We start from the raw sequence: 111,668 nt of genomic DNA on the forward strand, positions 1-111,668 counted from the left end.
GCATCAGCGTCTTGTTCGCCATGCTCCGCGACGGAACCTTCTACGAACCCAGAACCCCACGCCTCGCTTGACGAAGGACATAGAGGCACCCCCCGGCCCCTTCCGGGACAGCCTGCCGGCCCTCCACTACAGCCCACCGGTCGGCCTCCCCGGCAGCCCACCGCCCCCCTCCGCGCGGCCACGGACCCCCCTTCACTCGTACGGCCGCCGCGCCCGCCCCCGCCCACCTGGGAACTTGTGGCCGCCGCCTCGCGTTGGGCAGTACGGGAGGGTCCACTGGACCGAAGGGTCCCTGAACCACTTGGAGGGCGTACCGTGCACCGCCGGCACAACGGGCTCAGGACCGCAGTACTCCTCGGGGGACTGTCGGCGCTCATCATCATCATCGGCGGCTTCTTCGGCCGCACCGGCTTGATCGTCGCGCTCCTGATCGCCCTCGGCACGAACGCGTACGCGTACTGGAACAGCGACAAGCTGGCGCTGCGCGCGATGCGGGCCCGCCCGGTGAGCGAGTTCGAGGCCCCGGCGCTGTACCGGATGGTCCGCGAGCTGTCCACACAGGCCCGCCAGCCCATGCCCCGGCTCTACATCTCCCCGACCGAGGCCCCGAACGCCTTCGCCACCGGCCGCAATCCGCGCAACGCGGCGGTGTGCTGTACCGAGGGCATCCTGCGCCTGCTGGACGAGCGCGAGCTGCGCGGCGTCATCGGGCATGAGCTGAGCCATGTCTACAACCGGGACATCCTCATCTCCTCGGTGGCCGGCGCGCTCGCCTCGGTGATCATGTTCCTGGTGAACTTCGCCTGGCTGATCCCGGTCGGCCGTTCGGACGACGACGAGGGCCCCGGCCTGCTCGGCATGCTGCTGATCATGATCCTGGGCCCGCTCGCCGCCACGCTGATCCAGCTGGCCATCAGCCGCTCCCGCGAGTACGAGGCGGACGCCTCCGGCGCACAGCTCACCGGCGACCCGCTCGCCCTCGCCGGCGCCCTGCGCAAGCTGGAGATCGGCACCCAGCAGCTGCCGCTGCCGCCCGAGCCGCGGATCGAGACGGCGAGCCACATGATGATCGCGAACCCGTTCCGTCCGGGTCAGGGGCTGTCGAAGATGTTCTCCACGCACCCGCCGATGGCGGAGCGGATCGAGCGCCTGGAGGGCATGGCCGGCCGCAGGCTCTGAGTCCGGGACCGCCTCCACCGGCGCTCCGGGAACCCCGCACGCCGGAACCGCCGGGCGCCCGTCACAAGGACAGCGCGAGCGCCGCTCCCAGGCCCCCGAGCGCCAGGGCGAGGGCCCCCTGGGGCCAGCCGCCGTTCCCCCACCGGAAGAAGCGGTCCAGGGCGAGCCGGCCGGGCCCGATGGCCGCGACGGCGAGGGCGACGACGGCGATGCCGATGTTGTACTCCACCCCGCCGTGATCCACCCACACCCCGTGGGCGGCGCTCACGGTGACCATGGCGTTGATCATCACGCCCACGATCGCGGCGGCCGCGAGCGGGACGAACAGCCCGGCGGCGAGGCCGAGACCGCCGAGGAGTTCGGAGAGGCCGCCGATGGCCGCGAAGAGTCTGCCGGGGCGGTAGCCGAGGGCCTCGAACCCCTTGCCGGTGGCGGTCAGTCCCTGCCCGCCGAACAGTCCGAAAAGCTTCTGGGACCCGTGCCCCGCGAGAAACAGCCCGAAGGTCAGCCGGAGCAGCAGCAGTCCGCAGTCCGCGGCGCTCACCCCCGTACGGCCGGCTCCCTGCCGGGTGGCCGACGGTGTGGCGGCGGTGGACGGGCCGATGTGGTTCCTGGGCATCTGAGGACTCCGTACGGATGCCGGATACGTGCTCCCCCAAGCCCTGGACAGGCGTCTTGAGCCCCCCTGTTCGCCGCCCCTGTAGCGATGATTCCGGAGGTACGGCGCCCCCGCACATCGATCAGCGGTCGCCGAACCCCCGGTCCGTGGGGACGATCTCGCGGCCCAGCGGCATCAGCGAGACCGGGATGAGCTTCAGGTTCGCCCAGCCGAAGGGGATGCCGATGACCGACAGGAACAGCGGAATGCTGGTGATCAGGTGCCCCAGGGCGAGCCACCAGCCCGCGAAGATCACCCAGATGACGTTGCCGATGACCGATCCCGCGCCGGCGTCCGGCCGGTCCACGGCGGTCCGGCCGAACGGCCACAGGACGAACCCGGCGATGCGCAGCGAGGCGATGCCGAAGGGGATCGTGATGATCAGGACGAAGCAGATCAGCGCGGCGATGAGGTAACCGATCGACATCCAGATGCCGCAGAAAAGCAGCCACAGGATGTTGAGCAGCAGGTTGAACACCTTCATGATCGGTACCTCTCAGGTCACTGCGCCGGGCTTCCCTGCTGCCACAAGTATCAGCCGGTCACGCCCTTCGAGCGGTGCCGGAGCGTCCTGTAGCGAGATCGGCAACGATCCGGGACGAAAGCCCGACCGGGCGGCGGCAACCGGGCGGAGGTTTGCCGGCGTCCTGTTCACCAAGACGGTACGAAACCGCGCACGGCGGACCGCTGGTTCTCACCAAGGTCTCACGAACGGGCCTGTGCGCACCGGGCGCGAAAGGGCAGGGTTGGCGCTATGGGCATCATCGCTTGGATCATTCTGGGGCTGCTGGCCGGAGCCATAGCCAAGGTCCTGCTGCCGGGTCGCGACCCCGGCGGGCTCCTGGGCACGACCGTCATCGGCATCGTGGGCGCGTTCGTCGGTGGCTGGATCTCGTCCCGTTGGCTGCATCACCCCGTCAGCAGGCACTTCTTCGACGGCGCCACCTGGGTGTCCGCCATCGGTGGCTCCCTGGTCCTGCTGATCGCCTACCGCCTGGTCTTCGGCAACTCCCGCCGCGGCTGAGCACCGCCCCGGCAACACGGAAGGGTGGGCGCCCGCAGGGGCCCCACCCTTCTCTCCGTTCCCCGCCCGGTTTCCTACCGGTAGTTCACGAACTGAAGCGCGAAGTCGAAGTCCTTGCCCTTCAGGAGGGCGATCACGGTCTGGAGGTCGTCGCGGCTCTTGGAGCTGACGCGCAGTTCGTCGCCCTGGACCTGGGCCTTGACGCCCTTGGGGCCCTCGTCGCGGATGATCTTCGCCACCTTCTTGGCGTTCTCCTGGGAGATGCCCTCCTCGATCGAGGCGAAGATCTTGTACTCCTTGCCGGACAGCTGGGGCTCGCCCGCGTCCAGCGCCTTCAGCGAGATGCCCCGCTTGATCAGCTTGGACTGGAAGACGTCGAGGACGGCCTTCACCCGCTCCTCGGAGTTCGCCTCCATGAGGATCTTCTCCCCCGACCACGCGATCGAGGCGCCGACGCCCTTGAAGTCGTAGCGCTGGGAGATCTCCTTGGCGGCCTGGTTGAGGGCGTTGTCGACCTCCTGCCGCTCGACCTTCGAGACGATGTCGAAACTGGAGTCGGCCATGTCCTGTGGCTCCTTGTATCGGGTGCGTATCGGGTGCGTGCCGGCGTGCGTGGCGGCGGCCGCCGGGCCCGGCATCCAGCCGGGCCGCATCCGCACCAGCCTAGCCACCCCATCACCCGAGGGCTGGAGATCAATCGGGTGGCGAAGCACCCCCGTGGATCGGGTATTGTTTACGTCGTTGCCGGGGAACACCGCCGAAAGCGGGTTCGATTGGCAGCAACCTTGGCGGTGTGCCCGAGCGGCCAAAGGGAGCAGACTGTAAATCTGCCGGCTCAGCCTTCCCAGGTTCGAATCCTGGCGCCGCCACACTTTGGGGAAGCCCCCTCTGAACTGCGAACGCAGTACGGAGGGGGCTTCTTCTTGTGTCTGCCGACATGGCTCGCGGTCGGCACTAGAATCGAACGAGTGAGCGAATATCGATCGGCGGAACCAGAAGCAGGGCCCGGTGCGGGTGCGGGTGCTCCCCGTCCGGACGATGCTGGAGGCATGGCCGGGAAGCGCCCCATCGTCGTCCAGCTGCCCTCGCCGAGCGGTGGGCGGCGGGTCCGGGTGGACGGGGAGACCCTGGGGCTCGCGCACGACGTGCGGGACCTGGTGGAGTTCCTGCGCAGAGCCGGGCTGGACATCGAGCCGGAGCAGGTCGCGGACTCGCCGTTGATCGACTGGCGCGGCGTCGGCCCCGAGCACTGGGAGGCGGAGTCGCGCACCTGAGGCGGACGCGTCCGCCGGCTCACCCGAAGCGGACGCTGATCGCCGTCGCCGTGAGACAGGCAGACCCGCCTGCGCGCCTGAAGCGGGCACAGTCGCCTGCCCTCCTGAAGCCGGCGCAACCGTCAGCCCCCGGACGCCAGCGGCCGCCTGTGCGCCTGGAGCAGGCACACTGGCCGTATGTCCTCCTCCCGACGCAGAACCTGCCCCGTATGCCGCCGTGAGATCGCCGTCGTCGCGGGACGTTTCGCGCGGCATGATCCGCCTGGGGGGCGGGAGGACGTGCGGCTCGTCTCCTGTGAGGGGTCGCGGCGGAAGGCGCATCTCGGGGCGGCGCAGCCCACGTTGGACGGGTACGTCGTGCCCGAGTTCCCCGGTCAGTTGCCGTTGTTCTGAGGCGCGGTCAACAGCGGTCGCCGTGGCCTCAGTTGCCCGCCACCGACTTCACCGCGACCGACACCGGCGTCGAACCGGACGTCAGTTCCAGCGTCAGACCTGCCGTCGACGAGGTCTCCACCAGCTCCGCGAGTACGGCGGCCACGTCGTCCCGCGGGACCATGCCGCGCCCAGTGTGCGCCTCCAGGCGGACCAGTCCGGTGCCGGCGTCGTCGGTCAGCGTGCCGGGCCGCAGGATCGTCCAGTCCAGGTCCTTCTGACGGGTGACGTACGCGTCGGCCTCGCCCTTGGCGCGCAGATAGACGTCAAACACCTCGTCGCCCTGGTGCGCGGGGTCCGCGCCCATCGAGGACACCACCACGAACCGGCGTACGCCCGCGCGCACGGCCGCGTCCGCGAACAGCACCGCCGCGCCCCTGTCCACCGTCTCCTTGCGGTCCGTACCGCTGCCCGGACCCGCGCCCGCCGCGAACACCGCCGCGTCCGCGCCCCGCAGCAGCCCCGCGACCTCCTCCACCGAGGCGGACTCCAGGTCGAGCACCAGCGGCTCCGCCCCGGCCGACCGCAGATCGCCGCTCTGCTCCGGCTTGCGGATGATCCCCGCGACCTCGTACCCACGCGCGGCGAGCAGCCGTTCCAGCCGCAGCGCGATCTGACCGTGACCACCAGCGATGACAATGCGCATGCTTTAGACCGTACGCCCGAAAACCCCCGCCTGCCGCACGGGTTGACCCCGCCCGCGCCCGGCCCCGGCGCGCGCTACGACACCTCGCCGCGCCCCTGCCGCGGCAGCCCCAGCTCCGGGGCCGCCGCCGAGTTGCAGTACTCGCGGACCGCGCTCGTACGGGCCACCACCCGCGCGCGGTGGATCACGATCCGGCTGTACGCCAGGGAGAGCGCGCCCGGCAGATGGTCGCCGCGCACGGCGAGCAGCTCCGCGGGGAACCCCGCCTCCACGCGCACGCCGGGCAGGCCGAGCGCGGCGCGGGCCGTCGTGCTCACCGCGTCGTACGCCTCCTGAGGGCGCAGCCCGTGGGCGGAGGCGAGCAGGTAGGCGGCCTCCAGGGGGTCGCCGCGGCCCACCGGGTTCGACACGTCCCGCAGCGCGCCGCTGCCGGCCGCCACCCGGACCCCGGCCGCGCGCAGCAGCCGTACCGGGGCCGCGCCCCGCCGGTCGCTGCCGCCGCAGCCGCCCTGGGGCAGGCATACGACCGTCACCCCGGCCGCCGCGAGCTGGTCCGCGGCGCGGGAGGCGGCGTCGGCGGACAGGCGCGTGAGACCGGCGCACGGGCCGATCGTCACGCCGGGGCGCAGACCACCCGCCATCGCCGCGAGCCGGGACAGCCGGGCCGGGTCGGCGGCGTCCGTGTGCAGGTCCACCGGCAGGCCGTGCTCGGCGGCCACCTCCAGGACCGCCTCCACGTACCCCGTGGGATCCGGGTCCAGGTCGGGGCAGCCGCCCACCGCCGCGGCGCCCATCTTCGCCGCGTCCCGCAGCATCGCCAGTCCGTCCGCCCCGGCCACCCCGGTCAGCAGCCGGGGCATCGCCACCGCCGTCAGCTCCGCGAGCCCGCGCAGCGCCCGCCGCGCCTGGAGTACGGCGCCCAGCGCGCCGAGTCCCTGTACGTCGCCCACGCGCACGTGCGCCCGTACCGCCGTCGCCCCGTGGCCCAGCTGGAGCAGCGCCGCCTCGGTGGCCCTGTGCTGGACATCCTCGGGGGCGCAGGAGGCCGGGCCCGCCTGCTCGGCGGACAGGGCAGTGTCGCCGTGCGCGTGCGGCTCCGCCGGGGCGGGCAGCAGCAGGTAGCCGGAGAGATCGACGCGCTGGGCGCCCGTGCGGGCCGGCCCCTGCGCCAGGCTGCCCGCGGTGCCCACGGCCTCGATCCGGCCGCCGCCCAGCCGTACGTCCACGGTCCGGCCGTCGGTCAGCCGCGCCCCGCACAGCAGCAGACCGCCCGACGGATTCGACGAGTTCGACGGCAGGTGCGGCTGCGGCTGGCTGTCGGGCATCGCGCTCCAAGGTCGGGTAGAGGCGGGTAGGTCGGGGCGGCCGGGACGGTCGGGAATCTCGGGAGGGCATGGGGGAGCCGGTGACGCGCCGTGACCGGCGACCGGAGGTTCGAGGCGCCCCAAGATCACACAGGGCGTGTCGAGCCTAGGGTGACGAACGGCACAGGTCCCGCAGGAGCGCAATAGTCGTACCGGCGTGGTGCACGGGAACCTGCGGGCGCGGGATGGGGGCGCGGGCCCGTGAGGAGGGGGAACCTGCGGGGGTGCGGAGGGGGCGCGGACCCGGAGGGGGAGCCTGCGGGCGTGCGGAGGGGGAGCCTGCGGGCGTGCGGAGGGGGAGCCTGCGGGCGTGCGGAGGGGGAGCCTGCGGGCGTGCGGAGGGGGCGCGGGCCGTGGGAAGAGGGAGCCTGCGGACGCGGGCGGGGGAGTACGGGCGCAGGAGTACAGGGGCTGCGGGGGCGCGCGGGCAGTGCTCTCCCGCCCACCGCCCGCCAGCCTCCGGAATCCCTGACGGGCCCGTACGGTCGCCCCGCCTGCCCGCCTGCCCGCCTGCCCGCCTGCCCGCCTGCCCGCCTGCCCGCCTGCCCGCCAGGCGACGCGGCCCGCCGGACACCAGTGACCCGCTCGACACCAGCGGCCCGCTCAGCGCCAGCGGCGTGCTCCGCGCGCCCCAACGCCTTCCGCTTGGCCTTACCCAGCGTGATCTTCCAGGCCCCCGGCCGCGCCCCACCCGCCCTGCTCCCGCGGCTCGCGCGGCCACCCCGGCGCGCACGCCCCGCCGATCCGCCTCCGCTTCGGCCGCCCCCGGCCGGGGACCCCGGCAGGCACCTGGCCAGCTCCCGGCAACTCCCGGCAGCCCCCCAACAGCCCCTGACAGCCGCCCCCACGGCCCCCGGAGGCCCGCCCGTCAGCCTCGGCGGCAGGCGGCCCGACGCCGGCGTGACCCCGTGGGGATATGGATTTGGGTGAACGGCGGCGGACCGTGTAATGTCTTCATCGCTCGCCCCAATAGCTCAGTCGGCAGAGCGTCTCCATGGTAAGGAGAAGGTCAACGGTTCGATTCCGTTTTGGGGCTCTGGTGTGAGAGGTTCCCGTCGCAAGACGGGTTCCGATCTCATCAAAGCGGTGTAGCTCAGTCGGTAGAGCAAGCGGCTCATAATCGCTGTGTCACCGGTTCAAGTCCGGTCACCGCTACTGACAGTAGCCGATTGTGGGGTCGGTCCTTCAATCGGCTACTCTTTCTTGCGTTGAACTAGCCCATTCTGTTCGTCTTAGGAGCACTCACGTGGCTGCCACCGACGTCCGCCCGAAGATCACGCTGGCCTGCGTGGAGTGCAAGGAGCGGAACTACATCACCAAGAAGAACCGGCGTAACAACCCGGACCGACTGGAGATGAAGAAGCACTGCCCGCGTTGCAACGCGCACACCGCGCACCGCGAAACGCGATAAATAGGCTCGTTCGCGAGGCCGTCCCCTTTCGAGGGGGCGGCCTCGCGGCGTTTTCACGGTCGGGCCTCCGGCCGGTTCCGGGCCCCGGATAGTTTGGGACCCTCACATCCAGACATCAGGAGGTACCGGGCCATGGCGCTCGACCAGTCCTTCGTGGGACGGACCTACCCGCCCACCGCGCCCTACGAGGTGGGCCGGGAGAAGATCCGCGAGTTCGCCGAGGCCGTGGGGGAGACCAACCCGGTGTTCACGGACCCGGAGGCCGCCAAGGCGTACGGGCACTCCGACGTGATCGCCCCCCCGACCTTCGTGTTCTCGATCACGTTCCGCGCCGCCGGCCAGGTGATCGAGGACCCGCAGCTCGGCCTGGACTACAGCCGGGTCGTGCACGGCGACCAGAAGTTCGCCTACCGCCGCCCGGTCCGCGCCGGCGACCGGCTCACGGTCACCTCCACCATCGAGGCGATCAAGTCCCTCGCGGGCAACGACATCCTGGACATCCGCGGTGAGGTGCACGACGAGGCGGGCGAGCTCGTCGTGACCGCCTGGACCAAGCTCGTGGCCCGCGCGGCCGAGGAGGTTTGAGCAGCTGATGACGGCGAAGATCGGCTACGACGACGTCGAGGTCGGCACCGAGCTGCCGGCCCGGACCTTCCCTGTGACGCGCGCCACCCTGGTGCGCTACGCGGGTGCCTCCGGGGACTTCAACCCCATTCACTGGAACGAGAAGTTCGCCAAGGAGGTGGGCCTGCCGGACGTCATCGCGCACGGCATGTTCACCATGGCCGAGGCGATCCGCGTGGTCACCGACTGGCTCGGCGATCCGGGCGCGGTCGTGGAGTACGGCGTCCGCTTCACCAAGCCGGTCGTGGTGCCCAATGACGACCAGGGTGCCCTGATCGAGGTCAGCGCCAAGGTCGCGGCCAAGCTGGACGACAACACGGTCCGCGTGGACCTCACGGCGACCAGTGGCGGCCAGAAGGTGCTGGGGATGTCGCGGGCGGTCGTACGGCTCGCCTGACGGCGGACGGACCGGCCGCGGAAGCGGTGTGCGGGTAAGGGGCGCTCTCCCTGGCGAGGCGCCCCTTACCCGCGCCCAGGGCGCCCAAGTTCTCGCCCCGGCCTCCCTTGAGCTCTCACTCCGACCTCCCTTGCGAAGTTAGTAACTGAGTACTAACTTACTTTCGTGGTCAGGATGAGTGCAGAAGAACGGCGCGAGAGCGTCATCCGTGCGGCGACGGAGGAGTTCGGCCGGGGTGGCTATTACGGCACCTCCACCGAGGCCATCGCCAAGCGGGTCGGCGTGTCGCAGCCGTACCTCTTCCGGCTCTTCCCGGGCAAGCGGGCGATCTTCCTCGCGGCGGCCGAACGCTGCGTGGAGGACACCATCCGCATGTTCGAGCAGGCCACCGAGGGGCTGGAGGGCGACGAGGCCCTGCACGCCATGGCCGAGGCGTACACCAAGGCCATCGCGGAACAGCCCTCGCGCCTGATGATGCAGATGCAGATGTACCTGGCCGTCGCCGCCGCCGAGGAGGAGGGCGACCGGGAGTTCGGGGAGGCCGTACGGGCCGGCTGGATGCGGCTGTGGGACACGATCGATCTGCCGCTCGGCGCGTGCGTGGCCGACACGACCGAATTCATCGCCTACGGAATGCTCATCAACTGCCTGGTGGCCATGGGCTTCCCGCGCGAGCACCGGGTGTGGGAGGGCCTGCACACCATCCCGTTCGAGCGGCGGGCGGGCGCATCGGACGCCTAGGCCGGAGCGCACCGGGGGATGCCTGCGGGGCACACCCATGTCCGTAAAAGTTAGTCATCAATCACTAATCAAACCCGACACACCGAAGACACCGAGAACTCATTTCTCCGGGGGAGCGATGTCACAGCAGTCCGAGCAGTCCGAGCAGACTGAACAGTCCGAGCAGTCTGAACAGACCGAACAAACCGCACAGCCCCGCGGGAGCGCCGGCTGGGCCCTCCTCGTCACCAGCGTCGCCGGCTTCATGGCCGCCCTGGACAACCTCGTCGTCACCACCGCCCTGCCCGCCATCCGCAAGGACCTCGGCGGCGCGCTGGACGACCTGGAGTGGACGGTGAGCGCGTACACGCTCACCTTCGCCTGCCTGCTGATGTTCGGCGCCGCGCTCGGCGACCGGTTCGGGCGCAGGCGGCTGTTCATCACCGGGCTCACGATCTTCACCGGCGCCTCCGCCGCCGCGGCGATGGCCCCCGGCATCGACTCCCTGATCGCCGCCCGCGCGGTGCAGGGCGTCGGCGCGGCCGTGATGATGCCCCTCACGCTGACCCTGCTGACAGCGGCCGTGCCCGCCGCCAAACGGGGGACCATGTACGGCATCTGGGGCGCCGTCAACGGCCTCGCCGTCGCCTCCGGCCCCCTCATCGGCGGCAGCCTCACCGAACACGTGTCCTGGCACTGGATCTTCTGGCTGAACGTTCCGCTCGGCCTGATCGCGCTGCCCCTCGCCCGCCTCCGCCTCGCCGAGTCCCACGGCACCGGCGCCCGCCTGGACGTCCCCGGCACCCTGCTCGCCAGCGGCGGCCTCTTCGGAATCGTGTACGGCCTGGTCCGCGGCCCCTCCGACGGCTGGACGGACCCGGTGGTCCTGACCGCCCTGTCGGCCGGCGGCGCGCTCCTCGTCGCCTTCGTGGTCTACGGCTCCCGCGCCGCCAATGCCATGCTGCCGATGCGCCTGTTCCGCTCCCGCGCCTTCTCCGGGATCAACGCGGCCAGCCTGCTCATGTTCGTCGGCATGTTCGGCTCGATCTTCCTGCTCAGCCAGTACATGCAGGGCGTCCTCGGCTACTCGCCCACCGACGCGGGGCTGCGGATGCTGCCCTGGACCGGCATGCCGATGCTGGTCGCGCCCCTCGCCGGAATCCTCTCGGACCGGGTGGGCGGCCGGCCGGTGGTCGCCGCGGGCCTGATCTTCCAGGCCGGCGGCCTCGCCTACATGGCCTGCGTCGTCACCGCGCACGCCTCCTACGGGGTCCAACTGCCCGCCCTGATCCTCAGCGGTGTCGGCATGGCCCTCTACTTCGCCCCGGCCGCCAACCTCGTGATGTCCAGCGTCCGGCCGCACGAGCAGGGCATCGCCTCCGGCGCGAACAACGCCCTGCGCGAGGTCGGCGGGGCGCTCGGCATCGCGGTCATGTCCTCGATCTTCTCGGCGTACGGCGGCTACACCTCCGCCCAGTCCTTCGTGGACGGCCTGCGCCCCGCGCTGGTCACCGGCGCCGCCGTGGTCGCCCTCGCGGCCCTCGCCGCGCTGGCCATTCCGGGCCGGGGCCGTGCCGCCGGGCCGAAGACCACGGCCGAGGGCCCCGCCGTGCCGGTCCTGGAGAACGCGGCCGGCTGATCAGCCGACCGAGCACTCCGCCCACACCGTCTTGCACGGGAATCGGCCCTGCCGCACCCCCCAGCGGTCCGCCAGAGCGTCCACGAGGAGCAGGCCACGGCCCGACTCCGCGTCCTCGACGGGCCGTTGGCGCGTGGGGAGCAGTTCCCCGCGGGTGTCCGTGACCTCGATCCGCAGCGTGTCCCCGGCCAGGCTCAGCGTCAGCCGGAAGTCGCGCCCCGGAACGCGGCCGTGCATCACGGCGTTGGCCGCCAGCTCGGCCACGAGATGGCTCGCGGTCTCCGTGGGCAGCCCCCAGCGCCGCAGCTGCGCCTCGGTGAGCAGCCGGGCGAGCCGGGCGCCCCGGCGGGTGGACGACAGCAGCAGGCTGAAGTCCGGGAAGCGCGTGGGGGATTGGGCCGTGGCCTGGGCGAATTTCTGGTTCATGCCCTTCAGCGTGGCCGGAAATGCCTACCGTGAGGAGTGATCGAGCGGTTGCGTGCGGTGACTGTCGGCTGGTTGTCCGGTGCTGTCCAGGCTGTCGGGATCGTTGCTCCGGGTAGTGCGACGCGGAACGCGCGCGGGACGACAGAGGGGTACGAGATGTCGGTGGATGAGGCGGTACAGCCCGAAGAAGAGGTGGACGAGCCGGGCTGGGAGGTCGATCCGGACGACGAGTGGGGTGTCGCCGTGATCACCATGGTGGGACGGCAGTTGAAGCTGCTGCGCGAGGCGGCGGGGATGCGTGCCCCGCAGTTCGGGGCGCTCATCGGGTACGGGGAGGACCTCGTCTACAAGGTCGAGGGCGGTAAGCGGATCCCCAAGCGGCAGTACCTGGTCAACGCCGACAGGGTGCTGAACGCGAACGGGGTCATCGAGGCGACGTGGGAGGACGTCAAGAAGGTCAGGTACCCGAAAGGGGTTCGGGACCTGGGGAAGCTGGAGGCCAAGGCGGTCGAGATCGCTCTGTACGAGTGCCACATCATCCCTGGGCTGTTGCAGACGCCAGCACACGCACGAGCAGTGATCGGGGCGGCCCAGCCGCCGTACTCACCCGACGACGTGGAGCGCATGGTGGCCGCTCGGCTGGCCCGCCAATCGGTCTTCGACCGCTCACCTGCTCCAGCGCTCAGCTTCGTTCTGGAAGAAGGGGTCCTGCGGCGTCCCATTGGAGGCACAATGGCGTGGCGGCAGCAGCTCGAACGTCTGCTGGAGGTGGGGCGGTTGCACAACGTCGTGCTTCAGGTGATGCCGATGGGCTGTGACACGCACTCCGGGCTGGATGGCCGGATCGAAATGCTGAAGTTCCCCGACGGCACGGCTGTGGGCCGCTCCGACGGGGCATTCAACGGACGGCCGACCTCCGAACCCAAACACTTGCGCATCCTTGAGCTGCGGTATGGCACCATCCGGGCTCAGGCGCTCTCGCCACGAGAGTCACTGCCCTTCATCGAGCAACTGCTGGGAGAAACATGATCCGCAAGACCACTGCCGGGGGAACCTCCGAGCTGGCGTGGTTCAAGAGCAGCTACAGCGGCGGCAACGACGGCAACTCCTGCGTCGAGCTTGCCGTTACCCCCGGCACGGTGCACGTCCGCGACTCCAAGAACGTGGAAGGCCCCCGGCTGGCGCTCACGCCCGCCGCGTGGGCGAACTTCGTGCCGTACGCCTCGGAGGGCTGATGAACACGCTGGTGTGGTTCAAGAGCAGCTACAGCAGCGGCACTGACGGCGAGTCTTGCGTCGAGCTTGCCGTCACCTCCGGCACCGTCCATGTCCGTGACTCCAAGGACACCGATGGCCCCCGGCTGGCGCTTACCCCCGCCGCGTGGGCGGACTTCGTGCCGTACGCCTCGGAGGGCTGATGAATACGCTCGCGTGGTTCAAGAGCAGCTACAGCGACGGCAACGACGGCAACTCCTGCGTCGAACTCGCCGTCACCCCCGGCACCGTCCATGTCCGCGACTCCAAGCAGACCGATGGCCCCCGGCTGGCGCTCACCCCCGCCGCGTGGGCGGACTTCGTGCCGTACGCCTCGGAAAGCTGACACGCGGGTGTGGTCCACGGCATGCCGTGGGTCGGTTCCGGCCCACGGCATGTCGCCCCCGGCCGCGCTCCTAGACTGGCGGGCCCGCCCGTCGAGTGAAGGAATGATCCACATGCGTCCGGAACGGTTCCAGGACTGGCTGATCGACACCGTGAAGAACACGCCCGGCGTGAGCCGTGTCCAGTCCCTCGCCGAGACCGGAGACACCAAGCACCCCTTCGGCATTGCCCTCACCCGCGGCAACCGCGAGGAGCAGTGGCAGATCACGCACCAGCTCGCCGACGGGGAGAAGCACGAGCACGACGAGCAGCCGGTCAAGGAGACCCCGTTCACCTCGGCCGCTCCGCAGTCCGGCGATGCCGCCGACGTCTGGCTCGCGGGGGCGATCGGCGCCGCCGAGTGCCCCGAGATCGCCCGCGTCGAGCGCTGGGCCGCCCGCCCGGAGGGCTCCACGCAGGCCGGCCTCACGGTGTTCCACCACAACAACAGCCGGAACTTCGTCAGGCCCGTGTAGACCCCCGGTCGCCGGTCTCCGGCGGCCGGGCGCACCACATATCAGCACCATCCCCACGACCGAGGGATATCTGATCATGTGCGAACAGCAGCGCGACCGACGCTTCGATCCGGGCGAATTACGGGGCGCCTGCCCGGTGTGCGGGGCCACCGTCGGCGCACCGTCCGGTTCACCGACGACCATGCACCAGAAGAACGGCACCGGCACGGAGACCTGTCCGGGAAGCGGGCAGCCCGCGCTGTAAGTGCCTGACCGGCCGCATCCGGCAGGCTTCTCGTAGTCTTGCCCCCGTGCACGTACTCCACGACGCCCCCCTTGCCCCGCTGACCACGTTCCGGCTGGGCGGTCCCGCGCTGCGGCTGGTGACCGCCGAGACCGACGCCGAGGTGATCGATGCCGTCCGGGAGGCGGACGACAGCGGAACGCCGCTGTTGGTGATCGGCGGAGGATCAAACCTCGTCATCGGGGACAAGGGATTCGAGGGGACCGCCCTGCGGATCGCCACCCGAGGGGTCGAGCTGCGGGGGACCACCCTGGAGCTGGCGGCCGGGGAAGTGTGGAGCGACGCCGTCGCGCGCACCGTCGAGGCCGGGCTCGCCGGAATCGAGTGCCTGGCCGGGATTCCGGGGTCCGCGGGCGCCACGCCGATCCAGAACGTGGGGGCGTACGGCCAGGAGGTCTCCGCGACGATCTCCGAGGTGATCGCCTATGACCGGCGCGCCGGTGAGACGGTCACACTGGCCAACGAGGAGTGCGACTTCTCGTACCGGCACAGCCGCTTCAAGGCCGACCCCGAGCGGTACGTCGTCCTGCGCGTCCGGTTCGAGCTGGAGGACGCGGGCGGGATGTCCGCGCCGGTCAAGTACGCCGAGACGGCCCGCGCGCTCGGCGTCGAGGCGGGGGACCGGGTGCCGCTGGGCCAGGCCCGCGAGACCGTGCTGAAGCTGCGCGCGGGCAAGGGCATGGTGCTGGACGCCGACGACCACGACACCTGGTCGGCCGGCTCCTTCTTCACCAACCCGATCCTCACCGAGGAGCAGTTCGCCGCGTTCCGGGAGCGGGTGCGCGAGCGGCTGGGGGAGGGCGTCGAGCCGCCCGCGTACCCGGCGGGCGAGGGCCGCAGGAAGACCTCGGCCGCCTGGCTGATCGACAAGGCGGGCTACACCAAGGGCTACGGCACCGGCCCCGCCCGCATCTCCACCAAGCACACCCTCGCCCTCACCAACCGCGGCGAGGCCACCACCGAGGACCTCCTCGGCCTGGCCCGCGAGGTCGTCGCCGGGGTCCGCGAGGCCTTCGGGATCACCCTCGTCAACGAGCCCGTCATGGTGGGCGTGGGCCTCTGAGGAGCCGCCCCCCGGCCCCCTAGGACGTCAGCCAGTCGTCCACGCCAGCCAGCAGCCGCGCCTTGACGTCCGCCGGGGCGGCCGAGCCGCGGATGGACTGGCGGGCCAGTTCCGCCAGCTCGGCGTCCGAGAAACCGTGGGCATGGCGCGCGATCTCGTACTGGGCGGCCAGCCGGGAGCCGAACAGCAACGGGTCGTCGGCGCCCAGCGCCATCGGGACGCCCGCCTCGAAGAAGGTGCGCAGCGGCACGTCCTCCGGCTTCTCGTACACCCCGAGCGCCACATTGGACGCCGGGCACACCTCGCAGGTCACCTGGCGGTCCGCCAGCCGCTTCAGCAGCCGGGGGTCCTCCGCCGCGCGCACCCCGTGCCCGATCCGGCCCGCGTGCAGATCGTCCAGGCAGTCCCGCACCGAGGCCGGGCCGGTCAGCTCGCCGCCGTGCGGGGCCGACAGCAGGCCGCCCTCGCGCGCGATGTGGAAGGCCCGGTCGAAGTCCCGAGCCATGCCCCGCCGCTCGTCGTTCGAGAGGCCGAAGCCCACCACGCCCCGGTCCGCGTACCGCACCGCCAGCCGGGCCAGCGTGCGGGCGTCCAGCGGGTGCTTCATCCGGTTGGCGGCCACCAGGACCCGCATCCCGAGCCCGGTCTCCCGCGAGGTGGCCTCCACCGCGTCCAGGATGATCTCCAGGGTGGGGATCAGCCCACCGAGCCGGGGCGCGTACGAGGTGGGGTCCACCTGGATCTCCAGCCAGCCGGAGCCGTCCCGCAGATCCTCCAGCGCGGCCTCCCGCACCAGGCGCCGGATGTCCTCCGGCTCGCGCACACAGGAGCGCGCCGCGTCGTACAGCCGCTGGAAGCGGAACCAGCCCCGCTCGTCCGTGGCCCTGAGTTTCGGCGGCTCGCCGCTGGTCAGCGCCTCCGACAGCGTCTCGGGCAGCCGTACGCCGTACTTGTCGGCCAGCTCCAGGACGGTGCCCGGCCGCATCGAGCCGGTGAAGTGCAGGTGCAGATGGGCCTTCGGCAGCTCAGAGAGATCACGTACACGCTCCATTCCCAGATCCTGCCGCACACCCCTGCCCTCCCGGTAGCCGTTTCCCCGGTCGAGGTCTTGCCCGGACAAACGAACGAGGGGCACATACGGGTGTCCGCATGTGCCCCTCCCAAGCGTCCGGAGGTCAGTCCCTGGCCTCCGCCAGCAGCTTCTGGATCCGGCTCACGCCCTCCACCAGGTCCTCGTCGCCCAGCGCGTACGACAGCCGCAGGTAGCCGGGGGTGCCGAACGCCTCGCCCGGTACGACCGCGACCTCGGCCTCCTCCAGGATCAGCGCGGCCAGCTCGACCGAGTCCTGCGGGCGCTTGCCGCGGATCTCCTTGCCGAGCAGCGCCTTGACCGACGGGTAGGCGTAGAACGCGCCCTCGGGCTCGGGGCAGAGCACGCCGTCGATCTCGTTCAGCATCCGCACGATCGTCTTGCGACGCCGGTCGAACGCCTCGCGCATCTTCGCCACGGCCTCCAGGTCACCGGAGACTGCGGCCAGCGCGGCGGCCTGCGCGACGTTCGACACGTTCGAGGTGGCGTGCGACTGGAGGTTGGTCGCGGCCTTGACGACGTCCTTGGGGCCGATGACCCAGCCCACCCGCCAGCCGGTCATGGCGTACGTCTTCGCCACGCCGTTGACCACGACGCACTTGTCGCGCAGCTCGGGCAGCAGCGCGGGCAGCGAGACGGAGACGGCGTCGCCGTACACCAGGTGCTCGTAGATCTCGTCCGTGAGCACCCACAGGCCGTGCTCCAGGGCCCAGCGGCCGATCGCCTCGGTCTCGGCCTCGGAGTACACCGCGCCGGTCGGGTTGGACGGGGAGACGAACAGCACCACCTTCGTCTTCTCCGTGCGCGCCGCCTCCAGCTGCTCGACGGAGACCCGGTAGCCGGTGGTCTCGTCGGCCACGACCTCCACCGGGACACCGCCCGCGAGGCGGATCGACTCCGGGTAGGTGGTCCAGTACGGCGCCGGGACGATGACCTCGTCGCCCGGATCGAGGATCGCGGCGAACGCCTCGTAGATCGCCTGCTTGCCGCCGTTGGTGACCAGGATCTGCGAGACGTCGGGCTCCCAGCCGGAGTCGCGCAGCGTCTTCGCGGCGATCGCGGCCTTCAGCTCGGGCAGCCCGCCGGCCGGCGTGTAGCGGTGGAACTTCGGGTTCTTGCAGGCCTCGATCGCGGCCTCGACGATGTAGTCCGGGGTCGGGAAGTCGGGCTCACCGGCACCGAAGCCGATCACCGGCCGCCCGGCGGCCTTCAGGGCCTTGGCCTTGGCGTCCACGGCGAGGGTGGCGGACTCGGAGATCGCGCCGACTCGGGCGGAGACCCGGCGCTCGGTGGGAGGGGTTGCAGCGCTCATGGAGCCCATGCTTCCAGACCGGAAATGTCCGGGGCACACGGGTTTCACAGTCTGAACGGCTTCGGGTCCAGGCGTGAACGGGTATCCGAATCCGCCGCCCGGCCTGGACGATCTTCACCGCCGGACGCACGGGCGGGCACTTTCTGTTCGACGCCGGGCCCGCGACCACGTACACTCTCACCTCGTTGGCCTCCAGCGGCCCGATGCGGCCGGTGCCACCGAGCACCCGCTCGGATGCGGTACGTTGGGGACACACAAAGGGTCGTAGCTCAATTGGTAGAGCACCGGTCTCCAAAACCGGCGGTTGGGGGTTCAAGTCCCTCCGGCCCTGCTACACACACCGCCAGGATGTGTGCGCTTGTACGTACAGCAATGCACCGCCGTGCGGCTCAGTAACCGGGCGCGGCACGGCCACGACCCGGGATCAGGTGAGGATTATGACGGACGCCGTGGGCTCCATCGATACGCCTGATGCCCAGGACGAAGTGCCTGAGGCCAAGAAGAAGGCCCGCAAGGGCGGCAAGCGCGCCAAGAAGGGTCCGCTGAAGCGGCTGGCCACCTTCTACCGCCAGATCATCGCGGAACTCCGCAAGGTCGTCTGGCCCTCACGCAACCAGATGACGTCGTACACCACTGTGGTGATCTTCTTCGTCGCCATCATGATCGCGCTGGTGACCGTGATTGACTATGGGCTCAACCACGCGGCCAAGTACGTCTTCGGCTGAGCCAAGAGCGAAGGGCGCCGTGGCACCGGCGCCCGTTTTCGCATGTTCCACCCCTATGTATCCAGGAAGAAGCAGCCATCGTGTCTGACCCGAACCTGAACGACGACGCCACCGAGTCTCGCGGGAACGCTGCCGAGATGGTGGACGACGAGCTCGACATCGTCGAGGGCGCGGACGAGCAGGACGAGTTCGAGGCTGCCGAGGCCGAGGCGGGCGAGCCGGCCGAGGAGGCCGCGCTGCACACCGAGGACGCGGACGAAGCGGACGACGAGGCCGCCGAGGACGAGGACGCCGCCGTCGAGGCCGCCGAGGAGGGCGACGAGGAAGCCGCCGCCGAGGCCGTCGAGGAGGAGCCGGCCGCTCCGGTTGACCCCGTCCAGGCCCTGCGCGAGGAACTGCGCACCCTGCCCGGCGAGTGGTACGTCATCCACACGTACGCCGGCTACGAGAACCGCGTGAAGACCAACCTGGAGCAGCGCGCCGTCTCGCTGAACGTCGAGGACTACATCTTCCAGGCCGAGGTGCCGCAGGAAGAGGTCGTCCAGATCAAGAACGGCGACCGCAAGACGATCAAGCAGAACAAGCTGCCGGGTTACGTCCTGGTCCGCATGGACCTGACCAACGAGTCCTGGGGCGTCGTCCGCAACACGCCGGGCGTCACCGGCTTCGTGGGCAACGCGTACGACCCGTACCCGCTGACCCTGGACGAGATCGTCAAGATGCTCGCCCCGGAGGCCGAGGAGAAGGCCGCCCGCGAGGCCGCCGAGGCCGAGGGCAAGCCCGCCCCGCAGCGCAAGGTCGAGGTCCAGGTGCTGGACTTCGAGGTCGGCGACTCGGTCACCGTCACCGACGGCCCCTTCGCCACCCTCCAGGCGACGATCAACGAGATCAACGCCGACTCCAAGAAGGTCAAGGGCCTGGTGGAGATCTTCGGCCGCGAGACGCCGGTCGAGCTCTCCTTCGACCAGATCCAGAAGAACTAGTCCTTCTGGACCACCGCTTCCGAACAGGTCGGACGGGCTGATCGCAGCCTGTCTGACCTGCTCGGTTTTCAGCCGCGCAGCTATACCCGTTATCGTTGTGCGGTATGCCTGCATCCGGGTCGTCCCCGGAAGCGGGCAGGACCCGAACCGAAAGGACCCGGAGAGCTATGCCTCCCAAGAAGAAGAAGGTCACGGGGCTCATCAAGCTCCAGATCCAGGCCGGTGCCGCCAACCCGGCTCCGCCGGTCGGCCCGGCGCTGGGTCAGCACGGCGTCAACATCATGGAGTTCTGCAAGGCCTACAACGCCGCGACCGAGTCGCAGCGTGGCTGGGTCATCCCGGTGGAGATCACGGTCTACGAGGACCGCTCCTTCACCTTCGTCACCAAGACGCCGCCGGCCGCCAAGATGATCCTCAAGGCCGCGGGTGTGGAGAAGGGCTCCGGCGAGCCGCACAAGACCAAGGTCGCCAAGATCACCGAGGCGCAGGTCCGCGAGATCGCCACGACCAAGATGCCCGACCTGAACGCGAACGACCTGGACGCCGCGGCGAAGATCATCGCCGGTACCGCGCGCTCCATGGGCGTCACGGTCGAGGGCTGACCACCACCAGCAGGTAATGCGGCCACCGCCGGCCGCACGTGGCAGGGCCTGCTCGGCCCGGATACCACGACTCCTTACAGAACACACAGGAGCAAGTTGTGAGCAAGCGCAGCAAGGCTCTCCGCGCTGCGGACGCCAAGATCGACCGGGAGAAGCTGTACGCCCCGCTCGAGGCCGTCCGTCTCGCCAAGGAGACCTCCACGACCAAGTTCGACGGCACCGTCGAGGTCGCCTTCCGCCTGGGTGTCGACCCCCGCAAGGCCGACCAGATGGTCCGTGGCACCGTGAACCTTCCGCACGGCACCGGCAAGACCGCCCGGGTCCTGGTCTTCGCGACCGGTGACCGTGCCGAGGCCGCGCGTGCCGCGGGCGCCGACATCGTCGGCGCCGACGAGCTGATCGACGAGGTCTCGAAGGGCCGCCTGGACTTCGACGCCGTCGTCGCCACCCCGGACCTCATGGGCAAGGTCGGCCGCCTCGGCCGCGTCCTCGGCCCCCGTGGTCTGATGCCGAACCCGAAGACCGGCACCGTCACCCCCGACGTGGCCAAGGCCGTCACGGACATCAAGGGCGGCAAGATCGAGTTCCGCGTCGACAAGCACTCGAACCTGCACTTCATCATCGGCAAGGTGTCCTTCGACGACACCAAGCTGGTGGAGAACTACGGCGCCGCGCTGGAGGAGATCCTCCGTCTGAAGCCGTCCGCCGCCAAGGGTCGCTACATCAAGAAGGCCGCCATCACCACCACGATGGGCCCCGGCATCCAGCTCGACCCGAACCGCACCCGCAACCTCCTCGTCGAGGAGGACCCGGCCGCCGTCTGAGCCCCGCGCTCACCCGGTAGCCGCGTCCGGTACGCGTGACCGAAGGGCGGACCCTGCAACCTTTCAGGTGCGGGGCCCGTCCTTTCTGTGTACGAGCTTGTCGTACGACGTGACTCTTGTATGGGGGTAGGACCAGATGACGAGCACCGCACGCCGGGTGACTCTTTCCGTGGCCGTGGTGGCAGCGCTGACCGGGGTGGCCGCGTGCGGCTCCGCGGGCTCCGGGAAGGGCGACGGCAAGGCGTCGGGTGACAGCACGGTCCACCTCAGCCCCGTCGCCGCCGTACTGCGCACCGTCCAGCAGTCCACGGACAAGGCCGACTCGGCCAAGGTGCGCGCCGCCGTCTCCCTGGGCGATGTCATGAAGCTGACGGAGAACGGCTCCTTCGACTGGAGCGACGGCCTCAAGGGCAACGTGACCGTCGACTACACCGGCGGCAAGATGGCCGAGATGATGAGCAAGGCCGGCAGCTCCAGCATGGCGATTCGCTATCTGCGGGACGGCTACTACGCGAAGATGAGTGACACCTTCGCCCAGCAGGCCGGCGGCGGCAAGCACTGGATCAAGTACGACTACGACTACCTGGCCAAGGCCGGCGGCGCCTCCGGCGCGTTCACCAAGGAGCAGCTCCAGTCGTCCACGCCGAACCAGTCGGTGAAGGTGCTGCTGGCCTCCGGGGACGTCAAGGAGGTCGGTCAGGAGACGGTCGACGGCACGCACACCCGGCACTACGCGGGCACCGTGGACGTGGCCGCCCTCGCGGGCAGGACCAGCAACCTCACCGCGGCCCAGCTGACGGAACTCAAGCAGCAGCTGACCAAGTCCGGGATCACCACCGAGACCGTCGACATCTGGATCAACGACCAGAACCTGCTGGTCAAGCAGAGCGTGAAGGCGGCCACCGCCAACGGCACGCTGACCACCACCGCCCACTACAGCGACTACGGCGTGCCGGTCTCCGCCGAGGCGCCGCCGGCCTCCGACACCATGGACATCGCCGACATGATGAAGTCGGCCGGCGTCAACAGCCCCTCGGGCGGCACCACGACCGGCGGCACCGGCCTCACCTCCTGAGCCCACGGGGGCCGGGGCCCGATTTGCTCCAGGGCGCCCCGGTCCCGTACGCTCATCCCCGAAGCCAAAGACCGCTGGTCGTTGCCGCGCGCTCGCAGAGGGCGCGGTGGCCGAAGGATCCGCTGAAAAGTGGACGACCCGCGCAGGTGTCAGTGGAAGAACTCCCGGAGTGCGCGCGCCGAGCGCGCGTGCGGCCGGTCGAGTCCGCCCCGAGCGCCTGCGCCGGGGCGTTTCGTTTTACCCAGTCCTCCTTCGGGTCCGCGCGGTCCGAATCACCCGGAAGGAGGCCGAGGCTCTATGGCGAGGCCCGACAAGGCTGCCGCGGTTGCGGAGCTGACGGACAAGTTCCGCAGCTCCAACGCCGCCGTGCTGACCGAGTACCGCGGTCTCACCGTGGCGCAGCTCAAGACGCTGCGCCGGTCGCTCGGTGAGAACGCCCAGTACGCCGTGGTGAAGAACACGCTGACCAAGATTGCGGCCAACGAGGCCGGGATCGCGCTGGACGACCAGCTTTTCGCTGGTCCGACGGCCGTCGCCTTCGTCACCGGTGACCCGGTGGAGTCGGCGAAGGGTCTCCGTGACTTCGCCAAGGACAACCCGAATCTCGTCATCAAGGGCGGTGTCCTTGACGGCAAGGCGATGTCCGCCGACGAGATCAAGAAGCTTGCGGACCTCGAGTCCCGCGAGGTTCTGCTCAGCAAGCTGGCCGGTGCCTTCAAGGGGAAGCAGTCCCAGGCTGCCTCCCTCTTCCAGGCGCTGCCGTCGAAGCTCGTCCGCACCGTGGACGCGCTGCGCGCCAAGCAGGCCGAGCAGGGCGGTGCCGAGTAATTCGGCTCGCTTTCTGACCCGCACCATCCGGCGCGGGTCGCAGCGGGCCGACGTACGCCCGCCTTACCCAGTACATCCGGCACCTGCCGATTGAGTGGAAGGACCGCCATCATGGCGAAGCTCACCCAGGACGAGCTGCTTGCCCAGTTCGAGGAGATGACCCTCATCGAGCTCTCCGAGTTCGTGAAGGCCTTCGAGGAGAAGTTCGACGTCACCGCCGCCGCTGCCGCGCCGGTCGTCGTCGCCGGTGGTGCCGCTGGTGGCGCCGCCGCCGAGGCCGCCGAGGAGAAGGACGAGTTCGACGTCATCCTCACCGGTGCCGGCGACAAGAAGATCCAGGTCATCAAGGTCGTGCGCGAGCTGACCTCCCTCGGCCTGAAGGAGGCCAAGGACCTGGTGGACGGTACCCCGAAGCCCGTCCTCGAGAAGGTCAACAAGGAGGCCGCGGACAAGGCTGCCGAGGCCCTCAAGGGCGCCGGCGCCTCCGTCGAGGTCAAGTAAGACCTCACGGGTCCGCAGGACTCGAACGCGCGCTGAAATCGGCCCTGTAGGGCTGTAACGCGAACGCACCGAGAAGCGATCATCCATCCGGGTGGTCGCTTTTCGGCGTATGCGGAGGGTGACCGCGGTTGCCTTGCGCTCGCGGTGGCGAGAGGTATGGTGATCTTCGTCGTGTCTCCGGACGGCCCGGTTCCGGGTGGGAGGCTCTTGACGAACCGCACGCAGCGCGCAATTCTCAGGACGCGTCGTCACAAGGATCCGAATCCGAGGCATGGATCGACGGCGAAGAGGGCAGTATCAACGTGCGTTGAAGGGCAGCATGCCGAGGGCGTTGACAAGAGCGGTGAGCACAGCGAGGGTCTCGACAAACCCGCACTGGACATCAGTGTGCCAAGTGGCTACACTGACCCTTTGCGCTGCCTGTTAGCTGTCCCCTGCCCGTCACCAGGGGTCTGCCCTCACTCAAGCATCGATGACTGATCCCCCTGACCTGGGGTTTCCGTCTCCGTGCTGGAGGGAGGGGCCGGTACGCGCGTAGTGAGTCCGAGCCCTCGGAAGGACCCCCTCTTGGCCGCCTCGCGCAACGCCTCGACCGCGAATACGAACAACGGCGCAAGCACCGCCCCGCTGCGCATTTCCTTTGCAAAGATCAAGGAGCCTCTCGAGGTTCCGAACCTGCTCGCGCTGCAGACCGAGAGCTTTGACTGGCTGCTCGGCAACACCGCCTGGCAGAGTCGGGTCGAGGAGGCTCTGGAGAACGGCCAGGACGTCCCCACCAAGTCCGGTCTGGAGGAGATCTTCGAGGAGATCTCCCCGATCGAGGACTTCTCCGGGTCGATGTCGCTGACGTTCCGGGACCACCGCTTCGAGCCGCCGAAGAACTCCATCGACGAGTGCAAGGAGCGCGACTTCACGTACGCCGCTCCCCTCTTCGTCACCGCCGAGTTCACCAACAACGAGACCGGTGAGATCAAGTCCCAGACGGTCTTCATGGGCGACTTCCCGCTCATGACGAACAAGGGCACCTTCGTCATCAACGGCACCGAGCGTGTCGTGGTGTCCCAGCTGGTCCGTTCCCCCGGTGTCTACTTCGACTCCTCCATCGACAAGACGTCCGACAAGGACATCTTCTCCGCCAAGATCATCCCGTCGCGGGGCGCCTGGCTGGAGATGGAGATCGACAAGCGCGACATGGTCGGTGTGCGTATCGACCGCAAGCGCAAGCAGTCGGTCACCGTCCTTCTGAAGGCGCTCGGCTGGACCACCGAGCAGATCCTCGAAGAGTTCGGCGACTACGAGTCGATGCGCGCCACCCTGGAGAAGGACCACACCCAGGGCCAGGACGACGCGCTGCTCGACATCTACCGCAAGCTGCGTCCGGGCGAGCCCCCCACGCGGGAAGCGGCGCAGACGCTCCTTGAGAACCTCTACTTCAACCCGAAGCGCTACGACCTCGCCAAGGTCGGCCGCTACAAGGTCAACAAGAAGCTGGGCGCCGACGCCCCGCTGGACGCGGGCATCCTGACCGTCGAGGACATCATCTCGACGATCAAGTACCTGGTGCAGCTGCACGCCGGCGAGACCGAGACCACGGGTGCCAACGGCGAGACGATCGTCGTCGAGACCGACGACATCGACCACTTCGGCAACCGTCGTCTGCGCAGCGTCGGCGAGCTCATCCAGAACCAGGTCCGCACGGGTCTGGCCCGTATGGAGCGTGTCGTGCGCGAGCGCATGACGACCCAGGACGTCGAGGCGATCACGCCGCAGACCCTGATCAACATCCGGCCGGTCGTCGCCTCCATCAAGGAGTTCTTCGGCACCAGCCAGCTGTCGCAGTTCATGGACCAGAACAACCCGCTGTCGGGTCTCACCCACAAGCGCCGTCTGTCGGCCCTTGGTCCGGGTGGTCTCTCCCGTGAGCGGGCCGGCTTCGAGGTCCGTGACGTGCACCCCTCGCACTACGGCCGCATGTGCCCGATCGAGACGCCCGAAGGCCCGAACATCGGTCTGATCGGCTCGCTCGCCTCCTACGGCCGGGTCAACGCGTTCGGTTTCGTCGAGACCCCGTACCGCAAGGTCATCGACGGCCAGGTCACCGACGAGGTCGACTACCTGACCGCCGACGAGGAGGACCGCTTCGTCATCGCGCAGGCCAACGCCCCGCTGACGGACGACCTCCGCTTCGCCGAGGCCCGCGTGCTGGTCCGCCGCCGCGGCGGCGAGGTCGACTACGTCGGCGGCGAGGACGTGGACTACATGGACGTCTCGCCGCGCCAGATGGTGTCGGTCGCGACCGCCATGATCCCCTTCCTGGAGCACGACGACGCCAACCGTGCCCTCATGGGCGCGAACATGATGCGTCAGGCCGTCCCGCTGATTAAGTCCGAGGCCCCGCTCGTCGGCACCGGCATGGAGTACCGCTCCGCCGTCGACGCCGGCGACGTGGTCAAGGCCGAGAAGGCGGGTGTGGTCCAGGAGGTCTCCGCGGACTACATCACCACGGCGAACGACGACGGCACGTACATCACGTACCGCCTGCACAAGTTCTCCCGCTCCAACCAGGGCACCTCGGTCAACCAGAAGGTCATCGTCAACGAGGGCGACCGGATCATCGAGGGCCAGGTCCTGGCCGACGGTCCGGCCACCGAGAACGGCGAGATGGCCCTCGGCAAGAACCTGCTCGTGGCGTTCATGCCGTGGGAGGGTCACAACTACGAGGACGCGATCATCCTGTCGCAGCGCCTCGTGCAGGACGACGTCCTCTCCTCGATCCACATCGAGGAGCACGAGGTCGACGCCCGTGACACCAAGCTCGGCCCCGAGGAGATCACGCGGGACATCCCGAACGTCTCCGAGGAGGTCCTCGCCGACCTGGACGAGCGCGGCATCATCCGCATCGGTGCCGAGGTCATCGCCGGCGACATCCTCGTCGGCAAGGTCACGCCCAAGGGTGAGACCGAGCTGACCCCGGAGGAGCGCCTGCTGCGCGCCATCTTCGGCGAGAAGGCCCGTGAGGTCCGCGACACCTCGCTGAAGGTGCCGCACGGCGAGACCGGCAAGGTCATCGGCGTGCGCGTCTTCGACCGCGAGGAGGGCGACGAGCTGCCGCCGGGCGTGAACCAGCTGGTCCGCGTCTACGTCGCGCAGAAGCGCAAGATCACCGACGGTGACAAGCTCGCCGGCCGCCACGGCAACAAGGGTGTCATCTCCAAGATCCTGCCGATCGAGGACATGCCGTTCCTGGAGGACGGCACCCCGGTCGACATCATCCTCAACCCGCTGGGTGTGCCGTCCCGAATGAATCCGGGACAGGTCCTGGAGATCCACCTCGGCTGGCTCGCCAGCCGCGGCTGGGACGTCTCCGGTCTCGCCGACGACTGGGCGCAGCGCCTCCAGGCCATCGGCGCCGACAAGGTCGCCCCGCGCACCAACGTCGCCACCCCGGTGTTCGACGGTGCCCGCGAGGACGAGCTGGCGGGTCTGCTCCAGCACACCATCCCGAACCGCGACGGCGAGCGCATGGTGCTCCCGTCCGGCAAGGCGCGGCTGTTCGACGGCCGCAGCGGTGAGCCGTTCCCGGACCCGATCTCGGTCGGCTACATGTACATCCTGAAGCTGCACCACCTGGTCGACGACAAGCTGCACGCCCGCTCGACCGGTCCGTACTCGATGATCACCCAGCAGCCGCTGGGCGGTAAGGCGCAGTTCGGTGGCCAGCGCTTCGGCGAGATGGAGGTGTGGGCCCTTGAGGCCTACGGCGCCGCGTACGCCCTCCAGGAGCTGCTGACCATCAAGTCCGACGACGTCACCGGCCGCGTGAAGGTCTACGAGGCCATCGTCAAGGGCGAGAACATCCCCGAGCCCGGCATCCCCGAGTCCTTCAAGGTGCTCATCAAGGAGATGCAGTCGCTCTGCCTGAACGTGGAGGTGCTGTCCAGCGACGGTATGTCCATCGAGATGCGTGACACCGACGAGGATGTCTTCCGCGCTGCGGAGGAGCTCGGTATCGACCTGTCCCGGCGCGAGCCGAGCAGCGTCGAAGAGGTCTGACGGGAGTCCGGCGGGGCCCTCACCCACAGGGCCCCGCCGACCCCCAGGCCCCCGTTTCAGACCACAGACTTAACGACCCTGAGAGGGATTGACGCATAGTGCTCGACGTCAACTTCTTCGACGAGCTCCGGATCGGCCTGGCCACCGCTGACGACATCCGTCAGTGGAGCCACGGCGAGGTCAAGAAGCCCGAGACGATCAACTACCGCACCCTGAAGCCCGAAAAGGACGGACTCTTCTGCGAGAAGATCTTCGGTCCCACTCGGGACTGGGAGTGCTACTGCGGCAAGTACAAGCGCGTCCGCTTCAAGGGCATCATCTGCGAGCGCTGTGGCGTCGAGGTCACGCGCGCCAAGGTGCGCCGTGAGCGGATGGGCCACATCGAGCTCGCCGCACCCGTCACCCACATCTGGTACTTCAAGGGCGTCCCGTCCCGCCTGGGGTACCTGCTGGACCTCGCCCCGAAGGACCTGGAGAAGGTCATCTACTTCGCGGCGTACATGATCACGTACGTCGACGAGGAGCGTCGTACCCGCGACCTGCCCTCCCTGGAGGCGCACGTCTCGGTCGAGCGCCAGCAGATCGAGAACCGCCGCGACGCCGACCTGGAGGCCCGCGCCAAGAAGCTCGAGTCCGACCTGGCCGAGCTGGAGGCCGAGGGCGCCAAGGCCGATGTGCGCCGCAAGGTGCGCGAGGGTGCCGAGCGCGAGATGAAGCAGCTGCGCGACCGTGCGCAGCGCGAGATCGACCGCCTCGACGAGGTGTGGAACCGGTTCAAGAACCTCAAGGTCCAGGACCTGGAGGGCGACGAGCTGCTCTACCGCGAGCTGCGCGACCGCTTCGGCACGTACTTCGACGGCTCGATGGGTGCCGCGGCGCTCCAGAAGCGCCTGGAGTCCTTCGACCTGGAGGAAGAGGCCGAGAAGCTCCGCGAGATCATCCGCACCGGCAAGGGCCAGAAGAAGACCCGCGCCCTCAAGCGGCTGAAGGTCGTCTCCGCGTTCCTCCAGACCTCCAACAGCCCCAAGGGCATGGTCCTGGACTGCGTCCCGGTCATCCCGCCGGACCTGCGTCCGATGGTGCAGCTGGACGGTGGCCGCTTCGCGACCTCCGACCTGAACGACCTGTACCGCCGTGTCATCAACCGCAACAACCGCCTGAAGCGGCTTCTCGACCTCGGCGCGCCCGAGATCATCGTGAACAACGAGAAGCGCATGCTCCAGGAGGCGGTCGACGCCCTCTTCGACAACGGCCGCCGCGGCCGCCCGGTGACGGGCCCCGGCAACCGTCCGCTGAAGTCCCTCAGCGACATGCTGAAGGGCAAGCAGGGCCGTTTCCGGCAGAACCTGCTCGGCAAGCGTGTCGACTACTCGGCGCGTTCCGTCATCGTCGTCGGCCCGCAGCTCAAGCTGCACCAGTGCGGTCTGCCCAAGGCGATGGCCCTTGAGCTGTTCAAGCCGTTCGTGATGAAGCGCCTGGTCGACCTGAACCACGCGCAGAACATCAAGTCGGCCAAGCGCATGGTCGAGCGTGGCCGCACCGTGGTGTACGACGTCCTCGAAGAGGTCATCGCCGAGCACCCGGTGCTGCTGAACCGCGCGCCCACCCTGCACCGCCTCGGCATCCAGGCCTTCGAGCCGCAGCTGGTCGAGGGCAAGGCCATCCAGATCCACCCGCTCGTCTGCACCGCGTTCAACGCGGACTTCGACGGTGACCAGATGGCCGTGCACCTGCCGCTGTCCGCGGAGGCGCAGGCCGAGGCCCGCATCCTGATGCTGTCCTCGAACAACATCCTCAAGCCGGCCGACGGCCGCCCGGTGACGATGCCGACCCAGGACATGGTCCTCGGTCTGTTCTTCCTCACCACCGACGGCGAGCTGCGCGACGTCAAGGGCGAGGGCCGCGCGTTCGGCTCCACGGCCGAGGCGACGATGGCGTTCGACGCCGGCGAGCTGTCCCTCCAGGCGTCGGTCGACATCCGCTTCCCGGTGGGCACCATCCCGCCGCGCGGCTGGACCCCGCCGGCCCGCGAGGAGGGCGAGCCCGAGTGGCAGCCGGGGGACTCGTTCCGCCTGCGCACCACCCTGGGCCGGGCGCTGTTCAACGAACTGCTGCCCGAGGACTACCCGTTCGTCGACTACTCGGTGGGCAAGAAGCAGCTCGGCGAGATCGTCAACGACCTGGCGGAGCGCTACCCCAAGGTCATCGTGGCGGCGACGCTCGACAACCTGAAGGCGGCCGGCTTCTACTGGGGCACCCGCTCCGGTGTCACCGTGGCCATCTCCGATGTCGTCGTCCCCGAGGCCAAGAAGGCCATCGTCGCGGGCTACGAGGCCCAGGACGAGAAGGTCCAGAAGCAGTACGAGCGCGGTCTGATCACCAAGGAAGAGCGCACTCAGGAGCTCATCGCGATCTGGACCAAGGCGACCAACGAGGTCGCCGAGGCGATGAACGAGAACTTCCCCAAGACCAACCCCATCTTCATGATGGTTGACTCGGGTGCCCGAGGAAACATGATGCAGATGCGGCAGATCGCCGGTATGCGTGGTCTGGTGTCGAACGCGAAGAACGAGACCATCCCGCGTCCGATCAAGGCCTCGTTCCGTGAGGGCCTGTCCGTGCTGGAGTACTTCATCTCCACCCACGGTGCCCGTAAGGGTCTGGCGGACACCGCTCTGCGTACCGCCGACTCGGGTTACCTCACCCGTCGTCTGGTCGACGTCTCCCAGGACGTCATCATCCGCGAGGAGGACTGCGGCACCGAGCGCGGCCTCAAGCTGGCGATCGCCGAGCGCGGCGAGGACGGTGTCCTGCGCAAGACGGGCAACGTCGAGACGTCGGTGTACGCGCGCTGCCTCGCCGAGGACATCGTGGTCGACGGCAAGGTGCTGGCCCCGGCCGGTACCGACCTCGGCGACGTGCTCATCGACGAGCTGGTCAAGCACGGTGTGGAGACGGTCAAGACCCGCTCGGTCCTGACCTGCGAGTCCGCCGTCGGCACCTGCGCGATGTGCTACGGCCGTTCGCTGGCCACCGGCAAGCTGGTCGACATCGGTGAGGCGGTCGGCATCATCGCCGCCCAGTCCATCGGTGAGCCCGGTACCCAGCTGACGATGCGTACCTTCCACACCGGTGGTGTGGCCGGTGACGACATCACCCAGGGTCTGCCGCGTGTCGTCGAGCTGTTCGAGGCCCGTACCCCGAAGGGTGTCGCCCCGATCTCCGAGGCCTCCGGCCGGGTGCGGATCGAGGAGACGGAGAAGACGAAGAAGATCGTCGTCACTCCGGACGACGGCAGCGACGAGACGGCGTTCCCGATCTCGAAGCGTGCCAAGGTCCTGGTCCGCGAGGGCGAGCACGTCGAGGTGGGCCAGCAGCTCACCGTGGGTGCCACCAACCCGCACGACGTGCTGCGCATCCTGGGTCAGCGTGCCGTCCAGGTCCACCTGGTCGGCGAGGTCCAGAAGGTCTACAACTCGCAGGGTGTGTCGATCCACGACAAGCACATCGAGATCATCATCCGGCAGATGCTGCGCCGGGTGACGATCATCGAGTCGGGCGACGCGGAGCTGCTGCCCGGCGAGCTGGTCGAGCGCTCGAAGTTCGAGACCGAGAACCGTCGTGTGGTCCAGGAGGGCGGTCACCCGGCCTCCGGTCGTCCGCAGCTGATGGGTATCACCAAGGCCTCGCTGGCGACGGAGTCCTGGCTGTCGGCCGCCTCCTTCCAGGAGACGACCCGAGTCCTGACGGACGCGGCGATCAACGCCAAGTCCGACAGCCTCATCGGCCTCAAGGAGAACGTCATCATCGGTAAGCTCATCCCGGCCGGTACGGGTCTGTCCCGCTACCGCAACATCCGGGTGGAGCCGACCGAGGAGGCCAAGGCCGCGATGTACTCGGCCGTCGGCTACGACGACATCGACTACTCGCCGTTCGGCACGGGCTCCGGCCAGGCCGTTCCGCTGGAGGACTACGACTACGGTCCGTACAACCAGTAAGCGGGCAGTCTGAAGCAGGCAGTCTGAAGGGCGGCCGCTCCCCTCGGGGGGTGGCCGCCCTTCGGCGTGCCGCCGCCGCAGGGACCCGCACCGGCCGGGTGCCGCGCCGGCCATGCCGCTTGGAACCGCCGGGGAGCGGCCGTGCGGCCGTGCTCGCCCTCCGGGCGGCTCGCCGCGGTATGCGGGGCCTGGGCCCCGGCGGAGACCGCGACAGCACCCGTAGGGCGCTCGACAGTGGCATGGACGGAGGGTCTCGAAGTTCACTCGTGTGGGTGAACATGGAGCTTGTCAAGCCCCGGCGTGTCGAGGGCGGCTCCATTTGTTTTGACCACAGCGAATGAGCTAGGTACTCTCAGACCTTGTGCCTGGGGTGTGCCCTGGCTGCTGTGCGTGCCTTGAAACCGTATGGCGAGCCTCGAACGGCCACCGTAATTCGCGCCCTTCCCGCCTTGCGGCGGAAGTCTGGCGGATTCGACACACCCGACCGCGTGGGTCGGAGGCGTTCCAGGTTAGCTTTACCTATTCGGCACACAGAAACCGGAGAAGTAGTGCCTACGATCCAGCAGCTGGTCCGCAAGGGCCGGCAGGACAAGGTCGAGAAGAACAAGACGCCCGCACTTGAGGGTTCCCCTCAGCGCCGCGGCGTCTGCACGCGTGTGTTCACGACCACCCCGAAGAAGCCGAACTCGGCCCTGCGTAAGGTCGCGCGTGTGCGTCTGACCAGCGGGATCGAGGTCACCGCTTACATTCCGGGTGAGGGCCACAACCTCCAGGAGCACTCCATCGTGCTCGTGCGCGGCGGCCGTGTGAAGGACCTGCCGGGTGTTCGCTACAAGATCATCCGCGGCTCCCTCGACACCCAGGGTGTCAAGAACCGCAAGCAGGCCCGCAGCCGCTACGGCGCCAAGAAGGAGAAGTAAGAATGCCTCGTAAGGGCCCCGCCCCGAAGCGCCCGGTCATCATCGACCCGGTGTACGGCTCTCCTCTGGTGACCTCCCTCATCAACAAGGTGCTGCTGAACGGCAAGCGCTCCACCGCCGAGCGCATCGTCTACGGCGCCATGGAGGGTCTGCGTGAGAAGACGGGCAACGACCCGATCATCACGCTGAAGCGCGCACTCGAGAACATCAAGCCGACCCTCGAGGTCAAGTCCCGCCGTGTCGGTGGTGCGACGTACCAGGTTCCGATCGAGGTCAAGCCCGGTCGCGCCAACACGCTCGCGCTGCGCTGGCTCGTCGGTTACTCCCGCGCCCGTCGCGAGAAGACCATGACCGAGCGTCTGCTCAACGAGCTTCTCGACGCGTCCAACGGCCTCGGCGCCGCTGTGAAGAAGCGCGAGGACACCCACAAGATGGCCGAGTCCAACAAGGCCTTCGCGCACTACCGCTGGTAGTCGCTACCCACATCGAGACCGAGAGAAGACTGAAGCCTTATGGCTACCACTTCACTTGACCTGGCCAGGGTCCGCAATATCGGGATCATGGCCCACATCGACGCGGGCAAGACGACCACCACCGAGCGGATCCTGTTCTACACCGGTGTGTCCTACAAGATCGGTGAGGTCCACGACGGCGCTGCCACCATGGACTGGATGGAGCAGGAGCAGGAGCGTGGCATCACGATCACCTCTGCTGCCACCACCTGTCACTGGTCGCTGGAAGACGTCGACCACACCATCAACATCATCGACACGCCGGGTCACGTCGACTTCACCGTCGAGGTGGAGCGTTCCCTGCGCGTGCTCGACGGTGCCGTGACGGTGTTCGACGGCGTCGCCGGCGTTGAGCCCCAGTCCGAGACGGTGTGGCGTCAGGCGGACCGCTACGGCGTTCCGCGCATCTGCTTCGTCAACAAGCTCGACCGCACCGGTGCCGAGTTCCACCGCTGTGTCGACATGATCGTCGACCGTCTGGGCGCCCAGCCGCTGGTCATGCAGCTGCCGATCGGTGCCGAGGCGGACTTCAAGGGCGTCGTCGACCTGGTGACGATGAAGGCCTACGTGTGGTCCGCCGAGGCCACCAAGGGCGAGATGTACGACACCGTCGACATCCCGGACACCCACACCGAGGCTGCCGAGGAGTACCGCGGCAAGCTGATCGAGGCCGTGGCCGAGAACGACGAAGAGATCATGGAGCTGTACCTGGAGGGCGAGGAGCCTTCCGTGGAGCAGCTGTACGCCGCGATCCGTCGTATCACCATCGCGTCCGGCAAGGGCGTCGGCACCACGGTCACCCCGGTGTTCTGCGGTACCGCGTTCAAGAACAAGGGCGTCCAGCCCCTGCTCGACGCGGTCGTGCGCTACCTGCCGTCGCCGGTCGACATCGAGGCCATCGAGGGCCACGACGTCAAGGACCCGGAGACGGTCGTCAAGCGCAAGCCGTCCGACGACGAGCCGCTGTCGGCGCTGGCGTTCAAGATCATGAGCGACCCGCACCTCGGCAAGCTCACCTTCGTCCGCGTGTACTCCGGCCGCCTGGAGTCCGGCACCGCCGTGCTGAACTCCGTCAAGGGCCGCAAGGAGCGCATCGGCAAGATCTACCGCATGCACGCGAACAAGCGTGAGGAGATCGAGTCGGTGGGCGCCGGCGACATCGTCGCGGTCATGGGTCTGAAGCAGACCACGACCGGCGAGACGCTGTGCGACGAGAAGAACCCGGTGATCCTGGAGTCCATGGACTTCCCGGCGCCGGTCATCGAGGTCGCGATCGAGCCCAAGTCCAAGGGCGACCAGGAGAAGCTGGGTGTCGCCATCCAGCGTCTCGCGGAGGAGGACCCCTCCTTCCAGGTGCACACCAACGAGGAGACCGGCCAGACCGTCATCGGCGGTATGGGCGAGCTTCACCTCGAGGTGCTGGTCGACCGGATGAAGCGCGAGTTCAAGGTCGAGGCCAACGTCGGCAAGCCGCAGGTGGCCTACCGTGAGACGATCCGCAAGGCCGTCGAGCGCGTCGACTACACCCACAAGAAGCAGACCGGTGGTACCGGTCAGTTTGCGAAGGTGCAGATCGGCATCGAGCCGATCGAGGGTGGCGACACCTCGTACGAGTTCGTGAACAAGGTGACCGGTGGCCGTATCCCGAAGGAGTACATCCCTTCGGTGGACGCCGGTGCGCAGGAGGCCATGCAGTTCGGCATCCTGGCCGGCTACGAGATGACCGGTGTCCGTGTCATCCTTCACGACGGTGCCTTCCACGAGGTCGACTCCTCCGAGCTCGCCTTCAAGATCGCCGGTTCGCAGGCCTTCAAGGAGGCCGCGCGCAAGGCTTCGCCCGTGCTCCTGGAGCCGATGATGGCCGTCGAGGTCACCACGCCCGAGGACTACATGGGTGAGGTCATCGGCGACATCAACTCCCGCCGTGGCCAGATCCAGGCCATGGAGGAGCGGGCTGGTGCCCGCGTCGTGAAGGGCCTCGTGCCCCTGTCGGAGATGTTCGGCTACGTCGGCGACCTCCGCAGCAAGACGTCGGGTCGCGCAAGCTACTCGATGCAGTTCGACTCCTACGCCGAGGTTCCGCGGAACGTCGCCGAGGAGATCATCGCGAAGGCCAAGGGCGAGTAACGCACCGCGTTCGCACGCTTTAGGCTTGACTCCGGAGCCTCAAGGGGCATTCAGCCGCATCCAGGATGAATGCCCCGGGTTCCGGGCTATCCAGCAAAGATCACCTGGCGCCGATGAGTAAGGCGTACAGAACCACTCCACAGGAGGACCCCAGTGGCGAAGGCGAAGTTCGAGCGGACTAAGCCGCACGTCAACATCGGCACCATCGGTCACATCGACCACGGTAAGACGACCCTCACGGCCGCCATTACCAAGGTGCTGCACGACGCGTACCCGGAGCTGAACGAGGCCACCCCGTTCGACAACATCGACAAGGCGCCCGAGGAGCGCCAGCGCGGTATCACCATCTCCATCGCGCACGTCGAGTACCAGACCGAGGCGCGTCACTACGCCCACGTCGACTGCCCGGGTCACGCGGACTACATCAAGAACATGATCACCGGTGCCGCGCAGATGGACGGCGCGATCCTGGTGGTCGCCGCCACCGACGGCCCGATGCCGCAGACCAAGGAGCACGTGCTCCTGGCCCGCCAGGTCGGCGTTCCGTACATCGTCGTCGCCCTGAACAAGGCCGACATGGTGGACGACGAGGAGATCATGGAGCTCGTCGAGCTCGAGGTCCGTGAGCTTCTCTCCGAGTACGAGTTCCCGGGCGACGACCTGCCGGTCGTCCGTGTCTCCGCGCTGAAGGCCCTCGAGGGCGACGCGCAGTGGACCCAGTCCGTCCTGGACCTCATGAGCGCCGTCGACACCGCGATTCCGGAGCCGGAGCGCGACGTCGACAAGCCGTTCCTGATGCCGATCGAGGACGTCTTCACCATCACCGGTCGCGGTACGGTCGTCACCGGCCGTATCGAGCGTGGTGTCCTCAAGGTCAACGAGACCGTCGACATCATCGGCATCAAGACCGAGAAGACCACCACCACGGTCACCGGCATCGAGATGTTCCGCAAGCTGCTCGACGAGGGCCAGGCCGGTGAGAACGTCGGTCTGCTGCTCCGCGGCATCAAGCGCGAGGACGTCGAGCGCGGCCAGGTCATCATCAAGCCGGGCTCGGTCACCCCGCACACCGAGTTCGAGGCGCAGGCCTACATCCTGTCCAAGGACGAGGGTGGCCGCCACACGCCGTTCTTCAACAACTACCGTCCGCAGTTCTACTTCCGTACGACGGACGTGACGGGCGTTGTGACCCTCCCCGAGGGCACCGAGATGGTCATGCCGGGCGACAACACCGAGATGACCGTCCAGCTGATCCAGCCGGTCGCCATGGAGGAGGGCCTGAAGTTCGCCATCCGTGAGGGTGGTCGCACCGTGGGCGCCGGCCAGGTCACCAAGATCGTCAAGTAAGTTCCGCTTGCTTGAAGGTCACTGACTGACCCTGGAGAGGCCCGTACGACTTCGGTCGTACGGGCCTCTTCGTCGTACTCTCTGCCTATCACCGCTCCGTACGACCGTCCGATCGTCCGACGAAAGCGAGCCCGTGAGCGCTCTCCCGCCCGCCGAAGGCCCCGACGAGTCCCCGTCCGACGAGCAGTGGGAGGCGTTCCTGCGGGACGCGATGGCGGGCGGTGGCGCGGGCGCCCCCAAGGAGCCGTCGGCACGGGACCGGCTGGCGGCTGTCCGCGTACGACGCCCGCGCCGGGCGTGGCGCCCCCGGCCGGTGACCGCCTGGCTGGCGAACGCGGCGCCCTGGGCGGCGGCCGCGGCCGTGGTCGCCTTCGGCGCCTTCCAGATGGGCCTGTTCCCGCGCTCCGCGTCGCCCGCGTCGCCCGCGCCGTCCGCACCGGCCGCCGGGCCCGCCTCCGGACCGGCCAGGGCGGTGTCCCTGCCCGGTGGCGGGACCTCCGACGGCAACCAGTGCGGCACCAGGGGCTACCACCACTTCCCGCTTCCGGCGAGCGCCGCTACGGCAGGGCAGCCGGCCACCGGTTCCGCCGCGCGCGGCCCGCGGTTGTCGCTGAGCCACTACGGCTACGCGGAGGACCCCGACGGCAAGGGCCGCCTGCTCATAGGGCTGCGCTTCACCGCTCCCGGCACCGGGAAGCCGCTTCACCTCTCGCGCACGCTCGGCGGCGAGGGGGTGGCCGTGGAGATCGAGGGCCCGGACGGCCTGGTGGCCGGCGCCCACGGCCTGCCCGTCGCCTGGCCCTCCGCCGTTGCCCGGTCGGGCGCCTCCGTGGACGTGAGCGACGGGAGCGGCGGCGAGGTCGTCCTCCCCGCCGAGGCCCTGTGCCCCGGCCACGACGGCAGGTCCGTGGCGAAGTTCCTGGTGCCGCCCACCGGCTCCGCCGGCACCGCCACCGGCCGCCCGCCCTACCGCCTGGTCGTCTCCCTGCGCGACCCGGCCGTCGGCACCCTGCGCACCTCCCTCGGCCTCCCGGCGGGCGGTGGCCTGCTGAGCGCGGAGAACCTGGTACCGGACGGGAGTTCCTGACCCCGGAAAACGGCCGGGGGCGGCGGGGGACACCACCGGCGGCACCGGCCTTCGCCGGCGGTCCCTTCCGCGGTGTCACCCGCCGCCCCGCGGCGCGTCCTCCGTCAGCTCACCGACTTGCTCCTGGCGAGGGAGACCACGGCGGTCCGGGTCGCCGTCACGGTGTCGCCGTAGTGCGGGTCGGTGGCGGTGGCCTGCGCGTCGACCTCGGCGTCGCCCTTCTGGAACGGGGTCGTGCCGGTGGGCTCGGCCGTGGCCGTCCAGGCGGCCGGGGTGCCCGGCGCGCAGCCGACCGTCGTGGCGTACGAGCCCTTGATCAGGACCTTCTTGGCGACCTGGGTGACGCTGCCGGACACGTTGACCGTGGCCGGCGCGTTGCAGCTGACGGTGCCGCCGATGGTGGCCTTGCCGTTCAGCGTGCTCGCCGTGCCCTTCACGGCGACGGAGACGCCGAGGTCCAGCTCGGCCGGCGGCGCCGGGTTGTCGATGTGCACCTCACCGCGGAGCGCGGCGGTGCCGCCCTCGCAGTGCTGCTCGTAGGTGGCGTCCAGCTTCTGCACGTAGCCGTGCGGTCCGAAGGCCACGTCGGCGACGTGGAAGGAGCCGGTCAGGGTGTTGCAGCCGCGGCCGTTGCCGTCCACCGAAAGGCCGGGCCCGGACGCGGAGTTGAACGGGTAGCGGGTGGCTCCGGCGTAGTCGCCGGGCGCGAGCGGCTGGCCGCCCGGCGCGGCCAGGTCCAGGTACCACCAGTCGCCGTTCGCCCCGCTGACGTCGACGGATATGTGGCTGTGGTCGTCGGAGGCGAAGACGTTCAGACCGTCTCCGGACGCGGGCGAGTAGGAGTACGACTGGCCACCGCTGATGTAGTCGCCCTCGTCGCCGCTGAACGCGAGCGAGCCCGCGGAGACGGTCTGGGCCTGCGCCGCGGGGCCGCTCAGCAGGCCGGTGGTGGCGCCGGCACAGGCCAGCGTCAGGGCGAAGACGGTGGAGAGACGGGCGAGGCGGGAGCCGCGGGACGGAACGACCAGGAGATGTGACATGTGGTACCCCCCAGGTACACGTGTGCACAGACGTTGCCGGTGCGGGCAGGCGGAAGCGTGTCGCCTCCGTCTGAGCAGCGCCCCCGGGGGCCGCCCCGCCAGCCGCCCCGGTTTGACCTACGTCACTTCGCGGGTAATCTCTTCGGCTCGATTGGCGGAGTCCCCCGGCCGTATGGCAGACTGTCCGAGTTGCTCGGTCGAGTGTTGATGCTGCGCGCCTCCCGCCGGGAGGACCGGAAGCGAGTCCCACAGTACTCGTCGCCCTAACTGCCCTCGGGCAGCACTGGGGCGGACGTACGGGAATCTTCCGGGAAGTGTGGGCGCGATACCGGCCAGGCGCCCGGTGGGCCCGAGGTCCCCGGTCCGCGGTTTCCGGAAGGGCCGTGCGCATTCCCCGCAGGGATGTTCGAACAAGGGACATTCATGTCAGCGGGACCGCGACACGCCCGACCGCGTGGGTCGGAGAAAGCGGGTACCGGAAACCACCGGGTCCCAGAGCGTAAGAAGAGACAGGACTACTGAGTAGCCATGGCGGGACAGAAGATCCGCATCCGGCTCAAGGCCTACGACCACGAGGTCATCGACTCCTCGGCGAAGAAGATCGTCGAGACGGTGACCCGCACTGGTGCGTCGGTCGCGGGCCCGGTGCCGCTGCCCACTGAGAAGAACGTGTACTGCGTCATCAAGTCGCCGCACAAGTACAAGGACTCGCGCGAGCACTTCGAGATGCGCACGCACAAGCGCCTGATCGACATTCTCGACCCGACCCCCAAGACCGTTGACTCTCTGATGCGACTCGACCTCCCGGCCGGTGTCGACATCGAGATCAAGCTCTGAGGCTGGTGGGCTGAGAATGGCTAAGCAGATCAAGGGCATCCTGGGCGAGAAGCTCGGCATGACGCAGGTGTGGGACGAGAACAACCGTGTCGTCCCGGTCACCGTCGTCAAGGCCGGCCCCAACGTCGTGACCCAGGTCCGTACGAACGACGTCGACGGCTACGAGTCGGTCCAGATCGCCTTCGGCGAGATCGACCCGCGCAAGGTGAACAAGCCCCTCAAGGGCCACTTCGCCAAGGCCGACGTCACCCCCCGTCGCCACCTCGTCGAGATCCGCACCGCGGACGCCTCCGAGTACACGCTGGGCCAGGAGATCACCGCGCAGGTGTTCGAGGCCGGCGTGAAGGTCGACGTGACCGGCAAGAGCAAGGGCAAGGGCTTCGCCGGTGTCATGAAGCGTCACAACTTCAAGGGCCTCGGCGCCGGACACGGCACCCAGCGCAAGCACCGCTCGCCCGGTTCCATCGGTGGCTGCGCCACCCCGGGCCGCGTGTTCAAGGGCCTCCGCATGGCGGGTCGCATGGGCAACGAGCGGGTCACCACCCAGAACCTGACCGTCCACGCCGTTGACGCGGAGAAGGGTCTGCTGCTCATCAAGGGCGCGGTTCCCGGTCCGAACGGCGGCCTCGTCCTGGTCCGCACCGCGGCCAAGGGGGCCTGAGGTAACCGATGAGCACTGTTGACATCCTTTCGCCGGCGGGCGACAAGGCCGGTTCCGTCGAGCTCCCCGCGGAGATCTTCGACGCCAAGGTCAGCGTCCCGCTGATCCACCAGGTCGTCGTCGCGCAGCTGGCCGCGGCCCGTCAGGGCACGCACAAGACCAAGACGCGTGGCGAGGTCCGCGGTGGTGGCAAGAAGCCGTACCGCCAGAAGGGCACCGGTCGCGCCCGCCAGGGTTCGACCCGCGCGCCGCAGTTCGCCGGTGGTGGCGTCGTGCACGGTCCCGTGCCGCGTGACTACTCGCAGCGCACCCCGAAGAAGATGAAGGCCGCCGCCCTGCGCGGTGCCCTCACCGACCGGGCGCGTCACAACCGCATCCACGTCGTCTCCGGCGTGGTCGAGGGCCAGGTCTCCACGAAGGCCGCCAAGAGCCTGTTCGGCAAGATCTCGGAGCGCAAGAACCTGCTCCTGGTCGCCGACCGCTCCGACGAGGCCGCGTGGCTGTCCGCCCGCAACCTGCCCCAGGTCCACATCCTGGAGCCGGGCCAGCTGAACACGTACGACGTTCTCGTCTCGGACGACGTGGTCTTCACCCAGGCCGCCTTCGAGTCCTTCGTGTCTGGCGCGCCGTCGGCTGCTGACACCGAAGGGAGCGAGGTCTGATGGCTATCCGTCACCCCGCTATTGCCTCGAAGGCCGCCAAGGCCGCCAAGGCCGCGCGCGTCGCCAAGGCGCGCCGCCACGCCGCCGAGGGCAAGAACACCGTCGAGACCCCGCTGAGCAAGGCGTACACGGACCCCCGTGACGTCCTGCTGAAGCCGGTCGTCTCGGAGAAGAGCTACGCGCTCCTGGACGAGAACAAGTACACGTTCATCGTCGACCCGAACGCCAACAAGACCCAGATCAAGCAGGCCGTCCAGGCGGTCTTCGACGTCAAGGTCACCGGGGTCAACACGATCAACCGCCAGGGCAAGCGCAAGCGCACGAAGACCGGTTTCGGTCAGCGTGCCGCCACCAAGCGCGCGATCGTGACCCTCGCCGAGGGCGACCGTATCGACATCTTCGGCGGTCCGACCGCCTGAGGGCGGTCCGGATCGTCCGATATCGGACGAGGACTGAGAAATGGGAATCCGCAAGTACAAGCCGACTACGCCGGGCCGTCGTGGCGCCAGCGTCGCCGACTTCGTCGAGGTCACGCGGTCCACGCCGGAGAAGTCGCTGGTCCGTCCCCTGCACAGCAAGGGCGGCCGTAACAACGCCGGTCGTGTGACCGTTCGCCACCAGGGTGGCGGACACAAGCGCGCCTACCGTGTGATCGACTTCCGTCGTCACGACAAGGACGGCGTGCCGGCGAAGGTCGCGCACATCGAGTACGACCCCAACCGCACCGCGCGCATCGCGCTGCTGCACTACGCCGACGGCGAGAAGCGCTACATCCTCGCCCCGCGCAACCTGCAGCAGGGTGACCGCGTCGAGAACGGTCCCGGGGCCGACATCAAGCCGGGCAACAACCTGGCGCTCCGCAACATCCCGGTCGGTACCACGATCCACGCGATCGAGCTCCGTCCCGGTGGCGGTGCCAAGTTCGCCCGTTCCGCCGGTGCCTCCGTGCAGCTGCTCGCGAAGGAGGGCTCCATGGCCCACCTGCGCATGCCGTCCGGCGAGATCCGCCTGGTCGACGTCCGCTGCCGCGCCACCGTCGGCGAGGTCGGCAACGCCGAGCAGAGCAACATCAACTGGGGCAAGGCGGGCCGCAAGCGGTGGCTGGGCGTTCGCCCGACCGTCCGTGGTGTCGTCATGAACCCGGTCGACCACCCGCACGGTGGTGGTGAGGGCCGGACCTCCGGTGGTCGCCACCCTGTGTCCCCGTGGGGCAAGAAGGAAGGCCGTACTCGTTCGCCCAAGAAGGCGTCGAACAAGTACATCGTCCGCCGCCGCAAGACGAACAAGAAGCGCTAAGGACGGGTTGAGATGCCTCGTAGCTTGAAGAAGGGGCCCTTCGTCGACGACCACCTGATCAAGAAGGTGGACTCGCAGAACGAAGCCGGCACCAAGAACGTCATCAAGACCTGGTCCCGTCGCTCGATGATCGTCCCGGCCATGCTCGGCCACACGATCGCGGTGCACAACGGCAAGACCCACATCCCGGTGTTCGTCACCGAGTCGATGGTCGGCCACAAGCTCGGCGAGTTCTCGCCGACGCGCACCTTCCGCGGCCACGTCAAGGACGACCGGAAGTCGAAGCGCCGCTAATCGCGGATCGCATTCAGACAAGTAAGAAACTCTGAAGGGACAACCATGGAAGCCAGGGCCCAGGCGCGGTACATCCGCGTCACGCCCATGAAGGCCCGCCGTGTGGTGGACCTCATCCGTGGCATGGACGCCACGGAGGCCCAGGCTGTTCTGCGATTCGCCCCGCAGGCAGCCTCGGTTCCGGTCGGCAAGGTGCTGGACAGCGCCATCGCCAACGCCGCGCACAACTACGACCACACCGACGCCGACAGCCTCTACATCTCCGAGGCTTACGTCGACGAGGGCCCGACCCTGAAGCGGTTCCGGCCGCGCGCCCAGGGCCGTGCCTACCGGATCCGCAAGCGGACCAGCCACATCACCGTGGTCGTCAGCAGCAAGGAAGGAACCCGGTAATGGGCCAGAAGGTTAACCCGCATGGGTTCCGGCTCGGTGTCACGACCGACTTCAAGTCGCGTTGGTACGCCGACAAGCTGTACAAGGACTACGTCAAGGAAGACGTCGCCATCCGTCGGATGATGACGTCCGGCATGGAGCGCGCCGGCATCTCGAAGGTTGAGATCGAGCGCACCCGTGACCGTGTCCGCGTGGACATCCACACCGCTCGTCCGGGCATCGTCATCGGCCGCCGCGGCGCCGAGGCCGACCGCATCCGCGGTGACCTGGAGAAGCTGACCGGCAAGCAGGTCCAGCTCAACATCCTTGAGGTCAAGAACCCGGAGACGGACGCTCAGCTGGTGGCCCAGGCCGTCGCCGAGCAGCTCTCCTCCCGTGTCTCCTTCCGCCGCGCCATGCGCAAGAGCATGCAGTCGGCGATGAAGGCGGGCGCCAAGGGCATCAAGATCCAGTGCGGTGGCCGCCTCGGCGGCGCCGAGATGTCCCGCTCGGAGTTCTACCGCGAGGGCCGTGTGCCCCTGCACACGCTCCGCGCGAACGTGGACTACGGCTTCTTCGAGGCCAAGACGACCTTCGGCCGCATCGGTGTGAAGGTCTGGATCTACAAGGGCGACGTCAAGAACATCGCCGAGGTCCGCGCCGAGAACGCTGCGGCCCGTGCGGGTAACCGCCCGGCCCGCGGTGGTGCCGACCGCCCGGCCCGTGGTGGCCGCGGTGGCGAGCGGCGCGGTCGCAAGCCGCAGCAGGCTGCCGGCGCCGAGGCCCCCAAGGCCGAGGCTCCCGCCGCCGCTCCGGCTGAGAGCACCGGAACGGAGGCCTGACCGACATGCTGATCCCCCGTAGGGTCAAGCACCGCAAGCAGCACCACCCGAAGCGTGACGGCATGTCCAAGGGTGGCACGCAGGTTGCGTTCGGCGAGTACGGCATCCAGGCGCTGACCCCGGCCTACGTCACGAACCGCCAGATCGAGGCGGCTCGTATCGCGATGACCCGCCACATCAAGCGTGGCGGCAAGGTCTGGATCAACATCTACCCGGACCGTCCCCTCACCAAGAAGCCTGCCGAGACCCGCATGGGTTCCGGTAAGGGTTCTCCGGAGTGGTGGATCGCCAACGTCAAGCCCGGACGCGTCATGTTCGAGCTGTCGTACCCCAACGAGAAGATCGCCCGTGAGGCGCTGACTCGTGCGGCCCACAAGCTGCCGATGAAGTGCCGGATCGTCAAGCGCGAGGCAGGTGAAGCGTGATGTCGGCCGGTACCAAGGCGTCCGAGCTGCGCGAGCTGGGCAACGAGGAGCTTCTGGCGAAGCTCCGCGAGGCCAAGGAAGAACTGTTCAACCTCCGCTTCCAGGCGGCGACGGGGCAGCTCGAGAACCACGGCCGTCTGAAGGCGGTCCGCAAGGACATCGCGCGGATCTACACCCTGATGCGCGAGCGTGAGCTGGGCATCGAAACGGTGGAGAACGCCTGATGAGCGAGAAGAACGTGACTGAGAACGCAGAGGCCCGCGGCTTCCGCAAGACCCGTGAGGGTCTCGTCGTCAGCGACAAGATGGACAAGACCGTCGTCGTCGCCGTCGAGGACCGCGTGAAGCACGCGCTGTACGGCAAGGTCATCCGCCGTACGAACAAGCTCAAGGCGCACGACGAGCAGAACGCCGCGGGTGTCGGCGACCGCGTCCTCCTCATGGAGACCCGGCCGCTGTCCGCGACGAAGCGCTGGCGCGTCGTCGAGATCCTCGAGAAGGCCAAGTAATTCTCCTGCGGGGCAGTCGCCTCGCAGGACAGTTCCGCCAGGCTCGGCAGGGGTTCCGTGACGGGACCCCTGCCGGGAACCGGCAGACATTCAGGAGATAGACGTGATCCAGCAGGAGTCGCGACTGCGTGTCGCCGACAACACTGGTGCGAAGGAGATCCTTTGCATCCGTGTGCTCGGTGGCTCCGGTCGCCGCTACGCGGGCATCGGTGACGTCATCGTCGCCACCGTCAAGGACGCGATCCCCGGTGGCAACGTGAAGAAGGGTGACGTCGTCAAGGCGGTCATCGTTCGCACCGTCAAGGAGCGCCGCCGTCCGGACGGCTCGTACATCCGCTTCGACGAGAACGCCGCCGTCATTCTGAAGAACGACGGCGACCCTCGCGGCACCCGCATCTTCGGCCCGGTCGGCCGTGAGCTGCGCGAGAAGAAGTTCATGAAGATCATCTCGCTCGCGCCGGAGGTGCTGTAAGCATGAAGATCAAGAAGGGCGACCTGGTCCAGGTCATCACCGGCAAGGACAAGGGCAAGCAGGGCAAGGTCATTGCCGCTTACCCGCGCGACGAGCGTGTCCTGGTCGAGGGTGTCAACCGGGTCAAGAAGCACACGAAGGCCGGTCCGACCGCCAGTGGCTCGCAGGCCGGCGGCATCGTGACCACCGAGGCGCCGATCCACGTCTCCAACGTCCAGCTGGTCGTGGAGAAGGATGGCCAGAAGGTCGTCACGCGTGTCGGCTACCGCTTCGACGAAGAGGGCAACAAGATCCGCGTTGCCAAGCGGACGGGTGAGGACATCTGATGGCTACCACCACCACTCCGCGTCTGAAGCAGAAGTACCGTGACGAGATCGCGGGCAAGCTGCGTGACGAGTTCAAGTACGAGAACGTCATGCAGATCCCCGGCCTCGTCAAGATCGTGGTCAACATGGGTGTGGGCGACGCCGCCCGCGACTCCAAGCTGATCGAGGGCGCCATCCGCGACCTCACCACGATCACCGGTCAGAAGCCGGCCGTCACCAAGGCCCGGAAGTCCATCGCGCAGTTCAAGCTGCGTGAGGGTCAGCCGATCGGTGCTCACGTCACGCTCCGTGGCGACCGCATGTGGGAGTTCCTGGACCGCACCCTGTCGCTGGCGCTCCCGCGCATCCGCGACTTCCGCGGCCTGTCCCCCAAGCAGTTCGACGGCCGTGGCAACTACACCTTCGGTCTCACGGAGCAGGTCATGTTCCACGAGATCGACCAGGACAAGATCGACCGCGTCCGGGGTATGGACATCACCGTGGTCACCACGGCGACCAATGACGCTGAGGGCCGCGCGCTCCTTCGTCACCTCGGCTTCCCGTTCAAGGAGGCGTGAGCGAGATGGCGAAGAAGGCTCTGATCGCTAAGGCTGCTCGCAAGCCCAAGTTCGGTGTGCGTGGCTACACCCGCTGCCAGCGCTGCGGCCGCCCGCACTCCGTGTACCGCAAGTTCGGCCTGTGCCGCGTGTGCCTTCGTGAGATGGCTCACCGTGGCGAGCTGCCGGGCGTGACCAAGAGCTCCTGGTAATCCCCACTTTCAGGGATTCCTGGACCTCTCGGTAAGCAACCGGGACGGCAGGGGCGCCGACTCTCATGGCTTAGGCTAGGAGGGTTGGGCCTCTGCCGCCCTGAACGACTTACTACGCCGTAGGTCCCCGCGCCGCACCCGTCCCGTCCCAGTACGGGGAGAGGGATGGCACATATAGGAAACCCCGGCGAGAAAGGCCACAGGCCAATTCATGACCATGACTGATCCGATCGCAGACATGCTTACGCGTCTGCGGAACGCGAACTCGGCTTACCACGACTCGGTGTCGATGCCGCACTCCAAGATCAAGTCGCACATCGCGGAGATCCTCCAGCAGGAGGGCTTCATCACGGGCTGGAAGACCGAGGACGCCGAGGTCGGCAAGAACCTCGTCCTCGAGCTGAAGTTCGGCCCGAACCGTGAGCGCTCCATCGCGGGCATCAAGCGGATCTCCAAGCCCGGTCTCCGGGTGTACGCGAAGTCCACCAACCTGCCCAAGGTGCTGGGCGGCCTCGGCGTGGCGATCATCTCCACGTCGCACGGTCTCCTCACCGACAAGCAGGCCGGCAAGAAGGGCGTGGGTGGGGAAGTCCTCGCCTACGTCTGGTAGCAGAAGGGAACGGAGGAAACAGCTATGTCGCGTATCGGCAAGCTCCCCATCGCGGTTCCCGCCGGCGTGGACGTCACCATCGACGGCCGCACGGTCAAGGTCAAGGGCCCCAAGGGCGAGCTGACCCACACCGTCGTGGCACCGATCGACATCGCCAAGGGCGAGGACGGCACCCTGCAGGTGACCCGCCCCAACGACGAGCGTCAGAACAAGGCCCTGCACGGCCTGTCCCGCACGCTGGTGGCGAACATGATCACCGGCGTGACCCAGGGTTACGTGAAGAAGCTCGAGATCAGCGGTGTCGGTTACCGAGTCACCGCCAAGGGTTCCAACCTGGAGTTCGCTCTCGGTTACAGCCACCCGATCCTGGTCGAGGCCCCGGAAGGCATCTCCTTCAAGGTGGAGACCCCGACCCGTTTCTCGGTCGAGGGCATCGACAAGCAGAAGGTCGGCGAGGTTGCGGCCAACATCCGCAAGCTGCGCAAGCCTGACCCGTACAAGGCCAAGGGCGTCAAGTACGAGGGCGAAGTCATCCGCCGCAAGGTCGGAAAGGCGGGCAAGTAAGCCATGGCATACGGGCAGAAGATCCTCAAGGGCGACGCCTACAAGCGCGCCGCGATCAAGCGCCGTCACATCCGGATCCGCAAGCGGATCGCCGGTACGGCGGAGCGCCCCCGTCTGGTCGTAACCCGCTCCAACCGCCACATCGTGGCGCAGGTGATCGACGACCTGAAGGGTCACACCCTCGCGTCGGCGTCCACGCTGGACACCTCGATCCGCGGTGGCGAGGGCGACAAGTCCGCGCAGGCCAAGCAGGTCGGCGCCCTGGTCGCCGAGCGTGCCAAGGCCGCCGGTGTCGAGGCCGTCGTGTTCGACCGTGGTGGTAACCAGTACGCCGGCCGCATCGCGGCTCTGGCGGACGCCGCCCGCGAGGCCGGGCTCAAGTTCTGAGCCGGTTCCGTAGCTAGCGGAAAAAGAGAGAGGTAATTCCAATGGCTGGACCCCAGCGCCGCGGTGGCGGTGCCGGTGGCGGCGAGCGGCGGGACCGGAAGGGCCGTGACGGCGGCGCTGCTGCCGCCGAGAAGACCGCGTACGTCGAGCGCGTCGTCGCGATCAACCGTGTCGCCAAGGTTGTGAAGGGTGGTCGTCGCTTCAGCTTCACCGCGCTGGTCGTGGTGGGCGACGGTGACGGCACCGTGGGTGTCGGTTACGGCAAGGCCAAGGAGGTGCCGGCCGCCATCGCCAAGGGTGTTGAGGAGGCCAAGAAGCACTTCTTCAAGGTCCCCCGTATCCAGGGCACCATCCCGCACCCGATCCAGGGTGAGAAGGCTGCCGGCGTCGTGCTGCTCAAGCCCGCGTCTCCGGGTACCGGTGTTATCGCCGGTGGTCCGGTGCGCGCCGTGCTCGAGTGCGCCGGTATCCACGACGTGCTGTCGAAGTCGCTCGGCTCCGACAACGCGATCAACATCGTGCACGCGACCGTGGCGGCCCTGAAGGGTCTGCAGCGTCCCGAGGAGATCGCGGCCCGCCGTGGTCTGCCGCTCGAGGACGTCGCTCCCGCCGCTCTGCTGCGTGCGCGTGCCGGGGCGGGTGCGTAATCATGGCGCAGCTCAAGATCACGCAGGTCAAGTCCTACATCGGCAGCAAGCAGAACCACCGCGACACCCTGCGGTCCCTTGGTCTCAAGGGCATCAACACGCAGGTCGTCAAGGAGGACCGCCCCGAGTTCCGCGGCATGGTGCACACCGTCCGCCACCTCGTGACGGTCGAGGAGGTCGACTGATCATGGCGGAGCAGAACCCGCTCAAGATCCACAACCTCCGTCCCGCCCCGGGCGCCAAGACCGCGAAGACCCGTGTGGGTCGCGGTGAGGCGTCGAAGGGTAAGACGGCCGGTCGTGGCACCAAGGGCACCAAGGCCCGTTACCAGGTTCCGGAGCGCTTTGAGGGTGGCCAGATGCCCCTCCACATGCGTCTCCCGAAGCTCAAGGGCTTCAAGAACCCGTTCAAGACCGAGTACCAGGTCGTCAACCTGGACAAGCTGGCCGCGCTCTACCCGCAGGGTGGCGAGGTCACCGTCCAGGACCTGGTCGACAAGGGTGCCGTTCGCAAGAACAGCCTCGTCAAGGTCCTCGGCCAGGGCGAGATCTCCGTGGCGCTCCAGGTGACGGTCGACGCCGTCTCCGGGTCCGCCAAGGAGAAGATCACCGCTGCCGGCGGTACGGTCACCGAGCTCGTCTGAGCCCGGCGGCACCGCCGCGTACGCGACAGGGCCGGGCAGTTCCCTCCGGGGGCTGCCCGGTCCTTCGCGTTTTCCGGAAACCGGCATGGATCCGGCCGGCTCGGGGGAAGATCGAGCCACCCGCCGGCGCACACCAACGGGGCTGACGGGCTGGCGAACTTCACCAGGCTGGGCGCGCACTGTTAGAGTCCTTGAGGTCCACCTGTGCCCGCGCGTGAGACGTCGTACGGCGACGGGGTGGCAGAAAACATCGTTCGGCCCGTTGGGCCTTGTTGATACGACTAGTCCCTATCGCGCGCGTCGCGGGGGTCGCAGGAGGAACCGTGCTCACCGCGTTCGCCCGGGCGTTCAGGACGCCCGACCTGCGTAAGAAACTACTCTTCACGCTGGGCATCATCGTGGTCTACCGGGTCGGGACCCACATCCCGATCCCCGGCGTCAGCTACAAGGCCGTCCAGCAGTGCATGGACGAGGCGTCCGCCAACCAGGGCCTGTTCGGCCTGGTCAACATGTTCAGCGGCGGCGCGCTGCTCCAGATCACGATCTTCGCCCTCGGCATCATGCCGTACATCACGGCGAGCATCATTCTCCAGCTGCTGACCGTGGTCATCCCGCGCCTGGAAGCCCTCAAGAAGGAGGGGCAGGCCGGCACCACGAAGATCACGCAGTACACCCGGTACCTGACGGTGGCGCTGGCCGTCCTCCAGGGCACCGGTCTGGTGGCCACCGCGCGCAGCGGTGCCCTCTTCAGCGGCTGCCCGGTCGCCAACGGGATCGTCCCCGACCAGTCGATCTTCACCACGATCACGATGGTCGTCTGCATGACCGCCGGTACCTGTGTCGTCATGTGGCTCGGCGAGCTGATCACCGACCGCGGCATCGGCAACGGCATGTCGATCCTGATGTTCATCTCGATCGCCGCGACCTTCCCCTCCGCGCTGTGGGCCATCAAGAAGCAGGGCACCCTGGCCGGCGGCTGGATCGAGTTCGGCACCGTGATCCTGGTCGGCCTGGTCATGGTCGCGCTCGTGGTCTTCGTCGAGCAGGCCCAGCGCCGCATCCCGGTCCAGTACGCGAAGCGGATGATCGGCCGCCGGTCCTACGGCGGTACGTCCACCTACATCCCGCTCAAGGTGAACCAGGCGGGTGTGATCCCCGTCATCTTCGCCTCGTCGCTGCTGTACATCCCGGCGCTTGTGGCGCAGTTCGCGGGCGGCAACTCGGGCTGGAAGTCCTGGATCGAGCAGAACCTGACCAAGCAGGGCGAGAGCCCCGTGTACATCGTTCTGTACTTCCTGCTCATCGTGTTCTTCGCGTTCTTCTACGTGGCGATCTCCTTCAACCCCGAAGAAGTCGCCGACAACATGAAGAAGTATGGTGGCTTCATCCCGGGCATCCGGGCTGGCCGACCGACCGCTGAGTACCTTTCGTACGTGCTCAACCGGATCACCTGGCCGGGTTCGCTGTATCTGGGTCTGATCGCTCTCGTACCGACAATGGCGTTGGTCGGCTTCGGAGCAAGCCAGAACTTCCCCTTCGGCGGTACCAGCATCCTGATCATCGTGGGTGTCGGTCTCGAGACGGTGAAGCAGATCGAGAGCCAGCTCCAGCAGCGCAATTACGAAGGGTTCCTCCGCTGATGCGTATCGTCCTCGTCGGGCCGCCCGGTGCCGGTAAGGGAACGCAGGCCGTCCGGCTCGCCGAGAAGCTGGCCGTCCCGCACATCTCCACGGGCGACCTGTTCCGGGCCAACATCAGCCGGCAGACCGAGCTGGGCAAGCTCGCGAAGTCCTACATGGACGCCGGCAACCTCGTACCCGACGAGGTCACCATCGCCATGGCGAAGGACCGGATGGAGCAGCCGGACGCCGTGAACGGCTTCCTGCTCGACGGTTTCCCGCGCAACGTCGCCCAGGCCGAGGCGCTGGACGAGCTGCTGCGCACCGAGAAGATGACGCTCGACGCGGTGCTGGACCTGGAGGCCCCCGAGGACGAGGTGGTCAAGCGCATCGCCGGCCGCCGGATCTGCCGCAAGGACTCCTCGCACGTCTTCCACGTGGCGTACAACGCTCCCCGGCAGGAGGGCGTCTGCGACATCTGCGGCGGCGAGCTGTACCAGCGCGCCGACGACTCCGAGGACACCGTGCGCACGCGCCTGGAGGTCTACCACACGCAGACCGAGCCCATCATCGACTACTACAAGTCGCAGGGCCTGGTCCGCACGATCTCCGCGATGGGCCCGGTGGACGAGGTCACCGAGCGCGCGCTGGAGGCGCTCAAGAGCGAGCAGGCCGAGAACCACTGAGTCCGGCCGCCTTACCGGCCGCGGTGCCCTGACGGGGGCGCCGCGGCCGTAGTGTTGTACAGGTACACCCAGCCGACGTGAGTGACGGAGAGCGCAGGCCCCCATGGTGCAGATCAAGACGCCCGAGCAGATCGCCAAGATGCGTGCGGCGGGCCTGGTCGTCGCCGCGATCCACGCGGCCACCCGTGAGGCCGCGGTGCCCGGCGCCTCCACGAAGGACCTGGACGAGGTCGCGCGCAAGGTGCTCGCCGAGCACGGCGCCAAGTCGAACTTCCTGGGCTACGGCGGCTTCCCCGCGACCATCTGCACCTCCGTGAACGACGTGGTGGTGCACGGCATCCCCTCCGAGGACGTCGTCCTCAAGGACGGCGACATCATCTCCATCGACTGCGGCGCGATCGTGGACGGCTGGCACGGCGACGCGGCGTACACCGCCTTCGTCGGCTCCGGCCACGCCCCGGAGCTGATCGAGCTGTCGCGGGTCACCGAGGGCTCGATGTGGGCCGGCATCGCCGCGATGAAGCTGGGCAACCGGCTGGTCGACATCTCCCGCGCCATCGAGACGTACATCCGCCGCCAGCCCAAGCCGGGCGGCGGCAAGTACGGGATCATCGAGGACTACGGCGGCCACGGCATCGGCACCGAGATGCACATGGACCCGCACCTGCTGAACTACGTCGAGCGGCGGCGCGGCAAGGGCCCCAAGCTGGTCCCCGGTTTCTGCCTGGCCATCGAGCCCATGGTCTCCCTCGGCACCCCGCGCACCGAGGTCCTGGAGGACGACTGGACGGTCATCACGACCGACGGCACCTGGTCCTCCCACTGGGAGCACTCGGTCGCGCTGACCGAGGAGGGGCCACTGGTGCTCACCGCGGTCGACGGCGGCAAGGCGAAGCTGGCGGAGTTCGGCATCACGGCCGCTCCCGACCCCCTCGCCGGGTGAACACGGCTCGCATAGGGGGCGCCCCGGTGGGGAAGACTCAGTCGATTCGCGTTTCGGGTTCCTCCGACGTAGACTGACTCGTCGGCTCTCGTGCACCCGCATGTCCGCATGCGCCCGTAAGGGACGCAGGGGAGTCGATCAAGGTAGTCGATTCGAAGGGCGAAGCGTGGCCAAGAAGCAAGGTGCCATCGAGATCGAGGGCACTGTCGTCGAGTCTCTGCCGAACGCCATGTTCAGGGTCGAGCTCCAGAACGGCCACCAGGTCCTGGCACACATCAGCGGCAAGATGCGTATGCACTACATCCGTATCCTCCCTGACGACCGGGTCGTGGTGGAGCTTTCTCCGTACGACCTGACGCGTGGCCGGATCGTCTACCGGTACAAGTAGATCTTGCCCGCGCATCGGGTCCGCCCGGTGCGATGGCACTGACCCGGAGAACCTCACCCCATGAAGGTCAAGCCGAGCGTCAAGAAGATCTGCGACAAGTGCAGGGTGATCCGCCGTCACGGTCGGGTCATGGTCATTTGCGAGAACCCGCGCCACAAGCAGCGCCAGGGCTGACGCACGACCACCCTCTCTGCACCTCTATCGCAGAGTTTTCGCGCGACGCGAGCTGAATTGTTCATACGCAGAACCCGAGCCCACCAGCTCGACACCCCCGGTTCGGAGGCCGGGGACCCGGTCCGTACCTCATACGGCGGCCGGGAGCCGGTTCTGCGGAAGACCTCCGAAGATTCACCAGGAGCCATTGAATGGCACGCGTTTCCGGTGTTGACATCCCGCGCGAAAAGCGCGTGGAGGTCGCCCTCACCTACGTGTTCGGCATCGGCCGGACCCTCTCGAAGGAGACGCTGGCTGCGACCGGCGTCGACCCGAACACCCGCGTCCGCGACCTGAGCGAAGAGCAGCTCGTCGCGATCCGCGAGTACGTCGACAGCAACATCAAGACCGAGGGTGACCTCCGTCGCGAGATCCAGGCCGACATCCGCCGCAAGGTCGAGATCGGCTGCTACCAGGGTCTCCGTCACCGTCGCGGTCTGCCCGTCCGCGGTCAGCGCACCAGCACCAACGCCCGCACCCGCAAGGGCCCGCGTCGCGCCATCGCCGGCAAGAAGAAGCCGGGCAAGAAGTAGTCCGCAGCGGACCTCTGTCCACGGTCTTCGCTGTAGGACCGACCACCTCCCTCTAGGAGTTTGTAGATGCCCCCCAAGGGTCGTCAGGGCGCTGCCAAGAAGGTGCGCCGCAAGGAAAAGAAGAACGTCGCTCACGGCCACGCGCACATCAAGAGCACGTTCAACAACACGATCGTCTCGATCACCGACCCCTCGGGCAACGTGATCTCCTGGGCCTCCGCCGGCCACGTCGGCTTCAAGGGTTCCCGGAAGTCGACGCCGTTCGCCGCGCAGATGGCCGCCGAGTCGGCTGCCCGCCGCGCCCAGGAGCACGGCATGCGCAAGGTCGACGTGTTCGTCAAGGGTCCGGGTTCCGGTCGTGAGACCGCGATCCGCTCCCTCCAGGCCACGGGCCTCGAGGTCGGCTCCATCCAGGACGTCACCCCGACCCCGCACAACGGCTGCCGCCCGCCGAAGCGCCGCCGCGTCTGACGCACAGCGCTCCGCTGGTTTCGCGGTTGCGGGCGGTACGGCCTCTGTGAGGAGGCCGTACCGCCCGTACCCTTGCAGTACAGAGTCGGGCGTCAAATAGCGGGCGCCCCTGACTGAAGGACTCATCCATGCTGATCGCTCAGCGTCCCTCGTTGACCGAAGAGGTCGTCGACGAGTTCCGCTCCCGGTTCGTGATCGAGCCGCTGGAGCCGGGCTTCGGCTACACCCTCGGCAACTCGCTCCGCCGTACCCTCCTGTCCTCGATCCCCGGTGCCGCTGTCACCAGCATCCGGATCGACGGCGTGCTGCACGAGTTCACCACCGTGCCGGGCGTCAAGGAGGACGTCACCGACCTGATCCTCAACATCAAGCAGCTGGTCGTCTCCTCGGAGCACGACGAGCCGGTCGTGATGTACCTGCGCAAGCAGGGTCCGGGTCTGGTCACCGCCGCCGACATCGCGCCCCCGGCCGGTGTCGAGGTGCACAACCCCGACCTCGTCCTCGCCACGCTCAACGGCAAGGGCAAGCTGGAGATGGAGCTGACCGTCGAGCGCGGTCGCGGCTACGTCTCCGCCGTGCAGAACAAGCAGGTGGGCCAGGAGATCGGCCGTATCCCGGTCGACTCCATCTACTCGCCGGTTCTCAAGGTCACGTACAAGGTCGAGGCCACGCGTGTCGAGCAGCGCACCGACTTCGACAAGCTGATCGTGGATGTCGAGACCAAGCAGGCGATGCGTCCGCGTGACGCCATGGCCTCCGCGGGCAAGACCCTGGTCGAGCTGTTCGGTCTCGCGCGCGAGCTGAACATCGACGCCGAGGGCATCGACATGGGTCCGTCCCCGACGGACGCCGCGCTCGCCGCCGACCTGGCGCTGCCGATCGAGGAGCTGGAGCTCACGGTCCGCTCCTACAACTGCCTCAAGCGCGAGGGCATCCACTCCGTGGGTGAGCTCGTGGCGCGTTCCGAGGCCGACCTGCTGGACATCCGCAACTTCGGTGCGAAGTCCATCGACGAGGTCAAGGCGAAGCTGGCCGGCATGGGCCTGGCGCTCAAGGACAGCCCGCCCGGATTCGACCCCACCGCCGCGGCGGACGCGTTCGGCGCGGACGACGACGCGGACGCGGGCTTCGTCGAGACCGAGCAGTACTGAGCGCTCCGCGAGGAGGCCGTACTGCGGCTGCGGGCCGGCTGTGGCCGGTCGCGCAGTTTCCCGCGCCCCTTCGGGGGCGCGGACCCTCCGGGTGTCCATGAGGCGCCCGGATCTCCGACGGGCAACCGCTCGCTCGGATACTGACTCCGGTACCTGATACGGCCGGGGCAGACACACAGGAGAAGAACAATGCCGAAGCCCACCAAGGGTGCCCGTCTGGGCGGCAGCGCCGCGCACGAGAAGCTGCTCCTCGCCAACCTGGCGAAGAGCCTCTTCGAGCACGGCCGCATCACCACCACCGAGGCCAAGGCCCGCCGCCTGCGTCCGTACGCCGAGCGTCTGGTCACCAAGGCGAAGAAGGGCGACCTTCACAACCGCCGCCAGGTGCTCCAGGTCATCACGGACAAGAGCGTCGTGCACACGCTGTTCACCGAGATCGGCCCGCGGTACGAGAACCGTCCCGGTGGCTACACCCGCATCACCAAGATCGGTAACCGCCGTGGCGACAACGCGCCCATGGCCGTCATCGAGCTGGTCGAGGCGCTGACGGTGCAGCAGACGGCCGTGGGCGAGGCCGAGGCCGCGACGAAGCGTTCCGCCAAGGACGCCGAAGAGGCTCAGGCCCCCGTCGAGGCTGCGGCTGAGGAGTCGAAGGACGCGTAAGCGTTCTGCCGGGGGCTGTGCGGCGGCGGCTGCGGCGCTCGTCGTGGCTGGTCGCGCAGTTCCCCGCGCCCCTTCGGGGGCGTGTTTGCGGGTCCGTTCCTTTCCAAGGGGCGGGCCCGCTTTTTTGTGGCTGAGAGGATCTGTGTGTGAGTGACGAAGCGCTGCCCGGACATGTACGCATCCGCCTCGACCTCTCCTACGACGGCACCGATTTCCACGGCTGGGCCAAGCAGGCCGGCGGGAAGCGGACCGTTCAGGGGGAGATCGAGGACGCGCTGCGCACGGTGACGCGGTCGAAGGAGACGTACGAGCTGACCGTGGCCGGGCGCACCGATGCCGGGGTGCACGCGCGCGGGCAGGTGGCGCACGTCGACCTGCCGGCCGGGCTGTGGGCGGAGCACCGCGAGAAGCTGCTCAAGCGGCTCGCCGGGCGGCTGCCGAAGGACGTGCGGATCTGGCGGCTGACCGAGGCGCCGGAGGGCTTCAACGCCCGGTTCTCGGCGATCTGGCGGCGGTACGCGTACCGGGTCACCGACCACCCCGGCGGTGTGGACCCGCTGCTGCGCGGCCATGTGCTCTGGCACGACTGGCCGCTCGACGTGGACGCTATGAACGAGGCCGCGCGGGCGCTGCTCGGCGAGCACGACTTCGCGGCGTACTGCAAGAAGCGCGAGGGCGCGACCACCATCCGCACGCTCCAGGAGCTGAGCCTGGTGCGGGGCGCGGACGGGGTGATCACGGCGACGGTCCGGGCGGACGCGTTCTGCCACAACATGGTGCGCTCGCTGATCGGCGCGCTGCTGTTCGTCGGCGACGGGCACCGGGGCCCGCAGTGGCCCGGAAAGGTGCTGGCCGCGGGGGTGCGCGACTCCGCTGTCCATGTCGTACGGCCCCACGGGCTGACCCTGGAGGAGGTCGGCTACCCCGCCGACGAGCTGCTGGCCGCCCGGAACAAGGAGGCCCGCAACAAGCGCACGCTGCCGCCGGCGGGGTGCTGCTGAGCTACTGGTTCGCCGCCGCCGACGCCTGGGCCTGGCCGCGGCGGTGGATCTGCTCGAAGGTGAACTCCGCCACGTCGTCGCCGGCGCGGAAGACCGCGGTGTCCTTGGTGGTGACGTTCCTGCCGTTGGTGAAGCCGGCGAGGGTGAAGTAGGCGTAGCGGCCGTAGGCGTTGCGGGTGGAGCGGCAGGTCGCGCCGTCGCAGAAGGCGGGGACGCCCTTGCCGGGCAGCGCGCGCACGATGCTGTGGTCGTCCGTCTGCCGGCGGGCCTTCGTGGCGCGGGCCTCGGTGTCGAACAGGGCGACGCCGACGGTGACCGCGATGTCGCCGTTGGTGTACGTGGCGCGCAGGACGCGGGTGCAGCCGTCGGCGGTGACGATCTTGGGCAGGGAGCCGCCGGTCGCCGTGGCACAGTCGGTGGTGTCGCCGGTGGCGCCCTTCTTGTACACCGTGCCGCCCATGGTGAGCCGGGTGCCGGGGAACAGGGTGGCGGGGCTCAGCGGGGCGGTGTCCTTCCTGGCGCTGGATATGAAGACCTTCGGGTCCAGCGGCGGCGGGGCGCTGGTGGGCGCGAAGGACGGCGCGGTGGGGGAGCCGTGGGGCAGCGAGGCGCTGGGCGCCTGCGTGGGGTGTCCGGAGGCGTCGTCGTGGCGGTTCGCGGAGACGACGGCCAGGGCGACGGCGGCGCCGACGGCGACCGTGGCGAGCGCGCCGCCGCCGATGAACAGCAGCTTGCGCCGCTTGCCGCGGGCCTCGGAGGCCGCCGCGAGCGCGGCCCAGTCGGGTGTTCCCTCGTCGCCGCCGCCGCTCCAGGGCTGCTGGGGCTGCTCGGATTGCGGTTTCCAGGGATCCCACTGAGATTGGGGTCCCCCCTGCCCGTAACTCATGGGGCGCATCTTAGACGCGGGGGATCACGGGGGAGTACCGCGCGGCGGCCCGCCGGGCGGCCTGCCTCGTTTTGACCCGTCCGGGGGCCGCCAGGTAACCTGCTTCTTCGTTGTGTATTGGCTTGCTCATTCTCACGGGACGGGCCCTTACACCGGTCCACCGGGCCGATGACCAGCGATTCAGCACGCGGTTTGCGTCACCGCGGTGCGATCGAGGCTGTCGTGATCGTTTCGGTGACCTGTTCAGGACCATTCACTCGAAGCGAAGGCTACGAACCGTGCGTACGTACAGCCCCAAGCCCGGCGATGTGACGCGCCAGTGGCACGTCATCGACGCTCAGGACGTCGTCCTGGGTCGTCTCGCCACCACTGCCGCATCCCTCCTCCGGGGCAAGCACAAGGCGATCTACGCGCCGCATGTCGACACCGGTGACTTCGTCATCATCATCAACGCCGACAAGGTGCACCTGTCCGGCAACAAGCGGACCCAGAAGATGGCGTACCGCCACTCCGGCTACCCGGGTGGTCTGCGGTCGGTCCGGTACGACGACCTGCTGGCCAACAACCCCGAGAAGGCCGTCGAGAAGGCCGTCAAGGGCATGCTCCCCAAGAACTCCCTGGGCCGTCAGATGCTCTCGAAGCTGAAGGTCTACAAGGGTGACCAGCACCCGCACGCTGCCCAGCAGCCGGTGCCGTTCGAGATCACCCAGGTCGCGCAGTAAGTCCGGCCACCCCCAAAGCTGAAGAGAATCTGAGGAGAATCGTGGCCGAGACCACTGCCGAGCAGCCGCTCGAAGAGATCGACATCGACAGCTACACCACCGAGTCCGAGGTGCCCGTCGAGGGCGAGTACACCTCGGAGTCCATGGCCTCCCGCTTCGGCGAGCCCCAGCCGGCCGCCGGCCTGGGCCGCCGCAAGAACGCCATTGCCCGCGTCCGGATCGTTCCGGGCACCGGCAAGTGGAAGATCAACGGCCGCACCCTTGAGGACTACTTCCCGAACAAGGTGCACCAGCAGGAGGTCAACGAGCCCTTCAAGGTGCTCGAGCTCGAGGGCCGTTACGACGTCATCGCCCGCATCGCGGGTGGCGGTGTCTCCGGTCAGGCCGGTGCGCTCCGTCTCGGTGTCGCCCGTGCGCTGAACGAGGCGGACGTCGACAACAACCGTGGTGCCCTGAAGAAGGCCGGCTTCCTGCGCCGCGACGACCGCGCGGTCGAGCGGAAGAAGGCCGGTCTGAAGAAGGCCCGCAAGGCTCCGCAGTACAGCAAGCGCTAAAGAAACCCGAGCTGCCTGCTCGTACTCCGAACGCCCCGGCGGCACGCCACATGTGCCGTCGGGGCGTTCGTTTATCTCAGCCAAGGGCGTATAACGACACAAGACGCTCAAAGGCTTGTGTGATCGGATGGCGAGGCGCCTCCCATCGATGCGGCGCCCGTCCGTTTACGCCATCGACGCTTCCTCAGGAGGACAAGTGGGACGACTCTTCGGCACGGACGGCGTGCGCGGTGTCGCCAACGCGGATCTGACCGCCGAGATGGCCCTCGGCCTCTCCGTGGCCGCGGCGCATGTGCTGGCCGAGGCGGGTACCTTCGCGGGCCACCGGCCGACGGCCGTGGTCGGCCGGGACCCGCGCGCGTCCGGGGAGTTCCTGGAGGCCGCGGTGGTCGCGGGCCTGGCGAGCGCGGGCGTGGACGTCCTGACGGTCGGGGTGCTGCCGACGCCGGCGGTGGCCCACCTCACCGGCGCGCTCGGCGCCGACCTCGGTGTGATGCTCTCCGCGAGCCACAACGCCATGCCGGACAACGGCATCAAGTTCTTCGCCCGCGGCGGTCACAAGCTCGCCGACGAGCTGGAGGACCGGATCGAGGCGGTCTACGAGTCGCACCGGCACGGTGAGCCCTGGCAGCGTCCGACGGGCGCCGGGGTGGGGCGCCTGCGCCCGTACGGCGAGGGTTTCGAGCAGTACGTCGGCCATCTGCTGGCGGCGCTGCCCAACCGGCTCGACGGGCTGAAGATCGTCCTGGACGAAGCGCACGGCGCGGCCTCGGGGGTCTCGCCGGAGGCGTTCGGCCGGGCCGGTGCGCAGGTCGTCACGATCGGCGCGGAGCCGGACGGGCTCAACATCAACGACGGGTACGGCTCGACCCACCTGAGCCGGCTGAAGGCGGCGGTGGTCGAGCACGGCGCGGATCTCGGCATCGCGCACGACGGTGACGCCGACCGGTGCCTCGCGGTGGACCACACCGGCGAGGAGGTCGACGGCGACCAGATCCTCGCGGTGCTGGCGCTGGCGCTGCGGGAGCGGTCCGCGCTGCGGGCCGACACCGTGGTGGCGACGGTGATGTCCAACCTCGGCTTCAAGCTGGCGATGGAGAAGGCCGGGATCCGGCTGGTGCAGACGGCGGTCGGGGACCGGTACGTGCTGGAGGAGATGAAGCAGCACGGGTTCGCGCTCGGCGGCGAGCAGTCCGGGCATGTGATCATCCTCGACCACGCGACGACGGGTGACGGGACGCTGACGGGGCTGCTGCTGGCGGCGCGGGTGGCGCAGAGCGGTCGCAGTCTGCGGGAACTGGCGTCCGTGATGGAGCGGTTGCCGCAGGTGCTGATCAATGTGCCGGACGTGGACAAGTCGCGGGTGCGGACGTCGGCCGACCTCGCTGCCGCCGTGTCCGAGGCGGAGCGCGAACTCGGGGCGACGGGGCGGGTGTTGTTGCGGCCGTCGGGTACGGAGCCGTTGGTGCGGGTGATGGTCGAGGCGGCGGACATCGAGCAGGCGCGGTCGGTGGCGTCCCGGCTCGCCGATGCGGTGAAGTCCGCGCTGGGATAGTTCCGGGCGCGTCCGGGGGCCGGGGCTGTGCGTCGCGGGCCGGGGGTTCGTCATGGCTGGCCGCGCCCGCGCGGCGGAGCCGCGTATGGACACAGCCCCGCGCCCCTAGGGGAGTTGCTGCCGGCGCTTCCAGAGAAGTTGCTGTGCCAGCAGCGTGAGCGTTCCCGCCAGGATGATGCCCAGCAGGTTCAGCAGGAGTTGGTCGGTCGAGCCCAGGGTCTGGGTGGTGTCGCCGTAGGCCAGGGCGATCGCGGCGTTGGCGGCGGCGGGGACCGTGGTGACGGAGATGGCGACGCCCACCAGTGCGGCGGACTTGGCGGAGGTCAGGGAGAGGGTGCCGGCCACGCCCGCCAGCAGCGCCACGATGAACGAGAAGGCGTCCGGGGCGTAGACGAACGCGGTGTTCGGGCGCCGGCCCTCCAGGGCGGAGCGGTGGAACAGGCCGACGGCGTCCATGAACAGGGTGAAGAGGACCGTCACCGCCATCGCCACCGCGAAGCCCACGAGCAGCGCGGTCAGCGAGCGCAGCGCCAGGCGCGGATGGCGCCGTACCGTGGCCGTGCAGATGCCGGCCAGCGGGCCGAACTCCGGTCCCACGGCCATGGCGCCGACGATCAGGATGGCGTTGTCCAGCACCACACCGCAGGCCGCGATCATCGTGGCCAGCGTGATGAAGGCGACGTAGGTGACCGACAGCGTCGACTCCTCGTGGGTGGCCTCGGTCAGGCCCTCCCACAGCACCGCGTCCGCGCCCTCGCCCGGCGCGTCCCGCTCCGCCTGGTCGGCGCGCCGGGACAGCGACAGGTCGATGTTCTCCACGGCGATCGAGCCGGTGTCGTCAAGCCCCAGGCGCCGCAGCCCGGCGATCAGGGCGTCGCCCGCCTCGCGCGCGACATCGCACATCACCAGGTCTCCGGCCGGCTCGCGGGCGGCCCCCGGTATGACCGCGAGGTGGGTGGTGCCGACCGTTTCCCGGATCAGCCGCACCACCTCGTCGGTCCGTTCGGCCGGGGTGATCAGGCGCAGATGCAGCATGGCGCCTTTGTAGCAGGTGCGCCGCGTTCTACAGCTTGCGCAGGCGCAGCCGCTGGACCTTGTGGTCCGGGCCCTTGCGGACGATCAGGGTGGCGCGGCCCCTGGTCGGGGCGATGTTCTCGGTCAGGTTGGGCTTGTTGATCGTGCGCCACAGGGTGCGGGCGTAGTCCAGGGCCTCGTCCTCGGAGACCTGGGTGTACTTGCGGAAGTACGAGTCGGGGTCCTGGAAGGCGGTCTGGCGCAGCTTGCGGAAGCGGCTGAGGTACCAGCGCTCGATGTCCTCGGCGCTCGCGTCGACGTACACGCTGAAGTCGAAGTAGTCGGCGAGGCCCACGCGGGTGCGGCCGTCCTTGCCGGGCAGGGCGGGCTGGAGGACGTTCAGGCCCTCCACGATCAGGATGTCGGGGCGGCGGACGGTGAGCCGCTGGTCCGGGACGATGTCGTAGATGAGGTGCGAGTAGACGGGGGCCGTCACCTCGCTCTTGCCGGCCTTGATGTCGGCGACGAAGCGGGTCAGCGCGCGGCGGTCGTAGGACTCGGGGAAGCCCTTGCGGGACATCAGGCCGCGCGCCTCCAGCTCCCTCGTGGGCAGCAGGAAGCCGTCGGTGGTGACCAGTTCCACGCGCGGGTGCTCGGGCCAGCGGGACAGCAGGGCCTGGAGGAGCCGGGCGACGGTGGACTTGCCGACGGCGACGGAGCCGGCGACGCCTATCACGAACGGCGTGCCCGACTGGGAGCCCTGCTCACCGAGGAAGGTGTTCAGCGCGCCTCTGAGGCCGTCGGTCGCGCCGACGTACAGGTTGAGCAGGCGCGACAGCGGGAGGTAGATGTCGCGTACCTCGTCCAGGTCGATCACGTCGCCCAGACCGCGCAGCTTCTCCACCTCCTCGGCGGTGAGCGGCAGCGGCGTCTTGTCGCGCAGCGCGCTCCACTCGGCGCGGGTGAGGTCGACGTAGGGAGTCGCCTCCGGCCTGTGCCGGTGGGCGCTCCGGGGCATCGAGGGGACCGGTGAGATCACATTCCATTGTTAACGGAGTTTGAACGAGCTGGCGGGGTGGGGTACGTCACGCCTCGGTGGCGTGCGTCACGCGGGCGCGCTCCGCCTCCTCCCACCCCGCACCGCGGGTGCCTCAGGTGTTGGTGTTGATCAGGGACACCTGGCGGGAGTTCTGGAGGACGGTGCCGAACTGCGGGATGGCGTTGAGTATCTCCATTCCGACCTGCGCCGGCTTGAACAGCTGGGCCCCCGCCGTGCCGATCCGCCGCTCGCCGTCTGCCGCGATGCCGGAGGGCAGCACGGTGACGGTGCCGTCTCCGTTGTCCGCCCACGGGGTGCCGGCGATCAGGTCGGCGCCGCCGTCGTGGTCGAGGTCGGTGAGCAGCACGGCCGTACCGAAGTTGCCGTGCGGGTCGCCGGGGACGCCGTGGTTGCCCGGATAGAAGTACTGCGGCGCGGCGCTGGTGTCGACGCCCGACCTGGAGCCGTACAGCACGGTGACGGTGCCCAGGTTGTAGTACATGCCGCCCCACAGCCGCATGTTCTCGCGCGGGGCGCCGATGGCCAGGTCGAGCAGGCCGTCGCCGTTGACGTCGCCGAGGGCGACCGACTGGCCGAACTTGTCCCAGTTCTCGGAGTCGCCGGGGACGGTGCCGGACTCCTGGGTGATGGTCTGGACGCGGCCGGAGGGGCCCGAGGCGGAGCCGTAGGTGACGAGGACCTTGCCGCCGATGGGGCCGTTCGCGGTGGTGCGGCCCCAGTAGACGCCGGTGACGATGTCGCCGCGGCCGTCGCCGTCGAGGTCGCCGATGGCGCCGGCGACACCGCCGGGCATCTTCCTGGCGCTGGTGGTGGAGGGGCCGGTGGCGGTGCCGGGAACGAAGTAGTTGACGTTGTAGTACGTGCCGTCGGCGCCCTTGGTCGGGTTCAGGCCGTTGACCACCAGGTCCGCGCGGCCGTCGCCGGTGACGTCCCCGGCGGTGAGGTTGGTGACCCCGGCCTCCGGCGCGGCGCGCAGCGGCAGGGTGCGGGTGGCGAGGGCGCCCGCCCTGCCGCTCCGGGAGATGCCCTTGCGGAAGGTGTAGAGGGTGGAGCCGTTGGTGCCGACGGCCAGGTCGGTGCGGCCGTCGCCGTCGAAGTCGCCGGCCGCGAGCGAGGCGCCGAAGCGGTCGTGGGCGGCCGGGGCCGGGTCGGGGATCGTGGTGGCCGAGGCCAGGCCCTTCGCGGAGCCCCACATGATCTGCACCAGGCCGCCGTTGACGTCCGTGCCCACGTCCTTTAGCGGGGTGCCGACGGCGAGGTCGGTGTAGCCGTCGTGGTCGAAGTCGCCCGCGGTGGTCGCGGCGCCGAACAGGTCCCCGTTCTCGGCCGCGCCCGGCACCCAGGACGTGTCCTGGGTGATGGTGGTGTGCCGGTCGGCGAAGACGCCGTGGGCGGAGCCGTACAGGACGCTGACCGCGCCCACCCGCCACTTGCCGTTCAGCCGGGCGGCCGGGGCGGTGACGGCGAAGTCGCCGTACCCGTCGCCGTTGAAGTCGGTCGGGGGCCGGCGCGCGGCGGTCACGCCCGAGCCGGCCGAGGCGTCCGGTACGGCTGCGGTGCCCGACCCGGCCGCGGTGGCGGGGTCGGTCAGGCCGATGGTCAGGCCCCCGGCCAGCGTCGCGGCGACGGCCGTGGCCAGGACGGTGCGATGTCTGCGCTTCACCTGCGTGTCTCCCGGTGTTCGCTTACGGCGGTCAGCCGGTAGACCCCTCACCCGGTCGTACGGTTGTGCGGGTGGCCCGGATGTGCGGCAGACGCGTCGCGGATGTGCTCTGAACGGGCCGGGGATTTCCGAATTCGGGCACGCTGCGCCACTTTTGACGGCCGATCGGCCCGTAGGCTGCGACTCATGTGCGGAATCGTGGGATACGTAGGGTCGCAGTCGGCGCTCGATGTCGTGATGGCCGGGCTGAAGCGGCTGGAGTACCGGGGGTACGACTCGGCGGGCGTCGCCCTGCTGGCGGACGGCGGTCTGGCCGCCGCGAAGAAGGCCGGGAAACTGGTCAACCTGGAGAAGGAACTGGTCGAACGGCCGCTGCCGGCCGGCTCGACGGGCATCGGACACACCCGCTGGGCCACCCATGGCGGCCCCACGGACGGCAACGCGCACCCGCACCTGGACAACGCGGGCCGGGTCGCCGTCGTCCACAACGGCATCATCGAGAACTTCGCGCTGCTGCGCGCCGAACTCGCCGAGCGCGGCCATGAGCTGAACTCCGAGACGGACACCGAGGTCGTCGCCCATCTGCTGGCCGAGGAGTTCTCGGCGACCGGCGATCTCGCGGAGTCGATGCGGCTGGTGTGCCAGCGTCTGGAGGGCGCGTTCACGCTGGTCGCGGTGCACGCGGACGCCCCGGACGTGGTGGTCGGCGCGCGCCGCAACTCCCCGCTGGTGGTCGGCGTCGGCGAGGGCGAGGCGTTCCTCGCCTCCGACGTCGCCGCGTTCATCGCGCACACCCGCGCGGCGATCGAGCTGGGCCAGGACCAGGTGGTGGAGCTGCGCCGGGACGGGGTGACCGTGACCGGCTTCGACGGCCGGCCCGCCGAGGTGCACTCCTACCACGTGGACTGGGACGCCTCGGCCGCCGAGAAGGACGGCTACGCCTCCTTCATGCTCAAGGAGATCGCCGAGCAGCCCAAGGCGGTCGCCGACACCCTGCTGGGCCGGATCGACCCCTCCGGCTCGCTCACCCTGGACGAGCTGCGGATCACCCCCGCCGAGCTGCGCCAGATCGACAAGGTCGTGATCGTGGCGTGCGGTACGGCCTTCCACGCCGGGCTGATCGCCAAGTACGCCATCGAGCACTGGACGCGGATCCCCTGCGAGGTGGAGCTGGCCAGCGAGTTCCGCTACCGGGACCCGATCCTGGGCGGGCGTTCCCTGGTGATCGCGATCTCCCAGTCCGGCGAGACCATGGACACCCTGATGGCGCTGCGGCACGCCCGCGAGCAGGGCTCCAAGGTGCTGGCCATCTGCAACACCAACGGCTCCACGATCCCGCGCGAGTCGGACGCGGTGCTGTACACGCACGCCGGGCCCGAGGTGGCGGTCGCCTCCACCAAGGCGTTCCTGACCCAGCTGGTCGCCTGCTACCTGGTCGCCCTCTACCTGTGCCAGGTGCGCGGCACCAAGTGGGGCGACGAGATCCAGGCGGTGATCAAGGACCTGTCGAAGATCTCGGACGAGGTCGAGCGCGTCCTGGAGACCATGGAGCCGGTACGGGCGCTGGCGCGCACCCTGGCCGGCAAGGACACCGTGCTCTTCCTGGGCCGGCACGTCGGCTACCCGGTCGCCCTGGAGGGCGCGCTCAAGCTCAAGGAACTCGCCTACATGCACGCCGAGGGCTTCGCGGCGGGCGAGCTGAAGCACGGGCCGATCGCGCTGGTCGAGGAGGACATGCCGGTGGTGGTCGTCGTACCGTCGCCGCGCGGGCGCTCCCTGCTGCACGACAAGATCGTCTCCAACATCCAGGAGATCCGGGCGCGCGGGGCGCGCACCATCGTGATCGCGGAGGAGGGGGACGAGGCGGTCGTCCCGTACGCCGACCACCTGATCCGCATCCCGGCCACGCCGACCCTGCTCCAGCCGGTGGTGGCCACGGTGCCGCTCCAGGTCTTCGCCTGCGAGCTGGCCGTGGCGCGGGGCAACGAGGTGGACCAGCCGCGGAACCTGGCGAAGTCGGTGACCGTGGAGTGAGCCGCCTCCGGTGGCCCTTCAGGTGGCCCTTCCGGTCGGACCTCTAGTGCACCGAGAAGCCTCCGTCGACGTGGATGGACTGGCCCGTGACGTAGGCGGAGGCGCGGCTCGCGAGGAAGACGGCGGCGCCCGCGAAGTCCTCCGCGAGGCCGTTGCGCCCGGTCAGGGTGCGCGCGGCCAGCGCCGCCACCTTCGTCGGGTCGGCGGAGAGCCGGGCGTTGAGCGGGGTCATGACGAAGCCCGGCACCAGGGTGTTGCAGGTGACCCCGTACGGCGACCACGCCTCCGCCTGGGAGCGGGCGAGCGACTCCAGCGCGCCCTTGGAGACGCCGTACACGCCGCTGTGCACGAAGGCCCGGTGCGCCTGCTGGGAGCTGATGTGGATGATCCGGCCGAAGCCGCGCTCGGCCATGCCGGGCCCGAACCGCTGCCCCAGCAGGAAGGGCGCCTCCAGGTTCACGGCCATGGTGGCGTCCCAGACCTCCGCGGTCAGCTCGTCCATCGGGGGCCGCAGATTGATCCCGGCGCAGTTCACCAGGATGTCCGGCTCCCCGAACACCTCCACCGCCGCCTCGGCCGCCGCGCGCACGCCCGCCCGGCTGCCGAGGTCCCCGGCGACCCCGGCCGCCCGGTAGCCGTCCGCCCTCAACTCGCCGACGGCGGCGGCCCGTTGCTCCTCGCCCCGGCTCACGATCACCACGCTCGCCCCGGCCCGCGCCAGCGCCCCGGCGACGGCCCGGCCGATGCCGGAACTGCCTCCGGTCACCACGGCGACGCGGCCGTCCAGCGAGAACAGGTCGGCGAGATAGGTCTGTTGGGGCGCGGTACCGGTCATGCCGGAAGAGTAAAGGGGATGTCGGCGCCGCCGCCCGCCTAGGGTGCTGCCCATGAGCATCATCGGAGTCGGGATCGACGTGGCGGAGATCGACCGCTTCCGGGCGTCCCTGGAGCGGACCCCGCAGCTGGCCGACCGGCTGTTCGTGGCGGCGGAGTTGCTGCTGCCCAGCGGGGAGCGGCGCGGCATCGCCTCGCTGGCGGCCCGGTTCGCGGCGAAGGAGGCGCTGGCCAAGGCGCTCGGCGCACCGCCGGGGCTGCTGTGGACGGACGCCGAGGTGTACGTCGAGGACAGCGGGCGGCCCCGGCTGCGGGTGCGGGGCACGGTCGCCGCGCGCGCCGCCGAACTGGGGGTGCGGTCCTGGCACCTCTCCCTCAGCCATGACGCGGGCGTCGCCTCGGCCGTGGTCGTCGCCGAGGACTGACCGGCGCCGGCGCGGACGCCCGGCGCCGGCCGGGTCCGGGTGTGGGCGGTGGGGGTTACGGGGCAGACTCGGTGCCATGCGGAGTGCGTACAGCGTGGAGACGGTACGGGCGGCCGAACGGGCCCTGATGGCGCGGCTGCCCGAGGGGGCGCTGATGCAGCGGGCGGCGGCCGGGCTGAGCGCCGCCTGCGCCGAACTGCTGGGCCGGGTGTACGGCAGCCGGGTGGTCCTGCTGGTCGGCAGCGGCGACAACGGCGGCGACGCCCTGTACGCGGGCGCCCGGCTGGCGCGGCGGGGGGCCGGAGTGACGGCCGTACTCCTGTCGCCCGAGCGGGCGCACACGGGGGGACTGGCGGCGCTGCGCCGGGCCGGGGGCGTGAGTGCCGTGCCCGAGGCGGCCGATGACGCGATCGGGCGGGCCGACCTCGTGGTGGACGGCATCGTCGGGATCGGCGGCAGGGGCGGGCTGCGGCCCGACGCCGAGCGGCTGGCGGCGGCCGTGGCGCGCAGCCGGGCCGCGGTGGTCGCGGTGGACCTGCCCAGCGGGGTCGAGGCGGACAGCGGCGAGGTGCGGGGCGCGGCCGTACGGGCGGACCTCACCGTCACCTTCGGCGCGTACAAGCCCGGACTGCTGGTGGACCCGGCGCGGGAGCATGCCGGGGTCGTACGGCTCGTGGACATCGGCCTGGAGCTGCCCGCCGGGCCCGAGCTGGAGGCGCTGCAGCACGCCGACGTGGCGCGTCTGCTGCCGCACCCCGCCGCCGAGAGCGACAAGTACCGGCGCGGCGTGGTCGGCGTCGCGGCCGGCTCCGGGCGCTATCCGGGCGCCGCGGTGCTCGCCGTCTCCGGTGCGCTGCGCGGCGGCGCCGGGGCCGTGCGGTACGTCGGCCCGGCCGCGCAGGCGGTCATCGCCCGCTTCCCCGAGACCCTGGTCTCCGACCGGGGCCCGGCCAAGGCGGGCCGGGTGCAGGCATGGGTGACCGGTCCGGGCGCGGGCGACGACGCGGCGACCGTCGCCGAGGTGCTGGCCGCCGAGGTGCCGGTGCTGCTGGACGCGGACGGGCTGCGGCTCGCGGAACGGGACGCCGTACGCGGGCGCGCCGCGCCGACCCTGATGACTCCGCACGCGGGCGAGGCGGCGGCTCTGCTCGGCGTGGCGCGCGAGGAGGTCGAGGGCGCCCGGCTGGCCGCGGCGCGCGAACTGGCGGCGGTGTACCGGGCGACGGTGCTGCTCAAGGGCTCGACCACGCTGGTCGCGGACGCGGCGGGCGGTGCGGTGCGGGTGAACGCCACCGGCACCCCCTGGCTGGCCACCGCGGGCAGCGGCGACGTGCTCTCCGGGCTCGGCGGCTCCCTGCTCGCCGCGGGCCTGTCCGCCCTGGACGCGGGCAGCGTCGCGGCGTATCTGCACGGCCTGGCGGGCCGGTTCGCGGCGCAGGGGGCACCGGCGGGCGCGCACGACGTGGCGGAGTGCGTGCCCCGCGCTTGGCGGGATGTGCGGGATGTGCGGGGCATGCGGGACTGAGGGGGCGGCCGGCGGCGGTGGCGGGGCCGGCCGGTTCCCGGCGCGGGACGCGTGACCTCGCGGAGCCGCGCCGGTGGCCGTGGGATACGCGACCTCGCGGAACCGGCGCCGGTGAACTGCCGTACCCGCACCGCCCCCTGGGCCCGCGCGGCGGCCGTACCGGCACCGCGGCCGGGGGCCGGGCGCGCGCTCTGAGAGACTGGGGGCGCCATGACTGAGACACCAGCTGTGCCGACCGCCTCCCTGCGTGCCCGTGCCGAGATCGATCTGGGCGCGCTGCGCGCCAATGTGCGGACCCTGCGCGCCCGCGTGGGGGACGCGGCCGTGATGGCCGTCGTCAAGGCCGACGGATACGGCCACGGCGCGGTGCCCTGCGCCCGCGCGGCGGTCGAGGCCGGGGCCACCTGGATCGGCACCGCGCTGCCGGAGGAGGCCCTCGCGCTGCGCGCGGCCGGGCTGACCCAGCGCGTCCTGTGCTGGCTGTGGGTGCCCGGCGGGCCCTGGCGGCAGGCGATCGAGGCCGGCATCGACATGTCGCTCAGCGGGATGTGGGCGCTGCGCGAGGTCACCGAGGCCGCGCGCGCCGCCGGGCGGACCGCGCGCGTCCAGCTCAAGGCCGACACCGGGCTCGGCCGCAACGGCTGCCAGCCCGGCGCCGACTGGGCGGAACTGGTCGCCGCCGCCCTGCGCGCCGAGGCCGAGGGGCTGGTCCGGGTCACCGGCCTGTGGTCGCACTTCGCCTGTGCCGACGAGCCGGGCCACCCCTCCATCGCCGCCCAGCTCACCCGCTTCGGGGAGATGGTGGCGTACGCCGAGGAACAGGGCGCCCGCCCCGAGGTGCGGCACATCGCCAACTCGCCCGCCACGCTCACCCTGCCCGAGACCCACTTCGACCTGGTCCGTCCCGGTATCGCCATGTACGGCCTGTCGCCCAGCCCGGAGGTCGGCACCCCCGCGGACTTCGGGCTGCGCCCGGTGATGACGCTCAGCGCCTCGCTGGCCCTGGTCAAGCACGTACCGGGCGGACACGGGGTCAGCTACGGCCACCACTACGTCACCCCCGGCGCCACCACCCTCGGCCTCGTCCCGCTCGGCTACGGCGACGGCATCCCGCGGCACGCCTCCGGCGCCGGTCCGGTGCTGGTCGACGGCAAGTGGCGGACGGCCGCCGGGCGGGTCGCCATGGACCAGTTCGTGGTGGACCTCGGCGGCGACGAACCGCCCGTCGGCGCGCAGGCGGTGCTGTTCGGTCCCGGCGACCGGGGCGAGCCCACCGCCGAGGACTGGGCGGCGGCCGGCGGCACGATCGTGTACGAGATCGTCACCCGCATCGGGAGCCGGGTGCCGCGCGTCTACGTCTCGTAGGTCAACGAGGAAGCGCGCGGATAACCCGTTCGAGGACGACTGCTCCATATCACGTGTAACAACGGTCACATCCGCACACCCCGTCCCACCGACTCGGCGACCATCGGTACGGCGCGCCGGCACGAGGCGCCCGGACGGCGAGGCAGTACGACGGCGAGAAGGAGCGGCACGTGAGCGACAGCAGGGCGGCGGACGCCGTCGCGGACACCGTCGTCTCGGCGGCCGGGAGCTGGCGCCGGGCGACCGGCATCGCCGGTGCCGCGCTGGGCGTCCTCGCCGCGGGCGCGGCGGCCGGCGTCGCCGTCGAGCGGATGACGGTGGGCCGCGGGGTGCGCCGCAAGGCACGTCTCGCCCTGGACTCCGCGGGGCCCTACGGCACCCTGCGCGGCACGCCGGGCAAGGCGTACGCCGACGACGGCACCGAGCTGTACTACGAGGTCGACGAGGTGGAGCCGGACGCGGCCGCGCCGCCCTCCGCGCGCCGGCTCAGGCTGTTCGGCCGCAAGGCGCCGGCCCCGGTCACCGTCGTCTTCTGCCACGGCTACTGCCTCAACCAGGACTCCTGGCACTTCCAGCGGGCGGCGCTGCGGGGGGTGGTGCGCACCGTGCACTGGGACCAGCGCAGCCACGGCCGCTCCGGGCGGGGCGTGGCGCAGCTCCGGGACCGGGAGCCGCTCACCATCGACCAGCTCGGCCGTGATCTGAGGGCTGTTCTCGACGCGGCCGTGCCCGAGGGGCCGATCGTGCTGGTCGGCCACTCGATGGGCGGGATGACGGTGATGGCGCTCGCCGCCCAGTACCCGGAGCTGATCGCGGAACGGGTGGTCGCCACCGCGTTCGTGGGCACGTCGCCGGGGCGGCTCGGCGAGGTGAACTTCGGGCTGCCGGTGGCCGGGGTCAACGCGATACGCCGGATCCTGCCCGGAGTGCTGCGGGCGCTCGGGCAGCAGGCGGAGCTGGTGGAGAAGGGGCGCCGGGCGACGTCGGAGCTGTTCGCCGGGATCATCAAGCGGTACTCGTTCGCCGGGCGGGACGTCGATCCGGCGGTGGAGCGGTTCGCCGAGCGGATGATCGAGTCCACGCCGATCGACGTGGTCGCGGAGTTCTACCCGGCGTTCACCGACCACGACAAGACGGCCGCGCTGGCCTGCTTCCGGGGGATGCCGGTGCTGGTGCTGGCGGGCGTGCGGGACCTGGTGACGCCGAGCGCGCACAGCGAGGCCATAGCCGGCGAACTGCCCGACGCCGAGCTGGTGCTGGTGCCGGACGCCGGGCATCTGGTGATGCTGGAGCACCCGGAGGTGGTCACCGACCGCCTCGCCGATCTGCTCACCCGCGCGGGTGCGGTGCCCGCAGCGGCTACCGTAAGTTCCTATGGAACGTCCAGCAGCAGCACCGTACGACCCCGCTGAGCACGACACCGCCGGGACCCGGCTGACGATCACCTCGCCCGAGCAGATGCGCGAGCTTGGCCGCCGCCTCGCCAAGCTGCTGCGCGCCGGGGACCTGGTGATGCTCTCCGGGGAACTGGGCGCGGGCAAGACCACGCTGACCCGCGGGCTCGGGGAGGGGCTCGGGGTGCGGGGCGCGGTCACCTCGCCGACCTTCGTGATCGCGCGGGTGCATCCGTCCCTGGGCGACGGCCCGCCGCTCGTGCACGTGGACGCCTACCGGCTCGGCGGCGGTCTGGACGAGATGGAGGACCTGGACCTCGACGTCTCGCTGTCCGACTCGGTGATCGTCGTGGAGTGGGGCGAGGGCAAGGTCGAGGAGCTGACCGAGGACCGGCTCCAGCTCGTCATCCACCGGGCGGTCGGCGACACCACGGACGAGGTACGGCACGTGACCCTCACCGGGCTCGGCGAGCGCTGGGCCGACGCGGGTCTGGAGACGCTCACGGCCTGAGCACCGCCGGTTTTCCGACAGGCCGTCGGCAAGATGTTGCGTGGCCATCGCGGGCGTGATGACATGGTGTCCAGCCCGTAGTCAGGCATGCCTAACTACGCCGCCGCACCTCAGGAGGCGCCCATGCCCGCCCCCCAGCCCCCGCCGCCGGTCCCGATGCGCACCCTCCTGGCCGCCTGCGCCGCCGCGGCCGCGATCTCCCGCCCCCCACGCCCCCCGGAGCCCCGGACCCCCCACCAGACGCCCACCCCGAAACAGGCGGCGTAGGCCCCCGGCGGCTTGACCGCCACCGGGTGCGGTGAGTGGGAGAGCCGCTTCCGGCGGGCCACCCGTGGGGGTGATGGGCAGGCTCCCTGAGGGCGGAGCCTCGGCTGGGCCACTGGGCTGCCGCGCCGCGCGTTGTCGGCCCCGCAGGACCACCCGCTCCGCGAGGCTGCCGGGGCCCCCGGTTGGCCGGTCCCCAGGGCTACCCGGTCCGCAGGCTCGCCCGCCCCGCAGGGCTGCCCGGTCCGCAGGACGGCCAGTTCCCCGGCGCCGTTGGGCCAAGGTGTGTCCCGGCTCGCCCGCCTGGTCCTCCGGCCCCCCGTAAAAGCGTCTGCCTCCTGGACTACCCGGCCTCCGAAGGCGCCCGGCCCCGAAAACCCGCCGGCCGCACCCCGAAGAGGCCGTCGCCCCGTGAAGTTGCCGAACTCGTGTGCCCCCGTGCACCCCAAGGGAACTGCCGCCCGCAAGGTTGCTCGGCCCCCGGCGCCGGCCCGCGGAGCTGTCGGCTCCTGAATGGCTGCGCTGCCGCCGAAGACGCCCGGCCAGCCCCTGGAAAAGCACTCGCCCCTCAGCGCCCCCCGGCCCATACCCCTCAGCGGATCACCAGGACCCGTTCGCCGATCGTCGCGAAGTTCCACAGCGCGGTGCCGTCGGGGCGGGACTCGCGGATGCCGCCGGTTCGGGTGCTCGCGTCGGCGGCTGGGACGGCGTCCGTGGTGGCGGGGGCGGAGAAGCCGATGGTGACGCCGTCGACCGTGGTGAAGCGGACCACGTGTTCGATGGGGATGCCGTCCGTGCCGGTCACCGCGTGCGAGCGGGAGGTGACCCAGTACGTGCCGAGCGGCGGGTCCACCGTGCCGGGGTGGACGCGGAAGGTGCGCAGCACCCGGTTGCCCGCGCTGACCAGCCACACCCGGTCGTCGTCCACCGAGTACACCACGCGTTCACCCTTGCCGGAACCGCTCGGCAGCGCGGTCGGGTGACGCTGGTCGCGGGGCGCCTTGGTGGCCTGGCCGCCGGGCGAGCCGTTCGCCGCGGGACGGCCGCCGAGCCCCGCCGGCACCGTCGCGGACGCCTCGTAGGCCAGGAAGCCGACCACGCCGACGGCCGCCGCGGTGAGGCCGGCCACGATTCCCGAGCTGGTCCCTGCCACCTGCTTCCACCTCCGCCGCGTGCGATATGTCGTACTTCGTACAGACCGTAGCAGCCGGTGACCGTCCGCCCCGGTCGGCCGTGCGCGGGGCGCGGGCGCCGTAGGCTGTTCGCGTGCTCTTGCTCGCTCTGGATACCGCAACGCCCGCCGTCACCGTCGCCCTGCACGACGGCACGGACACCATCGCCTCGTCGAAACAGGTGGACGCGCGCCGGCACGGGGAGCTGCTGCTGCCGGCCGTCGACCGGGTCCTCACCGAGGCCGGCCGCACGCTGGAGGCGGTCACCGCGATCGTCGTCGGCACCGGCCCCGGCCCCTACACCGGACTGCGCGTCGGCCTGATGACCGCCGACACCTTCGGCCTGGCCCTCGGCGTCCCCGTGTACGGCGTGTGCACCCTGGACGGCCTCGCCTACGCCGCCGACATCGCCAAGGGCCCCTTCGTCGTGGCGACCGACGCCCGGCGCAAGGAGGTCTACTGGGCCACGTACGCCGACTCCCGCACCCGGCTGACCGGCCCGGCCGTCGACCGCCCGGCCGACATCGCCGAGCGGGTCGCCGGGCTCCCGGCGGTCGGCGCGGGCGCCCTGCTCTACCCGGACACGTTCCCGAGCGCCCACGAGCCCGAGCACGTGTCCGCCGCCGCGCTGGCCGCGCTCGCCGCCGAGCGGCTGGCCGCCGGGGAGGAACTGCCCGCGCCGCGGCCGCTGTACCTGCGCCGCCCGGACGCGCAGGTCCCCAAGAACTACAAGGTGGTCACCCCGAAGTGACCGTCGAACTGCGCGAGATGCGCTGGTGGGACATCGACCCGGTGCTGGAGCTGGAGAAGGACCTGTTCCCCGAGGACGCCTGGTCGCGGGGCATGTTCTGGTCCGAGCTGGCCCACTCGCGGGGCCCCGAGGCCAGCCGCCGCTACGTCGTGGCCCAGGACGGCGCAGGCCGGATCGTCGGCTACGCGGGCCTCGCCGCCTCCGGCGACCTGGCCGACGTCCAGACCATCGCCGTCAGCCGCGACCTCCAGGGCACCGGGCTCGGCGGACGGCTGCTGACCGACCTGCTGCGGGCCGCGACCGCGTTCGAGTGCCACGAGGTGATGCTCGAATGCCGGGTGGACAACATCCGCGCGCAGAAGCTGTACGAGCGCTTCGGCTTCGCCCCCATCGGGTTCCGGCGCGGCTACTACCAGCCGGGGAACGTGGACGCCCTGGTGATGCGCCTGACCGACCCTTCCGCATCTGTTCAAGGAACCGAGATCAATGGCTGACGAACCCCTCGTCCTCGGCATCGAGACCTCCTGCGACGAGACCGGCGTCGGCATCGTGCGCGGCACCACCCTGCTGGCCGACGCCGTCGCCTCCAGCGTGGACGAGCACGCCCGCTTCGGCGGCGTCGTCCCCGAGGTGGCCTCCCGCGCCCACCTGGAGGCGATGGTCCCGACCATCGAACGCGCCCTGAAGGAGGCCGGGGTCACCGCCAGGGACCTCGACGGCATCGCGGTGACCGCGGGGCCCGGCCTCGCGGGCGCCCTCCTCGTCGGCGTCTCCGCCGCCAAGGCCTACGCCTACGCCCTGGGCAAGCCCCTCTACGGCGTCAACCACCTCGCCTCCCACATCTGCGTGGACCAGCTGGAGCACGGCCCGCTGCCCGAGCCGACGATGGCGCTGCTGGTCTCCGGCGGCCACTCCTCGCTGCTGCTGTCCTCGGACATCACCTCCGACGTACGGCCGATGGGCGCGACCATCGACGACGCGGCCGGCGAGGCCTTCGACAAGATCGCCCGCGTGCTGAACCTGGGCTTCCCCGGCGGCCCGGTCATCGACCGGCACGCCAGGGAGGGCGATCCGGCCGCGATCAACTTCCCGCGCGGTCTGACCGGCCCGCGCGACCCGGCGTACGACTTCTCCTTCTCCGGTCTCAAGACCGCCGTGGCCCGCTGGATCGAGGCGAAGCGCGCGGCCGGCGAGGAGGTCCCGGTGCGCGATGTGGCCGCCTCCTTCCAGGAGGCCGTGGTGGACGTGCTCACCCGCAAGGCCGTGCGCGCCTGCAAGGACGAGGGCGTCGACCATCTGATGATCGGCGGCGGGGTCGCGGCCAACTCCCGGCTGCGCACCCTCGCCCAGGAGCGCTGCGAGGCGGCCGGCATCCGGCTGCGCGTGCCGCGCCCCAAGCTGTGCACCGACAACGGCGCGATGGTCGCCGCGCTCGGCGCCGAGATGGTCGCCCGCAACCGGGCCGCCTCCGCCTGGGACCTGTCGGCCGACTCCTCCCTGCCGGTCACCGACCCGCATGTGCCGGGCGACCACGACCATGTGCACGAGGTCAGCAAGGAGAACCTGTACTCATGACGGTCGCGCTGATGTGGGAGGCGCGTGCGGCCGAGGGCCGGGGCGGGGAACTCCTCGCCTGGGCCCGCGCACAGCGGCTGGAGCGGGAGCCGCTGCGCCGCGAGACCTTCCGCGCGCCGCAGGACCGGGTGCTGGTCATCACGTGGTGGCCGGACGCGTACGACGCGGTGGTGCCGGAACTGCCAGAGCCCGGACCGGACTTGGTGACCCGTGCCGTGCACCGCTGGCGTTTCGAGGCGGTCGCGTCCGAGTAGGGGCGCATAAGTCCCGTTTGTGCCGGGCGAGTTTGCGGCCGTCGCCCGCGTCGGTCTATGATCATCGCACAGCGAACGGCCGGAAAGCCGGTACGAACGCAGTGCGTTGGTGGTCCAAGGAAAGACGTCCCGCTTCCTGCGGGGAGATGCAGGTGCAAGGCCTGCCCGGCGCTCCACTCATACCCCGTCTCCGGTGTTCCGGAGGCGGGGTGTTCGCGTACGCCCCGGCCCTCAGACCTCCGTGACCCGCGTCTCGCAGCGCAGCACCCGCCCGGTGCCCACCGCCCGCACCGGACCCGTCAGCCGCAGCCGCGCCCGGTGCCGTACGTCCGTGCTCGACGCGGCCAGCCGCAGCTCCAGCTCGCCCGGCTCCACGATCCGGGTGCCCGCGCGGCCGGGGAAGGAGGACACGTCGGTGTGGAAGCGGAAGGTGAGGCGGCGGGCCTCGCCGGGGGACAGCTGCACCCGCCGGTACCCGATGAGGCGGATGTCCGGCCGGGTCACCGAGGCCACCGGGTCGTGCAGATACAGCTGGACGACCTCGGCGCCCGCGCGCTCACCCGTGTTGCGGACGGTGACCGAGAGCTCGTACGACCCGTCCGTCGGTATCTCGGCCTCCGTCCCGGTGAAGTCCTCCCAGGTGAACGCGGTGTACGAGCCGCCGTGTCCGAACGGGTAGAGCGGGGTCGGGTCCAGGTCGCTGACCTCGCCGGCCAGCCCGAGCGGGGGCTGGAGGTAGGTCCAGGGCTGGCCGCCGGGCCGGCGCGGGACGCTCACCGGGAGCCGCCCGGAGGGGTTCACCCGGCCGGACAGCACCCCGGCGAGCGCCGGACCGCCCTCCTCGCCCGGAAAGAACGCCTGCACGACCGCCGCGAGCCGGCCCTGCCAGCGGCCCAGCGCGTACGGGCGGCCGGTCAGCAGCACGAGCACCACCGGGACGCCGGTGGCGACCAGCGCGTCCAGCAACCCGGCCTGGACGCCGGGCAGCCGCAGGTCCTCCGCGTCGCAGCCCTCGCCCGAGGTGCCGCGCCCGAACAGCCCGGCCCGGTCGCCGAGGACGGCCACGCACACCTCCGCCCCGGACGCCCGCGCCACCGCCTCCGGGAAGCCGGCGGTGTCCGGGTCGGACACCCCGCAGCCTCGCGCGCACGTGACCTCGGCGTCCGGGAGTTCGGCCCGTACGGCCTCCAGCACGGTCGGGATGTCGATGCCCAGCGGCACCTCGGGGTGGTGGGTGAGCACATGGGACGGGAAGGAGTAGCAGCCCAGCATCGCCAGCGCGTCCGCCGCGCGCGGCCCGACGACCGCGATCCGCGCGTCCGGCGCCAGCGGCAGCACCCCGTCCGGGTTGTCCAGCAACACCACCGACTCCTCGGCGAGTTGCCGGGCCAGCGCCCGGTTCCCGGCCGAGTCCAGGTCGGTCTCCGCGCCGGGCTCCGGCCGCCAGTCCGGGTCCAGCAGGCCCAGCTCGCACTTCTGGAGCAGCACCCGGCGCGCGGCCCGGTCCACCAGCGCCTCGGGGATCCGCCCGTCGCGTACGGCGTCCACCAGCGGCTTGCCGTAGCAGCTCAGCGTGGGCAGCTCGACGTCGATGCCCGCCTCCAGCGCGAGGTGCGCGGCCTCGGCGGGGCTGCCGGCCACCCGGTGCAGGGACTGGAGGAAGCCGATGCCGAAGTAGTCGGAGACGACCGTGCCGGTGAACCCCCAGTCCTCGCGCAGCAGCCCGGTCAGCAGCCGGGGGTCGCCGGAGGCCGGGACGCCGTCCGTCTCGGTGTAGGCCGCCATCACCGAGCGGGCGCCGCCCTCGCGCAGCGCCATCTCGAACGGCGGCAGCGTCACCTCCGCCAGCTCCCGCCCGCCCGCGCGCACCGGCGCGAGATTGCGGGCGCCGGCCGAGGACGCGTACCCGGCGAAGTGCTTGAGCGTGGCGATGATCCCGGCCGACTCCAGGCCCCGGACGTACGCCGTGCCGATGGTGCCGACCAGGTACGGGTCCTCGCCGATGGTCTCCTCCACCCGGCCCCAGCGCAGGTCCCGCACCACGTCCAGGACGGGCGCGAGGCCCTGGTGGACGCCGGCCGCGCGCAGGTCCCGGCCGATGCGCCCGCCCAGCTCCTCGACGAGCGCGGGATCGAAGGTCGCGCCCCAGGCCAGCGGCACCGGGTACGCGGTCGCCCGCCACGCGGTGAAGCCCGCGAGGCACTCCTCGTGGGCGACGGCCGGGATGCCGAAGCGGTTCGCCCCGGCGATCCGCCGCTGGGCCCGCGCCAGCGCCCGCGCGCCGAGCGCCGGCTCCACCGGGGCGGTGCCGAAGGAACGGGTGAGCTGGCCGAGGCCGTGGGCGATCAGCGCGTCCCAGTCGTGGTCCGCGGACATCTCGCTCTGCAGCGGCGCGACCCCGGCGCCGTCCGTGGCCGCGCCCACCCAGACGCCGTACAGCTGGGCGGTCTTCTCCTCCAGGGTCATCCGGGCCAGGAGGTCGTCGACCCGGACGGCGGGAGGCAGGGCGGGGTCGCGCCAGGGGGCGGTGCCGGAGGGGGTGGCGCCGGAGGGGGTGCCGGGGGTGGTGCCCGAGGGGGTGCCAGGGGTGGCGCCGGGCGCGGTGCCGGGGGTGGTGCTCATGAAACTCCTGTCGGGAAGGGGGCGCGGGCGCGGGTCACTTGCCGCCCACACCCATCAGGCCGCCCACCAGGGCGCGCCGGGCCACGAGATACACGGCGAAGATCGGGATGCCGGAGAGGACGACCGAGGCGAGCAGCGCGGGGATGTCCACACCGAACTGACTCACGTAGTCGAACAGCCCGAGGGTCAGCACCCGCGGCCCCTCGGACTGGGTGAAGATCAGCGGGAAGAGGAACCCGTTCCACGCCTGGAGCGCGGCGTAGATCCCGACGGTGCCGATGGCGCCCTTGGACAGCGGGATGACGAGCTGGAAGAGCATCCGCAGCGGCGAGGCGCCGTCCAGGGCCATCGCCTCGTACACCTCCTCCGAGATGTCCCGGAGGCTGCCGGTGAGCACCAGGACGGCCACCGGCATGGCGAACGCGGCCGTCGGCAGGACGATGCCGGGCAGGCTGTCGTAGAGGCCGAGCTTGGTGATCATCAGATACAGCGGTACGACGACGGCCTGCGCCGGGATGGCGACGCCGAGCAGGAACAGCCGGAAGGCCGCCTTGGACCAGAAGCCGCGGGTGCGCACGGCGACGTAGGCGAGCGGCACGCACAGCACCAGCACGATCACCACGACGGCGGCCGCCGCCAGCACGGTGTTCCCCAGGTAGTGGGGGAGCCCGCTGCGCAGCACGGTGCCGTAGTTGGCGAGCGTCGGATGGTTCGGCGGCTTCAGGGCGTTGTGGCCCAGCGCCTCGTCCCGCGGGGTGAGCGAGGCCGTGATCATCGCGTAGACCGGGACGATGACGACGACCAGCCAGAGCAGCGAGCCGAGGCCGGCCAGCGGGTTGGGCCGCCGGGTCCAGTGCCGGCGGCGGCGCCCGTCCGGCCGGGCCGCGGGCGCGGTGCCGGTCTTCACGGGGTGGGGCAGCGTGTCGTGGGACACCGTGTCACATTCCTTCCCGCGTGCTGCGCATGGTGCCGAAGCCGGACAGCCGCACCAGCAGCAGCGACAGCGCGGTCGCCGCCACCACCAGGAAGGAGGCGATGGCGCTGGCGTAGCCGAAGTCGTACGTCTTGAAGCCGGCCTCGTACATCAGGTACGGCAGGGTCGCGGTGTCGGTGCCGGGGCCGCCCTGGGTGAGGATCAGGACGGTCTCGAAGTAGGTCAGCGAGCCGACCACCATCAGCACGCCCGAGGTGGTGGCGGTGTTGCGCAGCTGGGGCAGCGTGATGGAGAAGAACTGGCGGTAGCGGCCGGCGCCGTCGATCGCGGCCGCCTGGTGGAGGACGTCCGGGATCTGCCGGGCCCCGCCCTGGTAGATCAGGGTGTGGAAGGGGATGAACTGCCAGCCGCCGACGAAGACGAGGGCCAGGAAGGCGCCGTGGGTGGTGCCGAGGGTGTCGCCGGGCACGATGCCGAAGTTCGGGTCGAGCAGGGCGTAGAACAGCAGCGAGATCGCCGTCGAGGAGAGCAGGAACGGCACGAAGAAGACCGCCGACAGGATCGCCCGGTTGCGCTGCCTGCCCGCCGCCCAGACGCCGAGCGGCAGGGAGACCACCGTCTGGAAGGCCCAGCTGACCAGCGTGAGCAGCACGGTGACGGTGAGGGACTGGACGAGCCGGTCGTCGTCGAGCAGCTTGCGCCAGTCGGCGAGGCCCGCCGGCTCGGGGTCGCCGAGGCCGTTCCACCGGGTGAAGGACAGGCAGAAGGCCAGCACCATGGGGGCGAGGGCGAAGAAGGCGAAGAACAGCACGGCGGGCAGCGCCAGGGCGGCGTGCGGGCGGCCCGCGTTCGCCCCCCTGTTTCGGGTCGGCCCGGCGCTCACTTCAGTCCCTGGAGCGCCGAGACGAACTGACCCGGCGAGGACTTGCCGACGAACAGCTTGTCGACCTCGGTGAGCATCGGCGTCGACACGTCGGGATCGACGGCCTGGTCCCAGCTCAGCGTGAACGCCGGTGCCTCCTGCACCATCTTGTACTGGAACGTGGCGAACTGCGGGTTCGGCGAGGCGTCGAGCAGGTTCTCGGCGTTGGTCGTGGCCGGGATGTCGCCGCCTGCGATCAGCGCCTTGGCGTACGTCTCGGAGGCGCAGTCGCGCAGGAAGGCGAGCGCCGCGTCCCTGTCGGCCGTACGGGCGTTGACCGACCAGTAGTTGGTGGGATTGCCGACCACGTTGCGGATGTCGCCCGCGCCGCCCTCGACGGCCGGGAACGCGGTCCAGCCGAGGTGCCCCCGGGCGAAGTCCGGGAACTTGCCGAGCTGGGTGGAGTACTCCCACGAGCCCATCAGGTGCATCGCGGCCCTGCCCTTGGCGAACACGGCCGGGGCGCCGCCGTTGGTGTAGGCGACCGAGTTGAAGCCCTTGCCGAACGCGCCGTCGTCGATGAGCTGCCTGACCGTCCGGGCGGCCTTCAGGATGGCCGGGTCGCCCCAGCCGGCGGCGTCGCCGTTCTTGATCCGGTCGAAGACCCGGGGGCCGCCGATCCGGTCGACCAGGTACTCCAGCCACATCAGCTCGGGCCAGATGTCCGCGCCGCCCAGCGCGAACGGGGTGATCCCGGCCTTCTTCAGCCTGGTGTTGAGGTCCAGCAACTGGTCCCAGGTGGTGGGCGGCCGGAGCTTGTGCTCGGCGAACAGGGTCTTGTTGTAGAAGAGGATCACGGGCTGCATGCCGCGCATGGGTATGCCGTACTCGCGCCCGCCGATGCCGCCGGCCGTGAGCACCGGGGGCAGGAAGCCGCCCTTGAGGACCGGGTCGGAGGCGATGACGTCGGTGAGGTCCACCAGTTGCCTGGCGTCCCGGTACGCCTTGATGGAGCCGCCGCCCCAGTTGAAGAAGACGTCCGGCGCGTTGGGCGAGCCCATCGCCGTGCGCAGCTTCGCCGGGTACTGGTCGCCCGGCATCTTCTCCAGCTTGATCCTCCCCTTGGTCCTCTTCGCCGCGGCCGAGGCGTTGAACCGGTCGACGGCCGCCACCTGGATCCTGGCCGCGTCGTCGCCGTACACGAACGCGGTCAGGGTGCCGTCCCCGGACCCGCCGGAGGAGCCGCAGGCCGTGAGTCCGGCGGTGCCGGCGGCGAGAAGTGTGGTGGCACCGGCGCCGAGCACCCAGCGCCTGCTGAACGCGCGCCCGCCGTTGGACGTGGTGGACTCCATGACCCTGGCCTCTCGCAATATTTCGAGTGCAGTTCCGAATGTTCCGGGAACGTATGGCGGAAGAGGGGCGTCGTCAAGGGATCGCGCAGGGATTACGATCGCGGCATGAAGCCTGGGAAGTCCGTGGAAACGCAGACCGCTACGCTCGCGGAGATCGCCCGTGAGGCCGGGGTGTCCGCTCCGACTGTTTCGAAGGTCCTCAACGGCAGAGCCGATGTCGCAGCCGCGACCCGCACCCGTGTCGAGGAGCTGCTGCGCGCCCACGGCTACCGGCGCAGGCGCGCCGAGTCCTCCCGCTCCCCGCTGATCGACCTGGTCTTCCACGAGCTGGAGAGCGCCTGGGCGATGGAGGTCATCCGGGGCGTGGAGAACGTGGCGCAGTCGGCCGGTCTCAGCGTGGTGCTGTCCGAGTCCGCCGGGCGGCTCACCCCCGGCCGCTCCTGGGCCGACCAGGTGGCCGCCCGCCGCCCGCACGGCGTCGTCCTCGTCCTGTCCGAGCTGGACGCCGCCCAGCAGGCGCTGCTGACCAGCAGGTCCATCCCGTTCGTGGTGGTGGACCCGGCCGGCGATCCGGGCCCGGACGTGCCGTCCATCGGCGCCACCAACTGGCAGGGCGGGCTCGCGGCCACCCGGCATCTGGTCGAGCTGGGCCACACCCGGATCGGCGCGATCAGCGGCCCGTCCCGGATGATGTGCAGCCGCGCCCGCATCGACGGCTACCGCGCCGCGCTGGAGACGGCCGGGCTGCCCGCCGACCCCTCGCTCGTGGTGGCCGGGGACTTCCACCACGAGGCCGGCTACCGCCTGGGCCTGGAGCTGCTGCGCCGCCCGGACCGGCCGACCGCGGTCTTCGCGGGCAACGACCTCCAGGCCCTGGGGCTGTACGAGGCCGCGCGGGAGCTGGGGCTGCGCGTCCCAAAGGACCTCAGCGTGGTCGGCTTCGACGATCTGCCGGTGGCGCGCTGGGTGGGGCCGCCGCTGACGACCGTACGGCAGCCGCTGACCGAGATGGCCGAGGCCGCGGCCCGCCTCGTGCTCGAACTGGGCGGCAGGCGCGGAGAACGCGCCGCCACCCGGCTGGAGCTGGCGACCAGCCTGGTGGTGCGCTCCAGCACGGCGGAGCCACGCGGGGCGACCGCCTGACCGAAACTTTCGAAGGGCGCCCCCGGTGCCCCGTTGTCCGCCGGTGGCCCCCGGTCCGCCGCCGATGAGAATTCCGGAAGAAAATCCCGTCCCACGGCTTCCGCTAACAGTCCCCTAATAATTCGGACTTACGTTCCTGCCGTGACGCGACACGAGGAGCACGGCCGGCGTTCGAGAGTGCTGCGGATCGCCGGACTCACCCTGGCGGCGGCCCTGGTGCTGGGGACGGCCACCGCCGGCTACGCCTACTGGCACCTGAACCACAACATCAAGGGCGTCGACATCGACAGCGCGCTCGGCGACGACCGCCCCGCGCACGCGGTGATCACGCCCTCCCCGAGCGCCTCCACGGCCGCCCCGCTCCCGGCCACCTCCCTCAACATCCTGGTGCTGGGCTCGGATTCGCGCAGTGGCAAGGCGGACAAGGAGCTGGGCGGCGGCGACAGTTCGGGCGCCCGCTCGGACACCGCGATGGTGGTGCACCTGGACGCGGGCCGCACCCGCGCCACCGTGGTCAGCATCCCGCGCGACACCCTCGTCACCCGCCCCTCCTGCCCGCTGCCCGACGGGGGTTCGACGGCGGTGGCGTACGGCTCCATGTTCAACAGCGCCTTCTCGGTGGGCGGTCCGGTGTGCGCGGTCAAGACGGTCGAGTCGATCACCGGGGTGCGCATGGACCACTTCATCGAGATCGACTTCTCCGGCTTCGCCAAGCTGGTCGACGCGCTCGGCGGGGTCGATGTCACCACCACCCAGAACATCGACGACGACAAGAGTCATCTGCACCTGGCGGCCGGCGCCCATCATCTCGACGGCAAGCAGGCACTGGCCCTCGCCCGCACCCGGCACGGCATCGGCGACGGCAGCGACCTCGGCCGCATAGGCCTCCAACAGCTCCTGGTGAAGGCCCTGTTGGAGCGGATATCCGGCACGAACCTGCTCGCCGACCCGGCCCGGCTCTACCAGGTCGCCGACGCGGCCACCAAGAGCCTCACCACCGACACCGGCCTCGACTCCCTGACCGAGCTGACCGGATTGGGCAAGAGCCTGAAGGGGCTGGACGCGGACCGGGTGAAGACCGTGATGATGCCGGTCGTCACGGCACCCTCGGATCCCAACCGGGTGATCGCGAAGGAGCCGGACGCCGGGAACCTGTGGGCGAGCCTGCGCTGACCGCCGGTCAGGGGCCCTCGGGCGGCCGGGCGGGACCGCCGACCAGCATCGTCGGCGCCCCCGCGACCCGAGTCAGGAACACCGTCGCCGCGTTCGGCCCCTGCGGCTTCACCTTGCGCCGCAGCTCCTCCGGCTCGACCGCCGAGCCGCGCTTCTTCACGGTCAGCGTCCCGACCTCGCGTTCGCGCAGCAGGGCCTTCAACTTCTTCAGGTTGAAGGGGAGTTGGTCGGTGATCTCGTAGGGGGTGGCGTACGGGGTCGGGTGCAGCTCGTCGGCGGTGACGTACGCGATGGTCGCGTCGATCAGCCCGCCGCCGACCTCCTCGGCCACCTCGGCGACCAGATGCGCGCGGATCACGGCGCCGTCCGGCTCGTACAAGTACCGCCCCACCGGCCGTACTTCGGGATCGGGCAGGCCCCGCCCCGGCAGGGTGCGCGGGCCGGGCAGCAGGGTGGCGCGGACCGCGCCCGGCGCTCCGGTCCCGAACCAGAGCACCGCCTCCTTCACATCGCCGCCGTCCGAGATCCACTCCGCCTCGGCCTCCGGCGGCACCGCCTCGTGCGGGATGCCGGGCGCGATCTTCAGCGCCGCGTGCGGTGCCCGGCGCGCGGCCGCCACGGCCCACGACAGCGGCGGCGAGTACGCCTCCGGGTCGAAGATCCTGCCCCTTCCGCCCCTTCGCGCCGGGTCCACGAACACGGCGTCGTACCCGGCGGTGTCCACCTCCGTGACGTCCGCCTCCCGCACCTCCATCAGGCCGGTGAGCCCCAGCGCCTCGGCGTTCGCCCGCGCCACGGCCGCCGTCAGCGGGTCCCGGTCCACGGCGAGCACCCGGATCCCGGCCCGCGCCAGCGCGATGGCGTCCCCGCCGATCCCGCAGCACAGGTCCGCCACCGAGGTCACCCCGAGATCGGTCAGCCGCCGCGCCCGGTACGCCGCCACGCTCGCCCGCGTCGACTGCTCGACCCCGTTCGGCGTGAAGAACATCCGCTCCGCGTCCGCCGCCGCGAACTTGGCCGCCGCGCGCTGCCGCAGCCGGGCCTGGCCGAGCGCGGCCGACACCAGCTCGGCGGGGTGGTCGCGGCGCAGCCGGGTGGCGACGGCGAGTTCATCGGCCGGTGCGGTGCCGCGGACCTCTTCGAGGAGGGCCCGGCCTTCGGGGGTGAGGAGAGGAGCGAGGTCGTTCACCGGGTCATTGTGGGCCAGTCGGTGGATGGTGCGCGGCACGGCGGCGGTGTCGGCGGGGGAGCGGGGGTGGGGCCTGCGAAGATCCAGCACCATGCGACTAGTAGTACAAAATGACAAAAGTCGGGCGCGGGCCGCCCTCGGCTGTGCCGCCGCCGTCCTCGCCTCGACCGCCCTCGTCACCGGCTGCTCCGGCGCCGGTTCAGGCTCCGGCCCGCACGCCGCCCGCCCGGCGGCCGGCCAGGGCGCGACCGGCCACGCCGCCCCGGATCCCCGCGCCGCCGAACACGCCCGCATGGTGGCGGCGGCGAAGCGCTGGGGCCTGGACGAGGTCCCGCTCACGCCCCCGGCACCGCCCAAGGTGAAGCCCCACATCACCGCGCGCCCCGGCTTCGAGGTGGACCACCAGGTCGACTGGGACCTGCCGCCGGTCTTCACCACCGTCCCGACCAGGAACAAGGTCGTCTTCCTCACCATCGACGACGGCTCGGAGAAGGACCCCCGGTTCCTCCAGATGATGCGGGACCTGAAGATCCCGTACACCGCCTTCCTCAGCAACTACCTGGTCAAGGACGACTACGGCTACTTCCGCAAGGCCCAGTCCTACGGCAACACCCTCAACAACCACACCCTCACCCACCCCTACCTGCCGGGGCTGTCCTACGAGGAGCAGAAGCACGAGATCTGCGACATGCAGGACATCATGCAGAAGCAGTTCGGCAGACGCCCGACCGTCCTGCGCCCGCCCTACGGCAACTACAACCAGGACACCCTGGTCGCCGCCAAGTCCTGCGGCATCAAGTACGCCCCGATCTGGAACGAGGAGGTGTACGTCGACCACTGGGAGTTCCGCGAGGACGACCAGCAGCTGCGCCGCGGCGACATCGTCCTCACCCACTTCCGGGGCCGCAGCGACTGGGACGGCACGATGGTCGACGACATGCGCCGCTTCCTGAACAAGGTGACCCGCGAGGGCTACGCGGTGGCCCGGCTGGAGGACTACCTGTGAACGGACCTCGGGGCCCGCGGCGGGGCAGTCGGTGAGACGGCCGGCTGGCCGATGGTGAGGTGTTGTACGGCCGGAAGGGTGGTGCGAGGCGGATGGCCGGGCTGGTGAAGGCGGGACGCGGGGCGCGAAGGGCGCCGGTGGAGCGCGGGGCCGAAGGGGCGCCGGTGTCGCGGAGGCCGGTGGGGCGCGGGGCCGAAGGGGTGCCGGCGCCGCGGAGGCCGGTCCCGCTGGTGGCCGGGGTGCTAGCCCTGGCCCTGGTCCTCGCCGGGTGCGCCCAGCCCGTCGTACCCATCGAACGCCTCGGCGAGAAGGCGGCGGAGGGCGTGCGCCCGCACGGACGCCCCCTCGCGGCGCCCCCGTCCGGCCGTGCCCTGCCCCCGGTCGTGGACCACGTCCGCACCCGCGACCGGGTCGTCTTCCTCACCTACGACGCCGACGACCGCGACCCCCGCTCCACCTCCGCCCCGCGCGAACCGCGCCTCCCGGTGAGCCGGTTCACCCCGGCGCGCGCAACCCTGGCGGGGGCGCCGTACGCCACCCAGCGCGCCGTACTCTGCGCCCACCGCGCCCGGCTCCTGCGCCCGCCGCGGGGCGCGTACGACCGCACGACCCTGCGCGTGGCCGCCGACTGCGGCGCCACCGCCGTCGTCCTGTGGCGCGCCACCCTCACCCCGGCGGGCCTCACCTACCCGCGGGGCCCGCACCACCTCCGCCGGGGCGACATCGTCCGGCTGACCCCCGGCACCCCCACGGCCGGGCTCTTGGCCACCATCCGCAGACGAAACCTGACGCCGGCCCGCCTTGAGGACTACCTGTAGCCGGACTTTCAGCCCGTCCGGCGTTTGAGGACGAGGCCGCAGGCCGATGGGGGTCTGGGGCGCAGCCCCAGGGAGCCGCACCACCGGCACCGGCCCGCCTCCGAACGCCGCCGCACCCCCGATTTCGGCCGACGCGCCGCACGGCATTGGCACTCCGCTTGACCGAGTGCTAATCCCCGCCATAGTCTCGGCTCTGGCACTCCCCACTGGAGAGTGCCAACAACGCGACGGGCAGGTCCGGCACCCGCGACGACGGATCGACCTGGTCGCCACCTCAGACAGTTAACCCCGTGAGATCTCCGAAGGGGGAGGTCGGATCGTGACGACCGCCAGCTCCAAGGTTGCCATCAAGCCGCTCGAGGACCGCATCGTGGTCCAGCCGCTGGACGCCGAGCAGACCACGGCCTCTGGCCTGGTCATCCCGGACACCGCGAAGGAGAAGCCCCAGGAGGGCGCCGTCCTCGCCGTCGGTCCGGGTCGCTTCGAGAACGGCGAGCGCCTGCCGCTCGACGTCAAGGTCGGCGACGTCGTCCTGTACAGCAAGTACGGCGGCACCGAGGTGAAGTACAACGGCGAGGAGTACCTCGTCCTCTCGGCTCGCGACGTGCTCGCGATCATCGAGAAGTAATTCACCCCGAGCGAACCTTTGCTCTGAACTGCGCCCCTGGCCCCCCGCAACCGATAACGAAGCCGGGCGCCCGGGGCGCAGTTCGTCTTTTTTCACCCACAGATTTCGAGAGGGCTCCCGCTGTCATGGCGAAGATCCTGAAGTTCGACGAGGACGCCCGTCGCGCCCTCGAGCGCGGCGTCAACAAGCTGGCCGACACGGTGAAGGTGACGATCGGCCCCAAGGGTCGCAACGTCGTCATCGACAAGAAGTTCGGCGCCCCCACCATCACCAACGACGGCGTCACCATCGCCCGCGAGGTCGAGATCGAGGACCCGTACGAGAACCTCGGCGCGCAGCTGGTGAAGGAGGTGGCGACCAAGACCAACGACATCGCTGGTGACGGCACCACCACCGCCACCGTGCTCGCCCAGGCGCTGGTGCGCGAGGGCCTGAAGAACGTCGCCGCCGGTGCCTCCCCGGCCGCCCTGAAGAAGGGCATCGACGCCGCCGTCAAGGCCGTCTCCGACGATCTGCTCGCCACGGCCCGCCCGATCGACGAGAAGTCCGACATCGCCGCCGTCGCCGCGCTGTCCGCCCAGGACCAGCAGGTCGGCGAGCTGATCGCCGAGGCCATGGACAAGGTCGGCAAGGACGGTGTCATCACCGTCGAGGAGTCCAACACCTTCGGTCTGGAGCTGGACTTCACCGAGGGCATGGCCTTCGACAAGGGCTACCTGTCGCCGTACTTCGTGACCGACCAGGAGCGTATGGAGGCCGTCCTCGACGACCCGTACATCCTGATCAACCAGGGCAAGATCTCCGCCATCGCGGACCTGCTGCCGCTGCTGGAGAAGGTCATCCAGGCCGGCTCCTCCAAGCCGCTGCTGATCATCGCCGAGGACGTCGAGGGCGAGGCCCTGTCGACCCTGGTCGTCAACAAGATCCGCGGCACCTTCAACGCCGTCGCGGTGAAGGCCCCCGGCTTCGGCGACCGCCGCAAGGCGATGCTCCAGGACATGGCCGTCCTCACCGGCGCCACCGTCATCTCCGAGGAGGTCGGCCTCAAGATCGACCAGGTCGGTCTCGAGGTGCTGGGCTCCGCCCGCCGCGTCACCGTCACCAAGGACGACACCACGATCGTCGAGGGTGCCGGCAAGGCCGAGGACCTGAACGGCCGCGTCGCGCAGATCAAGGCCGAGATCGAGAACACCGACTCCGACTGGGACCGCGAGAAGCTCCAGGAGCGCCTCGCGAAGCTGGCCGGCGGCGTGTGCGTGATCAAGGTCGGCGCCGCCACCGAGGTGGAGCTGAAGGAGAAGAAGCACCGTCTGGAGGACGCCATCTCCGCGACCCGCGCCGCGGTCGAGGAGGGCATTGTCTCCGGTGGTGGCTCCGCCCTGGTGCACGCCTCCAAGGTCCTCGAAGGCAACCTCGACAAGACCGGCGACGAGGCCACCGGTGTCGCCGTGGTCCGCAACGCGGTCGTCGAGCCGCTGCGCTGGATCGGCGAGAACGCCGGCCAGGAGGGCTACGTCATCGTCTCCAAGGTCAAGGACCTGGACAAGGGTCAGGGCTACAACGCCGCCACCGGCGAGTACGGCGACCTGATCAAGGCCGGCGTCATCGACCCGGTCAAGGTGACCCGCTCCGCCCTGGAGAACGCCGCCTCCATCGCCTCCCTGCTGCTCACGACCGAGACCCTGGTCGTCGAGAAGAAGGAAGAGGAGCCGGAGGCCGCCGCGGGCCACGGCCACAGCCACGGCCACGCCCACTGAGCCCCACCGCTCCAGCCCGAAGGCCCGGCAACCCCTCAGGGGGCGCCGGGCCTTCGGCATGCCGTCCACGTCATCGGCGTCATCGGCGCTCAGTCGCGCCGGATCAGCTCCGGGTCGATCTTCCGGCCGGCCAGCGGGAGCGAACCCGCCGCCGCGACCGCCGCAACGGCCGCCGCGGCGAGGACCAGCAGCGGCAGCCCGGCGACGTCCCAGCGGACCGTGCCGCCACCGGTGATCAGATAACTCGACTCGGCCAGCTTGCCCGCGCCGACCGCCAGCACCAGACCGAGGGCCAGCGGCAGCACGACCTGAACGCACTGCACCGCCCGCAGGGTGCGGGTGCGGGCCCCGATCAGGGTGACGGCGGTGACCTGCGCCCGGCGCTCCACCGCGCGGTCGGTCACGGACACCAGGAACGCCGCCGCGCCGATGACCAACCCCATGACCATGCCGAGGGACAACAGGGTCTCCACCACCGCGATCTGTTCGAGCCCCTGGACGTTGAGCCCGACCAGATCCACCTCGGCGATGGGGGCGACGGCTCCGACGCCGTCCAGCACCCGGCGCACCACGGTGGGATCGGAGCCGCTGGAGAGCACCAGTTCGGCATCGCGGGGCCGGGCGTGCGCGGGCAGCGCGGACGGCGGTACGAGGAGTACGGCGTTGCCGACGGCGGATCCGGAGTACCCGCGGTAGACGATCCGTCCGGCGGGGAACCTGATGTCCAGGTGTCCGGCCGCGGTCCCCGCGAGGCGGAACCGGAAGGGGGTGCCCGGAGCCAGGTCCGATCCGACACTGGAGTTCGGGTCGGTCAGCCGCAGCACCTTGCCCTCCGCACAGCCCTCGGTGTGCTCGACCAGCCGGTCCAGCTGGGCGCAGGTGGCGACCAGGGCCGTGGCCGAGGACGCGAGCGCCGCATCGGGTGTGGCCCGTCGCAGGTCGGTCCAGGAGTCCATCATGACGGCGTGGGTGCGTACGCCGGTCACGGCGCCGAGCTCCCGCTCCTGGCGTGCGCTGATCCCGGACAGGGAGAGGGAGTAGTCCTGCACCGGTCCGGACGGACGGGTGACCTGCTCCAGCTGGATGAGCACGCCCTGGGCGAGCGAGGCGGCGTAGACGAGGAGCACCAGGCCGGTGACGACCCGCATGGTGCCGCCGGGTTCGGCCTCATTGCGCCGCATGGCCAGGCTCAGGGTGAGGGACTGGGTGGTCCGGGCCACCCGGCGGGCGAGGAGGTACGACATCAGGGGCAGGGTCAGCACGAGTCCGACCCCGGTCAGGACGACACCGCCGACCACGAGCAGTGCGTTGATCCCCACACTGGACGCGGGGTGGCCCAGCGCGCCGGTGACGCAGTAGCCGGACACGATGCCCAGGCCGGTCACCAGCGGCAGCCCGCCCCACCAGGAGGGGGGCCGCGGAACCGCCGTACGCCGTACCGCAAGGGGGTTGGCGGTGGCGTCCCGCGCGCTGCGCCGGCCGACGAACCAGGCCAGTGCCGGGCAGCCGAGCAGACAGATGGCGATGGTCGTGGGGGAGAGGGCGCCGTCGTCCGGATACCAGCGCAGCGCGGGCAGCCCGGTCCGGGACATGGCCTGGTTGAGCAGCCAGTACTCGCCGAGCCCGAGGAACGCGCCGAGCACCGCCGCTGCCACCGTCTCGGCCGCGTTCACCCGCTGGGTCCCCCGGACGCTGAGTCCCAGCAGCCGCAGGGACGCCAGACGGCGCATGCGGCTGGCCGCCGAGAGCCGGGCGCACACGGACAGGAAGATGCCGAGGGGCAGCAGCACCAGGGTGGCCAGCGCGAACCGCACATCGGTCAGCGTGGACGGGTCGACGGCGGGGAAGGGGGCGTAGTCGTAACCGAACCCCTTCAGGGTCCGGCCGCCGTCGGCGATCCGGTCACGGGTGGTGCCGATGTACGCGTACAGCTCGTCGGGGTGCGCGAGGCCCGCCGGGCCGATGGTGCCCTTCTCGTGTCCGGGCAGCAGCCCCTTGACGGCCGGTTCCGCGCGCAGCAGGTCGTGCAGGCTCGGGGAGACGTACAGCTCGCCGGGTCCGGGCAGGGCGCGCAGGCCGGGCGGGGCGGACCGGGTGCCCTCGGTGCCCCGCGCGACGAACACACGGGTGAACGAGCGGGACCCGTAGGCGTCGTCGCGTTGCAGTACGAGAGTGCCGTGCGCCGGCCCCCGTGCCGAGGTCACGGGTTGCCGCGCGGCGTCCCGGCCGTCGTGGGCGTGCAGGATCGCCGGGACGGTGAGGACGAGGGCCAGGCAGCACACGCCGATGGAGCCGCCGGCCGCCATCAGCAGGAACCGCACGCGGTTGCCGCGGCCCGCGCCGAAGAGCAGGCGCAGCCCGAGCAGGAATTCGGTCACACCGCACCCCTGGGGGTGAGCACGCCGTCCGTCATCGAGTAGCGGGTGTCGGCCCGCGCGGCGACGCCGGGGTCGTGCGTCACCAGGATGACGGCGGTGCGCTGCGACCGGGCCAGGCCGAGGAACTCCTCCAGCACCGCGGAGGCGTTGGCGCTGTCCAGGGATCCGGTCGGCTCGTCGGCGAAGACGACGGCGGGGCGGTGCACCAGGGCGCGGGCCACGGCGGCGCGCTGGCTCTGCCCGCCGGAGACCTGGGCGGGCCGGCGGGTGCGCAGCTCGCCGAGGCCGAGCCGCTCCAGCACCTCGGCCGCCCTGGCCAGCGCGGGCTGCTTGCGCTGCCCGGCCAGGCGCAGCGGCAGCGCGGTGTTCTCCTCGATGGTCAGCTCCGGGAGCAACTCCCCGTACTGGAAGACGAATCCGAAGCGCTCCCGGCGCAGCGTGCTGATCTCGTCGTCGGACAGGTCGCCGAGCACCCGGTCCTCGAAGCGCACCTGACCACGGGTGGCGGGCAGCACGCCGGCCAGGCAGTAGAGCAGCGAGGACTTTCCGGAGCCGCTCTGCCCGGTGATGGCCACGACCTCTCCGGGGCGCACCGACAGGTCGGCTCCGCGGACGGCCGGCTGCTCGCCGTAGGAGAGGTCGACTCCCGTGGCGGAAAGTATGTCTGATGTGTTGATGGCTTCCCCCAAAGAAGCATGGGGGCCCGGAGGCGCACTCGCCCCCGGGCCCCGGATCCTGCCGATCTGCTACTACCGCTGGTAGTGCTTGGTCGGCGAGCAGTTGTCGGGGTTGAGCGAGCCCTTGTCGCGGCAGACGCGTATGTACGCGTCGTCGGTGTGCAGGGCGGCGCCGTCCCAGTTCTGCTTGGAGAGGGTGACGCTCTGCTTCTGCTTGCCGCTGTACCGGCTCCAGCCGTAGCCCTCTACGCGGACCTGCATATAGACGCCGTGACCGTCGCCGTGATCGGTGTCGTTCAGCTTGCCCTTCCACTCGAAGGAGCCGTGGTTCTTGTTCGACGGCCAGAAGGTGTACTGACCGCTCGTGAACGAGGCGCCGCCGGTGGAGAGCGTCGGAATGGTGTGCCACGAGGCGGCGACCGCGGTCCCGGCACTGATGGCGAACAGCCCTGCGGCTATCGCCGCGACTGCCGACTTGCGCATGTGATCCTCCCGTTGTGTCTGCATGACTCCGGAGGGTCAGGTCCGGAGCGGCTGTGACAGTAACAGAGGTAAACAGAAGGTAATCACAGGGTTGATTCAGGCTTGTCCATTTTTGATCATGCCTCTGACCTGGGCATTTGACGTGAATTTTACGGTTGTGCCGACTGTCTTGACACCGGACTCCGCACGCCTACTGCGGCCCGTACTTGCGGCCCGTGCGGGAGGTGACGCCGCCGAGGAGGCCGCGGGGGGTGATCTTGACCAGGCTCATCAGGGCCTTGTAGCGGGGGTCCGGGATGGAGAGGGACTTGCCGCGGGCCAGGTCGGTGAGGGCGGCCGCGACCAGTTTGTCGGCGTCCAGCCACATCCAGCCGGGGATGTTGTCCGTGCCCATCCCGGCCCGCTGGTGGAACTCGGTGCGCACGAAGCCGGGGCACAGCGCCATCAGCCGCACACCGGTGCCGGTCAGGTCCCGCGCCACGCCCTGGGTGAACTGCACGACCCACGCCTTGGACGCGCCATAGGTGCCGCGGGGCACGAAGGCCGCCACCGAGGCGACGTTGACCACCCCGCCCCGGCCCCGCTCGCGCATCGCCCCGGCCGCCGCCGAGGTCAGCCGCAGCACCGCCTCGCAGTGCACCTTGAGCATCGTCAGCTCATCGGCCATGGAGACGTCCAGGTAGCGGCCCTTGTTGCCGAAACCGGCGTTGTTGATCAACAGGTCGACCGGGTTCTTGCGGTCGCCGAGCCGGTCGGCGACGGTCTCGATGCCCTGGTCCGTGGAGAGGTCGGCGGGCAGCACCTCCGCCTCGATGCCGTGCCGGTCATGCAGCTCGGTCGCCTGTTCGCGCAGCCGCTTGGCGTCCCGCGCCACCAGCACGAGGTCATGCCCGTCAGCCGCCAGCCGCCGCGCGAAGGCGGCGCCGATGCCCGCGGTCGATCCCGTAATCAGAGCCGTTGTCATGGCCCAAGGGTAGTGATCGCGGGCGCTGCGGGCAGGAGCTGTCCGCCATGCGGTGACGGGGCCTCAGCGGGTCTGCGCGGCGACGTAGGCGCGGGCCGCGGCCAGTGCCTCCGGGTGCAGGTCCCCGCCCGCGGCGAGCAGGTGCGGCAGCAGTTCCCGCTCGGTGGTGGTCGCGCGGAACTCCATCGCCGCGGTCACCCCGTGGCCGGGCCGGTGCAGGATCTCGACGCGGTCGCCCGCGCGTATCTCGCCGGGTTCGATCACCCGGAGGTAGGCACCCGTGGCGCCCTTCCGGGTGAACCTGCGGACCCAGCCCGGTTCGCCCAGATGGCCCTGGAAGGTGCGGCACGGGATACGGCCCGCGGTCACCTGGAGCACCACCGCCGGACCGATCCGCCAGCGCTCGCCGATCAGCGCCCCCGAGACGTCGAGCCCGGCGGTCGTGATGTTCTCCCCGAAACAGCCGTTGGCCAGGGTGCGGCCCAGCTCGCGCTCCCAGTCGTCCAGGTCCTCGCGCGCGAACGCGTACACCGCCTGGTCGTCGCCGCCGTGATGGCGCAGGTCGCACACCGCGTCCCCGGCCAGCCCGCTCCCCGCGGTCCCCTTCGGACCCGGCGCGGACACCCGGACGGGCCCCTCGACCGGCCTCTTGTCGATGCCCGTCAGGCCCTCCGGCTGGCTGGTGTACGGCACCGGGCGTGCCTGCCCCACGTTGACGGAGAGAAGCTTCATGCCCGCACCGTACGGGATCGTCACTCAAAGCGTCGAGCCAATTTCGGACGCCGACCCCAAGAGTGCCTTATGCTTGAGGGGTGATCGAGGCCCGTCATCTCCGTGTCCTGCGCGCCGTCGCCGCCACCGGCTCCTTCTCGGCGGCCGGGCGCGAACTGGGCTGCACCCAGCCCGCCGTCAGCCAGCAGATGAAGGCCCTGGAGACCTCGGTCGGCACCCCGCTGCTGATCCGCGCGGGCCGCGAGATGCGGCTGACCCAGGCCGGCGAGGCCCTGGTCCGGCACGCCTCCGGCATCCTCGCCGGGCTCACCGCCGCGGAGGAGGAGGTCGCCGCCATCGCGGGCCTGCGGGCCGGCCGGGTCCGCCTGGTCTCCTTCCCGAGCGGCAGCTCCACCCTGGTCCCCAGCGCCCTGGCCGCCCTGCGCGCCGCCCACCCCGGCACCCGCGTCTCCCTGGAGGAGGCCGAGCCCCCGCGCTCCGTCGAACTCCTGCGCGAGGGCGACTGCGATCTCGCCCTGGCCTTCCGCTACGAGGGCGCGGCGGTCACCGAGGACTGGGACGACCTGGTCGTACGCCCCCTGCTGACCGACCGCCTGGTGGCCCTGGTGCCCGAGCGGCACCGGCTCGCGCGCGCGGAGAGCGTCGCCATCGGGGAGCTGGCCGAGGAACCCTGGATCGCGGGCTGCCCGCGCTGCCGCGGCCAGCTGGTGGAGGTCTGCCAGGGCGCCGGGTTCGCGCCGCGCATCGACTTCGCCACCGACGACTATCCGGCGGTCGCCGGCCTGGTGGGCGCGGGTCTGGGCGTGGCCGTACTGCCGCAGCTCGCGGTGGAGTCGGTACGGCCGCGGGGGGTGCGCACGGTCCGGCTGGAGCCGGCGGTGCGGCGGGAGATCGTCGCGCTCACCCTGCCCGACCTGGCACAGGTGCCCGCGGTGGCGGCGACGCTGGAACAGCTGGCGCGGGCGGCCGGGCGCGCGGTGTGACACCGCGCCGCGGGGAAGCCCACTGAAGAGGCCGCCCGCGGACGCGCTACCGCGAGGGCGGCGTCGTGGGTGCGGCGCCGTGCGGGGATGAAGAAACGTTCCTTCAGTGACTCTCGGCGTTGTCGCCGCCGGAGGTCGAGGCCGTCACCAGACGGTTGCGTGCCCGCCCCATCAGCTCCTCGCGCTCGTCCTCGGTCAGTCCGCCCCAGACGCCGTATGGCTCGCGCACGGCGAGCGCGTGTGCCGCGCACTCCGCGCGGACCGGGCACCTCATGCAGACCTCCTTGGCCGAGTTCTCGCGAGCGCTCCGTGCCGCCCCGCGCTCGCCCTCCGGGTGGAAGAAAAGCGAGCTGTCCACCCCGCGGCAGGCAGCCAGCAGCTGCCAGTCCCACAGGTCCGCGTTCGGTCCTGGAAGGCGGGAGAAATCTGCCATTACGTGACCCCTTGTAGCCGTTCTGGGCGGATACGGTGCCAACGACCGTACATCTCCGGTCTAAGGAGATGTAAATATGACTCATTGCGAATCTAGCCCCGAACACCGCGAAACGGGAAGAAAAGCATCTGAATGGGGCATGGGTTGTGATGAAAAGTTGAGAGTCCGTTGGGCATGTCTGCACCGTGTCGGTGCCCTCACGTAGAGTGCCGATGACGGTGTGCAGCCCCGTAACTCTTTCGAGTGACCGTCGTTGAGAGTGCGGAGGCGGTTGAAAACACAAGAGCTCGGGCAGGCGTCCGAGACGGTCGACCGCACAGGTGAGATTCCGTACCAGCCTGGAGGCTCAAGGTGACGCGCATCAGCTGCGGAGGGCGGTCATGACATCCGTCCTCGTCTGCGACGACTCCCCGCTTGCCCGAGAAGCGCTCCGCCGCGCGGTCGCGACCGTGCCCGGTGTCGAGCGTGTGACGACGGCGGCCAACGGCGAGGAAGTCCTCCGCCGCTGGGGCGCCGACCGCTCCGACCTCATCCTGATGGATGTCCGCATGCCCGGCCTGGGCGGCGTCGAGACGGTGCGCCGATTGCTGTCCGCCGATCCCGGCGCCCGCATCATCATGCTCACCGTCGCCGAGGACCTGGACGGCGTGGCCCTCGCGGTCGCCGCCGGTGCCCGCGGCTATCTGCACAAGGACGCCTCGCGCGCCGAACTGCGGGCCACGGTGACGCAAGCCCTCGCCGACCCGACCTGGCGGCTCGCCCCGCGCCGGCTGCGCTCGGCCGAGATGGGCGCCGCGCCCACGCTCACCGCGCGCGAGATCCAGGTCCTGGAGGGCATGAGCCACGGCCGCTCGAACGCCGAGATCGGCCGTGAGCTGTTCCTCTCCGAGGACACCGTCAAGACCCACGCCCGGCGCCTGTTCAAGAAGCTCGGCGCCTCGGACCGTGCCCACGCGGTGGCCCTCGGCTTCCGCTGGGGCCTGGTCAGGTAGGACCCGGCGGGCCCCGCGCGCCAACCGCGCGGGGCCGGGCAGGTCCCGCGGAGCGGCCCGTGCGCGGCGGCTCCAGGAGCGGCCCCTTCAAAGCAGTCCTCCGGGACCGCCGTGAAGGTGCCCCGGTGCCCGGAATCCTCGTCCGCTTGGCGAGCGGATCCGCGGCAAACCCCCGAGCCCCGGCCGGCCACTCGCGGCACCCCGGTCGCTGCGGCAACCTCCGGCCGGCGCGGCGACCTCCGGTCTACGCGGCGCGCCCCGCTCCCGGCGGCGCCGTCCGCGTCGTACCCCTGGCGGCTTCCCGTACCCAGGTGTACGTGGTCCCGTAGCCCCGGTGCACGTGCCGGCGGTTTCCCGGCAGGCCGGAGCCGGCCGGAAGGCACCGCGTACGCTCCGCCGGGACGCGCCGTGCGGCGGCGTGCGAGGCGGCCCACCGGACGGGCGCTGCTCGTTTCGGCGCGCATGCCGCATCCTTGGGGGTGTGGAGTCTCTCGGGGACGAGTCGGTCGAGCGGAAGGGGAGGGCGCAGGGGATGAGTGCCGGCGCACCTGCTCATAACGCTTCGGTGCACAACCATCAGCACGATGCGACGGACCGGACGGCCGCAGGGCACCATGGACCGATGCGCGACGACGAGGCGGGCACGGCCCACGGGGCGATCGGTGCCCTTGTGCTTCGTGCCGTCGAGGGCGACGAGCAGGCCACGCACGATCTGCTCGCGCACGTCCACCCGCTGGCGCTGCGCTACTGCCGCACCCGGCTTTCGCGGCTGCCCGGCGACGCGCGCCACTTCGTGGAGGACCTCGCCCAGGAGGTCTGTGTCGCCGTCCTGCTCGCGCTGCCCCGCTACCGGGACACCGGCCGCCCCTTCGAGGCGTTCGTCTTCGCCATCGCCTCCCACAAGGTCGCCGACCTCCAGCGCGCCGCGATGCGCCATCCGGGTTCGACCGCCGTGCCCTCCGACGAGATGCCCGAGCGGCCGGACGACTCGCTCGGCCCCGAGGAGCGCGCCCTGCTCAGCAGCGACGCCGAGTGGGCCAAGAAACTGCTGGCCAACCTCCCCGAGAACCAGCGCGAACTGCTGCTGCTGCGCATCGCGGTGGGCCTCACGGCGGAGGAAACCGGACAGATGTTGGGAATGTCACCCGGAGCGGTCCGGGTCGCCCAGCACCGCGCGCTGAGCCGGCTGCGGGCGCTGGCCGAGCAGTAGCGGCCTCGCCGTACGGCATTCCCGCGAACTCCGCATGGACATCCGTATGAACATACGAAGCAGAAGGTGATCTTCTGTCGTGGAATTCGGGGGCCACGCTTCCCGTTAGCATGGACATCCGCACCGAGCAAGGCCATTTGGGGAAGGTGTCATGACTGCCAACGTCGACGGAGTGCCCGGAAAATTCGCGACACTCGGGCTGACCTACGACGACGTGCTGCTGCTGCCGGGGGCCTCCGAGGTGCTCCCCAACGCGGTCGACACCTCGTCCCGCATCTCCCGCAACGTCCGGGTGAACATCCCGCTGCTGTCGGCGGCGATGGACAAGGTCACCGAGTCGCGCATGGCGATCGCCATGGCCCGGCTGGGCGGCGTCGGCGTCCTGCACCGCAACCTCTCCGTCGAGGACCAGGTCAACCAGGTCGACCTGGTGAAGCGGTCCGAGTCCGGCATGGTCACCGACCCGATCACGGTGCACCCGGAGGCCACCCTCGCCGAGGCCGACGCCCTGTGCGCCAAGTTCCGCATCAGCGGTGTCCCGGTCACCGACCCGGTCGGCCGGCTGCTCGGCATCGTCACCAACCGTGACATGGCCTTCGAGAGCGACCGCACGCGCCAGGTGCACGAGGTCATGACCCCCATGCCGCTGGTCACCGGCAAGGTCGGCATCTCCGGCCCCGAGGCCATGCAGCTGCTGCGCAAGCACAAGATCGAGAAGCTGCCGCTGGTGGACGACGCGGGCGTCCTCAAGGGCCTGATCACCGTCAAGGACTTCGTCAAGGCCGAGCAGTACCCGAACGCCGCCAAGGACGCCGAGGGCCGGCTGCTCGTCGGTGCCGCCGTCGGCGCGAGCCCGGAGGCGCTGGAGCGCGCCCAGGCGCTCGCCGAGGCCGGCGCGGACTTCCTGGTGGTCGACACCTCGCACGGCCACAACAGCAACGCCCTCAGCTGGATGGCGAAGATCAAGTCCAGCGTGAACGTGGACGTGATCGGCGGCAATGTCGCCACCCGCGACGGCGCCCAGGCGCTCATCGACGCCGGTGTCGACGGCATCAAGGTCGGCGTCGGACCGGGCTCGATCTGCACCACCCGCGTGGTCGCCGGTATCGGTGTCCCGCAGGTCACGGCCATCTACGAGGCGTCCCGCGCCGCCCGTCCGGCGGGCATCCCGCTGATCGGCGACGGCGGCCTCCAGTACTCCGGCGACATCGGCAAGGCCCTCGCGGCCGGCGCCGACACCGTGATGCTGGGCAGCCTCCTGGCCGGCTGCGAGGAGTCGCCGGGCGAGCTGCTGTTCATCAACGGCAAGCAGTTCAAGTCGTACCGCGGCATGGGCTCGCTGGGCGCGATGCAGTCCCGCGGCCAGGGCCGGTCGTACTCGAAGGACCGCTACTTCCAGGCCGAGGTGGCCTCCGACGACAAGCTGGTGCCCGAGGGCGTCGAGGGCCAGGTGCCCTACCGCGGCCCGCTCGCCAACGTGCTGCACCAGCTCGTCGGCGGTCTGCGCCAGACCATGGGCTACGTGGGCGCCGCCACCATCGAGGAGATGGAGTCCAAGGGCCGCTTCGTGCGGATCACCTCGGCGGGCCTCAAGGAGAGCCACCCGCACGACATCCAGATGACGGTCGAGGCGCCGAACTACAGCGCCAAGTAGCCGCCAGAGCGCTCCAGAGGCGGTCCCGGAACATCCGGGGCCGCCTTTGTCGTACCCGTCGGCGATACTGGAAGGCGCTGAAACGCAACAGGAAAGGCCACAGACGTGACTGAGATCGAGATCGGGCGCGGCAAGCGCGGCCGCCGGGCGTACGCCTTCGACGACATCGCCGTCGTCCCCAGCCGCCGTACGCGGGACCCGAAGGAGGTCTCGATCGCCTGGCAGATCGACGCCTACCGCTTCGAGCTGCCCTTCCTGGCGGCTCCCATGGACTCCGTGGTCTCCCCGGCCACCGCGATCCGCATCGGCGAGCTGGGCGGCCTCGGCGTGCTCAACCTCGAGGGCCTGTGGACGCGGTACGAGGACCCGCAGCCGCTGCTGGACGAGATCACCGAGCTGCCGGCCGAGCGCGCCACCCGCCGCCTCCAGGAGATCTACGCGGCGCCCATCAAGGAGGAGCTGATCGGCGCCCGCATCAAGGAGGTGCGCGACTCCGGTGTGGTCACGGCTGCCGCGCTCTCCCCGCAGCGCACCGCCCAGTTCTCCAAGGCGGTCGTGGACGCGGGCGTGGACATCTTCGTCATCCGCGGTACGACGGTCTCCGCGGAGCACGTCTCGTCCTCGCACGAACCGCTGAACCTGAAGCAGTTCATCTACGAGCTGGACGTCCCGGTGATCGTCGGCGGCTGCGCCACCTACACCGCCGCGCTGCACCTGATGCGCACCGGCGCGGCCGGCGTCCTGGTCGGCTTCGGCGGCGGCGCCGCGCACACCACGCGCAATGTGCTGGGCATCCAGGTCCCGATGGCCACCGCCGTCGCCGACGTGGCCGCGGCCCGCCGCGACTACATGGACGAGTCCGGCGGCCGCTATGTGCACGTGATCGCGGACGGTGGCGTCGGCTGGTCCGGCGACCTGCCCAAGGCGATCGCCTGCGGCGCGGACGCGGTGATGATGGGCTCCCCGCTGGCCCGCGCCACGGACGCGCCCGGCAAGGGCCACCACTGGGGCATGGAGGCGGTCAACGAGGAGCTGCCGCGCGGCAAGAAGGTCGATCTCGGCACCGTCGGCACCATCGAGGAGGTCCTCACCGGCCCGTCCCACACCCCGGACGGCTCGATGAACCTCTTCGGCGCCCTGCGCCGTGCCATGTCCACCACCGGCTACAGCGAGCTCAAGGAGTTCCAGCGGGTCGAGGTGACGGTCGCGGACAGCCAGCACAAGCGCTGACCCGACGGCACGAGGGCCTGGTACGAGGCTTTGTACGACGCGGAGGGGCCCGGTCACCGATGCGGTGGCCGGGCCCCTCCGCCACGCCGTGGACCGTCTCGGTCAGCCGGTCATCCAGCGGGCGAAGTAGCGGTACTTGGCGGTGAGGCCGACCGTCTTGGGGCCGATGGAGACGACCCCGCTCGTAGTCAGGCCCTTGCTGCCCGACTTGAAGTACCAGACGTTGCCCTCGGTGCCGTTCTCGTGATCCGTACCGGTGGCCAGCTCGCTGCGTCCGTCGCCGTTCATGTCGACCAGCAAGACCTGTGAGCCGAACATGTCGTACGGCTCGTTGGCGCCGGGCACCCCGGCGGTGTTCTGGTCCAGGGACACGGCGCCGGCCCCGGTCAGCCCCTTGGCCGACCCGCGCAGCACGGTCACCGCGCCGGTCGTGCTGACCCCCGAGATGCTCTCCTGCATCACACCGACCGCCACATCGGCGTAGCCGTCGCCGTTCACGTCGCCGGTGGCCAGGTCGTAGCCGAACCGGTCGTACTTCTCGCCGGCGCCGGGCACACCGGCGGTGTCCTGGCTGATGCGGACCGGCTTGCGGGTGGTGCTCACGCCGTCCTTGCCGCCGTACTCGACGACGATCGAGCCGCCCACGACACCCTTGGGCTGGTAACCCTCAAGGCCGGCGCCGAGGACGACGTCCCCGTAGCCGTCGCCGTCGACGTCCGCGATGCTCCCGGAATTGACCTTGGTGGAGAAGTACTCGGCGGGCCCGAAGCCCTTTTTCGAGCCCGGTACCAGGGAGGCGTCGGCGGCTCCGCCGCGTCTGCCCACGGAGAGCAGGTCGGGCACGTGGTCGCCGTTGACGTCCCCGGCCGCCAGGCTGTCGGGCGTGATCCCGGAGTGCACGAGGCTCGTCGAGGCGTTCGTGCCGTCCCGGCCGAAGGGGCCCCGGAACAGTTCGGTCTGCGTGTAGCCGAGGCTCGTGCTCGTGGCGGCGACGAGGTCGTCCTTCCCGTCGCCGTCGAAGTCGGCCACGACCATCGGGCTGGGGCCGGCCTTCGGCGTGAACGACAGGGGCGTGCGGCCGGACAGCCCCTTGGGGCCGCCCCAGATGATGGACGCCCCCGCTCCCTCGAAGCCCACGACCAGGTCGTCGTAGCCGTCGCCGTCCAGGTCCCCGGTCGCCATCGAGTCGCCGAAAGTGGAGTACGCCCCCGCGCCGGTGGAGCCCGATCCGGCGGCCAGCACCTGGTGCCGGGAGGCGGTGAGACCCGTCTTCGTCCCGTACATCACGGTGACGTAGCCGTTCCCCGAGTTGGCCAGGTCACCGTAGCCGTCCCCGTTGAAGTCGGCCTTCTTGCCGGTCGCAGGCGCCTTGGCGTTCGTGACGGCACCGGCGGGACCGCCCGCGCCCAGGACGGCCGCGCCCACCGACACGGCCGTGGCGGTGGCCAGCGCGGCCAGTCTCCGAACTCTGCGCATACATCCGTCCTTTCGTCCTGCTTCAGCCCTGGGAAACCCGTTGTTCCGGATCAGGGCCGCGCCACAGGAGACCGGCGGAGAGTGCGAACGGTTGTACGACGAATCGGTGCCGCCGGCGGGCGGAGCGGAAGGCGGTGGCTACTGGGCGGCCTTCTTGGCCGCCGAGAACGCGGCGAAACCGGCGATCGCGAAGAACAGGAAGGTCAGCGGGTCGGCGTCCTGTCTCCAGGCCTTCTGGACCACGTCGAAGTGGTCGAAGAAGACCTGGGAGAAGCTCAGATCGGTCTCCTTGGCGCCGATCATGGCCTCGCCCACCAGCTGGCCGAAGTAGACCGAGACCAGCGCCAGCACTACGGAGGCGACCGGCAGGACGGCGTTGCGGCCGCCCGCCTTGCCCGCCGCGAGGCCGGTGACGAAGCCGACGCCCACGGCCGCGTAGCCGATCTCGTGCTTGGTGGCGCCGATGATGAGGCCGTAGAGACCGGCCGCGACCACGGCGGCGACCACCGCGGCGATCAGGCCGAGCGCCGGGTTGCCGCGGACCGGCGCGGGCGCGGCCGGGGCCATCGGCGTGCCGCCGGGGGCGCCCGGCTGCGGCGGGTACGGCAGGCCGGCCGGCGCCTGCTGGGCGTACGGGTTGGCGTCGACCGGGCCGGGCTTCGGCTGCTGCGGCGGCGGTGCTGACTGGCTCATGACAGAAATCCCCCCGTGGTGGCACAACTGGATGCGGTGGAAACGGAAGACTCGCTCGCACCTGTGTGCGGTAAGTCCGGGGGAGATTAACAGGCAGCGCCGACAACGCCCGGCTTGTTTTCCTATCGTGATCCGGTACGGGGGTTTCGGACCAGGCGCGCCTCAGAGCCGGTGGGCCGCCCCCGTGGGGGTGGCTCCCCTGGTGTCCAGGAGGAGTTGGGCCTTCACCGACAGGCCCTGGAGGTCGTAGGTGCGGTGCTGCTGGAGCAGGATCGTCAGATCGGCGGCGGCGGCGGCCTCGTAGAGGGAGTCGACGCGCGGGACCGGGCGGTCCAGGACGTTCCACGCGGGCACGTAGGGGTCGTGGTAGCTCACCGAGGCGCCGAGTTCCATCAGGCGCCCGGCGATCTCCCGTGCCGGGGCGCCCTCCTGGTCGGGGAGGTCCGCCTTGTAGGTCACGCCGAGCAGCAGCACGCGCGCGCCCCGCGCGGACTTGCCGTGCTCGTTCAGCAGCGCCGCGGCGCGCTGCACCACGTACGCGGGCATCCGGCTGTTGACCTGCTGGGCGAGTTCCACCATGCGCAGGCCGCGGCTCGCCTGGCCGGTGAGGTCCTGCGGGACGGCGTGGCCGCCGACGCCGGGGCCCGGCCGGAACGCCTGGAAGCCGAACGGCTTGGTCTCGGCGCAGCGGATGACGTCCCACAGGTCGACGCCGAGTTCGTGGCAGAGCACGGCCATCTCGTTGACCAGCGCGATGTTGACGTGCCGGAAGTTGGTCTCCAGGAGCTGCACCGCCTCCGCCTCGCGCAGCCCGCGCGCGCGGACCACCTTGTCGGTGAGCCGGCCGTAGAAGGCGGCGGCCGACTCGGTGCAGGCGGGGGTGAGGCCGCCGATGACCTTGGGGGTGCCGGCCGGGGTGTGCGCGCGGTTGCCGGGATCGACCCGGCTGGGGGAGTAGGCGAGATGGAAGTCCCGGCCCGCGCGCAGTCCGGAGCCCTCTTCCAGGAGGGGGCACAGGAAGTCCTCGGTGGTCCCCGGCAGTACGGGCGACTCCAGGATGACCGTGGTGTTCGGGCGCAGCCATCCGGCCAGGGTGCGGGCGGCGGCCTCGACCTGGCCGAGGTCCACGCCGCCGTCGGCGCCGCGGGGGGTGGGCACGCAGATCACCGCCGTACGCACCCGGCCGAGCTGGGCCGGGTCGGTGGCGCACCGGAACCCGGAGGCGTGCATCCGGCGCAGCTCGGCGGGGCTCAGCGGCCCCGCCTCGGGTCCGGTGGCGTAGCCGAGGGTGGCGATGCCGGCGGCCACCGCGGCCTGGGCCAGCGGCAAACCGAAGGGGCCGAGTCCGATGACGGCGAGGTCTGCGGGCATGGCGTGGGCCGTCCTTCCCAATAACCGAAGCGGAACGGATGCGCAAGCGCTGTGGACAGGAAGAGCGAGCGCACTGTCACACTAGGAGTAAATATGACCGTTATGTGGGATTCTGTTCGTGTGTCTCCCGTGGGATGTGCGCGGGTTGTCCACAGGCCGCGGGCCCGTGGTGGCTGAAGTCCGGCAAGCCGGTCAGAATTTGGGCATGAGGTGGTGGTGAACCGGGCCTCGCCCTCCGGGTGCGGCCGACGCGAGCGAGTCAGCGACAGCGGGAGGCAGCGGTGAGGACAGCGACTCTGGGACCGGTGCAGCGTGCCGAGGCACTGGCGGCGATGGCCGAGCGCGAGCTGGACGTACTGGTGATCGGCGGCGGAGTGGTCGGCGCGGGCACCGCGCTGGACGCCGTCACCCGCGGACTGTCCACCGGCCTGGTCGAGGCCCGCGACTGGGCGTCCGGCACCTCCAGCCGCTCCAGCAAGCTCATCCACGGCGGACTGCGCTATCTGGAGATGCTCGACTTCGCGCTCGTCCGCGAGGCGCTGAAGGAGCGCGGCCTGCTCCTGGAGCGGCTCGCCCCGCACCTGGTCAAACCGGTGCCGTTCCTCTACCCGTTGCAGCACCGCGGCTGGGAGCGGCTGTACGCGGGCTCGGGCGTCGCGCTGTACGACGCGATGTCCATGGCCCGCGGCCACGGCCGGGGCCTGCCCGTGCACCGCCATCTGAGCCGCGGTCAGGCCCTGCGCGTCGCCCCCTGCCTGCGCAAGGACGCCCTGGTCGGCGCCCTCCAGTACTACGACGCCCAGGTGGACGACGCCCGCTTCGTGGCCACCCTGGTGCGCACGGCGGCGTCGTACGGCGCGAAGGTGGCCAACCGGGCGCGCGTCACCGGATTCATCCGCGAGGGCGAGCGGGTCGTCGGCGCCCGCGTGCAGGACGTCGAGGGCGGCGGGGAGTACGAGGTGCGCGCCCAGCAGATCGTCAACGCCACCGGGGTGTGGACCGACGACACCCAGGCCATGGTGGGCGAGCGCGGCCAGTTCCACGTCCGCGCCTCCAAGGGCATCCACCTCGTCGTGCCCAAGGACCGCATCCACTCCACCAGCGGCCTGATCCTGCGCACCGAGAAGTCCGTCCTGTTCGTCATCCCCTGGGGCCGGCACTGGATCGTCGGCACCACCGACACCGACTGGGACCTCGACAAGGCGCACCCGGCCGCCTCCAGCGCCGACATCGACTACCTGCTGGAACACGTCAACTCGGTGCTGGCCGTGCCGCTGCGCCGCGACGACGTGCAGGGGGTCTACGCGGGGCTGCGGCCGCTGCTGGCCGGCGAGTCCGACGCCACCAGCAAGCTCTCCCGCGAGCACACCGTGGCCCACCCGGCGCCCGGACTGGTGGTCGTGGCGGGCGGCAAGTACACCACCTACCGGGTGATGGCCAAGGACGCCGTCGACGAGGCGGTGCACGGCCTGGACCGGCGCGTCGCCGACTGCGTCACCGAGGAGACCCCGCTGCTCGGCGCGGAGGGCTACCAGGCGCTGTGGAACGCGCGGGCCCGCACGGCGGCCCGCACCGGACTGCACACGGTCCGGGTGGAACACCTGCTGAACCGGTACGGCTCGATGGCCGAGGAGATCTTCGACCTCGTCGAGGCGGACCCCGCGCTCGGCGAACCGCTGCGCGCCGCCGACGACTATCTGCGCGCCGAGATCGTCTACGCCGCCTCGCACGAGGGCGCCCGCCACCTGGACGACGTCCTCACCCGGCGCACCCGCATATCCATCGAGACCTTCGACCGCGGCACCCGCAGCGCCCGCGAGGCCGCCGAGCTGATGGCGCCGGTCCTCGGCTGGGACAAGGACCAGATCGAACGCGAGGTCGAACACTACGAGAAGCGGGTCGAGGCCGAACGCGAGTCCCAACTCCAGCCTGACGACCAGACGGCGGACGCGGCGCGGCTGGGCGCGCCGGACATCGTGCCGCTCGGCTGAGAGGGGCGCCGGCCGGGCTTGGGCGCAGCGGTTTGACCTGGTGTGACCGAAGGGTCGGCACCGCGGGTCGCCGGGGTCTCACGGGCCGTCATGACGCCAAAAGCACGGGGGGCTTCGGGGAGGTTCGCGGTGGGCGGGGGCGGGCCCCGGTGAGGGCCCCAGGGCGTGGAGCACTCGCCGGGTGAGAGACAATGGAGGCTCTGTCAGGGCGGGTTGCATGAGGGGACGCATGTCGGAGGCGGAGCGGGCGGGGACATCTCGTCAGGAGACTCGGCAGGACAAGAGCGGACGGCGTCTCCTCGCGGGGCGGTACCGGCTGGGAGACGTGCTGGGCCGCGGCGGCATGGGCACGGTCTGGCGTGCCGAGGACGAGACCCTCGGCCGTACCGTCGCCGTCAAGGAGCTGCGGTTCCCGTCGAACATCGACGAGGAGGAGAAGCGGCGCCTGATCACGCGCACCCTGCGCGAGGCCAAGGCGATCGCCCGGATCCGCAACAACAGCGCGGTGACGGTCTTCGACGTGGTCGACGAGGACGACCGGCCCTGGATCGTCATGGAGCTGGTGGAGGGCAAGTCCCTCGCCGAGGTCATCCGCGAGGACGGCGTGCTGGAACCCCGGCGCGCCGCCGAGGTGGGCCTCGCCGTCCTCGACGTGCTGCGCTCCGCCCACCGCCAGGGCATCCTGCACCGGGACGTGAAGCCGTCCAACGTGCTCATCGCCGACGACGGCCGCGTCGTCCTCACCGACTTCGGCATCGCACAGGTCGAGGGCGACCCGTCCATCACCTCGACCGGCATGCTCGTCGGCGCCCCCTCCTACATCTCCCCGGAGCGCGCCCGCGGCCACAAGCCGGGACCCGCGGCCGACCTGTGGTCGCTCGGCGGGCTGCTGTACGCGGCGGTCGAGGGCGTGCCGCCGTACGACAAGGGCTCGGCGATCGCCACGCTCACCGCGGTGATGACCGAGCAGCTGGACGAGCCCAAGAACGCGGGCCCGCTGCGGGACGTCATCTACGGCCTGCTCACCAAGGACCCGGCCGAGCGGCTCGACGACGCCGGGGCGCGGGCCCTGCTCGACAAGGTCATCCACGCGCGCGAGCCGGAGCCGCTGGACGCCACCCGTGTCGTACCGCTGCCGGGGCGGCCGGGCGACGGCGAGGGCAAGCGGAGCGAGGAGGCCGCGGAGAAGCTGCGCGGCGCGCTGCGTTCGGTGCGCAAGGCGGCGGCGGGGGCGACCGGGGCCGGATCGGGCGCCGCCACCGGTGCCGCGGCGGGCCCGGCGCGGCCGAAGAACGGCGGGCCGGCGGCTTCCGGCGGCCCCGCCAAGGCGCCGGGTACGGCCGCCGGGCCGGCCTCCGCCGGGAACCCCGCCGGAGCCAAGGCGGGCAACGCCGGTCCGGTCAAGGCCGGTTCGGGCTGGCCCGTGATGCCCCCGCCGGATCTGGACCTGCCGCCGCGGCCGGCGCCGAAGGCCTCGCTCACGGACGTGGTGCCCAAGCGCACGCTGGTGGTCGTGGCCGTGGTGGTGGCCCTCGCGGTGATCGGCACCGTGCTGGCCGTCGCCCTCAGCGACGGCGGCAAGGACGACAAGGGCGTCGCCCGGACCACGGCCACCGCGAGCGCGTCCACCGGGGCGGGGCGGACCAAGGGCACGACCGGCGGAACCCGTACGGACGGCGGGAGTTCGGCCCCGACCGCCACGGGCACCGGGTCCGGGGCCGCCACCGGCAAGGACGTCAGCGCGAGCGCGCCGGCCGGTGCCGGGAGCGCGCCGGCCGTCTCCACCCGCAAGGGCGGCCAGGGGTACTCGATCGGGCTGCCGAAGGGATGGTCGTACCAGTCACACGGATCGGCCGGTGACCGTTACACCGGCCCCGGCGGGCAGAAGCTGCTGGTGGCCTGGACCGGCACGCCCAAGGACGACCCAGTGGCGGACTGGAAGAACCAGGAGCACTACATGGTGCGCCCCCAGTACCACCGGATCCGGATCGAGAAGGCGGACTACCGGGGCTGGAACACGGCCGACTGGGAGTTCACCTACGCCGACGGCGGCACCCAGTACCGCACCATCGACCGCGGCTTCGTGGTGAACGGCCACCTCGGGTACGCGCTGATGTACACCGCCAAGGCCGCCGACTGGGACGGCGATCCGCGCAAGGACACCTGGCAGACGCTGACGGCGTCCTTCAAGCCCAAGTCCTAGGCACTCCACGGCGGTTCCCCGCGCCGGAATCGGGCAACCGCGCGGTGCGGGTTGCCTCCGGCACGTATCGTGAATGGTTGAGGACCGTACGGAGCCGGATGCGGCCCCGAAACGGGCCACGAGACGAACGGATGTGACCAGACCGGGCGGCCGGGGGAGGGGCAGGCGCAATGGACGAGTACGCGGGCCGGGTGCTGGCCGACCGCTACCGCCTGCCGCTGCCGCCGTCCGACGCGTACGAACCGACCGTCACCCGTGCCTTCGACACCTACAGTGGTCAGGAGGTGCTGGTCCGTCAGGTGCCGCTGCCCGAGGTCGTCGAGGCCGAGGTGCTCGACGCGGACGGGCTGCCCGAGGGGTTCACCGCGCACGGACGCGCGCCGCGTTCCGTGCCGGCCGCGCGGGCCGCGACACGCCGGCCCGCCGAGCCCGCGGTGCGGCGCGCCGTGGAGGTCGCGCAGGCGGCGGCCCGCATCCCCGACCATCCGCGTCTCGACCAGGTCTTCGACGTCTTCGCCGAGGGCGGCTCGCTGTGGATCGTCAGCGAGTGGGTCGCCGCCCGCCCGCTGTCCGCGCTGCTCGCCGAGCGCCCCCTCACGCCCTACCGCGCCGCCGAGGTCGCCTCCGACGTCCTCATGGCCCTGCGCGTCCTGCACGCCCACGGCTGGGTCCACCGCAATGTCACCGCCCGCACGGTCCTCGTCTGCGACGACGGCCGCGTGATGCTGACCGGCCTCGCCGCTGGTGCCGCGGAGGAGGCGCTGTGCGGGTACGACCCGGTGCCGGGGGCGGAGGAGGACGCGGCGGCGGTCGGCTTCGCGCCCGGTGCGGGGAGCGCCGGTGAGGCCGCGGCGGGTGCCGGGCGGCGCGATGACATCGTTGTGCCCGACGCGGTGGGCCCCGGCGCCGTGGACCCCGAGGCCGCACGGCGGGCCGCCATTCAGGCACGGGCGGCGGGCGGGCCGACGGCACCGGGGATGCCGGGTGCGCCGGGAGTCCCAGGGGTTCCGGGAACTCCCGGAGTTCCGGGGGCGAACGGGGTGCCCGGCGGGCCCGAGGCGTCCGGTACGGCGGGGCAGCGGGCGCCGGCGAGCGGTGCCGACATCCGTGCCGCGCGGGCCGGGGCGATCGCGGCGTACCGGGCGGGGGCCCGAGCCGCCGCGCGGGTGCAGGAGGCCCAGCGGGGCGAACACGCCGCGCTGCCCGGCGCCCGGCGGCCCACGGAGGGCGACACGGGCGCCGGCGCGGTCCACCGGAGCGGGAGCGAAGGCGAGGGTACGGCGCGGTCGGCGCCGTACCCCGGCCGGCCCGCCCACCAGGTACAAGAGGCACAGGGGGCACACGACTCACCGGCCCCCGGTCCGCACGGTCTCGAACCCGCGCGGCACGACACCCCGGCCGCGATGGCCGCCGTACCGCCGCAGGCGCAGGCCCGCTGGGACGAGGCGGGGCCCGGTGCCGGTGCGCGGCGGCCCGCCGGGGCGCTCGCCGCCGAGCGGGCGCGGCAGGCGCGGATGGCCCTGGTGGGGCCGGTGACCGAGCGGTGGGCGCCGGAACAGGCCGGGCCCGTGCACGAGAACTGGCAGCTCGCGGCGCCGGTCGGACCCGCCACCGATCTGTGGGCGCTGGGCGCGCTGCTGTTCCGGGCCGTGCAGGGACACGCGCCCTACCCGGAGGAATCCACCGCCGAACTGGTGCAGTCGGTGTGCGCGGAGCCGCCCGCGTACGCCGAGGAGTGCGGGCCGCTGCGCCCGGTGGTGGAGTCCCTGCTGCGCCAGGACCCCACCGAGCGCCCGGACTTCGAGGAACTGGGCGGCTGGCTGCGCTCGCTGGTGCGGTCCGCGCCCGAGCCGGAGGCCGGTACCCATGTGGTGCCGGTACCGCCCGACCCCCGGCGGCTGCCCATCGTCCGGCGCCGGGGCGAGCTGGTGCGGCGGCGGCGCGCCGGGCTGCCCGAGCACGCCCGGCACAAGCGGGACCGGCAGCAGGGGAGTTCGCCGCACCGCCTCGGCCGGCTGCTGCTGGTGCTGATCCTCCTGCTGCTGGCCGGCGCGGTCGCGTACGCGATGCTGTTCATGCCGAGACAGCACGCGCACCACGCGCAGGGCGGGGCCGGTACGACCCCTTCGGCCGGCCCGGCGAGCCCCGCCCCCTCCGGTTCCGGGCAGGGCCCCTCCGCCCCCGACACCCAGGCGGGCGGCACCTCCTCCGTCCCCGCCGGCTTCGCGCTGCGCAAGGATCCCGAGGGCTTCGACATCGCCGTCGCCAAGGGCTGGACGCGCACCCCGAAGAACGGCAGCGGTGAAATCGTCTACTCCCACGGCGACTTCGAACTGCTGGTCGTACCCGGAAGAGACGGCTCGGCGGCGTACGGCGGCGATCCGATGGCCTATCAGCGGGACAAGGAGCGCGAACTCCAGCCGTACCGCGACTCCAGCTGGGCCACCGCCACCGGGCTGCGCACCATCGAGGTGGGCGGACGGACCATGGCCGAGGGGCAGTTCACCTGGACCGACGGACAGGGCCGCGACCTTTTCGTACGCAACATGGCGATCCTGCTCGACGGGCGCTACCACATCCTCCAGGTCCGCGGCCCGGACGCCGACCGGGACGAGGTGACCCGGTTGTACGAGGAAGCTACCGCGACGTACCGCTACACCGGTTGAGCACGGCGTACACAACGGCTCCGGCCCGGCGCGCCGGTTCCCGTTCTCACGCGGAAATGACCATCGTCACAGTGCGGTTTCCTTGGGACCCCGCTTGTTCCCCCCGAACGGGCCGGTCCTTAGTCTGACCCCTGACAAAAGCATTGCGGGGCAACGTGAATCAGATGCAGGGCCTGCTCATAGCGGGCCGCTACCGGCTTGCCGAATCCATCGGCAGCGGCGGCATGGGCCGGGTGTGGCGCGCCCACGAC

General features: G+C 70.6%; 118 protein-coding genes and 4 tRNA genes (1 of these 122 running past the window's edge). 93 read left to right on the plus strand and 29 right to left on the minus strand.

Translation table 11 applies throughout. The features are described 5' to 3' along the window. The first annotated feature begins 315 nt into the window (after positions 1-315). Positions 316-1,179 (plus strand): zinc metalloprotease HtpX, encoded by an 864-nt coding sequence (gene htpX / locus AC069R_RS10100; RefSeq protein ID WP_478766151.1) that lies wholly within the window; start codon positions 316-318, stop codon positions 1,177-1,179. A 61-nt stretch (positions 1,180-1,240) separates the two neighbouring features. Here htpX and AC069R_RS10105 read toward each other — a convergent pair whose 3' ends face one another. Continuing rightward, positions 1,241-1,798: a DoxX family protein gene (locus AC069R_RS10105; protein ID WP_478766153.1), complete on the minus strand. Its 558-nt coding sequence runs from the start codon at positions 1,796-1,798 to the stop codon at positions 1,241-1,243. Positions 1,799-1,919: 121 nt separating this feature from the next. Beyond that, positions 1,920-2,321, minus strand: a complete 402-nt coding sequence (locus AC069R_RS10110; protein ID WP_478766155.1) for a YccF domain-containing protein — start codon at positions 2,319-2,321, stop codon at positions 1,920-1,922. A 270-nt stretch (positions 2,322-2,591) separates the two neighbouring features. Between AC069R_RS10110 and AC069R_RS10115 the strand changes: the two genes are divergently transcribed. Further along, complete coding sequence (locus AC069R_RS10115; protein WP_397984551.1) at positions 2,592-2,861, plus strand: GlsB/YeaQ/YmgE family stress response membrane protein; 270 nt, start codon at positions 2,592-2,594, stop codon at positions 2,859-2,861. 74 nt (positions 2,862-2,935) lie between these two features. Here AC069R_RS10115 and AC069R_RS10120 read toward each other — a convergent pair whose 3' ends face one another. After that, entirely contained in the window at positions 2,936-3,424 is a 489-nt protein-coding gene (locus AC069R_RS10120; protein ID WP_397984548.1) for a YajQ family cyclic di-GMP-binding protein, read from the minus strand. A gap of 224 nt (positions 3,425-3,648) precedes the next feature. On the opposite strand from AC069R_RS10120, the gene AC069R_RS10125 reads away from it, so the two are divergent. The 3 genes from AC069R_RS10125 to AC069R_RS10135 all read left to right on the plus strand — a co-directional run bounded on the left by AC069R_RS10125 (position 3,649) and on the right by AC069R_RS10135 (position 4,528). Further along, a tRNA-Tyr gene (locus AC069R_RS10125) sits at positions 3,649-3,730 on the plus strand. A gap of 180 nt (positions 3,731-3,910) precedes the next feature. Beyond that, the gene (locus tag AC069R_RS10130) at positions 3,911-4,135 is read left to right on the plus strand and encodes a hypothetical protein (RefSeq protein WP_478766157.1); all 225 of its coding nucleotides are present in this window, start codon (positions 3,911-3,913) and stop codon (positions 4,133-4,135) included. A gap of 177 nt (positions 4,136-4,312) precedes the next feature. Then, entirely contained in the window at positions 4,313-4,528 is a 216-nt protein-coding gene (locus tag AC069R_RS10135) for a hypothetical protein (protein WP_478766159.1), read from the plus strand. A 28-nt stretch (positions 4,529-4,556) separates the two neighbouring features. Here the strand turns inward: AC069R_RS10135 and AC069R_RS10140 are convergent, their stop codons facing one another. Together AC069R_RS10140 and AC069R_RS10145 are read right to left on the minus strand one after the other, a co-directional pair. Next, a complete protein-coding gene (locus tag AC069R_RS10140; RefSeq protein ID WP_478766161.1) occupies positions 4,557-5,213 on the minus strand; it encodes an SDR family oxidoreductase in 657 nt (218 codons plus the stop codon). Positions 5,214-5,287: 74 nt separating this feature from the next. After that, entirely contained in the window at positions 5,288-6,538 is a 1,251-nt protein-coding gene (locus AC069R_RS10145; protein ID WP_478766163.1) for an amidohydrolase family protein, read from the minus strand. A 1,002-nt stretch (positions 6,539-7,540) separates the two neighbouring features. Between AC069R_RS10145 and AC069R_RS10150 the strand changes: the two genes are divergently transcribed. The 7 genes from AC069R_RS10150 to AC069R_RS10180 all read left to right on the plus strand — a co-directional run bounded on the left by AC069R_RS10150 (position 7,541) and on the right by AC069R_RS10180 (position 11,368). Beyond that, a tRNA-Thr gene (locus tag AC069R_RS10150) sits at positions 7,541-7,613 on the plus strand. A gap of 46 nt (positions 7,614-7,659) precedes the next feature. Continuing rightward, a tRNA-Met gene (locus AC069R_RS10155) sits at positions 7,660-7,732 on the plus strand. A 91-nt stretch (positions 7,733-7,823) separates the two neighbouring features. Beyond that, positions 7,824-7,988 (plus strand): 50S ribosomal protein L33, encoded by a 165-nt coding sequence (gene rpmG / locus AC069R_RS10160; protein WP_003948671.1) that lies wholly within the window; start codon positions 7,824-7,826, stop codon positions 7,986-7,988. A 132-nt stretch (positions 7,989-8,120) separates the two neighbouring features. Then, on the plus strand, positions 8,121-8,573 hold the full coding sequence (locus tag AC069R_RS10165) for an FAS1-like dehydratase domain-containing protein (RefSeq protein WP_471063162.1): 453 nt from the start codon (positions 8,121-8,123) through the stop codon (positions 8,571-8,573). 7 nt (positions 8,574-8,580) lie between these two features. Then, positions 8,581-9,009 (plus strand): MaoC family dehydratase, encoded by a 429-nt coding sequence (locus tag AC069R_RS10170; protein ID WP_478766165.1) that lies wholly within the window; start codon positions 8,581-8,583, stop codon positions 9,007-9,009. 165 nt (positions 9,010-9,174) lie between these two features. Then, positions 9,175-9,750, plus strand: coding sequence for a TetR/AcrR family transcriptional regulator (locus AC069R_RS10175; RefSeq protein WP_478766167.1), 576 nt, complete (start codon positions 9,175-9,177; stop codon positions 9,748-9,750). A gap of 118 nt (positions 9,751-9,868) precedes the next feature. After that, on the plus strand, positions 9,869-11,368 hold the full coding sequence (locus tag AC069R_RS10180; protein ID WP_478766169.1) for an MFS transporter: 1,500 nt from the start codon (positions 9,869-9,871) through the stop codon (positions 11,366-11,368). On the opposite strand, the gene AC069R_RS10185 is transcribed toward AC069R_RS10180, so the two are convergent. Further along, complete coding sequence (locus tag AC069R_RS10185) at positions 11,369-11,794, minus strand: ATP-binding protein (protein WP_478766170.1); 426 nt, start codon at positions 11,792-11,794, stop codon at positions 11,369-11,371. Between the two features lie 156 nt (positions 11,795-11,950). On the opposite strand from AC069R_RS10185, the gene AC069R_RS10190 reads away from it, so the two are divergent. From AC069R_RS10190 to AC069R_RS10220, 7 genes are all read left to right on the plus strand, one after another. Then, entirely contained in the window at positions 11,951-12,823 is an 873-nt protein-coding gene (locus tag AC069R_RS10190) for a helix-turn-helix domain-containing protein (RefSeq protein WP_478766172.1), read from the plus strand. Continuing rightward, the gene (locus AC069R_RS10195; protein WP_037663355.1) at positions 12,820-13,029 is read left to right on the plus strand and encodes a DUF397 domain-containing protein; all 210 of its coding nucleotides are present in this window, start codon (positions 12,820-12,822) and stop codon (positions 13,027-13,029) included. Before AC069R_RS10190 ends, AC069R_RS10195 begins: the two co-directional genes overlap by 4 nt. Then, positions 13,029-13,211: a DUF397 domain-containing protein gene (locus tag AC069R_RS10200; protein WP_478766174.1), complete on the plus strand. Its 183-nt coding sequence runs from the start codon at positions 13,029-13,031 to the stop codon at positions 13,209-13,211. The genes AC069R_RS10195 and AC069R_RS10200 overlap by 1 nt, the downstream gene beginning before the upstream one ends. Further along, the gene (locus AC069R_RS10205; protein WP_478766176.1) at positions 13,211-13,393 is read left to right on the plus strand and encodes a DUF397 domain-containing protein; all 183 of its coding nucleotides are present in this window, start codon (positions 13,211-13,213) and stop codon (positions 13,391-13,393) included. The genes AC069R_RS10200 and AC069R_RS10205 overlap by 1 nt, the downstream gene beginning before the upstream one ends. 112 nt (positions 13,394-13,505) lie before the next feature. After that, positions 13,506-13,907, plus strand: coding sequence for a hypothetical protein (locus AC069R_RS10210; RefSeq protein WP_478766178.1), 402 nt, complete (start codon positions 13,506-13,508; stop codon positions 13,905-13,907). Positions 13,908-13,983: 76 nt separating this feature from the next. Beyond that, positions 13,984-14,151, plus strand: coding sequence for a hypothetical protein (locus AC069R_RS10215; RefSeq protein WP_478766180.1), 168 nt, complete (start codon positions 13,984-13,986; stop codon positions 14,149-14,151). Positions 14,152-14,167: 16 nt separating this feature from the next. Then, on the plus strand, positions 14,168-15,253 hold the full coding sequence (locus AC069R_RS10220) for a UDP-N-acetylmuramate dehydrogenase (protein WP_478766535.1): 1,086 nt from the start codon (positions 14,168-14,170) through the stop codon (positions 15,251-15,253). 19 nt (positions 15,254-15,272) lie between these two features. On the opposite strand, the gene AC069R_RS10225 is transcribed toward AC069R_RS10220, so the two are convergent. Then, positions 15,273-16,304 (minus strand): adenosine deaminase, encoded by a 1,032-nt coding sequence (locus AC069R_RS10225; protein WP_397984514.1) that lies wholly within the window; start codon positions 16,302-16,304, stop codon positions 15,273-15,275. Between the two features lie 124 nt (positions 16,305-16,428). Continuing rightward, complete coding sequence (locus AC069R_RS10230; protein WP_478766182.1) at positions 16,429-17,655, minus strand: pyridoxal phosphate-dependent aminotransferase; 1,227 nt, start codon at positions 17,653-17,655, stop codon at positions 16,429-16,431. A gap of 258 nt (positions 17,656-17,913) precedes the next feature. On the opposite strand from AC069R_RS10230, the gene AC069R_RS10235 reads away from it, so the two are divergent. The 15 genes from AC069R_RS10235 to AC069R_RS10305 all read left to right on the plus strand — a co-directional run bounded on the left by AC069R_RS10235 (position 17,914) and on the right by AC069R_RS10305 (position 37,237). Further along, positions 17,914-17,986 (plus strand) — tRNA-Trp (locus tag AC069R_RS10235). A 154-nt stretch (positions 17,987-18,140) separates the two neighbouring features. Next, positions 18,141-18,380 (plus strand): preprotein translocase subunit SecE, encoded by a 240-nt coding sequence (gene secE / locus AC069R_RS10240; RefSeq protein WP_478766184.1) that lies wholly within the window; start codon positions 18,141-18,143, stop codon positions 18,378-18,380. An 80-nt stretch (positions 18,381-18,460) separates the two neighbouring features. Continuing rightward, entirely contained in the window at positions 18,461-19,363 is a 903-nt protein-coding gene (gene nusG, locus AC069R_RS10245) for a transcription termination/antitermination protein NusG (RefSeq protein ID WP_478766186.1), read from the plus strand. 167 nt (positions 19,364-19,530) lie between these two features. After that, positions 19,531-19,965, plus strand: a complete 435-nt coding sequence (gene rplK, locus AC069R_RS10250) for a 50S ribosomal protein L11 (protein ID WP_046419431.1) — start codon at positions 19,531-19,533, stop codon at positions 19,963-19,965. 98 nt (positions 19,966-20,063) lie between these two features. After that, positions 20,064-20,789, plus strand: coding sequence for a 50S ribosomal protein L1 (rplA, locus tag AC069R_RS10255; RefSeq protein ID WP_145482786.1), 726 nt, complete (start codon positions 20,064-20,066; stop codon positions 20,787-20,789). A gap of 136 nt (positions 20,790-20,925) precedes the next feature. Then, positions 20,926-21,864, plus strand: a complete 939-nt coding sequence (locus AC069R_RS10260) for an SCO4651 family lipoprotein (protein WP_478766188.1) — start codon at positions 20,926-20,928, stop codon at positions 21,862-21,864. Positions 21,865-22,161: 297 nt separating this feature from the next. Next, positions 22,162-22,692: a 50S ribosomal protein L10 gene (gene rplJ, locus AC069R_RS10265; RefSeq protein ID WP_046419436.1), complete on the plus strand. Its 531-nt coding sequence runs from the start codon at positions 22,162-22,164 to the stop codon at positions 22,690-22,692. Positions 22,693-22,803: 111 nt separating this feature from the next. Then, positions 22,804-23,193, plus strand: a complete 390-nt coding sequence (gene rplL, locus AC069R_RS10270; RefSeq protein WP_043503300.1) for a 50S ribosomal protein L7/L12 — start codon at positions 22,804-22,806, stop codon at positions 23,191-23,193. 567 nt (positions 23,194-23,760) lie between these two features. Beyond that, positions 23,761-27,246: a DNA-directed RNA polymerase subunit beta gene (gene rpoB, locus AC069R_RS10275; protein WP_478766191.1), complete on the plus strand. Its 3,486-nt coding sequence runs from the start codon at positions 23,761-23,763 to the stop codon at positions 27,244-27,246. 98 nt (positions 27,247-27,344) lie between these two features. Beyond that, entirely contained in the window at positions 27,345-31,244 is a 3,900-nt protein-coding gene (locus AC069R_RS10280) for a DNA-directed RNA polymerase subunit beta' (protein ID WP_471063179.1), read from the plus strand. A 548-nt stretch (positions 31,245-31,792) separates the two neighbouring features. Next, positions 31,793-32,164 (plus strand): 30S ribosomal protein S12, encoded by a 372-nt coding sequence (gene rpsL, locus AC069R_RS10285; RefSeq protein WP_003948652.1) that lies wholly within the window; start codon positions 31,793-31,795, stop codon positions 32,162-32,164. A gap of 2 nt (positions 32,165-32,166) precedes the next feature. Next, the gene (rpsG, locus tag AC069R_RS10290; protein ID WP_003992340.1) at positions 32,167-32,637 is read left to right on the plus strand and encodes a 30S ribosomal protein S7; all 471 of its coding nucleotides are present in this window, start codon (positions 32,167-32,169) and stop codon (positions 32,635-32,637) included. Between the two features lie 39 nt (positions 32,638-32,676). Beyond that, entirely contained in the window at positions 32,677-34,803 is a 2,127-nt protein-coding gene (gene fusA, locus AC069R_RS10295) for an elongation factor G (protein ID WP_478766194.1), read from the plus strand. A gap of 153 nt (positions 34,804-34,956) precedes the next feature. After that, positions 34,957-36,150, plus strand: a complete 1,194-nt coding sequence (gene tuf / locus AC069R_RS10300) for an elongation factor Tu (protein ID WP_397984504.1) — start codon at positions 34,957-34,959, stop codon at positions 36,148-36,150. A 133-nt stretch (positions 36,151-36,283) separates the two neighbouring features. Then, positions 36,284-37,237: a hypothetical protein gene (locus AC069R_RS10305; protein ID WP_478766196.1), complete on the plus strand. Its 954-nt coding sequence runs from the start codon at positions 36,284-36,286 to the stop codon at positions 37,235-37,237. A 104-nt stretch (positions 37,238-37,341) separates the two neighbouring features. Here the strand turns inward: AC069R_RS10305 and AC069R_RS10310 are convergent, their stop codons facing one another. Continuing rightward, on the minus strand, positions 37,342-38,277 hold the full coding sequence (locus tag AC069R_RS10310; RefSeq protein WP_478766198.1) for a hypothetical protein: 936 nt from the start codon (positions 38,275-38,277) through the stop codon (positions 37,342-37,344). A gap of 528 nt (positions 38,278-38,805) precedes the next feature. Here AC069R_RS10310 and rpsJ point away from each other — a divergent pair. The 31 genes from rpsJ to truA all read left to right on the plus strand — a co-directional run bounded on the left by rpsJ (position 38,806) and on the right by truA (position 56,239). Then, positions 38,806-39,114, plus strand: coding sequence for a 30S ribosomal protein S10 (gene rpsJ / locus AC069R_RS10315; RefSeq protein WP_003948644.1), 309 nt, complete (start codon positions 38,806-38,808; stop codon positions 39,112-39,114). A gap of 16 nt (positions 39,115-39,130) precedes the next feature. Further along, positions 39,131-39,775: a 50S ribosomal protein L3 gene (gene rplC / locus AC069R_RS10320; protein ID WP_285561826.1), complete on the plus strand. Its 645-nt coding sequence runs from the start codon at positions 39,131-39,133 to the stop codon at positions 39,773-39,775. Positions 39,776-39,783: 8 nt separating this feature from the next. Next, the gene (gene rplD, locus AC069R_RS10325) at positions 39,784-40,437 is read left to right on the plus strand and encodes a 50S ribosomal protein L4 (RefSeq protein WP_397984494.1); all 654 of its coding nucleotides are present in this window, start codon (positions 39,784-39,786) and stop codon (positions 40,435-40,437) included. Then, on the plus strand, positions 40,437-40,856 hold the full coding sequence (gene rplW, locus AC069R_RS10330; RefSeq protein ID WP_397984493.1) for a 50S ribosomal protein L23: 420 nt from the start codon (positions 40,437-40,439) through the stop codon (positions 40,854-40,856). Before rplD ends, rplW begins: the two co-directional genes overlap by 1 nt. 40 nt (positions 40,857-40,896) lie before the next feature. Next, a complete protein-coding gene (gene rplB / locus AC069R_RS10335) occupies positions 40,897-41,733 on the plus strand; it encodes a 50S ribosomal protein L2 (RefSeq protein WP_030811669.1) in 837 nt (278 codons plus the stop codon). A 12-nt stretch (positions 41,734-41,745) separates the two neighbouring features. Further along, positions 41,746-42,027 (plus strand): 30S ribosomal protein S19, encoded by a 282-nt coding sequence (rpsS, locus tag AC069R_RS10340; RefSeq protein ID WP_031076666.1) that lies wholly within the window; start codon positions 41,746-41,748, stop codon positions 42,025-42,027. A 45-nt stretch (positions 42,028-42,072) separates the two neighbouring features. Beyond that, positions 42,073-42,420, plus strand: a complete 348-nt coding sequence (gene rplV / locus AC069R_RS10345) for a 50S ribosomal protein L22 (RefSeq protein WP_019329637.1) — start codon at positions 42,073-42,075, stop codon at positions 42,418-42,420. Beyond that, positions 42,420-43,241: a 30S ribosomal protein S3 gene (gene rpsC, locus AC069R_RS10350; RefSeq protein WP_014674374.1), complete on the plus strand. Its 822-nt coding sequence runs from the start codon at positions 42,420-42,422 to the stop codon at positions 43,239-43,241. The genes rplV and rpsC overlap by 1 nt, the downstream gene beginning before the upstream one ends. A 5-nt stretch (positions 43,242-43,246) precedes the next feature. Next, positions 43,247-43,666 carry a 50S ribosomal protein L16 gene (rplP, locus tag AC069R_RS10355; RefSeq protein ID WP_046418010.1) on the plus strand — a complete coding sequence of 140 codons (420 nt, stop codon included), beginning with the start codon at positions 43,247-43,249 and terminating at the stop codon, positions 43,664-43,666. Next, the gene (gene rpmC / locus AC069R_RS10360) at positions 43,666-43,890 is read left to right on the plus strand and encodes a 50S ribosomal protein L29 (RefSeq protein WP_007494763.1); all 225 of its coding nucleotides are present in this window, start codon (positions 43,666-43,668) and stop codon (positions 43,888-43,890) included. Before rplP ends, rpmC begins: the two co-directional genes overlap by 1 nt. Beyond that, positions 43,890-44,174, plus strand: coding sequence for a 30S ribosomal protein S17 (gene rpsQ, locus AC069R_RS10365; protein ID WP_018543912.1), 285 nt, complete (start codon positions 43,890-43,892; stop codon positions 44,172-44,174). The genes rpmC and rpsQ overlap by 1 nt, the downstream gene beginning before the upstream one ends. A gap of 103 nt (positions 44,175-44,277) precedes the next feature. Continuing rightward, positions 44,278-44,646, plus strand: coding sequence for a 50S ribosomal protein L14 (gene rplN, locus AC069R_RS10370; protein ID WP_003998823.1), 369 nt, complete (start codon positions 44,278-44,280; stop codon positions 44,644-44,646). Positions 44,647-44,648: 2 nt separating this feature from the next. Continuing rightward, positions 44,649-44,972, plus strand: coding sequence for a 50S ribosomal protein L24 (gene rplX / locus AC069R_RS10375; RefSeq protein ID WP_067045328.1), 324 nt, complete (start codon positions 44,649-44,651; stop codon positions 44,970-44,972). Next, entirely contained in the window at positions 44,972-45,529 is a 558-nt protein-coding gene (gene rplE, locus AC069R_RS10380) for a 50S ribosomal protein L5 (protein ID WP_037657562.1), read from the plus strand. The genes rplX and rplE overlap by 1 nt, the downstream gene beginning before the upstream one ends. Positions 45,530-45,534: 5 nt before the next feature. Further along, complete coding sequence (locus AC069R_RS10385; protein ID WP_003948630.1) at positions 45,535-45,720, plus strand: type Z 30S ribosomal protein S14; 186 nt, start codon at positions 45,535-45,537, stop codon at positions 45,718-45,720. A 211-nt stretch (positions 45,721-45,931) separates the two neighbouring features. Then, positions 45,932-46,330: a 30S ribosomal protein S8 gene (rpsH, locus tag AC069R_RS10390; RefSeq protein WP_037657563.1), complete on the plus strand. Its 399-nt coding sequence runs from the start codon at positions 45,932-45,934 to the stop codon at positions 46,328-46,330. A 24-nt stretch (positions 46,331-46,354) separates the two neighbouring features. Further along, a complete protein-coding gene (gene rplF / locus AC069R_RS10395; RefSeq protein WP_397984492.1) occupies positions 46,355-46,894 on the plus strand; it encodes a 50S ribosomal protein L6 in 540 nt (179 codons plus the stop codon). 3 nt (positions 46,895-46,897) lie between these two features. Next, positions 46,898-47,281: a 50S ribosomal protein L18 gene (gene rplR, locus AC069R_RS10400; RefSeq protein WP_030174556.1), complete on the plus strand. Its 384-nt coding sequence runs from the start codon at positions 46,898-46,900 to the stop codon at positions 47,279-47,281. A gap of 41 nt (positions 47,282-47,322) precedes the next feature. Then, complete coding sequence (gene rpsE, locus AC069R_RS10405) at positions 47,323-47,928, plus strand: 30S ribosomal protein S5 (RefSeq protein WP_003992370.1); 606 nt, start codon at positions 47,323-47,325, stop codon at positions 47,926-47,928. Between the two features lie 2 nt (positions 47,929-47,930). Beyond that, positions 47,931-48,113, plus strand: a complete 183-nt coding sequence (gene rpmD, locus AC069R_RS10410) for a 50S ribosomal protein L30 (protein ID WP_003974250.1) — start codon at positions 47,931-47,933, stop codon at positions 48,111-48,113. A 2-nt stretch (positions 48,114-48,115) separates the two neighbouring features. Then, entirely contained in the window at positions 48,116-48,571 is a 456-nt protein-coding gene (gene rplO / locus AC069R_RS10415; protein ID WP_037657572.1) for a 50S ribosomal protein L15, read from the plus strand. A 323-nt stretch (positions 48,572-48,894) separates the two neighbouring features. Continuing rightward, positions 48,895-50,211, plus strand: coding sequence for a preprotein translocase subunit SecY (gene secY / locus AC069R_RS10420; RefSeq protein WP_397984491.1), 1,317 nt, complete (start codon positions 48,895-48,897; stop codon positions 50,209-50,211). After that, positions 50,211-50,876, plus strand: coding sequence for an adenylate kinase (locus tag AC069R_RS10425; RefSeq protein WP_397984490.1), 666 nt, complete (start codon positions 50,211-50,213; stop codon positions 50,874-50,876). The genes secY and AC069R_RS10425 overlap by 1 nt, the downstream gene beginning before the upstream one ends. A 103-nt stretch (positions 50,877-50,979) precedes the next feature. Beyond that, entirely contained in the window at positions 50,980-51,819 is an 840-nt protein-coding gene (map, locus tag AC069R_RS10430) for a type I methionyl aminopeptidase (RefSeq protein ID WP_478766208.1), read from the plus strand. Positions 51,820-51,985: 166 nt separating this feature from the next. Further along, positions 51,986-52,207, plus strand: a complete 222-nt coding sequence (gene infA, locus AC069R_RS10435) for a translation initiation factor IF-1 (protein WP_004927214.1) — start codon at positions 51,986-51,988, stop codon at positions 52,205-52,207. Positions 52,208-52,267: 60 nt separating this feature from the next. Beyond that, positions 52,268-52,381, plus strand: a complete 114-nt coding sequence (rpmJ, locus tag AC069R_RS10440; RefSeq protein WP_003998809.1) for a 50S ribosomal protein L36 — start codon at positions 52,268-52,270, stop codon at positions 52,379-52,381. Positions 52,382-52,572: 191 nt separating this feature from the next. Beyond that, the gene (gene rpsM / locus AC069R_RS10445; protein ID WP_037657579.1) at positions 52,573-52,953 is read left to right on the plus strand and encodes a 30S ribosomal protein S13; all 381 of its coding nucleotides are present in this window, start codon (positions 52,573-52,575) and stop codon (positions 52,951-52,953) included. 66 nt (positions 52,954-53,019) lie between these two features. After that, positions 53,020-53,424: a 30S ribosomal protein S11 gene (rpsK, locus tag AC069R_RS10450; RefSeq protein ID WP_003956432.1), complete on the plus strand. Its 405-nt coding sequence runs from the start codon at positions 53,020-53,022 to the stop codon at positions 53,422-53,424. A gap of 128 nt (positions 53,425-53,552) precedes the next feature. Next, complete coding sequence (locus AC069R_RS10455; protein WP_003966937.1) at positions 53,553-54,575, plus strand: DNA-directed RNA polymerase subunit alpha; 1,023 nt, start codon at positions 53,553-53,555, stop codon at positions 54,573-54,575. Between the two features lie 189 nt (positions 54,576-54,764). Next, complete coding sequence (gene rplQ, locus AC069R_RS10460) at positions 54,765-55,238, plus strand: 50S ribosomal protein L17 (RefSeq protein WP_478766211.1); 474 nt, start codon at positions 54,765-54,767, stop codon at positions 55,236-55,238. A gap of 146 nt (positions 55,239-55,384) precedes the next feature. Next, on the plus strand, positions 55,385-56,239 hold the full coding sequence (truA, locus tag AC069R_RS10465; protein WP_478766213.1) for a tRNA pseudouridine(38-40) synthase TruA: 855 nt from the start codon (positions 55,385-55,387) through the stop codon (positions 56,237-56,239). Between the two features lies 1 nt (position 56,240). Here the strand turns inward: truA and AC069R_RS10470 are convergent, their stop codons facing one another. Continuing rightward, on the minus strand, positions 56,241-57,125 hold the full coding sequence (locus AC069R_RS10470; RefSeq protein WP_478766215.1) for a hypothetical protein: 885 nt from the start codon (positions 57,123-57,125) through the stop codon (positions 56,241-56,243). Positions 57,126-57,403: 278 nt separating this feature from the next. On the opposite strand from AC069R_RS10470, the gene rplM reads away from it, so the two are divergent. From rplM to glmM, 3 genes are all read left to right on the plus strand, one after another. After that, positions 57,404-57,847 (plus strand): 50S ribosomal protein L13, encoded by a 444-nt coding sequence (rplM, locus tag AC069R_RS10475; protein ID WP_397984485.1) that lies wholly within the window; start codon positions 57,404-57,406, stop codon positions 57,845-57,847. 41 nt (positions 57,848-57,888) lie between these two features. Further along, a complete protein-coding gene (gene rpsI, locus AC069R_RS10480) occupies positions 57,889-58,401 on the plus strand; it encodes a 30S ribosomal protein S9 (RefSeq protein WP_391083534.1) in 513 nt (170 codons plus the stop codon). A gap of 196 nt (positions 58,402-58,597) precedes the next feature. Then, complete coding sequence (gene glmM / locus AC069R_RS10485; protein WP_478766218.1) at positions 58,598-59,956, plus strand: phosphoglucosamine mutase; 1,359 nt, start codon at positions 58,598-58,600, stop codon at positions 59,954-59,956. Positions 59,957-60,061: 105 nt separating this feature from the next. On the opposite strand, the gene AC069R_RS10490 is transcribed toward glmM, so the two are convergent. The 3 genes from AC069R_RS10490 to AC069R_RS10500 all read right to left on the minus strand — a co-directional run bounded on the left by AC069R_RS10490 (position 60,062) and on the right by AC069R_RS10500 (position 63,693). Beyond that, positions 60,062-60,991: a DUF389 domain-containing protein gene (locus tag AC069R_RS10490; RefSeq protein ID WP_397984483.1), complete on the minus strand. Its 930-nt coding sequence runs from the start codon at positions 60,989-60,991 to the stop codon at positions 60,062-60,064. 28 nt (positions 60,992-61,019) lie between these two features. Beyond that, entirely contained in the window at positions 61,020-61,988 is a 969-nt protein-coding gene (gene coaA / locus AC069R_RS10495) for a type I pantothenate kinase (protein ID WP_397987208.1), read from the minus strand. Between the two features lie 133 nt (positions 61,989-62,121). Continuing rightward, the gene (locus AC069R_RS10500; protein ID WP_478766219.1) at positions 62,122-63,693 is read right to left on the minus strand and encodes an FG-GAP-like repeat-containing protein; all 1,572 of its coding nucleotides are present in this window, start codon (positions 63,691-63,693) and stop codon (positions 62,122-62,124) included. Between the two features lie 186 nt (positions 63,694-63,879). Between AC069R_RS10500 and glmS the strand changes: the two genes are divergently transcribed. Further along, on the plus strand, positions 63,880-65,727 hold the full coding sequence (glmS, locus tag AC069R_RS10505) for a glutamine--fructose-6-phosphate transaminase (isomerizing) (RefSeq protein ID WP_478766221.1): 1,848 nt from the start codon (positions 63,880-63,882) through the stop codon (positions 65,725-65,727). Positions 65,728-65,770: 43 nt separating this feature from the next. On the opposite strand, the gene AC069R_RS10510 is transcribed toward glmS, so the two are convergent. Then, positions 65,771-66,562: an SDR family NAD(P)-dependent oxidoreductase gene (locus AC069R_RS10510; protein ID WP_478766223.1), complete on the minus strand. Its 792-nt coding sequence runs from the start codon at positions 66,560-66,562 to the stop codon at positions 65,771-65,773. Positions 66,563-66,614: 52 nt separating this feature from the next. On the opposite strand from AC069R_RS10510, the gene AC069R_RS10515 reads away from it, so the two are divergent. From AC069R_RS10515 to tsaE, 5 genes are all read left to right on the plus strand, one after another. After that, complete coding sequence (locus AC069R_RS10515) at positions 66,615-66,986, plus strand: holo-ACP synthase (protein WP_397984479.1); 372 nt, start codon at positions 66,615-66,617, stop codon at positions 66,984-66,986. Positions 66,987-67,062: 76 nt separating this feature from the next. Further along, positions 67,063-68,511 (plus strand): NAD(P)H-hydrate dehydratase, encoded by a 1,449-nt coding sequence (locus AC069R_RS10520; protein ID WP_478766225.1) that lies wholly within the window; start codon positions 67,063-67,065, stop codon positions 68,509-68,511. 210 nt (positions 68,512-68,721) lie between these two features. Then, positions 68,722-69,876 (plus strand): alanine racemase, encoded by a 1,155-nt coding sequence (alr, locus tag AC069R_RS10525; protein ID WP_478766226.1) that lies wholly within the window; start codon positions 68,722-68,724, stop codon positions 69,874-69,876. 170 nt (positions 69,877-70,046) lie between these two features. Further along, positions 70,047-71,288 (plus strand): alpha/beta fold hydrolase, encoded by a 1,242-nt coding sequence (locus AC069R_RS10530; protein WP_478766228.1) that lies wholly within the window; start codon positions 70,047-70,049, stop codon positions 71,286-71,288. Continuing rightward, positions 71,251-71,781 carry a tRNA (adenosine(37)-N6)-threonylcarbamoyltransferase complex ATPase subunit type 1 TsaE gene (gene tsaE, locus AC069R_RS10535; protein WP_478766230.1) on the plus strand — a complete coding sequence of 177 codons (531 nt, stop codon included), beginning with the start codon at positions 71,251-71,253 and terminating at the stop codon, positions 71,779-71,781. Before AC069R_RS10530 ends, tsaE begins: the two co-directional genes overlap by 38 nt. An 856-nt stretch (positions 71,782-72,637) precedes the next feature. On the opposite strand, the gene AC069R_RS10540 is transcribed toward tsaE, so the two are convergent. Beyond that, entirely contained in the window at positions 72,638-73,198 is a 561-nt protein-coding gene (locus tag AC069R_RS10540) for a hypothetical protein (RefSeq protein WP_478766232.1), read from the minus strand. A 113-nt stretch (positions 73,199-73,311) separates the two neighbouring features. On the opposite strand from AC069R_RS10540, the gene tsaB reads away from it, so the two are divergent. From tsaB to AC069R_RS10560, 4 genes are read left to right on the plus strand one after another with little or no spacing between them, the layout of a single operon-like run. Beyond that, entirely contained in the window at positions 73,312-73,968 is a 657-nt protein-coding gene (tsaB, locus tag AC069R_RS10545) for a tRNA (adenosine(37)-N6)-threonylcarbamoyltransferase complex dimerization subunit type 1 TsaB (protein ID WP_397984471.1), read from the plus strand. Positions 73,969-73,985: 17 nt separating this feature from the next. After that, positions 73,986-74,462: a ribosomal protein S18-alanine N-acetyltransferase gene (gene rimI / locus AC069R_RS10550; protein ID WP_478766537.1), complete on the plus strand. Its 477-nt coding sequence runs from the start codon at positions 73,986-73,988 to the stop codon at positions 74,460-74,462. Continuing rightward, positions 74,455-75,543 (plus strand): tRNA (adenosine(37)-N6)-threonylcarbamoyltransferase complex transferase subunit TsaD, encoded by a 1,089-nt coding sequence (tsaD, locus tag AC069R_RS10555; RefSeq protein ID WP_478766234.1) that lies wholly within the window; start codon positions 74,455-74,457, stop codon positions 75,541-75,543. The genes rimI and tsaD overlap by 8 nt, the downstream gene beginning before the upstream one ends. Next, positions 75,540-75,797: a hypothetical protein gene (locus AC069R_RS10560; protein ID WP_471063243.1), complete on the plus strand. Its 258-nt coding sequence runs from the start codon at positions 75,540-75,542 to the stop codon at positions 75,795-75,797. The genes tsaD and AC069R_RS10560 overlap by 4 nt, the downstream gene beginning before the upstream one ends. A gap of 231 nt (positions 75,798-76,028) precedes the next feature. Here the strand turns inward: AC069R_RS10560 and AC069R_RS10565 are convergent, their stop codons facing one another. Genes AC069R_RS10565 through AC069R_RS10580 form a run of 4 tightly spaced genes read right to left on the minus strand, consistent with a single transcriptional unit; the run spans position 76,029 to position 81,567 of the window. After that, positions 76,029-78,419 (minus strand): beta-xylosidase/alpha-l-arabinosidase, encoded by a 2,391-nt coding sequence (locus AC069R_RS10565; RefSeq protein WP_478766236.1) that lies wholly within the window; start codon positions 78,417-78,419, stop codon positions 76,029-76,031. A 34-nt stretch (positions 78,420-78,453) separates the two neighbouring features. Further along, positions 78,454-79,353, minus strand: a complete 900-nt coding sequence (locus AC069R_RS10570) for a carbohydrate ABC transporter permease (RefSeq protein ID WP_478766238.1) — start codon at positions 79,351-79,353, stop codon at positions 78,454-78,456. A gap of 4 nt (positions 79,354-79,357) precedes the next feature. Next, positions 79,358-80,236: a carbohydrate ABC transporter permease gene (locus tag AC069R_RS10575; RefSeq protein WP_478766239.1), complete on the minus strand. Its 879-nt coding sequence runs from the start codon at positions 80,234-80,236 to the stop codon at positions 79,358-79,360. Next, complete coding sequence (locus tag AC069R_RS10580) at positions 80,233-81,567, minus strand: ABC transporter substrate-binding protein (protein ID WP_478766240.1); 1,335 nt, start codon at positions 81,565-81,567, stop codon at positions 80,233-80,235. The genes AC069R_RS10575 and AC069R_RS10580 overlap by 4 nt, the downstream gene beginning before the upstream one ends. A 105-nt stretch (positions 81,568-81,672) precedes the next feature. Between AC069R_RS10580 and AC069R_RS10585 the strand changes: the two genes are divergently transcribed. Continuing rightward, positions 81,673-82,710: a LacI family DNA-binding transcriptional regulator gene (locus tag AC069R_RS10585; protein WP_478766242.1), complete on the plus strand. Its 1,038-nt coding sequence runs from the start codon at positions 81,673-81,675 to the stop codon at positions 82,708-82,710. A gap of 141 nt (positions 82,711-82,851) precedes the next feature. Continuing rightward, positions 82,852-83,883: an LCP family protein gene (locus AC069R_RS10590; protein ID WP_478766244.1), complete on the plus strand. Its 1,032-nt coding sequence runs from the start codon at positions 82,852-82,854 to the stop codon at positions 83,881-83,883. 7 nt (positions 83,884-83,890) lie between these two features. Here AC069R_RS10590 and AC069R_RS10595 read toward each other — a convergent pair whose 3' ends face one another. Further along, on the minus strand, positions 83,891-85,072 hold the full coding sequence (locus tag AC069R_RS10595; RefSeq protein WP_478766539.1) for a THUMP-like domain-containing protein: 1,182 nt from the start codon (positions 85,070-85,072) through the stop codon (positions 83,891-83,893). 91 nt (positions 85,073-85,163) lie between these two features. Here AC069R_RS10595 and AC069R_RS10600 point away from each other — a divergent pair, with 91 nt between their 5' ends. From AC069R_RS10600 to groL, 4 genes are all read left to right on the plus strand, one after another. After that, positions 85,164-86,078 (plus strand): polysaccharide deacetylase family protein, encoded by a 915-nt coding sequence (locus AC069R_RS10600; protein WP_478766245.1) that lies wholly within the window; start codon positions 85,164-85,166, stop codon positions 86,076-86,078. Positions 86,079-86,317: 239 nt separating this feature from the next. After that, positions 86,318-86,896, plus strand: coding sequence for a hypothetical protein (locus tag AC069R_RS10605; RefSeq protein WP_478766246.1), 579 nt, complete (start codon positions 86,318-86,320; stop codon positions 86,894-86,896). 319 nt (positions 86,897-87,215) lie between these two features. Next, positions 87,216-87,524, plus strand: a complete 309-nt coding sequence (gene groES, locus AC069R_RS10610; protein ID WP_039652762.1) for a co-chaperone GroES — start codon at positions 87,216-87,218, stop codon at positions 87,522-87,524. A 125-nt stretch (positions 87,525-87,649) separates the two neighbouring features. Continuing rightward, the gene (gene groL / locus AC069R_RS10615; protein ID WP_397984460.1) at positions 87,650-89,281 is read left to right on the plus strand and encodes a chaperonin GroEL; all 1,632 of its coding nucleotides are present in this window, start codon (positions 87,650-87,652) and stop codon (positions 89,279-89,281) included. Positions 89,282-89,370: 89 nt separating this feature from the next. Here the strand turns inward: groL and AC069R_RS10620 are convergent, their stop codons facing one another. The 5 genes from AC069R_RS10620 to AC069R_RS10640 all read right to left on the minus strand — a co-directional run bounded on the left by AC069R_RS10620 (position 89,371) and on the right by AC069R_RS10640 (position 94,515). Continuing rightward, positions 89,371-91,659, minus strand: a complete 2,289-nt coding sequence (locus AC069R_RS10620) for an ABC transporter permease (RefSeq protein WP_478766248.1) — start codon at positions 91,657-91,659, stop codon at positions 89,371-89,373. After that, positions 91,656-92,348: an ABC transporter ATP-binding protein gene (locus tag AC069R_RS10625; RefSeq protein WP_478766250.1), complete on the minus strand. Its 693-nt coding sequence runs from the start codon at positions 92,346-92,348 to the stop codon at positions 91,656-91,658. The genes AC069R_RS10620 and AC069R_RS10625 overlap by 4 nt, the downstream gene beginning before the upstream one ends. Before the next feature lie 60 nt (positions 92,349-92,408). Next, positions 92,409-92,819: a hypothetical protein gene (locus AC069R_RS10630; RefSeq protein WP_478766252.1), complete on the minus strand. Its 411-nt coding sequence runs from the start codon at positions 92,817-92,819 to the stop codon at positions 92,409-92,411. Positions 92,820-93,009: 190 nt separating this feature from the next. After that, positions 93,010-93,783, minus strand: coding sequence for an SDR family NAD(P)-dependent oxidoreductase (locus AC069R_RS10635; protein ID WP_478766254.1), 774 nt, complete (start codon positions 93,781-93,783; stop codon positions 93,010-93,012). A gap of 63 nt (positions 93,784-93,846) precedes the next feature. Next, positions 93,847-94,515 (minus strand): MOSC domain-containing protein, encoded by a 669-nt coding sequence (locus AC069R_RS10640; RefSeq protein WP_478766256.1) that lies wholly within the window; start codon positions 94,513-94,515, stop codon positions 93,847-93,849. An 80-nt stretch (positions 94,516-94,595) separates the two neighbouring features. Between AC069R_RS10640 and AC069R_RS10645 the strand changes: the two genes are divergently transcribed. Next, positions 94,596-95,498, plus strand: coding sequence for a LysR family transcriptional regulator (locus AC069R_RS10645; RefSeq protein WP_478766258.1), 903 nt, complete (start codon positions 94,596-94,598; stop codon positions 95,496-95,498). A gap of 103 nt (positions 95,499-95,601) precedes the next feature. On the opposite strand, the gene AC069R_RS10650 is transcribed toward AC069R_RS10645, so the two are convergent. Further along, positions 95,602-95,931, minus strand: a complete 330-nt coding sequence (locus AC069R_RS10650) for a WhiB family transcriptional regulator (protein WP_397984456.1) — start codon at positions 95,929-95,931, stop codon at positions 95,602-95,604. A 380-nt stretch (positions 95,932-96,311) separates the two neighbouring features. Here AC069R_RS10650 and AC069R_RS10655 point away from each other — a divergent pair, with 380 nt between their 5' ends. From AC069R_RS10655 to AC069R_RS10670, 4 genes are all read left to right on the plus strand, one after another. Next, the gene (locus AC069R_RS10655; RefSeq protein WP_003948568.1) at positions 96,312-96,923 is read left to right on the plus strand and encodes a response regulator transcription factor; all 612 of its coding nucleotides are present in this window, start codon (positions 96,312-96,314) and stop codon (positions 96,921-96,923) included. A gap of 622 nt (positions 96,924-97,545) precedes the next feature. Beyond that, complete coding sequence (locus AC069R_RS10660) at positions 97,546-98,133, plus strand: sigma-70 family RNA polymerase sigma factor (protein ID WP_397984455.1); 588 nt, start codon at positions 97,546-97,548, stop codon at positions 98,131-98,133. Positions 98,134-98,284: 151 nt separating this feature from the next. Further along, positions 98,285-99,787, plus strand: coding sequence for an IMP dehydrogenase (gene guaB, locus AC069R_RS10665; RefSeq protein ID WP_397984454.1), 1,503 nt, complete (start codon positions 98,285-98,287; stop codon positions 99,785-99,787). Positions 99,788-99,892: 105 nt separating this feature from the next. Further along, entirely contained in the window at positions 99,893-101,017 is a 1,125-nt protein-coding gene (locus AC069R_RS10670) for a GuaB3 family IMP dehydrogenase-related protein (protein ID WP_037657642.1), read from the plus strand. Between the two features lie 102 nt (positions 101,018-101,119). On the opposite strand, the gene AC069R_RS10675 is transcribed toward AC069R_RS10670, so the two are convergent. From AC069R_RS10675 to AC069R_RS10685, 3 genes are all read right to left on the minus strand, one after another. Then, the gene (locus AC069R_RS10675; protein ID WP_478766260.1) at positions 101,120-102,493 is read right to left on the minus strand and encodes an FG-GAP and VCBS repeat-containing protein; all 1,374 of its coding nucleotides are present in this window, start codon (positions 102,491-102,493) and stop codon (positions 101,120-101,122) included. A 138-nt stretch (positions 102,494-102,631) separates the two neighbouring features. Continuing rightward, complete coding sequence (locus AC069R_RS10680; protein ID WP_478766262.1) at positions 102,632-103,186, minus strand: hypothetical protein; 555 nt, start codon at positions 103,184-103,186, stop codon at positions 102,632-102,634. A gap of 162 nt (positions 103,187-103,348) precedes the next feature. Beyond that, complete coding sequence (locus tag AC069R_RS10685) at positions 103,349-104,557, minus strand: nucleotide sugar dehydrogenase (RefSeq protein ID WP_478766263.1); 1,209 nt, start codon at positions 104,555-104,557, stop codon at positions 103,349-103,351. 281 nt (positions 104,558-104,838) lie between these two features. Between AC069R_RS10685 and AC069R_RS10690 the strand changes: the two genes are divergently transcribed. From AC069R_RS10690 to AC069R_RS10705, 4 genes are all read left to right on the plus strand, one after another. Beyond that, positions 104,839-106,548, plus strand: a complete 1,710-nt coding sequence (locus AC069R_RS10690; RefSeq protein ID WP_478766264.1) for a glycerol-3-phosphate dehydrogenase/oxidase — start codon at positions 104,839-104,841, stop codon at positions 106,546-106,548. Positions 106,549-106,777: 229 nt separating this feature from the next. Then, complete coding sequence (locus AC069R_RS10695; RefSeq protein WP_478766266.1) at positions 106,778-108,751, plus strand: serine/threonine-protein kinase; 1,974 nt, start codon at positions 106,778-106,780, stop codon at positions 108,749-108,751. A 170-nt stretch (positions 108,752-108,921) separates the two neighbouring features. After that, positions 108,922-111,417 carry a protein kinase gene (locus AC069R_RS10700; RefSeq protein ID WP_478766267.1) on the plus strand — a complete coding sequence of 832 codons (2,496 nt, stop codon included), beginning with the start codon at positions 108,922-108,924 and terminating at the stop codon, positions 111,415-111,417. Between the two features lie 164 nt (positions 111,418-111,581). Further along, a protein-coding gene (locus AC069R_RS10705) for a serine/threonine-protein kinase (RefSeq protein ID WP_478766269.1) crosses the window boundary here: on the plus strand, positions 111,582-111,668 show its 5' end (the start). 1,659 nt of this gene lie beyond the right edge of the window; the window shows 87 of its 1,746 coding nt (coding positions 1-87); its start codon is at positions 111,582-111,584; the stop codon falls past the right edge of the window.

Source organism: Streptomyces sp. NPDC043952, from assembly GCF_056435325.1.

Bases quoted from the DNA above. Each gene is read 5' to 3' on its own strand.
- AC069R_RS10105 (WP_478766153.1), bottom strand. From the start codon at position 1,798: ATGCCCAGGAACCACATCGGCCCGTCCACCGCCGCCACACCGTCGGCC.
- AC069R_RS10110 (WP_478766155.1), bottom strand. From the start codon at position 2,321: ATGAAGGTGTTCAACCTGCTGCTCAACATCCTGTGGCTGCTTTTCTGC.
- AC069R_RS10115 (WP_397984551.1), top strand. From the start codon at position 2,592: ATGGGCATCATCGCTTGGATCATTCTGGGGCTGCTGGCCGGAGCCATA.
- AC069R_RS10120 (WP_397984548.1), bottom strand. From the start codon at position 3,424: ATGGCCGACTCCAGTTTCGACATCGTCTCGAAGGTCGAGCGGCAGGAG.
- AC069R_RS10130 (WP_478766157.1), top strand. From the start codon at position 3,911: ATGGCCGGGAAGCGCCCCATCGTCGTCCAGCTGCCCTCGCCGAGCGGT.
- AC069R_RS10135 (WP_478766159.1), top strand. From the start codon at position 4,313: ATGTCCTCCTCCCGACGCAGAACCTGCCCCGTATGCCGCCGTGAGATC.
- AC069R_RS10140 (WP_478766161.1), bottom strand. From the start codon at position 5,213: ATGCGCATTGTCATCGCTGGTGGTCACGGTCAGATCGCGCTGCGGCTG.
- AC069R_RS10145 (WP_478766163.1), bottom strand. From the start codon at position 6,538: ATGCCCGACAGCCAGCCGCAGCCGCACCTGCCGTCGAACTCGTCGAAT.
- AC069R_RS10165 (WP_471063162.1), top strand. From the start codon at position 8,121: ATGGCGCTCGACCAGTCCTTCGTGGGACGGACCTACCCGCCCACCGCG.
- AC069R_RS10170 (WP_478766165.1), top strand. From the start codon at position 8,581: ATGACGGCGAAGATCGGCTACGACGACGTCGAGGTCGGCACCGAGCTG.
- AC069R_RS10180 (WP_478766169.1), top strand. From the start codon at position 9,869: ATGTCACAGCAGTCCGAGCAGTCCGAGCAGACTGAACAGTCCGAGCAG.
- AC069R_RS10185 (WP_478766170.1), bottom strand. From the start codon at position 11,794: ATGAACCAGAAATTCGCCCAGGCCACGGCCCAATCCCCCACGCGCTTC.
- AC069R_RS10190 (WP_478766172.1), top strand. From the start codon at position 11,951: ATGTCGGTGGATGAGGCGGTACAGCCCGAAGAAGAGGTGGACGAGCCG.
- AC069R_RS10195 (WP_037663355.1), top strand. From the start codon at position 12,820: ATGATCCGCAAGACCACTGCCGGGGGAACCTCCGAGCTGGCGTGGTTC.
- AC069R_RS10200 (WP_478766174.1), top strand. From the start codon at position 13,029: ATGAACACGCTGGTGTGGTTCAAGAGCAGCTACAGCAGCGGCACTGAC.
- AC069R_RS10205 (WP_478766176.1), top strand. From the start codon at position 13,211: ATGAATACGCTCGCGTGGTTCAAGAGCAGCTACAGCGACGGCAACGAC.
- AC069R_RS10210 (WP_478766178.1), top strand. From the start codon at position 13,506: ATGCGTCCGGAACGGTTCCAGGACTGGCTGATCGACACCGTGAAGAAC.
- AC069R_RS10215 (WP_478766180.1), top strand. From the start codon at position 13,984: ATGTGCGAACAGCAGCGCGACCGACGCTTCGATCCGGGCGAATTACGG.
- AC069R_RS10225 (WP_397984514.1), bottom strand. From the start codon at position 16,304: ATGGAGCGTGTACGTGATCTCTCTGAGCTGCCGAAGGCCCATCTGCAC.
- AC069R_RS10230 (WP_478766182.1), bottom strand. From the start codon at position 17,655: ATGAGCGCTGCAACCCCTCCCACCGAGCGCCGGGTCTCCGCCCGAGTC.
- rplK (WP_046419431.1), top strand. From the start codon at position 19,531: ATGCCTCCCAAGAAGAAGAAGGTCACGGGGCTCATCAAGCTCCAGATC.
- AC069R_RS10260 (WP_478766188.1), top strand. From the start codon at position 20,926: ATGACGAGCACCGCACGCCGGGTGACTCTTTCCGTGGCCGTGGTGGCA.
- rplJ (WP_046419436.1), top strand. From the start codon at position 22,162: ATGGCGAGGCCCGACAAGGCTGCCGCGGTTGCGGAGCTGACGGACAAG.
- rplL (WP_043503300.1), top strand. From the start codon at position 22,804: ATGGCGAAGCTCACCCAGGACGAGCTGCTTGCCCAGTTCGAGGAGATG.
- rpsG (WP_003992340.1), top strand. From the start codon at position 32,167: ATGCCTCGTAAGGGCCCCGCCCCGAAGCGCCCGGTCATCATCGACCCG.
- fusA (WP_478766194.1), top strand. From the start codon at position 32,677: ATGGCTACCACTTCACTTGACCTGGCCAGGGTCCGCAATATCGGGATC.
- AC069R_RS10310 (WP_478766198.1), bottom strand. From the start codon at position 38,277: ATGTCACATCTCCTGGTCGTTCCGTCCCGCGGCTCCCGCCTCGCCCGT.
- rpsJ (WP_003948644.1), top strand. From the start codon at position 38,806: ATGGCGGGACAGAAGATCCGCATCCGGCTCAAGGCCTACGACCACGAG.
- rplC (WP_285561826.1), top strand. From the start codon at position 39,131: ATGGCTAAGCAGATCAAGGGCATCCTGGGCGAGAAGCTCGGCATGACG.
- rplD (WP_397984494.1), top strand. From the start codon at position 39,784: ATGAGCACTGTTGACATCCTTTCGCCGGCGGGCGACAAGGCCGGTTCC.
- rplW (WP_397984493.1), top strand. From the start codon at position 40,437: ATGGCTATCCGTCACCCCGCTATTGCCTCGAAGGCCGCCAAGGCCGCC.
- rplB (WP_030811669.1), top strand. From the start codon at position 40,897: ATGGGAATCCGCAAGTACAAGCCGACTACGCCGGGCCGTCGTGGCGCC.
- rpsS (WP_031076666.1), top strand. From the start codon at position 41,746: ATGCCTCGTAGCTTGAAGAAGGGGCCCTTCGTCGACGACCACCTGATC.
- rplV (WP_019329637.1), top strand. From the start codon at position 42,073: ATGGAAGCCAGGGCCCAGGCGCGGTACATCCGCGTCACGCCCATGAAG.
- rpsC (WP_014674374.1), top strand. From the start codon at position 42,420: ATGGGCCAGAAGGTTAACCCGCATGGGTTCCGGCTCGGTGTCACGACC.
- rplP (WP_046418010.1), top strand. From the start codon at position 43,247: ATGCTGATCCCCCGTAGGGTCAAGCACCGCAAGCAGCACCACCCGAAG.
- rpmC (WP_007494763.1), top strand. From the start codon at position 43,666: ATGTCGGCCGGTACCAAGGCGTCCGAGCTGCGCGAGCTGGGCAACGAG.
- rpsQ (WP_018543912.1), top strand. From the start codon at position 43,890: ATGAGCGAGAAGAACGTGACTGAGAACGCAGAGGCCCGCGGCTTCCGC.
- rplX (WP_067045328.1), top strand. From the start codon at position 44,649: ATGAAGATCAAGAAGGGCGACCTGGTCCAGGTCATCACCGGCAAGGAC.
- rplE (WP_037657562.1), top strand. From the start codon at position 44,972: ATGGCTACCACCACCACTCCGCGTCTGAAGCAGAAGTACCGTGACGAG.
- AC069R_RS10385 (WP_003948630.1), top strand. From the start codon at position 45,535: ATGGCGAAGAAGGCTCTGATCGCTAAGGCTGCTCGCAAGCCCAAGTTC.
- rpsH (WP_037657563.1), top strand. From the start codon at position 45,932: ATGACCATGACTGATCCGATCGCAGACATGCTTACGCGTCTGCGGAAC.
- rplF (WP_397984492.1), top strand. From the start codon at position 46,355: ATGTCGCGTATCGGCAAGCTCCCCATCGCGGTTCCCGCCGGCGTGGAC.
- rplR (WP_030174556.1), top strand. From the start codon at position 46,898: ATGGCATACGGGCAGAAGATCCTCAAGGGCGACGCCTACAAGCGCGCC.
- rpsE (WP_003992370.1), top strand. From the start codon at position 47,323: ATGGCTGGACCCCAGCGCCGCGGTGGCGGTGCCGGTGGCGGCGAGCGG.
- rpmD (WP_003974250.1), top strand. From the start codon at position 47,931: ATGGCGCAGCTCAAGATCACGCAGGTCAAGTCCTACATCGGCAGCAAG.
- rplO (WP_037657572.1), top strand. From the start codon at position 48,116: ATGGCGGAGCAGAACCCGCTCAAGATCCACAACCTCCGTCCCGCCCCG.
- AC069R_RS10425 (WP_397984490.1), top strand. From the start codon at position 50,211: ATGCGTATCGTCCTCGTCGGGCCGCCCGGTGCCGGTAAGGGAACGCAG.
- map (WP_478766208.1), top strand. From the start codon at position 50,980: ATGGTGCAGATCAAGACGCCCGAGCAGATCGCCAAGATGCGTGCGGCG.
- rpmJ (WP_003998809.1), top strand. From the start codon at position 52,268: ATGAAGGTCAAGCCGAGCGTCAAGAAGATCTGCGACAAGTGCAGGGTG.
- rpsM (WP_037657579.1), top strand. From the start codon at position 52,573: ATGGCACGCGTTTCCGGTGTTGACATCCCGCGCGAAAAGCGCGTGGAG.
- rpsK (WP_003956432.1), top strand. From the start codon at position 53,020: ATGCCCCCCAAGGGTCGTCAGGGCGCTGCCAAGAAGGTGCGCCGCAAG.
- AC069R_RS10455 (WP_003966937.1), top strand. From the start codon at position 53,553: ATGCTGATCGCTCAGCGTCCCTCGTTGACCGAAGAGGTCGTCGACGAG.
- rplQ (WP_478766211.1), top strand. From the start codon at position 54,765: ATGCCGAAGCCCACCAAGGGTGCCCGTCTGGGCGGCAGCGCCGCGCAC.
- AC069R_RS10470 (WP_478766215.1), bottom strand. From the start codon at position 57,125: ATGAGTTACGGGCAGGGGGGACCCCAATCTCAGTGGGATCCCTGGAAA.
- AC069R_RS10490 (WP_397984483.1), bottom strand. From the start codon at position 60,991: ATGCTGCATCTGCGCCTGATCACCCCGGCCGAACGGACCGACGAGGTG.
- coaA (WP_397987208.1), bottom strand. From the start codon at position 61,988: ATGCCCCGGAGCGCCCACCGGCACAGGCCGGAGGCGACTCCCTACGTC.
- glmS (WP_478766221.1), top strand. From the start codon at position 63,880: ATGTGCGGAATCGTGGGATACGTAGGGTCGCAGTCGGCGCTCGATGTC.
- AC069R_RS10510 (WP_478766223.1), bottom strand. From the start codon at position 66,562: ATGACCGGTACCGCGCCCCAACAGACCTATCTCGCCGACCTGTTCTCG.
- AC069R_RS10515 (WP_397984479.1), top strand. From the start codon at position 66,615: ATGAGCATCATCGGAGTCGGGATCGACGTGGCGGAGATCGACCGCTTC.
- AC069R_RS10520 (WP_478766225.1), top strand. From the start codon at position 67,063: ATGCGGAGTGCGTACAGCGTGGAGACGGTACGGGCGGCCGAACGGGCC.
- alr (WP_478766226.1), top strand. From the start codon at position 68,722: ATGACTGAGACACCAGCTGTGCCGACCGCCTCCCTGCGTGCCCGTGCC.
- tsaE (WP_478766230.1), top strand. From the start codon at position 71,251: ATGGAACGTCCAGCAGCAGCACCGTACGACCCCGCTGAGCACGACACC.
- rimI (WP_478766537.1), top strand. From the start codon at position 73,986: ATGCGCTGGTGGGACATCGACCCGGTGCTGGAGCTGGAGAAGGACCTG.
- tsaD (WP_478766234.1), top strand. From the start codon at position 74,455: ATGGCTGACGAACCCCTCGTCCTCGGCATCGAGACCTCCTGCGACGAG.
- AC069R_RS10560 (WP_471063243.1), top strand. From the start codon at position 75,540: ATGACGGTCGCGCTGATGTGGGAGGCGCGTGCGGCCGAGGGCCGGGGC.
- AC069R_RS10565 (WP_478766236.1), bottom strand. From the start codon at position 78,419: ATGAGCACCACCCCCGGCACCGCGCCCGGCGCCACCCCTGGCACCCCC.
- AC069R_RS10580 (WP_478766240.1), bottom strand. From the start codon at position 81,567: ATGGAGTCCACCACGTCCAACGGCGGGCGCGCGTTCAGCAGGCGCTGG.
- AC069R_RS10585 (WP_478766242.1), top strand. From the start codon at position 81,673: ATGAAGCCTGGGAAGTCCGTGGAAACGCAGACCGCTACGCTCGCGGAG.
- AC069R_RS10600 (WP_478766245.1), top strand. From the start codon at position 85,164: ATGCGACTAGTAGTACAAAATGACAAAAGTCGGGCGCGGGCCGCCCTC.
- groL (WP_397984460.1), top strand. From the start codon at position 87,650: ATGGCGAAGATCCTGAAGTTCGACGAGGACGCCCGTCGCGCCCTCGAG.
- AC069R_RS10630 (WP_478766252.1), bottom strand. From the start codon at position 92,819: ATGCGCAAGTCGGCAGTCGCGGCGATAGCCGCAGGGCTGTTCGCCATC.
- AC069R_RS10635 (WP_478766254.1), bottom strand. From the start codon at position 93,783: ATGACAACGGCTCTGATTACGGGATCGACCGCGGGCATCGGCGCCGCC.
- AC069R_RS10640 (WP_478766256.1), bottom strand. From the start codon at position 94,515: ATGAAGCTTCTCTCCGTCAACGTGGGGCAGGCACGCCCGGTGCCGTAC.
- AC069R_RS10650 (WP_397984456.1), bottom strand. From the start codon at position 95,931: ATGGCAGATTTCTCCCGCCTTCCAGGACCGAACGCGGACCTGTGGGAC.
- AC069R_RS10655 (WP_003948568.1), top strand. From the start codon at position 96,312: ATGACATCCGTCCTCGTCTGCGACGACTCCCCGCTTGCCCGAGAAGCG.
- AC069R_RS10660 (WP_397984455.1), top strand. From the start codon at position 97,546: ATGCGCGACGACGAGGCGGGCACGGCCCACGGGGCGATCGGTGCCCTT.
- guaB (WP_397984454.1), top strand. From the start codon at position 98,285: ATGACTGCCAACGTCGACGGAGTGCCCGGAAAATTCGCGACACTCGGG.
- AC069R_RS10675 (WP_478766260.1), bottom strand. From the start codon at position 102,493: ATGCGCAGAGTTCGGAGACTGGCCGCGCTGGCCACCGCCACGGCCGTG.
- AC069R_RS10680 (WP_478766262.1), bottom strand. From the start codon at position 103,186: ATGAGCCAGTCAGCACCGCCGCCGCAGCAGCCGAAGCCCGGCCCGGTC.
- AC069R_RS10685 (WP_478766263.1), bottom strand. From the start codon at position 104,557: ATGCCCGCAGACCTCGCCGTCATCGGACTCGGCCCCTTCGGTTTGCCG.
- AC069R_RS10695 (WP_478766266.1), top strand. From the start codon at position 106,778: ATGTCGGAGGCGGAGCGGGCGGGGACATCTCGTCAGGAGACTCGGCAG.
- AC069R_RS10700 (WP_478766267.1), top strand. From the start codon at position 108,922: ATGGACGAGTACGCGGGCCGGGTGCTGGCCGACCGCTACCGCCTGCCG.